This window comes from Enterobacter cloacae complex sp. IR5441 (genome assembly GCF_049238215.1).
Classification (GTDB): Bacteria; Pseudomonadota; Gammaproteobacteria; order Enterobacterales; family Enterobacteriaceae; genus Enterobacter; species Enterobacter hormaechei_C.
Genome location: NZ_JBMKIA010000009.1, coordinates 1 through 115,343 on the forward strand (window position 1 = coordinate 1; position 115,343 = coordinate 115,343).

The window sequence follows — 115,343 nt, forward strand, 5'->3', positions numbered from 1 at the left end:
GCGGCATTCTGGCTACACAATAACAAGGGAAGACTTACTCGTGGCTGCAACCCTACTAGCTCAAAATTTATTCACACATGGTTACGCTTTGGGGAAATTATGAGGGGATCTCTCAGCACACAGCTACTGCTTCGAAATTCTGGAACGTCGTTAACGGTTTTATCCTCTCCCCGAAGGGAGAGGATAAACATCTTCAGGAGGCGACTGCCTCACCCTCGCCTAAGTCCAGCTGTCGGTTGGATGGCTGCACAAAGTAGGTTTTATCTTCCCAGCGTAAGCAGGTTAAATCCCCGCCCCAGCAGCATCCGGTATCCAGCGCATAGATATTTTCCGGGGTGCCTTTTCCTTCCAGCGATGCCCAGTGTCCAAATACCACACTGTATTCGTTTGTCACGGGGCCCGGAATCGCAAACCATGGCTTAAGCGGCGCAGGGGCATTTTCAGGCGTATCTTTGCAATACATATCCAGTTGCCCGTTCGGGAAGCAGTAGCGCATCCGCGTAAAAGCATTGGTGATAAAACGCAGTCGTGCCAGGCCGCTGAGGTCATCACTCCAGTTATTTGGCATGTCGCCGTACATCGCATCAAGGAAGAACGGGTAGGAGTCGCTCGCCAGCACCGCTTCGGCGTCGCGCGCGCAGGTTTTTGCCGTCTCAAGATCCCACTGAGGCGTGATGCCGGCATGCGCCATCACCAGTTTTTTCTCTTCGTCAATCTGTAGCAGTGGCTGGCGACGCAGCCAGTTGAGCAACTCATCGGCATCCGGTGCTTCCAGCAGGGGGGTAATGCGATCTTTCGGCTTATTACGGCTGATCCCGGCGTATACGGCCAGCAGATGCAGATCGTGGTTGCCCAGCACCATGCGCACGCTGTCACCCAGCGATTTGACATAGCGGAGGACGTCCAGGGAACCGGGACCGCGCGCCACTAAGTCGCCCGTCAGCCAGAGCGTGTCCTGCCCGGGGGTGAAGTCGACCTGTTTTAATAATGCGATCAGTTCATCGTAGCAACCGTGAACGTCGCCAATCAGATATGTAGACATTAGATTAATGAATAAGTGTAGGTACGGCGAGACGGAATACGGGAATAGCAATGCGGAAAGCATTGCCGTCGGCATCGACCATTTCATAATGGCCTTGCATGGTACCCAGCGGCGTTTCAATTACCGCGCCGCTGGTGTACTGATACTCTTCGCCAGGGGCGATATGGGGTTGTTCACCGACCACGCCTTCGCCCTGGACTTCAATTTCACGGCCATTGCCGTTGGTGATAAGCCAGTAGCGCCCGAGCAGTTGCACAGGCATCCGCCCCAGATTGCGAATGGTTACGGTATAAGCAAAGACAAAACGTTCTTCATCCGGTGTGGATTGGGACTCAATGTAGACGCTTTGAACCTGAACACAGACGCGGGGCGAATCAATCATGGCTTAGCTCTCCTTCGGCGGCGCATTGTCGCTGATGTAATTAGCCAGCTTGCAGTACTGCTCTACGGAAATATTTTCCGCACGCATTGCCGGGTCGATGCCCAGCTCAGCTAATACGTCAACGGTAAACAGATTGCCAAGGCTGTTACGAATCGTTTTACGGCGCTGGTTAAAGGCTTCTGTCGTGATACGGCTCAGCACGCGCAGGTCTTTGACCGGGTACGGCATCGTTTTATGTGGCACCAGGCGCACAACCGCAGAATCTACCTTTGGCGGTGGCGTGAATGCGGAAGGCGGTACTTCTAATACCGGGATCACGTTGCAGTAATATTGCGCCATCACGCTTAAACGACCATACGCTTTACTGTTCGGCCCTGCAACCAGACGGTTAACGACCTCTTTTTGCAACATGAAGTGCATGTCGGCAATGGCATCAGTATAGCTAAACAGATGGAACATCAGCGGGGTGGAGATGTTGTACGGCAGGTTACCGAACACGCGCAGCGGCTGTCCCATTTTTTCTGACAGTTCGCCAAAGTTCATGGTCATCGCATCCTGCTGATAAATCGTCAGCTTCGGCCCGAGGAACGGGTGCGTTTGCAGACGCGCGGCCAGATCGCGGTCGAGTTCGATAACGGTCAGTTCGTCGAGGCGTTCGCCTACCGGCTCGGTCAGCGCGGCAAGACCCGGGCCGATTTCGACCATGGCCTGACCTTTCTGCGGATTAATGGCAGAAACGATACTGTCGATCACAAACTGATCGTTGAGGAAGTTTTGCCCGAAGCGTTTACGGGCTAAGTGGCCCTGATGGACTCGATTAGTCATTGAGTATTAACAATCATTTTGATGGCGAGATTAAGCGCCGTAATAAAACTGCCGACATCCGCTTTTCCCTGGCCTGCCAGATCCAGCGCAGTACCGTGGTCAACGGACGTTCGAATAAAGGGTAAACCGAGGGTGATATTCACCCCGCGGCCAAAGCCCTGGTATTTTAGCACGGGCAGACCCTGATCGTGGTACATCGCGAGTACGGCGTCGGCATTATCCAGGTATTTGGGCTGGAAAAGGGTGTCGGCAGGCAGAGGCCCGCTGAGGTTCATCCCCTTCGCCCGCATCTCCTCAAGCACCGGAATGATGGTGTCGATCTCTTCGGTGCCCATATGTCCGCCCTCACCCGCGTGCGGATTCAGGCCGCAAACCAGCACATGCGGCTGCGGAATGCCGAATTTGGTTTGCAGATCGTGATGCAAAATGCCAATGATCTCACGCAGGAGTTCAGGCGTAATGGCATCTGGAATGGCTTTGATCGGCAGGTGCGTTGTTACCAGCGCAACGCGCATTGCTTCGGTTGCCAGCATCATCACCACTTTCGGGCTGTGCGAACGCTCTTCGAAAAATTCGGTATGCCCGGTAAACGGAATGCCCGCGTCATTGATCACGCCTTTATGCACCGGACCGGTGATCAGGGCGGCAAATTCGCCCTGAAGGCAACCGTCACAGGCGCGCGCCAGCGTCTCGACAACGTAGTGGCCGTTTTCGGTGTGTAACTCACCGGGGACAACAGGCGCACGGAGCGGAACAGAAAGCAGGGTGAGAGTCCCCGCCTGCTGCGGTGCGGGCTGTTGGCCTTCAACGTAAGGGAGGAGCGTTAAAGGCAGACCGAGCAAAGCTGCCCGGTCTTGTAACAGTGTTGCATCTGCGCAGACAACCAACTCTACCGGCCAGCTGCGCTGGGCGAGCTGAACCACAAGGTCAGGCCCAATCCCGGCGGGTTCGCCGGGGGTGATCACAACACGATGCGGTATCATCAGTTGCTCAACACTTTCACGTAAGCGCTGGCGCGTTGTTCCTGCATCCAGGTTGCGGCTTCTTCAGAGAACTTACGGTTAAACAGCATGCGATACGCACGGTCTTTCTGCGCCGCGTCGGTTTTATCCACGTTGCGCGTGTCCATCAGCTGGATCAGATGCCAGCCGAAGGAGGAGTGTACCGGCGCGCTCATCTGGCCTTTATTCAGCTTCATTAACGCATCGCGGAAAGCCGGATCGTAAATATCCGCTGCCGCCCAACCCAGGTCACCGCCCTGGTTTGCAGAGCCAGGATCCTGAGAGAACTCTTTTGCCGCTTTATCGAAGGTGGTTTTACCGCTCTTGATGTCTGCCGCGATCTGTTCCAGCTTCGCACGAGCCTGATCGTCAGTCATGATCGGAGACGGCTTAAGCAGGATATGACGGGCATGCACTTCGGTAACCGAAATGTTCTGGCTCTGGCCGCGCAGGTCATTCACTTTCAGAATGTGGAAGCCCACACCGGAACGGATTGGACCGACGATGTCGCCTTTCTTCGCCGTGCTCAGCGCCTGGGCAAACAGGGATGGCAGCTCCTGAATACGGCCCCAGCCCATCTGGCCGCCTTTCAGCGCCTGCTGGTCAGCGGAATAGGTGATCGCCAGCTTGCCGAAGTCATCGCCATTACGCGCCTGCTCAACGATAGCGCGCGCCTGGCTTTCCGCCTCAGCCGCCTGATCGGAGGTTGGGTTTTCCGGCAGTGGGATCAGGATGTGGCTCAGGTTAAGCTCGGTGCTGGCATCATTCTGATTCCCTACCTGTTTTGCCAGGGCATCCACTTCCTGAGGCAGGATGGTGACGCGGCGACGGACTTCATTGTTACGCACTTCTGAAATCAGCATCTCTTTACGGATCTGATTACGGTAGGTGGCATAGCTGATGCCGTCGTAGGCCAGGCGGCTACGCATCTGATCCGGGGTAATGTTGTTCTGCTTTGCAATGTTGGCGATCGCCTGATCGAGCTGCTCGTCAGAGATCGTCACGCCCATTTTCTGGCCCATCTGAAGAACAATCTGATCCATGATCAGACGCTCCAGGATCTGGTGGCGCAGCGTAGCGTCATCCGGAAGCTGTTGACCTGCTTCGCCCGAGTTGAGCTTTACAGATTTCATCAAACCGTCAACGTCACTTTCAAGCACGACGCCGTTGTTAACCACAGCCGCGACTTTATCGACAACCTGTGGGGCCGCGAAGCTGGTATTCGCAACCATAGCGACACCGAGTAGCAGCGTTTTCCAGTTCTTCATACTTTTTCCATTTCAATTAACCGCAAAGCGGATTACGTTGTAAATCAAGCACATTACAATGAACTACGATACGGCAGAATGTTCGAGCGCAGCATCTGCTGCGTGCCCAGACCGTAGTTAGAACTCAGGCCGCGCAACTCGATATTAAAGCCGATCACGTTATCATATTTGCCCTGACTGTTTTGCGTATCCCAGCCGTTAAGTTTGCGTTCGTAACCGACACGTATTGCGTAACAGCAGGAGTTGTATTGCAGACCCAGCATCTGGTCAGCAGGTTTTTGGGCATTCGTGTCATAGTAGTAGGCCCCGACGACTGACCAACGATCGGCGATCGGCCAGCTCGCGGCGGTACCCACCTGTGAAATACCGTCTTTGTATTGGTCTGTATTCGCATAGTTTGGCAGCGTCGCCTGGATATACTCCGGGCTGGCGTAACGGTACGTCAACTGCAACATGCGGTCTTCATCACGACGGTATTCGATGGCTGCGCTGCCCGTCGCGATATTGTCCAGTCGTGTATCGTACTGAACACCACCGCGCAGACCCCAACGATCCGTCATGCGCCAGTAGGTGTCGCCCGCCCATACCAGTGAGCCCGTTTTGTTGTCTTTCTCCCAGTTAATGTCGTCATCACCGGTACGAGACTCGGTGAAATAGTAGATTTGACCAACAGAAACGTTAAAACGTTCAACGGCAGCATCATCATATACGCGCGTTGTGACGCCAGTCGTTAACTGGTTAGCAGACGCAATACGGTCAAGCCCGCCGTAGGTACGGTCACGGAACAGGCCGCTGTAGTCTGATTGCAGGAAGGAAGAGTCGTAGTTTTGAATTTTGCTCTGATCGCGATAAGGCACATACAGATACTGCATACGCGGCTCAAGCGTCTGGGTGTATCCATCGGCGAGAAGGCCCATATCACGTTCGAAGATCAGCTTCCCGTCCATTTTGAATTGCGGAAGCGTACGGTTTACCGACTCTTCAAGATCGGTGCCATAGCGTTTGTTATACCAGTCCAGATTTTTCTGCTGGTAGTGGGTGGCCATCAGCTTAGCTTCGGTATTCAGGCTCGCCCAGTCGTTTGACCACGGCAGATTGATCGTCGGCTCGATATGCAGACGCGTTGATTCCGGCATATCCGAGTTGGTGTTGACGAAATGGACCGCCTGAGCATAAACGCGCGTGTCGAAAGGACCCACATCGTTCTGATACCAGTTCACGTCCAGCTGCGGCTCGGCACCATAGGTACTACGCGATTGTGTATCAAATACCTGGAACTGTTTGGTCGACACCGTCGCGTCAAAGTTCTCAATGGCGTAGCCCACGCTGAATTTCTGCGTGGCGTAACCGTCGGTACTGGAGCCGTATTTAGAATCAAAGTCGTTGAAGTAATACGGATCGCTGACTTTGGTGTAGTCGATGTTGAAGCGCCACACCTGATCCAATACCCCGGCGTGCTTCCAGTAGTACATCCAGCGGTGCTTATCACCTTCGCTCGGATGCTCGTCCTGGAACACCTTATCTGATGGCAGATAATCAAATTCCATCAGACCCGCGCCCGCCTTGGTCAGATAGCGGAATTCGTTCTCCCACATGATGTTACCGCGCTTATGGATATAGTGCGGCGTGATCGTGGCGTCCATGTTGGGCGCAATGTTCCAGTAGTACGGCAGGTAGAACTCAAAGTAGTTCGACGTGCTGTACTTGGCGTTCGGGATCAGGAAACCTGAACGACGTTTGTCACCCACAGGCAGTTGCAGGTAAGGGCTATAGAAAATGGGCACCGGGCCGAGTTTAAAACGGGCGTTCCAGATCTCTGCAACCTGTTCTTCACGGTCGTGGATCACTTCACTGCCCACAACGCTCCAGGTATTTGACCCTGGCAAACAGGAGGTAAACGTGCCGTTTTCGAGAATGGTGTAGCGGTTTTCGCCGCGCTGCTTCATCAGGTCCGCGGTACCGCGCCCCTGACGACCGACCATCTGGTAATCACCTTCCCAGACGTTGGTGTCTTTGGTATTCAGATTCGACCAGGCTTTCGGACCTTTCAGGATGACCTGATTGTCGTCATAGTGCACATTACCCAGCGCATCCACCGTACGGACAGGCGCCTGAGCACCTTCCGGTTGCTTCTGGTGCAATTGCACTTCGTCAGCAAGCAGGCGACTGTTTCCCTGGTTAATATCGACATTGCCCGTAAAGGTCGCATTGTCAGGATAATTACCTTTTGCGCTGTCGGCATTAATGGTGACGGGTAAGTCATTCGTATCGCCTTTCACCAGTGGGCGATTGTAACTTGGGACGCCAAGCATACACTGCGAGGCGAGATCGGCTGCGAGCCCCTGTTGGCTATACAGGGCGGTGCCAATCATTGTGGCCAGAAGGGTGGGGATACGTTTTTTCATACGTTGTATTTTATTGTTCCGTCATCAGTGGCTACGGCTTACAAACGCTCAGAGACTATCTTACTCATCAGCGCAGTACCAGCGTTAATCCTGCCCGTTTGCGCGCCAGAGTGTTAGGCTCGCTATCGAATGACGAGTATGATAATGCAAATTATAGGCGATGTCCCTCAATTGACCGTGGCGCGACCACTGTAATGATGGCGTTGCGTCGGCCAGGAACATGACCATTCGGGGAGTATATGCAGTATTGGGGTAAAATAATCGGCGTTGCGTTCGCAATTATTATGGGTGCCGGATTCTGGGGTGTCGTTCTTGGCCTCATTATCGGCCATATGTTTGATAAAGCACGCAGCCGCAAAATGGCCTGGTTTGCCAACCAGCGCGAGCGCCAGTCACTCTTTTTCTCCACCACCTTCGAGGTGATGGGGCACTTAACCAAATCAAAAGGACGCGTAACGGAAGCCGATATTCAGGTGGCCAGCGTCTTTATGGATCGCATGAATCTGCACGGCGAATCCCGCATCGCGGCGCAGAATGCGTTCCGGATTGGTAAATCAGATCACTACCCGCTGCGTGAAAAAATGCGGCAGTTCCGTAGCATCTGTTTCGGGCGTTTTGATTTAATTCGGATGTTTCTGGAAATTCAAATCCAGGCCGCCTTCGCGGATGGCTCTCTGCATCCGAATGAACGGGACGTCCTGTATGTGATTGCTGAAGAGTTGGGCATTTCCCGCATGCAGTTCGATCAGTTCCTGCGCATGATGCAGGGCGGCGCGCACTTTGGCGGCGGTTATCAGCAGCAATCGTCCGGCGGCGGCTGGCAGCAGGCGCAGCGTGGCCCTACGCTTGAAGATGCCTGTAACGTCCTCGGCGTGAAGCCGTCTGACGATGTTACGACCATCAAACGCGCCTATCGTAAGCTGATGAGCGAGCACCATCCGGATAAGCTGGTGGCGAAAGGCCTGCCGCCAGAGATGATGGAGATGGCGAAACAGAAAGCGCAGGAAATCCAGAAAGCCTACGAGCTAATTAAAGAGCAGAAAGGTTTTAAATAAAAAAATGGCCCGACAGTGTCGGGCCATTTTTTCAGAAGTCCACTGGGGCTTTGAACGTCATGGCGTTGCCGAAAGCAGGGTGGGTGATGGTGAGCGTCTGCGCATGCAGTTGCAGGCGCGGCGCTAACGCCAGTGCTTCCGGCGGCGCATAGAATCTGTCCCCCAGAATGGGGTGACCCATCGCAAGCATATGCACACGCAGCTGGTGGGAGCGCCCGGTAATCGGCTTCAGCAGGACGCGCGCGGTATTATCCGGCGCGTACTCCAGCACTTCATACTCGGTTTGCGCGGCCTTGCCGGTTTCGTAACACACCTTCTGCTTTGGCCGGTTCGGCCAGTCGCAAATCAGCGGTAAATCCACCAGCCCTTCCGCCTGCGCCGGATGGCCCCAGACGCGCGCGACATACTGTTTCTTCGGCTCGCGCTCGCGGAACTGACGCTTCAGCTCGCGTTCTGCCGCTTTATTCAGAGCCACCACAATCACGCCGCTGGTCGCCATATCCAGACGATGGACAGACTCGGCCTGGGGATAATCACGCTGGATACGCGTCATCACGCTGTCTTTATGCTCTTCCAGACGCCCCGGCACGGATAACAAGCCGCTCGGCTTGTTAACCACCATAATATGCTCGTCCTGATACAGAATGACCAGCCACGGATCCATCGGGGGATTGTAGGGCTCCATTACCATCTTGCGCTCCGCTTACTGATGCGTCACAACGATAAGACGCAGGGCGTCGAGACGCCATCCCGCCTGATTCAGGCTTTCCAGCACCTGCTGGCGGTTGCTCTCAATGGCGGCCAGCTCATCGTCACGAATGTTAGGGTTCACTGCTTTCAACGCTTCCAGACGCGACAGCTCGGCAGAAAGCTTCTCATCGGCTTCGCTACGCGCCGCATCGATCAGCACTCTGGCCGCTTTTTCGGCCTGGGCTTCACCCAGTTGCAGAATGGCATGCACGTCCTGCTGCACCGCATTCACCAGCTTACTGCCGGTATGGCGGTTCACCGCGCTCAGCTGACGGTTGAAGCTTTCAAACTCCACCTGGCCGGCCAGGTTCGTACCGTTTTTATCCAGCAGCAGACGCACCGGAGTTGGCGGCAGGAAGCGGTTAAGCTGAAGCTGTTTCGGCGCCTGCGCTTCCACAACGTAGATCAGCTCCACCAGCAGCGTGCCCACAGGCAAGGCTTTGTTCTTCAACAGGGAGATGGTGCTGCTGCCGGTATCGCCGGAGAGGATCAGATCCAGACCGTTGCGGATCAGCGGGTGCTCCCAGGTGATGAACTGTGCATCTTCGCGGGACAGCGCCACATCACGCTCAAAGGTGATGGTGCAGCCGTCTTCCGGCAGGCCCGGGAAATCCGGCACCAGCATATGATCGGACGGGGTCAGCACGATCATGTTCTCGCCGCGATCGTCCTGGTTAATGCCGACGATGTCGAACAGGTTCATGGAGAAGCTGATCAGGCTGGTGTCATCGTCCTGTTCTTCGATACTTTCGGCCAGCTGCTGCGCTTTTTCACCGCCGTTGGAGTGGATCTCCAGCAGGCGATCGCGACCCTGCTCCAGCTGAGCTTTCAGCGCGTCGTGCTTCTCTCGACAGGATTTGATCAGCTCATCAAAGCCCTCGGTGTTTTCCGGCGCCGCAAGGTAACCGATCAGATCGCTATGCACCTGGTCATAAATGGTGCGGCCCGTCGGGCAGGTATGTTCAAACGCATCCAGTCCTTCGTGGTACCAGCGAACCAGAACGGACTGGGCGGTTTTCTCCAGATACGGAACGTGGATCTGAATATCGTGCGCCTGACCGATACGATCCAGACGGCCGATACGCTGCTCCAGCAGATCCGGGTTAAACGGCAGATCGAACATCACCAGATTGCTGGCGAACTGGAAGTTACGGCCTTCAGAACCGATTTCGGAGCACAGCAGAACCTGCGCGCCGCTGTCCTCTTCACTAAACCACGCCGCAGCGCGGTCGCGCTCGATAATAGACATGCCTTCATGGAACACGGCGGCGCGAATACCTTCGCGCTCGCGCAGCACTTGTTCAAGTTGCAGGGCGGTGGCTGCCTTGGCGCAGATCACCAGCACCTTCCGGGAACGGTGCGCGGTCAGATAACCCATTAACCACTCCACGCGCGGATCGAAGTTCCACCAGGTGCCAGTGTCGCCTTCAAATTCCTGATAAATTTGCTCCGGGTAGAGCATATCGCGCGCGCGATCTTCCGCTGATTTACGGGTGCCCATAATGCCGGAGACTTTAATCGCCGTCTGGTACTGGGTCGGCAGCGGCAGTTTGATGGTGTGCAGCTCGCGTTTCGGGAAGCCTTTCACGCCGTTACGGGTGTTGCGGAACAGCACGCGGCTGGTGCCGTGACGGTCCATCAGCATGTCGATCAGCTCTTTACGCGCAGATCCCGCATTATCGCTGTCGCTGTTCGCGGCCTGAAGCAGCGGCTCAATATCCTGCTCGCCGATCAGATCGCTGAGGGTGTTAAGTTCATCATTAGAGAGACGATTACCGGCCAGCAGCAGCGCGACGGCGTCCGCCACCGGACGGTAGTTTTTCTGCTCTTCAACAAACTGCTCAAAATCGTGGAATCGGTTCGGATCGAGCAGGCGCAGACGGGCGAAGTGGCTCTCAAGACCCAGCTGCTCCGGGGTGGCGGTCAGAAGCAGAACGCCCGGTACGCGCTCGGCAAGCTGCTCAATCGCCATGTATTCACGGCTTGGCGCATCTTCGCTCCAGACGAGGTGGTGCGCTTCGTCGACGACCATCAGATCCCATTCTGCGTCGCACAGGTGCTCCAGGCGCTGCTTGCTGCGGCGCACGAAGTCCAGGGAACAAATGACCAGCTGTTCGGTTTCAAACGGGTTGTCCGCGTCGTGCTGGGCTTCGGCATAGCGCTCGTCGTCGAACAGGGAGAAGCGCAGGTTAAAGCGGCGCAGCATCTCGACCAGCCACTGGTGTTGCAGCGTTTCCGGCACCACAATCAGCACGCGCTCGGCAGCGCCAGAGAGCAGCTGCTGGTGCAGGATCATGCCTGCTTCGATGGTTTTACCCAGGCCCACTTCGTCAGCCAGCAGCACGCGAGGCGCATGGCGACGGCCCACGTCATGGGCGATATTCAGCTGATGGGGAATAAGGCTGGTACGCTGGCCGCGCAGGCCGCTCCACGGCATGCGGTACTGTTCACTCTGGAACTTACGCGCGCGGTAGCGCAGGGAGAAGCGATCCATTCGGTCGATTTGCCCGGCAAACAGACGGTCCTGCGGCTTGCTGAAAACCAGTTTGCTGTCGAGCAGCACTTCACGCAGGATAACATTCGTCTCGTCGGTATCAAGACGCGTTCCAATGTAGGCGAGCAGTCCATTCTCTTCTTTTACGTCTTCAACCTTCAGCTGCCAGCCTTCGTGGCTGGTCACGGTGTCGCCCGGATTGAACATTACGCGGGTAACAGGGGAGTCATTGCGAGCGTACAGGCGGTTTTCACCGGTAGCAGGGAAAAGGAGGGTAACCATGCGCGCATCGACGGCAACGACGGTTCCTAATCCAAGTTCGCTTTCTGTATCGCTGATCCAGCGTTGACCAAGTGTAAAAGGCATAGTTGTTCGGCTCTAATCTTTAATTGCAGGCAATAGTTCGACCCCGTCAAAAAAGACGGTCGTCGAAAAATGGGTCCGGGAATGGAAAGGGCGCTATGGTACTGGATGGCAACGGTTTCGTCACGCGTCAAAATAGCCCAAGTTGTCCTGTCACTAGTGTAGCAAAGTCGTCATTGATGAACGGTAAAATTCCCTCCGCAACCGGCTGAAGCTGGCGGGTCAGGTAGTGATCGTAATCAAGCGGAGACTGCTGGTAATCAACGGGTTCCGGGCCGTTAGTTGTCCAGACGTATTTGATCGTACCCCGGTTCTGATACTGCGGCGCACGGCCCCGGCGAACATTCTCTTCATCCGCCAGCCGCGCGGCGCGTACGTGGGGAGGAACGTTACGTTGATATTCGGCCAGCGGGCGGCGCAGGCGCTTGCGATACACCAGCTGGTCATCCAGCTCACCCGCCATCAGGCTGGCGATGGTGTCGCGCACGTAGTCCTGATAGGGCTCGTTGCGAAACACCCGCAGGTAGAGCGTCTGCTGGAACTGCTGCGCCAGTGGCGTCCAGTCGGTGCGCACCGTCTCCAGTCCTTTAAAGACCATCCGCTGCGTGTCACCTTCCTCAATCAGCCCGGCGTAGCGCTTCTTGCTGCCCTGGTCGGTTCCGCGAATGGTCGGCATTAAAAAGCGGGCAAAATGGGTTTCAAACTCCAGCTCTAACGCGCTGGTTAACCGCTCTTTTTGCAAATTTTCGCGCCACCAGTCGTTCACGTAGGCGACCAGTTCTTTGCCGATGCGCGCGGCGTCGTCTTCTGAATGGGCCGCTTTCAGCCAGACAAAGGTGGAGTCGGTATCGCCATAAATAACGTCATAGCCCTGGGATTCAATCAGCGCTTTGGTCTGGCGCATAATGTCGTGCCCGCGCATGGTGATGGAAGACGCCAGACGGGGATCAAAGAAGCGGCAGGCGCTGGTACCCAGCACGCCGTAAAAGGCGTTCATAATGATTTTCAGCGCCTGTGAGAGCGGATTGTTGCCGTGGCGCTTGGCCTCGTCGCGGCCGTGCCAGATGTTTCCCACAATTTCGGGCAGGCAGTGTTTTTTCCGCGAGAAGCGTGCCCCAAGAAAACCTTCGGTGCTGTGCGCATCGTCTGGCTGGGCCATCCCCTCCACCAGCCCCACCGGATCAATCAGAAACGTGCGGATAATTGACGGGTACAGGCTTTTATAATCCAGCACCAGCACCGAGTCATACAGTCCGGGCCGTGAATCCATCACGTAACCGCCGGGGCTGGCCTGCGGCGGCACGTCGCCGAGGTTAGGGGCGACATAGCCTGCCCGGTGCATCCGCGGGAAATAGAGGTGGCTGAAGGCCGCTACCGAGCCGCCGTGCCTGTTGACCGCGAGACCGTTCACCGTCGCGCGTTCCAGCAGGAACGGCATGATCTCGGTTTTGTGGAAGATCTGCGTCACCAGCTCGCAATCTTTCAGGTTATAGGTAGCGAGCGCCGGCTTATCTTCATTAAAGCGCCGGTCGATCTCGTCCATTCGGTCCCAGGGATTGTCGATGGATTTACCTTCGCCGAGCAGTTCCTGGGCGACCGCTTCCAGCGAGAAGGAAGAGAAGTTCCAGAAGGCGGATTTCAGCGCCTCGATGCCGTCGATAATCAGGCGACCATTAGCCTGCGCGAAGAAAACACCGTTCTTAAAACCGTGCTCACGCCACTCCAGCTCACTGTTGCCGCGCCCCAGAATCAGCGGGATACGGTAACGCTCGGCATGTTTTTGCAGCACGCGCAGGTCAAACTGCACTACGTTCCAGCCGATCAGAACATCCGGATCGTGCTCGGCAAACCACTGGTTAAGCTTCTCCAGCAGTTGCGGGCGGCTGTTGACGTACTCCAGATTAAATTCCAGCGCGGACGCATCGCCGTTCGGCGGCCCGAGCATATAGACAACCCGCTGCCCACAGCCTTCCAGGCCAATGCAGTACAGTTCGCCGTGGCGGGTGGTTTCAATATCCAGCGACACCCACTTTAGCGGCGGGCGATAGTGCGGATTAGGCTTCAGGCGCGCGTTAACGATCCTGCCGTTTTGCGCGGTGCCATCTACCCAGACGGGGGCGGTGATAAACCGCTCCATCAGAAAGCGTTCAGGCGGGCGAATGTCGGCCTCGTAAAGCGTCACGCCTGCTTCACGAAGCAGCTTTTCATAGCGCATTAACTGGCGATGGGCGCGGCAGTAGAGGCCGTAAACCGGCTGGCGGTGGAAATCTTTCAGCTGAAGCGGCGTAAGGCGCCAGTTGTTTTCGCCGCGTAGCAGTTGTTTCACTTTCTCGACGTGAGCTTCAGGAATAAAGGCCACGGACTCCTGCGGCGGGAGCGTAACGTTTCGTGGGCCGTTGTCCGTTGCCAGCCAGAATTCAACCTCAGTACCCTGAGGGGTATCCCGCCAGTGTCTGGTCAGTAAAAAGCCTTCTTGCGCCTGCGTCACGGCGTTATCCCATAAAACAAACCAGGCCTGATTATAGCCTGGTTGAGGGGTGTTTGCTGGGGTTTTATACAGTGCCCGTTCCGCCGGATGGCGCTGCGCTTATCCGGCCTACAGGTTCCGCAGGCCCGGTAAGCGCAGCGTCACCGGGCAAGGGTTTACTGCCCGTAGTAGGCTTTCGCACCGTGCTTACGCAGGTAATGCTTATCCAGCAGGGTTTGCTGCATATCCGGCAGCTGCGGTGCCAGCTGGCGGCAGAAGATCCCCATATAGGCGACTTCCTCCAGCACGATCGCGTTGTGCACCGCGTCCTCCGCGTTTTTACCCCAGGCAAACGGGCCGTGGGAGTGCACCAGCACGCCGGGCATTTGCGCCGCGTCGATTCCCTGTTTTTCGAAGGTTTCGACAATCACGTTCCCCGTTTCCCATTCGTACTCACCGCCGATCTCCGCATCGGTCATCAGACGCGTGCAGGGAATGGTGCCGTAAAAGTAGTCCGCGTGGGTGGTGCCGGTGGCCGGAATAGGCTGGCCCGCCTGCGCCCAGATGGTCGCGTGACGCGAATGGGTATGCACAATCCCGCCGATGGTCGGGAAGGCCTGATACAGCAGGCGATGAGTGGGCGTATCGGAGGAGGGCTTTTTATTGCCTTCAACCACTTCACCCGTTTCGAGGCTGACCACAACCATATCGTCTGCGGTCATTACCGTGTAATCCACGCCGGAAGGCTTGATCACGAACACCCCTTTTTCCCGGTCAACGGCGCTGACGTTGCCCCATGTCAGTGTCACGAGGTTATGTTTTGGCAGCGCCAGGTTGGCTTCGAGTACCTGACGTTTGAGATCTTCTAACATTGTCGTCTCCTGCCGGATGGCGCTGCGCTTATCCGGCCTACAGAACCGTAGGCCCGGTAAACGAAGTGCCACCGGGCACTCCGTACTTAGCGTTTTGAACCGTAATAGACTTCGTTCCAGCGCAGCGCGTCTTTAAAGGCTGGCAGACGGGTGTCGTTATCAATCACGGTCAGTTCGATGTCGTGCAGCTCGGCAAACTGACGCATATCGTTCAGGTCAAGCGCGTGGCTGAATACGGTGTGGTGCGCGCCGCCGGCCAGGATCCAGGCTTCCGAGGCGGTTGGCAGGTCAGGCTGCGCTTTCCACAAAGCGTTGGCGACCGGCAGCTTCGGCAGAGAATGCGGGGTTTCAACCGCATCGACGCAGTTCACCAGCAGGCGGAAACGATCGCCGAGGTCAATCAGGCTGGCGTTAATGGCCGGGCCGGTACGGGTGTTGAAGATCAGACGGGCCGGATCCGCTTTGCCGCCAATGCCGAGGTACTGCACGTCGAGGATCGGTTTCTCTTCAACCGCGATGGATGGACACACTTCCAGCATGTGCGAGCCGAGCACCAGATCGTTGCCGTTCTCGAAGTGGTAGGTGTAGTCCTCCATAAAAGAGGTGCCGCCCTGTAGACCGGTCGACATCACCTTCATGATGCGAAGCAGAGCGGCAGTTTTCCAGTCGCCTTCGCCCGCAAAGCCGTAGCCCTGCTGCATCAGACGTTGTACCGCCAGACCCGGGAGCTGTTTCAGGCCGTGGAGATCTTCAAAGGTGGTGGTGAAGGCATGGAAGCCGCCCTGTTCCAGAAAACGCTTCATGCCCAGCTCAATACGTGCGGCATCCAGCACGTTCTGGCGCTTGTCACCGTTGACCTGTGCCGCAGGCGTCAGGCGATAGCTGCTTTCGTACTCGTCCACCAGCGCGTTAACGTCGCCATCGCTGATGTCATTCACCACCTGCACCAGGTCGCCCACCGCCCAGGTGTTGACGGAGAAGCCAAATTTAATCTGCGCGGCCACTTTATCACCGTCGGTGACCGCCACTTCGCGCATGTTGTCGCCGAAACGCACCACTTTCAGGTGGCGGGTATCCTGCTTAGATACCGCCTGACGCATCCAGGAGCCAATACGTTTTTGTGCCTGACCGTCCTGCCAGTGCCCGGTCACCACGGCATGCTGTTGACGCATGCGCGCGCCGATGAAGCCGAACTCGCGGCCGCCGTGCGCGGTCTGGTTCAGGTTCATGAAGTCCATGTCGATGCTGTCCCACGGCAGGGAGGCGTTGAACTGCGTGTGGAATTGCAGCAGCGGTTTGTTGAGGATAGCCAGGCCGTTGATCCACATTTTGGCTGGCGAGAAGGTGTGCAGCCACACCACCAGGCCAGCGCATTTGTCATCGTAATTGGCATCGCGGCAAATGTTGGTGATTTCGTCCGGGGTGGTACCCAGCGGCTTCAGCACCAGTTTGCACGGCAGTTTGGCTTCCGCGTTCAGCGCATTCACAACGTGCTCCGCGTGTTTCGTCACCTGCTGCAACGCTTCCGGTCCGTACAAATGCTGGCTGCCAATCACAAACCACACTTCATAATTATTAAAAATGGTCATTATCGTGTCCTTAATGTGTCAGGGTTGCCGTAGTATCCGCGGTGCTTTTGGCCGGGGCGGCGACAGGGAGATAGTGAAGTTCGGCGCTTTTTGCCCATTGCTGGTAGCGCTGATAAAGCTGTTCAAAGCGTTGTGCCTGCTGAGTCTGCGGCTGGAGCGTACTTTCGACGGCGCTCGCCATATGCTGTTGCGCGGTCGGGATATCCGCATGTACGCCTGCGGCCACGGCAGCGAAAATCGCCGCGCCCAGCGCACAGCACTGATCGGAGGCCACAATTTGCAGCGGCCGGTTCAGCACGTCGCAGCAGGCCTGCATAATCACCGGGTTTTTACGGGCGATGCCGCCCAGCGCCATCACGTTGTTCACGTCAATGCCCTGCCCGGTGAAGCACTCCATAATGGCGCGCGCGCCGAATGCGGTGGCGGCGATCAGGCCGCCAAACAGCGCGGGCGCGTCGGTCGCGAGGTTGAGATCGGTAATCACTCCTTTCAGACGCTGGTTGGCAAACGGCGTACGACGGCCGTTGAACCAGTCCAGCACCACCGGCAGGTGGTCGAGAGACGGATTTTTTGCCCAGGCTTCGGTGAGCTGCGGCAGGAGCTGTTTTTTGCTCGCCGTAATCTGCGTTTTCAGTTCAGGATGCGCGGCAGCCAGCTGATCCAGCGGCCAGCCGAGCACGCGGCCAAACCAGGCGTAGATATCGCCGAAGGCGGACTGACCCGCTTCGAGGCCGATAAAATCGGGTACCACGCTGCCGTCAACCTGACCGCAAATGCCTTTCACCGCGCGGTCGCCGACGCTGGCTTTATCTGCCGTCAGAATGTCACAGGTGGAGGTGCCGATAACTTTCACCAGCGTGTTGGGCTGCGCACCCGCGCCCACGGCACCCATATGGCAGTCGAACGCGCCGCCGGAAATGGTCACGTTTTGCGGCAGGCCGAGGCGTTTTGCCCACTCTTCGCAGAGCGTGCCGACCGGAATATCGGCGGTGAAGGTGTCGGTAAACAGCGGGTATGTCAGGTTTTTGTTGATGATCGGATCGAGTTCATCGAAGAACGCTGCCGGAGGCAGCCCCCCCCAGCTTTCATGCCACAGCGATTTATGCCCGGCGCTGCAACGGCCGCGGCGGATATCCTGCGGGCGAGTGGTGCCGGAGAGCAGGGCGGGAACCCAGTCGCATAGCTCAATCCATGATGCCGCTGCCTGTGCGACCGACGCGTCCGCGCGGGTAACGTGCAGGATCTTGGCCCAGAACCACTCGCTGGAGTAAATCCCGCCGATGTAGCGGGAGTAGTCAGTTTTGCCCGGCTGATGGCATAAGCGGGTGATGGCTTCCGCCTCTTCCACGGCGGTATGGTCTTTCCACAGCACAAACATGGCGTTCGGGTTGTCGGCAAACTCCGGTCGCAGCGCCAGTACGCGGCCTTCGGCATCGACAGGGGCAGGCGTTGAGCCGGTGCTGTCGACGCCAATCCCCACGACATCGGCCCGCTGGGCGTCCGTCAACTCCGCCAGCACGGTTTTGATCGCCGCTTCCATTGATTCAATGTAATCACGCGGGTGGTGGCGGAACTGGTTGTTCGGCGCATCGCAGTAGCGCCCCTCTTGCCAGCGCGGATACCACTCAACGCTGGTTGCTATCTCCAGGCCAGTCGTACAGTCCACTGCCAGCGCGCGAACTGAGTCGCTGCCAAAATCGAGGCCAATTGCAATTGCCATGGTGTTGCTCCATCCAAAAAACAGGTATGGAAGAACATTAGAGACTGGGGACAAAAATCGTCAGGCAGGATCCGCTAATCTTATGGACTAAATTGCTGTAGCCACGCAAAGTGTGACGCCGTGCAAATATTCTATGTGGACATTTCTGCCGCACTTATAGACACTTTTGTTACTGCTTATCTGCCCGTACTGGCGGACAAATCAGGGGAAAAGGCTGAAACATGGCGGACGTAAAAGAGGCGTGATGCTTTTTGGATCTTTTCGCGGGCCATTTTTATACTGCTTTTATCGATATGGACAATTGGTTTCCTTCAGGACCCTTGGGAGAACTGAATCTATGGCCGAACCGCAAAACGATCCCTTACTGCCGGGCTACTCATTTAACGCCCATCTGGTGGCGGGGCTGACGCCAATTGAGGCCGAGGGATATCTCGATTTTTACGTCGATCGCCCTCTTGGCATGAAGGGATATATCCTGAACCTGACCGTACGCGGAGAAGGGGTCGTCAAAAACGGGGATCAGCAGTTTATCTGCCGCCCCGGTGATATGCTGCTGTTCCCGCCGGGGGAGATCCACCACTACGGGCGCCATCCGGATGCCAAAGAGTGGTATCACCAGTGGGTCTATTTCCGTCCGCGCGCCTACTGGCAGGAGTGGCTCTCGTGGCCGGCCATTTTCGCCCATACCGGTTTATATCGCCCGGATGAGGCGCATCTGGCGCAGTTCCGTGAGCTGTTCGCACAGATTATTGAGGCAGGGCAGGCGGGCGGGCGCTACGCCGAACTGCTGGCCATCAACCTGCTTGAACAGGTTCTGCTGCGCCGCATGGAGGCCATCAACGAGTCGCTTAATCCGCCGCTGGACAACCGCGTCCGCGACGCCTGCCAGTACATCAGCGACCACCTTGCCGACAGCCAGTTTGATATTGCCAGCGTCGCCCAGCATGTGTGTCTGTCGCCGTCACGGCTCTCTCATCTGTTCCGCCAGCAGCTTGGCGTGAGCGTACTCAGCTGGCGTGAGGATCAGCGCATCAGCCAGGCGAAACTGCTGCTCAGCACCACCCGAATGCCTATCGCCACCGTCGGGCGTAACGTCGGCTTTGAAGATCAGCTCTATTTCTCTCGCGTGTTTAAGAAGTGCACCGGTGCCAGCCCGAGCGAATTCCGTGCGGGATGTGAATAATCGGTAAACATTCAGGTGAACTTCAGGCGCATCTTGTAAACTATTCAGACAATTGATGCCTTGACGCGGTGCAGGGCGCTAAGCAGAATCGCTGATTCGTTTTCTGACCGGAATAGTTATGCAGGCATTGCTGGAACATTTTATTACCCAGTCCGTTATGTATTCGCTCATCGCCGTGGCGCTGGTGGCGTTTCTGGAGTCGCTGGCGCTGGTCGGGCTGATCCTGCCCGGCACCGTGATGATGGCGGGGCTTGGGGCGCTGATCGGCAGCGGCGAGGTCAATTTCTGGCAGGCGTGGATGGCCGGTATTATTGGCTGTTTGCTGGGGGACTGGATCTCCTTCTGGCTGGGCTGGCGCTTTAAGAAGCCGCTGCACCGCTGGTCGTTCATGAAAAAAAATAAAGCGCTGCTGGATAAAACCGAGCACGCGCTGCACCAGCACAGCATGTTCACCATCCTCGTGGGGCGCTTCGTTGGCCCAACGCGCCCGCTGGTGCCGATGGTGGCCGGGATGCTGGATCTGCCCGTCGCGAAGTTTGTGGTGCCGAACATCATCGGCTGCGTCTTCTGGCCGCCGTTCTACTTCCTGCCGGGGATCCTGGCGGGCGCGGCCATCGATATTCCTGACGGTATGCAAAGCGGTGAGTTCAAGTGGCTGCTGCTGGGAACGGCGGTCCTGCTGTGGCTGGCGGTCTGGCTCTGCTGGCGCCTGTGGCGCAGCGCGAAAGCCAGTGTTGATCGCCTGACGCGCTATCTTCCGCGCTCTCGCCTGCTCTGGCTGGCCCCGCTGACGCTGGGGGTGGCTGTCGTGGCGCTGGTGGCGCTGATTCGCCACCCGCTGATGCCGGTGTACGGTGAGATCCTGTTGAAGGTGGTGAGCCGTTAAACGCCGGGCGGCACTGCGTTTGCCCGGCCTACGGTCTTATACCCAGTAATCCTGACGCGCTTTCTTTCCCGCTCATTAAGGCGTCGGTTGTTCCATCCCACAAAATACGTCCCTCCGCGATCACCACCGATCGCGGCGCGATGCGTGCGGCATCTTCGATGCTATGCGAAACCATCAGCATCGTCAGTTGCTCGCGCTCGCAAACCTCCTCAACCAGCGAGAGCATCTCCTGACGCAGGGCCGGGTCGAGCGCCGAAAAGGGTTCGTCGAGCAGCAGCAGCGGCTGCTTGCGCACCAGACAGCGTGCCAGCGCCACGCGCTGGCGCTGGCCGCCGGAAAGCTCACCCGGTAGTCTGTTGATAAACGCAGCCAGGCCCATTTGTTCGGCGATCGCCTCCAGCGTCTGACGCTGCGCAACACTGAGTTTTAACCCCGGATCCATACCCAGCGCGATGTTCTGCCACACCGTAAGATGATTGAACAGATTGTTTTCCTGGAACAGCATCGACACCGGGCGCTTAGCCGGCGGAGCGTAGGTATATTCGCCATTATCAATGACGATCGACCCGCTGGCAGGCTGCAAAAAACCGGCAATCAGATTGAGCAGGGTACTTTTTCCGGCCCCGCTGGGGCCAAGCACTGCGATTCGCTCTCCCTGACGAACGGAGAGGGTAAAACGCATTGGCAGGTGCTCATAAAGCCAGGTTACATCAGTCAGTTTTAACATCACGCCCCGGAAGTTTTTCGATAACGGTAAATAACGCAAAGCACAGCACCAGCAGTAAAAGTGCCGTGACGGCGCCGTCCTGGCTACGATAGGAGCCAATTTGCTGATAAAGCCAGAACGGCAGCGTGCGGAAATCCTCGTTGCCGAAGAGGGCCACAACGCCAAAATCGCCAATCGACAGCACGCAGGCAAACGCCAGCGCCTGGGCCAGCGGACGCTTTAGCGCGCGCAGTTCGACCACCTTCAGACGCTGCCAGCCCTGCATGCCCAGCGACTGACACAGCAAACTGTAGCGGCTGTTGACGTCGCGCATCGGGTTTTCCAGCACCTTGAGCGCGTAAGGGATGGCCATCAGTGCGTTGGTAAAAATGACGATGCCGTCGGCGCTTTCCGGCAGGCCGATGGTGCTGTTGAACAGTAAAAAGAATCCGGTCGCCAGCACAATACCCGGCATCGCCAGGATCAGCATACCCGTCAGTTCCAGCGCGTGTCCGGCTTTACGGGCATGACGCGCGTACAGCTCGCGGCTGCTCCAGAGCAGCATCATGGTCAGGATCACGCACAGCAGCCCGGCTGCCAGCGCGATGCGCAATGAGGTCCACGTCGCCTGCCACAGGACAGGCTGTTGCAGTACCGACAACACATTGCGATTCAGGCCATCAACGATAACGGCCAGCAGCGGGGGCAGCAGAAGCAGGAGGGCCAGCGCGATCAGCATAAAATCCGCGACGCGGCTGTGCAGGCTGTCCTGCGGATCGCGCCAGCCTGTCAAGTGATTGCTGCCTGTGGGGATCGCTTTACTCAGCCGCTGGCTGAGTAACACCAGCGCCAGGCAGCAGACCATCTGCACCATCGCCAGCAGCGCGGCGCGGCCCGGATCGTAGTCGTAACTTAAGGCCTGATAGATCGCCAGCTCAATGGTGGTGGCCTGCGGCCCGCCGCCGAGAGAAAGCACGGTCGCGAAGCTGGCGAAGCAGAGCATAAAGATTAGCGCGGCCACCGGGGCAATCTGGCGTCGCAGCCACGGCCATTCGACAAAGCGGAAGAACGACCAGCCGCGCATGCCAAGCTGGGCGGCAATCTGACGCTGCTCCCCGGGAATGTTTTCCAGCGCCTGTAAAAAGAGGCGCGTCGCCATCGGCATATTGAAAAAAATATGCGCCAGCAGAATGCCTTTCAGGCCGTAAGGGGAGAAGGTCCATTCCAGACCAAGCAGGTTGAAGAGGGATGCCAGCCAGCCCTGCCGACCGTAGACGCTCAGAATACCGAACACCGCCACCAGCACGGGCAGGATCAGCGTCATCGCGCACAGCCGCAGCAGGGCAAGCCTGCCGGGGAAACGTCTGCGATAGAGGGCGCGTGCAAGGAAAATGGCCGGGATCGTCGACAGCAGCGCGGAGAGAAACGCCTGCCAGAAGGAGAAACGGATGACGTGCCAGAGATAGCTGTCGTGCCAGAGGGCGAGCAGATCGCTCTCTGGCGCGTTAAACCACAGCGCAAGGAATGCACCCAGGCTGACGACCACCATCAGTATGGCGGCGAGCAGCCCGGGAACTAACCAGCCGGGGATCAGCGGCTGACGGCGCGTTGCCATTCACTAATCCATGCGGCGCGCTGGGCGGCAACCTGCTGCGACGTAAATTCCAGTGAGGTTTGCGGCTTGTTTAGCTGCTCAAAGCCTGCCGGCAGCGCAACGTCAGTGACCGGGTACATCCAGTTTCCTGTCGGAATAGCATTCTGGAATGCCGGGGAGACCATAAATTTCAGGAATTTTTCGGCAAGCTCCGGCTGTTTGCTCGCGGCGGTGCGGGCGGCCACTTCCACCTGCAAATAATGCCCTTCAGCAAAGTTCGCGGCGGCGTAGTTATCCTTTTTCTCGGCGATAATGTGGTAGGCCGGAGAGGTAGTGTAGCTCAGCACCAGATCGCTTTCGCCTTTCAGGAACAGGCCGTAGGCTTCGCTCCAGCCTTTGGTGACGGTAACGGTTTTCGCGGCCAGCTTCTGCCACGCTTCCGGCGTTTTATCCCCGTAGACTTTCTGCATCCACAATAGCAGCCCCAGACCCGGGGTGCTGGTACGCGGATCTTCATAAATTACGCGCCATTTCTGGTCACTTTCGACCAGCTCTTTCAGGCTTTTGGGCGGATTCTTCAGCTTGTTTTTATCGTAGACAAACGCAAAGTAACCGTAATCAAAGGGAACGAAGGTGTCGTTTTTCCAGCCGCCCGGTACGTTGACGGCATCTGCCGCCAAACCGCTTTTGGCGAACAGTCTGGTTTGGGTGGCGGCTTCCAGCAGGTTGTTATCCAGCCCGAGCACCACGTCGGCTTTGCTGTTTTTGCCTTCCATGCGCAGACGGTTGAGCAGCGAGACGCCATCTTCCAGCGCCACGAATTTCAGCTCGCAGTTGCAGTCGGCTTCAAAGGCTTTTTTTACCACCGGGCCGGGGCCCCAGTCGGCGGAGAAGGAGTCGTAGGTATAGACCGTCAGAACGGGCTTAGCAAAAACAGGCAGCGCAAACAGCGCCAGCAGAGGAAGAACGTTTTTTAACACTTTGCACCTCAGGGTTGAGTGGCAAAGGATTTTGAGAGACAGCCTCAAATCCCTTCGCCGGCGTTATCCGGATCAGGTTCGACGGGTATTATCTCAGCGCACATCAGTGATGCAGCACCCCGTTGAGAACGGCGCTATTGTAATGATTTGGTGAATATTACGAAAGCGTTATGGCTCCGGCGGCGCAAACCAGGCGGATTTAAAATCAAACCAGCCGAGGGTATTCATCCGCAGGCCGCGCATGCTGCGTTGCCCCTGGATCAGCAGCCAGTGGTGAATCAGCGGTACGATCGTCTGCCCGGTCAGTAATTCCTGACACCAGGCGGCCAGATCCATTTCTCCCGCGCGCCACCGCGCGGCGTCCTGCTGCCAGTCCCGGTTGATACAGTGCTGAATCAGGGGCACTTCGTACAGGTGAGAAAAGAGCGAGAAATCAAGCGGCAGCGTAAAGTTTGCGCTGTTGAGCCAGATATCGCTGATGACGTCTCCGCGATGCCATTCATCATAATCGACTTCCTGTATCGCCAGCGTCACGCCTTCGGCTGCCAGCAGCGTGCTCATGATCCTCGCCAGAAAACGATGCTCAATGTGATCGCGATAGTAGCTGAGGGTGATGGTCTCCAGTCCGGCAGGCTTTTCACTGCGGACGGGCTGCGCATGGTGCCAGCGTGGGAGCAGGCCATAGGCCGGGAACCACCAGGTCTGGTATTGCTCCTCTGCGTGATAAATCAGGTTAGCGGGCGCCAGAATATGGCTTATCCACCTGCGGACGTCGTGGTTTGCCCCGCGATGGCTGCGGCTATCAAAGAGCAGGTAGTAGCAGCCCTCCTCCAGGCGGCTTTCGAACGCCTTTTCACCGGCTGTTGGCCCTTCCAGGGTCAGGCCTGCGCTCAGCTCTTCGTTGAGATCCGGTAACACCCAGACGTTCACTTCGTCGATCAACGCCCTATAGCCAAAGTAATCATCAAAGGCGCGGATCTTCAGCTGATTACTGTTATTTCGTGTAACGGAGTAGGGGCCCGTACCAATCGGCTGGCTGGAAAAATTGTTCAGGGAGCGCCACTCGGCAGGCAGGATCATTGATGGCACGTAGCCCAGAAGCCACGGAAGCCATTTGTCCGGCTGCGAAAGCTCAATATCCAGCGTCCAGGCCGTTGGAGAGTGGATCCGTGCGATATGCGAATAGAGCGGCAGCGTGCGGGCGCGCTCTAAAGAGACGATAACGTCGCGCATCTCCAGCTCGCGTCCATGGTGGAAATGAATGCCGGGGCGTAGAAAGAAGCGCCAGTGCAGCGGAGACACCTGTTGCCAGTGATGGGCAATATCCGCTTCCAGTTCCCCGTTTTCCTCATTTATCCGCGTCAGGCCGCTGAAAATCTGCCGGGCCATGTGGGTTTCAGAGCGACGTAACGCCGTACCGGGCAACAGATTTTTCATTGGGCGGTAGTAAAGCACCCGCAGAATGTGGCGTCCCTGACGAAAGCTGCGTCCCAGATGCGAGACCAGCATCTGGCGCACGGCGGCTTTGTCGCCCACCAGCTGGACCAGCTGATCGATGCGGTCCTGCTCCAGCAGATCCTCCGCCCGCTGTTGCTGTAGCGCCAGGCCGGTATAAAGGAAAGTCAGGCGCGAACGCTTGCCGCGTCCGGCTTCGGCCTCCCAGTTTAACCAGCCCTGCTGCTGCATGGTATTAAGGAGCGTGCGCATATGACGCCGGGAGCAGTTGAGGAGCTCAGCCAGCTCGTTCAGCGTGGTCTCCTGCGATTGCCCCTCGCAGCACTGCCAGAGGCGGATAAATTGTTGTTGCAGACGACCGGAAGGCATAAAAGGGGAACTCCTGACAAAAAATCAGCAATTTATTAATCCCTATATTAAGCCAATAATCCTTATCGATGAAGCGAGGAGGTAAATTATGAAGAGGTCTACCGCACGTCAGTTTTATCAGCACTATTTTTCAGCGACAAAGGGAGTGTCCTGGCTGGCCCGCCAGTGCGCAGAGCAGCGGCTGAGAATACTGGAAGATCTGATGCAGTGGGACGTTACGAAATCGACCTCTTCTCGCTAACTCGCCTCGATCATGTGTGACTGAGTATTGGTGCTAATCACCCGCCAGCAAAATGTTTTTTGCTGGCTTTTTTCGTTTACTATTTCACCCAATTTCGATTCGCTTTCATAAGGACTTGCGCATGCTCTGGTTGATGACGATGGGGCGACGCCTGAATGGCGTGTACGCCGCTTTTATGCTGGTGGCCTTCATGATGGGCGTGGCCGGCGCGCTACAGGCGCCGACGTTGAGCCTGTTTCTCAGCCGCGAGGTGGGGGCGCAGCCGTTTTGGGTGGGTCTGTTCTACACCGTCAACGCCATTGCCGGGATCCTCGTCAGCCTGTGGCTGGCGAAACGATCCGACAGCCAGGGCGATCGCCGTAAGCTGATCCTCTTTTGTTGCGCCATGGCCGTGGGCAACGCGCTGCTGTTTGCCTTCAACCGCCATTACCTGACGCTCATTACCTGCGGCGTGCTGCTGGCCTCTCTGGCGAACACCGCCATGCCGCAACTGTTCGCCCTGGCCCGGGAGTACGCCGACAGCTCGGCGAGGGAAGTGGTGATGTTCAGCTCGGTGATGCGTGCGCAGCTCTCTCTCGCGTGGGTCATCGGTCCGCCGCTGGCGTTTATGCTGGCGCTGAACTACGGCTTCACCACCATGTTTTCCATCGCGGCGGGGATTTTTGTCATCAGCCTGGCGCTGATAGCCTTTGCGCTGCCATCGGTGGCGCGCGTAGAGCAGGTGACGGACAAGCCCATCACGCAGGTGAGCGGCTGGCAGGATAAAAACGTCCGCATGTTGTTTATCGCCTCCACGCTGATGTGGACATGCAACACCATGTACATTATTGATATGCCGCTGTGGATCAGCAGCGATCTGGGACTGCCCGACAAGCTGGCGGGTATTCTGATGGGCACCGCTGCCGGGCTGGAGATCCCGGCGATGATTCTGGCGGGTTACTACGTCAAACGTTTCGGAAAGCGTCGGATGATGGTCGTCGCCGTGGCGGCCGGGGTACTGTTCTACGCGGGGCTGATCCTGTTCCATTCGCGTGAAGCCTTGCTGGCGTTGCAGCTGTTTAACGCGGTGTTTATCGGAATCGTTGCCGGGATAGGCATGCTCTGGTTCCAGGATTTAATGCCGGGGCGCGCAGGCTCCGCGACCACGCTGTTTACCAACAGTATCTCTACCGGCGTGATTCTGGCAGGGGTAATTCAGGGGGCGCTGTCGCAAAGCTATGGGCATCCATCCGTGTACTGGGTGATCGCAGCGATTTCGCTCGTCACGCTGATGCTGACGTGCCGGGTAAAAGATGTTTGATTCTGGAAGGCGGCTTCACGAAATGAAACGATTTTCTGACAGGCGCCGAGAAGGCGCATAGAGTGCGTGGCGGGTGCTTGAGGCTGTTTGCCTCAGGCTTTCGCAAGAGGCAAACAGTGGAGAGTCCCACATCAAAAAACTGATGGGGAGACAAACTTCACAACGATCATTGCGAGGTTAGTCTCTTCATTGCCAAAAAGCAATAAGGAGGCTGGAATGCCAAAACGTACTCTGCTGTTAGGTTTGTTTCTGATCTGTACGACGCTGTTGATCTTCACCTGGATGGTGCGCGACTCGCTGTGTGAGCTGCACTTCAGACAGGAGAAAACAGAGCTGGCGGCAGTGTTGGCTTACGAAGCAAAACGTTAGCAGTATTGGCGGGGAGTTTTCCCCGCCTCTCCAGAGTGGTTGAGCCTCAACGCACCCTTATCAATGGCCCGCGCCCTGCGGGCCATTGCCTTTAGCCCATAAACGCAGGCTGTTTTTTCTCGTAGGCGGAGATGGCCTCTTCGTGCTGGAGCGTCAGGCCAATGCTGTCCAGACCGTTCAGCATGCAATGGCGGCGGAACGCATCAATGCTGAAGCTGTAGGTCTTATCCCCGGCTTTGACCACTTCCGCTTCCAGATCCACCTCAAACGAAATCCCGGGATTCGCCTGCACCAGCGCAAACAGTTCATCGACCTGTTCGTCACTCAGCGTCACCGGCAGTAGCTGGTTGTTGAAGCTGTTGCCGTAGAAGATATCCGCGAAGCTCGGGGCGATAACCACCTTAAAGCCGTAGTCGGTTAATGCCCAGGGCGCATGTTCACGCGACGATCCGCAGCCAAAGTTTTCCCGCGCCAGCAAAATGGAGGCGCCTTTGTATTCCGGAAAGTTCAGGACGAATTCCGGGTTCGGCACTTCGCCTTTATCGTCGAGGAAACGCCAGTCGTTGAACAGATGCGCACCAAAACCCGTGCGCGTCACTTTCTGTAAAAACTGCTTAGGAATGATCGCGTCGGTATCGACGTTAGCGGCGTCCAGAGGGACAACCCGGCCCGTATGTTGGGTAAATTTCTCTGCCATGATTGTCTCCTTATTTCAGGCTGCGAATATCGGCGAAATGACCGGTGACTGCCGCAGCGGCGGCCATTGCCGGGCTGACCAGGTGGGTGCGCCCACCGCGGCCCTGACGGCCTTCGAAGTTACGGTTGCTGGTGGAAGCACAGCGCTCGCCCGGATTCAGGCGGTCATTGTTCATCGCCAGACACATGGAGCAACCCGGCAGGCGCCACTCGAAGCCTGCTTCGATAAAGATCTTATCCAGACCCTCGGCTTCCGCCTGGGCTTTCACCGGACCGGAGCCTGGCACAACCAGCGCCTGCACGCCCGGCGCCACTTTGCGGCCTTTAGCGATTTCTGCCGCAGCGCGTAAATCTTCAATACGGGAGTTGGTACAGGAGCCAATGAATACTTTATCAATGCTCACGTCGGTCAGCGGTACGCCGGGTTTCAGCCCCATGTAAGCCAGCGCTTTTTCCGCACTGGCACGTTCGACCGGATCGGCAAAGGAGGCCGGGTCAGGAATGCTGTCGTTGACGGAAATCACCTGGCCCGGGTTGGTGCCCCAGGTGACCTGCGGGGCGATCTCTTCCGCCTGTAACGTCACAACGGTATCAAAAATTGCCCCCTCGTCCGTTTTCAGGGTTTTCCAGTACGCTACCGCGTCGTCAAAATCCTGTCCTTTCGGGGCATGCAGACGCCCCTTCACATAATTGAAGGTGGTTTCGTCTGGGGCCACCAGGCCTGCTTTGGCGCCCATCTCAATGGCCATGTTGCACAGGGTCATACGACCTTCCATGCTCAGCGCCTGGATAGCGTCGCCGCAGAATTCCACGACGTGACCGGTGCCGCCTGCGCTGCCGGTTTTGCCGATAATCGCCAACACGATATCTTTCGCGGTGATACCCGGCGCAGCTTTACCCTTCACTTCAATCTTCATGGTTTTGGCGCGGCCCTGCTTCAGGGTCTGCGTCGCCAGAACGTGTTCAACTTCAGAGGTCCCAATCCCGAACGCCAGGGCGCCAAATGCGCCGTGCGTCGCGGTGTGGGAGTCACCGCAGACGATGGTCATGCCCGGCAGAGTAATCCCCTGCTCAGGCCCCATTACGTGGACGATGCCCTGATAGGGGTGGTTCAGATCGTACAGCTCCACGCCAAACTCGTTACAGTTCTTAATCAGCTCCTGCATCTGGATACGCGCCATCTCGCCAGATGCATTGATGTCTTTGGTCTGGGTGGAAACGTTGTGATCCATCGTGGCAAAGGTTTTACCCGGCTGACGCACCGGGCGCTTATGCGCGCGCAGGCCGTCAAATGCCTGAGGAGAGGTCACTTCGTGTACCAGATGACGGTCGATGTACAACAGTGGGGTTTCGTTTGGTGCTTCGTAAACAACGTGCGCATCAAACAACTTCTCATATAACGTCTTAGCCATGATTACACCCCTTCAGCGACATAGCGGGCAATGATGTCGCCCATTTCATCGGTACTGACTGCCGCCGTGCCGCGTGCTAAATCACCGGTACGGACGCCTTCTTCTAACGCCCGGTTAATGGCGTTTTCAATTGCGGTTGCTGCATCGCCTGCATCCAGGCTGTAGCGCAGCAGCAGAGCCAGGGAGAGGATCTGCGCAATCGGGTTGGCGATGTTTTTACCTGCGATATCCGGCGCGGAGCCGCCCGCCGGTTCGTACAGGCCAAAGCCTTCTTCGTTCAGGCTGGCCGAGGGCAGCATGCCCATGGAGCCGGTGATCATGGCGCACTCATCCGAGAGAATATCGCCGAACAGGTTGGAGCACAGCAGCACGTCAAACTGGGACGGATCTTTGATCAGCTGCATCGTTGCGTTGTCGATATACATATGCGACAGCGCAACGTCCGGGTACTGCCTGGCAACTTCACTGACGATTTCGCGCCACAAAATAGACGACTGGAGCACGTTCGCTTTATCAATAGAGGTTACTTTACGGCGGCGTTTGCGCGCTGACTCAAACGCGATATGCGCGATACGTTCAATTTCAAAACGGTGATAGACCTCGGTATCAAACGCTTTCTCATGCTGACCGCTGCCTTCGCGGCCTTTTGGCTGCCCGAAGTAGATCCCGCCGGTCAGCTCACGCACGCAGAGAATGTCGAAACCGTTGGCGGCGATATCGGCGCGCAGCGGGCAGAACTCTTCCAGCCCCGGGTACAGCTTCGCCGGACGCAGGTTGCTGAACAGTTTGAAGTGTTTACGCAGCGGCAGCAGCGCGCCGCGCTCTGGCTGCTCTGCTGGAGGCAGGTGTTCCCACTTAGGGCCACCCACTGAGCCAAACAGAACGGCATCGGCATTCTCGCAGCCTTCTACAGTCCCTTTCGGCAGGGGAGTACCGTGGTTATCAATGGCAATACCGCCCACGTCGTAGTGGCTGGTGGTAATTTTCATCGCAAAACGCGAACGAACGGCTTCCAGTACTTTCAGCGCCTGTGTCATCACTTCCGGGCCAATACCGTCACCCGGCAACACAGCAATATGGTAATTCTTCGACATCACACGGTTTCCTTGTTGTTCTCTTTATTCTGAGCTTTGCGTTGCAACTCTTTTTCGACTTCGGCTGCGCGCCAGATGTTGTTCAGGACATGCACCATCGCTTTCGCGGAGGATTCGACGATATCTGTCGCCAGACCCACACCGTGGAAGCGGCGACCGTTATAGTTGACGACGATATCAACCTGGCCCAGGGCGTCTTTACCGTGCCCTTTTGCCGTCAGGTCGTATTTCACCAGCTCTACGTCGTACTCAGTGACGCGGTTAATCGCCTGGTAAATGGCATCCACAGGGCCGTTACCGTTGGCGGCTTCCGCTTTAATTTCATCGCCGCAGGCCAGCTTGACGGAGGCGGTAGCGATATCACTTGAGCCTGACTGAACGGTGAAGTAGTCCAGACGGAAGTGTTCTGGCTCTTCCTGCTGTTTGTTGATAAATGCCAGCGCTTCCAGGTCGTAATCGAAGACCTGGCCTTTCTTGTCAGCCAGCTTCAGGAATGCGTCGTACAGCTGATCCATGTTGTAATCGCTGTCCTGATACCCCATCTCTTCCATACGGTGTTTCACCGCCGCGCGGCCAGAGCGTGAGGTCAGGTTCAGCTGAACCTGGTTCAGACCGATGGATTCCGGAGTCATGATTTCGTAGTTTTCACGGTTCTTCAGCACGCCATCCTGGTGAATACCGGAGGAGTGAGCGAACGCGCCAGTCCCAACAATCGCCTTGTTCGCCGGGATCGGCATATTGCAAATCTGGCTCACGGTCTGGCTGGTGCGCCAGATTTCGTTGTGATTGATGCGAGTGTGTACGTTCATAATGTCTTTGCGCACCTTGATCGCCATGATCACTTCTTCCAGCGAGCAGTTGCCGGCGCGTTCACCAATGCCGTTCATTGCCCCTTCTACCTGACGCGCGCCGGCGTGGACGGCGGCGATGGCATTGCCTACAGCCAGGCCCAAATCGTCATGGGTATGCACGGAGATGATGGCTTTATCAATATTTGGCACGCGATCGTACAGGCCGGTGATGATGTTGGAGAACTCAAACGGCATGGTGTAGCCGACGGTATCCGGGATGTTGATGGTTCTGGCTCCGGCATTAATCGCGGCTTCCACTACACGGGCCAAATCGTCAATCGGCGTGCGGCCTGCATCTTCACAGGAGAATTCGACGTCATCAGTGTAGTTACGCGCGCGTTTAACCATATACACCGCACGTTCGATCACTTCATCCAGCGTGCTGCGCAACTTGGTTGCAATGTGCATGGGGGAGGTGGCAATGAATGTATGGATACGGAAGGCTTCTGCAACTTTCAGGGATTCCGCGGCCACATCAATATCTTTCTCAACGCAGCGAGCCAGACCGCACACGCGGCTGTTTTTGATGGTGCGGGCGATGGTCTGTACTGACTCGAAATCACCCGGCGAGGAGACGGGAAAGCCGACTTCCATTACGTCTACACCCATGCGTTCGAGGGCCAGCGCAATTTGCAGTTTTTCTTTAACACTCAGGCTCGCCTGTAATGCCTGTTCACCGTCACGTAAAGTAGTATCGAAAATAACGACTTGCTGGCTCATGGGTTAGGTCCTTGTCAGTCTTAGGGCGCCTTGCTACGAGCATAAAAAAACCCGCGCAGTGGCGCGGGTTTTTAGTTTTACTGAAGACGATTCAACGCTGAATTTCGCCCGCCAGTCTACCGCGCACAGTGGATGCGTTTAGTAGTAGTAGACCGGTGAAACGAAGGGTGCGAATCATGAATCGTGCTCCAGATGAATGCGATATGCTTTTAGTGGTACTGGATACGCCGACTCATGTCAACCCCTCTCAGGCAAAACGGCCACTCAGCGCAGGATAAACACATTAGCTAATTGTGCTGGTTTTTACGCTGTTAACCGATTTAATTGTCTATTATTGGACTTGAGATTCATCTCTGGAATAATTTGAATATAATTGGTAGCAATTGAACACAGTATTTTTACCGATGTGCTGTGAAATGGAATGTGTTTTATTTCATTGAGTTATAAGTTCTATGAATGAATCATGGACGGGATAGTTATCAATATTGATATCATTTTGTTAATGAAATCGTGGTGTATGCCCTTCATAGTTTAATAATACTTAAGTTATTATTAACTAAGGCGGTGATTGTGTATTTGCCAGCTTTATGGTTTCATGCCTGCATTAAAGTTTTAGATATCATTTGAACGATTTTTAGCTCTTCATTCAGGGGATGCTTAATGCCATCTCTTGAATGAGGATTCTTTATATATTCTGAATTTTAAATAATTTCCTTTCGCTTGTTGTATATGCATGGTAAATCATATTTTTCGAAGTTATTACTGTACTTTGGCAAAGGGAATTTAGCGTGACAGTGGAGTCAGAAATGCCAGAAAATAATATTAACCAACCACAGCCTTATGATGGGGTTAAGCCTCAGTTACGCACAGTGGATCTCAACCTGTTAACTGTATTTGATGCAGTTATGCAGGAGCAGAATATTACGCGAGCAGCGCAATCTCTGGGAATGTCTCAACCTGCCGTGAGTAATGCCGTAGCCAGACTTAAGGTGATGTTTAACGACGAGTTATTCGTCCGGTATGGAAGAGGTATCCAGCCCACGGCGCGTGCATTCCAGCTATTCGGTTCGATTCGTCAGGCGCTACAGCTGGTTCAAAATGAGCTTCCCGGCTCAGGGTTTGAACCTTTAAGCAGTGAGCGGGTTTTCCATCTCTGTGTTTGCAGTCCGTTAGACAATTATTTGACGTCTGTTATATATAATAAAGTTGAACAGATTGCTCCTAATATTCATCTCGTTTTTAAATCATCTTTAAATCAAAACACTGAGCACCAGCTTCGTTATCAGGAAACGGAGTTCGTTCTGGGCTACGAAGAGTTTCGCCGTCCAGAGTTTGCCTGTGTTCCGTTGTTTAAAGATGAAATGGTGTTAGTCGCCAGCAAAAAACATCCACGCATGAATTCGCCGCTGCGTGAAAGCGATGTTTACAGCGAGCAGCATGCCGTTGTTGCTCTGGACAGATATGCTTCGTTCAGTCAGCCGTGGTATGACACTGCCGATAAACAAGCCAGCGTGGCCTATCAGGGGATGGCGATGGTCAGCGTTTTAAATGTCGTTTCTCAGACGCAGCTAGTCGCTATTGCACCGCGCTGGCTTGCTGAAGAGTTCTCCGATTCGCTGAGCCTGCAAATTTTACCTCTGCCGCTCAAGCTGAATAGCCGTACCTGTTATCTTTCCTGGCATGAAGCGGCGGGGCGGGATAAAGGGCACCAGTGGATGGAAGAGTTGCTGATCAATATTTGTCGTCGATAAGTCAGGGTGAATAAACCGCATGGTGCCATGCGGTTTATTCTGTGATTTTTTATGAAGACAATATTTTATTCTGTGCGCATTTTTTCAGACGCTCAGGGAGGCTTAAAAATAGATGATTTCCTGATCCATCCTCTTTTTAAGAGATGAATTATTAGCGTCTCCCCTCATACCAGACGAATTCACCATATTCGTGTCTGACAGCTATTTTTTCTGCTTTTATTGCCCATTCCCGCATTCCGTTTGCTAATTGCCTGCCTCATAACGAGCGGTTAAGGTATCCATCACTCTGCACATTATAAGATGGGTTTACCCTGTCAGAAGACGGCGCGGAAATGAATTCTGTTGACCGTCTATAACAAAAGCCTGGAGGCAAAGCATGGAGATGTTGTCTGGCGCGGAAATGGTCGTCCGATCGCTTATCGATCAGGGCGTGAAACAAGTGTTTGGCTATCCCGGAGGCGCGGTTCTCGATATTTATGACGCGCTGCACACGGTAGGCGGTATTGATCATGTTCTGGTTCGTCATGAACAGGCTGCTGTGCATATGGCTGACGGCCTGGCCCGCGCCACGGGAGAAGTGGGTGTAGTGCTGGTCACTTCGGGGCCGGGAGCGACCAATGCCATCACCGGCATTGCGACTGCGTATATGGACTCTATTCCACTGGTCATTCTCTCCGGACAGGTGGCGACGTCACTGATTGGCTATGATGCGTTTCAGGAATGCGACATGGTGGGGATCTCACGCCCCGTGGTGAAGCACAGCTTTCTGGTTAAGCAAACGGAAGATATCCCGGGCGTGCTGAAAAAAGCCTTCTGGCTGGCCGCCAGCGGTCGTCCTGGGCCAGTGGTTGTCGATCTGCCAAAAGATATTCTCAATCCCGCGAATAAACTGCCTTACCTGTGGCCTGAGTCGGTGAGCATGCGTTCGTATAATCCGACGACGCAAGGGCACAAAGGCCAGATTAAGCGTGCGCTGCAAACGCTGCTGGCTGCGAAAAAGCCCGTAGTCTATGTGGGGGGCGGCGCCGTCAATGCAGCCTGTGAAACGCAACTACGCGAACTGATTGAGAAGCTGAACCTTCCTGTCGCGTCATCGCTGATGGGGCTGGGGGCATTCCCGGCTACCCACCGTCAGGCGCTGGGCATGCTGGGTATGCATGGCACCTATGAAGCCAATATGACGATGCACCATTCTGATGTGATTTTTGCCGTCGGCGTACGTTTTGACGATCGCACCACCAATAACCTGGCGAAATACTGTCCGAATGCGACGGTGCTACACATTGATATCGATCCTACTTCTATCTCTAAAACGGTGCCGGCGGATGTGCCCATCGTGGGGGACGCACGACAGGTGCTGGATCAAATGTTGGAACTGCTGGCGCAGGAGACCGCCTCTCAACCGCTGGATGAGATCCGTGACTGGTGGCAACAAATCGAACAATGGCGTGGCCGTCAGTGCCTTAAATACGACACGCAGAGTGAAAACATCAAGCCGCAGGCGGTGATCGAGACGATCTGGCATCTGACCAAAGGCGAGGCGTATGTCACTTCTGACGTAGGCCAGCATCAGATGTTCGCTGCGTTGTATTACCCGTTTGATAAACCGCGTCGCTGGATCAACTCAGGCGGGCTTGGCACGATGGGCTTTGGTCTGCCCGCCGCGCTGGGGGTGAAGCTGGCGTTGCCGAACGAAACGGTTATCTGCGTAACGGGTGATGGCAGTATACAGATGAATATTCAGGAGCTTTCTACTGCGCTGCAATATGAGTTGCCAGTGCTGGTGCTTAACCTGAATAACGGTTACCTCGGTATGGTGAAGCAGTGGCAGGATATGATTTATTCCGGCCGTCACTCTCAGTCTTATATGAAGTCACTTCCGGACTTTGTCCGTCTGGCTGAAGCCTATGGTCATATTGGCATGCGGGTAACCGATCCGTCAGAGCTGGAAGCGAAGCTCGGCGAAGCGCTTGAGCACGTTAAAAACAATCGCCTCGTCTTCATGGACGTCATCGTCGACGGCACAGAGCACGTTTATCCGATGCATATCCGTGGCGGTGGTATGGATGAAATGTGGTTAAGCAAAACGGAGAGAACCTGATATGCGCCGGATATTATCTGTATTACTGGAAAATGAGTCGGGCGCACTGTCACGCGTCATTGGGCTTTTTGCGCAGCGCGGATACAACATTGAAAGCCTGACCGTTGCGCCGACCGATGATCCAACGCTCTCCCGCATGACGATCCAGACTGTCGGCGATGCGAAAGTGCTTGAGCAGATCGAAAAGCAATTGCACAAGCTGGTGGACGTGTTGCGCGTCAGCGAGCTGGGGCAGGGGGCTTACGTCGAACGTGAAGTGATGCTGGTGAAAATTCAGGCCAGCGGTTATGGCCGTGAAGAGGTCAAGCGTAACACGGATATTTTCCGTGGGCAGATCATTGACGTCACGCCTTCTATATATACTGTGCAGCTTGCCGGAACGAGCGATAAGCTGGATGCGTTCCTGGCCTCCGTCAGGGATGTGGCAAAAATTGTTGAAGTTGCGCGCTCTGGCGTTGTTGGCCTCTCGCGCGGCGATAAAATCATGCGTTAGTTGCGCAAAAGGTTCGCCTCTTTCAGCCCGGTAGCCAAAGCCGGGCTTTTTTTTGCGTAATCCGCCGACAACGCGGACAAAAGCGGTTGCCGTGAAAGCTATTCTGCGTTTAGATGTTAAAATATTTAACCATAACCTTGACAGGGCCATGGACTTTTTTCTTTTTTTGAGGGGCAATTGTGAAACTGGATGAAATCGCCCGGCTCGCCGGCGTGTCGAGAACCACGGCCAGCTATGTGATTAACGGTAAAGCAAAGCAGTATCGTGTCAGCGATAAGACCGTTGAGAAAGTGATGGCAGTCGTTCGTGAGCATAATTACCATCCGAATGCTGTCGCCGCAGGTTTACGTGCCGGACGCACCCGCTCGATTGGCCTGGTGATCCCGGATCTGGAAAACACCAGCTATACCCGCATCGCCAACTATCTTGAACGTCAGGCTCGTCAGCGGGGCTATCAGCTGTTGATTGCCTGCTCCGAGGATCAGCCCGACAACGAGATGCGCTGCATTGAGCATCTGCTGCAACGTCAGGTTGACGCCATCATCGTGTCGACCTCTTTACCACCCGAGCATCCTTTCTATCAGCGCTGGGCGAACGATCCATTCCCGATTGTGGCGCTGGATCGTGCTTTGGATCGTGAACATTTCACCAGCGTCGTAGGTGCCGATCAGGACGATGCAGAAATGCTGGCTGCCGAGCTGCGTACCTTCCCGGCGGAAACGGTGCTCTATCTTGGCGCTTTGCCTGAACTATCCGTGAGCTTCCTGCGTGAACAAGGGTTCCGTACGGCGTGGAAAGACGATCCGCGTGACGTTCATTATCTGTATGCCAACAGCTATGAGCGCGAAGCGGCTGCTCAGCTGTTCGAGAAATGGCTGGAAACGCACCCGATGCCGCAGGCGTTGTTTACCACCTCGTTTGCCCTGTTGCAGGGGGTGATGGACGTGACGTTACGTCGCGATGGCAAGCTGCCATCCGATCTGGCGATTGCGACCTTCGGCGATAACGAACTGCTCGACTTCCTGCAATGTCCGGTGCTGGCCGTGGCTCAGCGTCACCGCGACGTCGCCGAGCGCGTGCTTGAGATTGTTCTGGCAAGCCTGGATGAACCTCGCAAACCGAAACCCGGGCTTACGCGTATCAAACGTAATCTCTATCGGCGCGGGATTTTGAGCCGCCATTAATATTTCCACAGGGGCGGTAAAACTGCCCCTTTTGCGGCGCATTTATTGCGGGAAATAATTCCCGGATAAAAATTAGGATTTATCTCTAAGATTCGTAGCCGGCTATTTTTCTGAATCCGTTTTGGCGTTAAAAAGCGCAATTATAATTTTTAACGGGCATTCTTTTGTATTGTTTTGTTACAAACAGCCGCCAGCCGATGAATATTCAGCCATTTTTTACTCTCCCCTTCAACCCTCAATGTACACGAACGAATCCATATTGCCTTGCGCTTAATCTGATGCTGTTATCCCCCGGCGATATGCCTTAAAATGCTGCCCGCGTCGCAAACTGACACTTTATATTTCCCTGCGATGATATTGAGTGAGTCTTAACGCTCGTGTGCATATTCGGTTTTTTTCTTACAAATATTCATAACGTTAATTTTGCCTCGCCAGTTGTGTAGTTATTAGCCAGGTCACTCTTGCTCTGTAAATACGGTGCTTTCGCGCCGGTATAGAGAGAGTCCTGGCTTGACAAGCTTTTCCCTCGCTCCGTAAACTCCTTCAGGTGGGAATTTGTGGGTTAAAGTGGTGAGGAGGGGTGAGGCTGGCATGTTCCGTGGAGCAACGTTAGTCAATCTCGACAGCAAAGGGCGTTTATCGGTACCAACCCGATACCGCGACCAGCTGATTGAGAACGCTTCGGGTCAACTGGTTTGCACCATTGACATCAACTCCCCCTGCCTGCTGCTTTACCCTTTGCCTGAATGGGAAATCATTGAGCAAAAGCTGTCGCGACTGTCGAGCATGAACCCGCAAGAACGCCGCGTGCAGCGGTTGTTATTGGGACATGCCAGTGAATGTCAGATGGATAGCGCCGGGCGATTATTGATTGCGCCTGTGTTGCGGCAACATGCCGGTCTGACTAAAGAAGTGATGCTGGTCGGGCAGTTCAACAAGTTTGAACTGTGGGACGAAACGACCTGGTATCAACAGGTCAAGGAAGATATCGACGCTGAGCAGTCTGATTCCGCAACATTATCGGAACGGCTGCGGGACTTGTCTCTATAAATATGATGGAAAATTATAAACATACAACGGTGCTGCTGGATGAGGCCGTTAACGGCCTGAATATTCGTCCAGACGGCATCTATATTGATGGCACTTTTGGTCGCGGTGGTCACTCGCGTTTGATCCTCTCCCAGCTTGGAGCGGAAGGACGCCTGCTGGCAATTGACCGCGATCCGCAGGCGATTGCCGTTGCGCAAACCATCGATGATCCTCGCTTTTCCATCGTGCATGGACCTTTCTCTGCGCTTGCGGATTATGTCGCTGAGCGCGGCCTGACCGGCAAGATCGACGGGATTCTCCTCGATCTTGGCGTCTCTTCACCACAGCTTGATGATGCAGAACGCGGCTTCTCCTTTATGCGTGATGGGCCGCTGGATATGCGTATGGACCCCACTCGCGGCCAGTCTGCCGCTGAATGGTTACAAACTGCTGACGAAGCGGATATTGCCTGGGTAATCAAAACCTTCGGTGAAGAACGCTTTGGCAAACGTATTGCGCGCGCCATCGTGGAGCGCAACCGCGTTGAGCCAATGACCCGTACCAAAGAGCTGGCAGAAGTCATCGCGGCGGCAACGCCGGTGAAGGACAAGCACAAACATCCTGCGACCCGTACCTTCCAGGCGGTTCGTATCTGGGTAAACAGTGAACTGGAGGAAATAGAGCTGGCGCTAAAAAGCTCGCTCGACGTGCTGGCCCCGGGTGGGCGGTTATCCATCATCAGCTTCCATTCGCTGGAAGATCGCATCGTAAAACGCTTTATGCGTGAACAGAGCCGCGGTCCGCAGGTTCCAGTTGGGTTGCCGATGACGGAAGAACAACTCAGAAAGCTGGGAGGCCGTCAGTTGCGAGCATTAGGCAAGTTGATGCCGGGCGAAGAAGAGGTGGCAGAGAATCCACGTGCCCGTAGTTCAGTGCTGCGTATTGCAGAGAGGACGAACGCATGATCAGCAGAGTGACAGAGACCCTAAGCAAAGTTAAGGGATCGTTAGGAAGCAACGAGCGCCATGCCTTGCCTGGCGTGATCGGCGACGATCTTTTGCGGTTTGGGAAGCTGCCACTCTGCTTGTTCATTTGCATCATTGTGACGGCAGTCATGGTGGTCACCACCGCTCACCATACCCGTTTATTAACTGCGCAGCGCGAACAGATGGTACTGGAACGCGATGCGCTGGATATTGAATGGCGAAATCTGATCCTTGAAGAAAACGCGCTCGGCGATCACAGCCGGGTTGAACGGATCGCAACGGAAAAACTGCAATTACAGCATGTTGATCCTTCGCAGGAAAATATCGTAGTACAAAAATAAGGGAAAACGCGACGCATGAAAGCAGCGGCAAAAACGCTAAAACCAAAACGCCAGGAAGAACAGGCCAACTTTGTCAGTTGGCGTTTTGCGTTGCTTTGCGGCTGCATTTTACTGGCGCTGGGTTTCCTGCTGGGACGCGTGGCGTGGCTACAAATCATCGCGCCTGACATGCTGGTACGTCAGGGTGATATGCGTTCTCTGCGCGTGCAGGAAGTTTCTACCTCTCGTGGGATGATCACCGATCGTTCCGGCCGTCCGCTGGCGGTGAGCGTGCCGGTGAAGGCGATCTGGGCCGATCCGAAAGAGTTACACGATGCAGGCGGGATCACCCTTGATAACCGCTGGAAGGCGCTGTCAGACGCGTTGAAAATGCCGCTGGATCAGCTGGCGTCGCGCGTTAACGCCAACCCGAAAGGGCGCTTTATCTATCTTGCCCGTCAGGTGAACCCTGACATGGCTGACTACATTAAGAAACTGAAGCTGCCGGGCATTCATCTGCGGGAAGAATCCCGCCGTTACTATCCTTCGGGCGAAGTCACCGCGCACCTGATTGGCTTTACCAACGTGGATAGCCAGGGGATTGAGGGCGTTGAAAAAAGCTTCGACAAGTGGCTTACCGGCCAGCCTGGCGAGCGAATCGTGCGTAAAGACCGCTATGGTCGCGTCATTGAAGACATTTCCTCGACAGACAGCCAGGCCGCGCACAACCTGGCCCTGAGTATTGATGAACGCTTGCAGGCGCTGGTCTATCGTGAGCTGAACAACGCCGTCGCGTTTAACAAGGCGGAATCGGGCAGCGCCGTGCTGGTGGATGTGGCGACAGGTGAAGTGCTGGCGATGGCCAGTAGCCCCTCATACAACCCGAATAATTTTGCCGGTACAGCAAAAGATGCAATGCGTAACCGCTCCATCACCGATGTGTTTGAACCCGGCTCAACCGTAAAACCTATGGTGGTGATGACGGCTCTACAGCGAGGCATCGTCAACGAAAATACCGTTCTGAATACGATTCCTTATCGAATTAACGGTCACGAAATCAAAGACGTGGCACGTTACAGCGAACTGACCCTGACCGGGGTCTTACAGAAGTCGAGTAACGTCGGTGTGTCAAAACTGGCGTTAGCGATGCCGTCCTCAGCGTTAGTAGATACTTACTCACGTTTTGGGCTGGGAAAGGCGACCAATTTGGGGTTGGTCGGAGAACGCAGTGGCTTATATCCTCAAAAACAACGGTGGTCTGACATAGAGAGGGCCACCTTCTCTTTCGGCTACGGGCTAATGGTAACTCCCTTACAGTTAGCGCGAGTCTACGCAACGATTGGCAGCTATGGCATTTATCGTCCGCTGTCGATCACCAAAGTTGATCCACCGGTTCCGGGGGAACGTGTTTTCCCGGAATCTATCGTTCGTACCGTCGTGCATATGATGGAAAGCGTCGCGTTACCTGGCGGTGGCGGCGTGAAGGCCGCAATTAAGGGCTATCGTATCGCCATTAAAACCGGTACAGCGAAAAAAGTGGGGCCGGACGGCCGCTATATCAACAAATACATTGCCTATACCGCAGGCGTAGCGCCTGCAAGCAATCCGCGTTTTGCGCTGGTGGTCGTCATCAACGATCCGCAGGCGGGTAAATACTACGGCGGCGCCGTCTCCGCGCCTGTGTTCGGGGCTATTATGGGCGGCGTGTTGCGCACCATGAACATTGAACCGGATGCGCTGGCGACGGGCGAAAAAAGTGAATTTGTAATTAATCAAGGCGAGGGAACAGGTGGCAGATCGTAATTTGCGCGACCTTCTTGCTCCGTGGGTGCCTATGCTACCTGCGCGAGCACTGCGAGAGATGGTACTGGACAGCCGCGTAGCGGCTTCTGGCGATCTTTTTGTGGCAGTGGTGGGTCATCAGGCGGACGGGCGTCGTTATATCCCGCAGGCGATTGCGCAAGGTGTTGCTGCCATTATTGCTGAGGCCAAAGATGAGGCAACAGACGGTGAGATCCGTGAAATGCACGGCGTGCCGGTCATCTATCTCAGCCAGCTGAATGAGCGTCTCTCCGCGCTGGCAGGACGTTTTTACAACGAACCTTCCGACCAGTTAAAGCTGGTTGGCGTGACAGGAACCAACGGAAAAACCACCACCACTCAGCTGATGGCGCAGTGGGCGCAGCTGCTGGGCGAAACCGGTGCCGTCATGGGCACGGTGGGGAACGGTCTTCTGGGCAAAGTAAGCCCGACGGAAAACACTACAGGCTCGGCGGTTGACGTGCAGCGTGTGCTGGCGGGCCTCGCTGAGCAGGGGGCGACCTTCGCTGCGATGGAAGTCTCTTCCCATGGTCTGGTACAACATCGCGTGGCGGCCCTGAAATTTGCTGCCTCTGTCTTTACTAACCTGAGCCGCGATCACCTTGATTATCATGGTGATATGGAGCACTACGAAGCGGCGAAATGGCTGCTTTATTCCACTCACCACCACGGGCAGGCGATCATTAACGCCGACGACGAAGTCGGTCGCCGCTGGCTGGAAAAACTGCCGGATGCGGTGGCGGTGTCGATGGAAGATCGCATTAATCCGAACTGCCGCGGCCGCTGGCTGAAGGCGGTCGAGGTGAACTACCACGATAGTGGGGCGACGATCCGCTTCGCTTCCACCTGGGGCGAAGGTGAAATTGAAAGCCGCCTGATGGGGGCCTTTAACGTCAGTAACCTGCTGCTGGCGCTGGCGACGCTGCTGGCGCTGGGCTACCCGATGGCGGATCTGCTGAAAACGTCTGAGCGTTTGCAACCGGTCTGTGGCCGCATGGAAGTGTTCAGCGCGCCGGGCAAGCCGACGGTGGTCGTGGATTACGCACACACGCCGGATGCGCTGGAAAAAGCGCTGGAAGCGGCGCGTCTGCACTGCGCAGGCAAGCTCTGGTGCGTGTTTGGCTGCGGTGGCGATCGCGACAAGGGCAAACGTCCGCTGATGGGCGCCATAGCTGAGCAGTTCGCGGATATTCCCGTGGTAACCGATGACAACCCGCGTACCGAAGAGCCGCGGGCCATTATCACTGACATTCTGGCGGGCATGCTGGATGCGGGTCGTGCGCGCGTGGTCGAAGGCCGTGCGGAGGCCGTGACTAACGCCATTATGCAGGCGCAGGAGAACGATGTGGTTCTGCTGGCCGGTAAAGGTCATGAAGATTATCAGATCGTCGGCAATCGTCGTCTGGATTACTCCGACCGCGTGACGGCAGCGCGTCTGCTGGGAGTGGTGGCATGATTAGCATTACGTTAAGCCAGGCCGCTGCGGTATTGCAGGGGATGCTGCATGGTCAGGATCTAACCATTGAGGCTGTGACCACCGACACCCGTAAGGTGACGGCGGGCTGCCTGTTTGTGGCGCTGAAGGGCGAGCGTTTTGACGCCCACGATTTTGCGCAACAGGCTAAAGATAACGGCGCGGGCGCGCTGCTGGTCAGCCGTAAGCTCGATATCGATTTGCCGCAGATTGTGGTGAAAGATACGCGCCTGGCGTTTGGCGAGCTGGCGGCATGGGTTCGCCAGCAGGTGCCAACACGCGTCGTGGCGCTGACGGGCTCGTCGGGTAAAACCTCCGTTAAAGAGATGACGGCGGCGATCCTTAGCCAGTGCGGTAACACGCTTTATACGGCGGGCAACCTTAATAATGACATCGGTGTACCGATGACGCTGCTGCGCCTGACCCACGAGCATGAATATGCGGTGATTGAGTTAGGGGCTAACCATCAGGGCGAAATCGCCTGGACCGTGAGCCTGACGCGTCCGGAAGCGGCGCTGGTGAATAACCTGGCGGCGGCACATCTTGAAGGTTTTGGTTCGCTGGCCGGTGTGGCGAAAGCGAAAGGTGAAATTTATACCGGACTGCCGGATGACGGCATCGCCATTATGAACGCCGATAACAACGACTGGCTGAACTGGCAGAGCATCATTGGTTCACGCAAAACCTGGCGCTTCTCACCGAATGCGGCAAACAGTGATTTTTCGGCGACCAACATTCATGTGACGTCACACGGCACCGAGTTCACCCTCACGACCCCAACGGGCGACATCGAGGTGCTGCTGCCCCTGCCCGGTCGTCATAACATCGCCAATGCGCTTGCTGCGGCAGCGCTCTCAATGGCGGTAGGTGCCTCACACGCGGCGATCAAAGCAGGTCTGGCAAATTTAAAAGCCGTGCCGGGGCGTCTTTTCCCGATCCAGCTGGCTGAAAACAAACTTCTGCTGGATGACTCCTACAACGCTAACGTCGGCTCCATGACGGCGGCCGTGCAGGTCTTGTCTGAGATGCCGGGCTATCGCGTGATGGTTGTGGGCGATATGGCCGAGCTGGGTGATGAAAGCGAAGCCTGCCATGTTCAGGTGGGTGAAGCGGCGAAAGCCGCCGGGCTTGACCGCGTATTGAGCGCAGGCACGCTGAGCAAGGCCATTTCCGATGCCAGTGAAGTTGGCGAACATTTTGCCGATAAATCTGCACTGATCGAACGCCTGAAGGCATTGATTACAGAAAAACAGATTGTGACTGTTTTAGTTAAAGGTTCACGTAGTGCCGCCATGGAAGAGGTTGTGCACGCATTACAGGAGAACGGGACATGTTAGTTTGGCTGGCCGAACATTTGGTCAAATATTACTCAGGCTTTAACGTCTTTTCCTATCTGACGTTTCGCGCCATCGTCAGCCTGCTGACTGCGCTGTTCATCTCGCTGTGGATGGGCCCGCGCATGATTGCCCGTCTGCAAAAACTCTCTTTCGGCCAGGTTGTACGCAACGATGGTCCGGAATCGCACTTCAGCAAGCGCGGTACGCCGACCATGGGCGGGATCATGATCCTGACCGCGATTGTGGTGTCCGTTCTGCTGTGGGCCTATCCGTCTAACCCCTACGTCTGGTGCGTGCTGACCGTCCTGGTTGGCTACGGGATCATCGGTTTTGTTGATGACTACCGCAAAGTCGTGCGCAAAGACACTAAAGGGTTGATCGCCCGTTGGAAGTATTTCTGGATGTCGGTGATTGCGCTGGGCGTGGCCTTCGCGCTTTACCTGGCAGGAAAAGACACCCCGGCCACCGAGCTGGTGGTGCCGTTCTTCAAAGATGTGATGCCGCAGCTGGGGCTGTTCTACATTTTGCTGGCTTACTTTGTGATCGTCGGCACCGGCAACGCCGTCAACCTGACCGATGGTCTGGACGGCCTGGCGATTATGCCAACCGTGTTTGTCGCGGGCGGTTTCGCGCTGGTGGCGTGGGCGACCGGTAACATGAACTTTGCAAACTACCTGCACATCCCGTACCTGCGACACGCGGGTGAGCTGGTGATCGTCTGTACGGCGATTGTCGGGGCGGGGCTGGGCTTCCTGTGGTTTAACACCTATCCGGCGCAGGTCTTTATGGGCGACGTCGGTTCACTGGCGCTGGGCGGTGCGCTGGGCATTATCGCCGTGCTGCTGCGTCAGGAGTTCCTGCTGGTAATCATGGGCGGCGTGTTTGTGGTTGAGACGCTGTCGGTGATTTTGCAGGTCGGTTCCTTCAAGCTGCGCGGTCAGCGCATCTTCCGTATGGCACCGATTCACCACCACTATGAACTGAAAGGCTGGCCGGAGCCGCGCGTCATTGTGCGCTTCTGGATTATTTCGCTGATGCTGGTGCTGATTGGCCTGGCAACGCTGAAGGTACGTTAATCATGGCAGATTACCAGGGCAAAAAAGTCGTTATCATCGGGTTAGGCCTCACCGGCCTCTCCTGCGTGGACTTTTTCCTTGCGCGTGGCGTGACGCCGCGCGTGATGGATACGCGCGTCTCTCCGTCGGGTCTGGACAAGCTGCCGGAGCAGGTTGAACGCCACCTGGGTGGTCTGAATGATGAGTGGCTGCTGGCCGCCGATCTGATTGTTGCCAGCCCCGGTATGGCGCTGGCGCATCCTTCCCTGAGCGCCGCCGCGGATGCAGGCGTTGAGATTGTCGGCGATATCGAACTGTTCTGCCGGGAGGCGCAGGCCCCGATCGTCGCCATTACCGGTTCAAACGGTAAAAGCACCGTCACCACGCTGGTGGGGGAAATGGCGAAGGCGGCGGGCAAAAATGTCGGCGTGGGCGGTAACATTGGTCTGCCCGCTCTGATGCTGCTTGATAAAGGGTGTGAGCTGTACGTCCTTGAGCTTTCCAGCTTCCAGCTGGAAACCACTTCAAGCCTGCAAGCGGCGGCGGCGACGATCCTAAACGTCACCGAAGATCATATGGACAGATACCCGTTCGGCTTGCAGCAGTACCGTGCGGCCAAACTGCGCGTTTATGAAAATGCCAAAGTTTGCGTAGTGAATGCCGATGATGCACTCACCATGCCGGTGCGCGGCGCAGACGAACGCTGCATTAGCTTCGGTATTAACATGGGTGACTATCACCTTAATCGTCAGCAGGGCGAAACCTGGCTACGCGTGAAAGGTGAGAAAGTGCTGAACGTGAAAGAAATGATGCTCTCCGGCCAGCATAACTATACTAATGCCCTGGCGGCGCTGGCGCTGGCGGATGCTGTTGGCCTGCCGCGATCTTCAAGCCTGAAGGCGCTGACCACCTTTACCGGCCTGGCGCACCGCTTCCAGCTGGCGCTGGAGCACAACGGCGTACGCTGGATTAACGATTCCAAAGCGACCAACGTGGGTAGCACCGAGGCGGCACTGAACGGTTTGCACGTTGATGGCACGCTATACCTGCTGCTGGGCGGCGACGGTAAATCGGCTGACTTCTCCTCGCTGAAGCAGTACCTCAACGGTGATAACGTGCGCCTGTATTGCTTTGGCCGCGATGGCAGCGAGCTGGCAGCGTTGCGTCCTGAAGTCGCCGAGCAAACCGAGACCATGGAGCAGGCGATGCGCCTCATCGCCCCACGCGTGAAGCCCGGCGATATGGTACTGCTCTCACCAGCCTGTGCCAGCCTCGATCAATTCAAGAGTTTCGAACAGCGGGGTGATGTCTTTACCCGCCTGGCGAAGGAGTTAGGCTGATGCGTTTATCTCTCCCTCGCCTGAAAATGCCGCGCCTGCCAGGATTTGGTATCCTGGTATGGCTGTTTACGGCGCTGAAAGGCTGGGTGATGGCTTCCCGGGATAAAGATTCCGACAGCCTGATCATGTACGACCGCACGCTGTTCTGGCTCACGCTGGGGCTGGCGGCGATCGGCTTTATTATGGTCACCTCGGCGTCAATGCCTGTCGGACAGCGTTTGGCAAACGACCCGTTCCTGTTTGCCAAGCGTGACGGGCTGTACATCATTCTCGCGTTCTGCCTGGCAATGATCACCTTACGCCTGCCGATGTCGTTCTGGCAGCGGCACAGTACAGCCATGCTCATCGCCTCAATCATCATGCTGTTGATCGTTCTGGTTGTCGGGAGCTCCGTTAACGGGGCATCACGCTGGATTGCCTTTGGGCCACTGCGTATTCAGCCCGCGGAGTTCACCAAACTTTCGTTGTTCTGCTACCTGGCTAACTACCTGGTGCGTAAAGTTGACGAAGTTCGTAACAACCTTCGTGGCTTCTTAAAACCGATGGGCGTGATTCTGGTCCTCGCGATCCTGCTGCTGGCGCAGCCCGACCTCGGTACGGTAGTCGTACTGTTTGTCACTACGCTGGCGATGCTGTTCCTGGCGGGCGCAAAACTGTGGCAGTTCATTGCCATCATCGGGATGGGGATTTCGGCGGTGGTGCTGCTGATCCTCGCCGAACCCTACCGTATCCGCCGTGTGACTTCGTTCTGGAACCCATGGGAAGATCCGTTCGGCAGCGGTTACCAGCTGACGCAGTCGCTGATGGCGTTTGGCCGCGGCGAAGTCTGGGGTCAAGGCCTGGGCAACTCGGTACAAAAACTGGAGTATTTACCGGAGGCGCACACCGACTTCATCTTCTCCATTATTGGGGAAGAACTGGGTTATATCGGTGTGGTATTGGCGCTATTAATGGTATTCTTCGTCGCTTTCCGCGCCATGTCGATTGGCCGGAAAGCGCTGGAGATCGATCACCGCTTCTCCGGTTTCCTGGCCTGCTCAATTGGTATCTGGTTTAGCTTCCAGGCGCTGGTAAACGTTGGGGCGGCAGCGGGTATGCTGCCGACCAAAGGTCTGACGTTGCCGTTGATCAGTTATGGTGGTTCGAGTCTGTTGATCATGTCGACGGCCATCATGTTTTTGTTACGCATAGATTATGAAACGCGTCTGGAGAAAGCTCAGGCGTTTACACGAGGTTCACGATGAATCAACCGAAGCGGTTAATGGTGATGGCAGGCGGTACCGGTGGACACGTGTTCCCGGGACTGGCGGTTGCGCACCATTTAATGGAACAGGGCTGGCAGGTACGCTGGCTGGGAACCGCAGACCGCATGGAAGCCGATCTGGTACCTAAACACGGTATCGAGATCGACTTTATTCGTATTTCTGGCCTTCGTGGCAAAGGGATCAAGGCGCAGCTGCTGGCGCCGGTGCGCATTTTCAATGCCTGGCGTCAGGCGCGCGCCATTATGAAGCGTTTTAAGCCTGACGTCGTTCTGGGCATGGGCGGTTACGTTTCCGGTCCGGGCGGACTGGCGGCGTGGTCACTGGGCATCCCCGTTGTTCTGCATGAGCAGAACGGTATTGCCGGGTTGACCAACAAATGGCTGGCAAAAATCGCCACCAAAGTTATGCAGGCCTTCCCCGGGGCATTCCCGAAAGCGGATGTCGTAGGGAATCCGGTACGTGTGGACGTGCTGGCGCTGCCGCTGCCAGATACGCGTCTGGCGGGTCGCGAAGGGCCGGTGCGCGTGCTGGTCGTCGGCGGTTCCCAGGGCGCACGTATTTTAAACCAGACGATGCCGCAGGTTGCGGCAAAACTGGGTGATGCGGTGACCATCTGGCACCAGAGCGGGAAGGGCGCTCAGCAGACCGTTGAGCAGGCCTACGTGCAGGAAGGTCAGCCGCAGCATAAAGTGACTGAATTTATTGATGATATGGCCGCAGCCTATGCCTGGGCCGATGTTGTGGTCTGTCGCTCGGGCGCGCTGACGGTGAGCGAAATCGCCGCCGCCGGTTTACCGGCGCTGTTTGTGCCGTTCCAGCACAAAGACCGACAGCAGTACTGGAATGCGCTGCCGCTTGAGAAAGCGGGCGCAGCGAAGATTTTTGAGCAGCCACAATTTACCGCTGATGCAGTCGCCACTACCCTGGCGGGCTGGAACCGGGATGTATTACTGGAGATGGCGCAACGCGCACGCGCGACCGCTATCCCGGATGCAACGGAACGGGTGGCAAAAGAAGTGAGCCTGGCAGCCCAGGCATAATTCTCGCAGTGCGTGTTGCGCTGCACGATTTTTTTGAAGTAGTCGATGGCGTTTAGAGAATGAATACACAACAACTGGCAAAACTGCGTTCTATCGTGCCCGAGATGCGTCGCGTCCGGCACATTCACTTTGTCGGCATCGGTGGTGCTGGCATGGGCGGTATTGCCGAAGTGTTAGCTAACGAAGGCTATCAGATCAGCGGGTCTGACCTGGCGCCAAACCCTGTTACGCAGCAGCTGGCGTCGCTGGGGGCGACTATCTATTTCAATCATCGCCCGGAAAACGTGAGCGATGCGAGCGTGGTTGTGGTGTCCAGCGCTATCTCCGCGGATAACCCGGAAATCGTTGCGGCGCATGAGGCGCGCATCCCGGTGATCCGTCGCGCGGAAATGCTGGCGGAACTGATGCGTTTCCGTCACGGCATTGCGGTGGCCGGTACGCACGGTAAAACCACCACAACAGCGATGGTCTCCAGCATTTATGCGGAAGCGGGTCTCGACCCGACGTTCGTTAACGGTGGTCTGGTGAAAGCCGCTGGCGTGCATGCGCGTCTGGGCCACAGCCGTTATCTGATTGCGGAAGCGGATGAGAGCGATGCGTCGTTCCTGCATCTACAGCCGATGGTGGCGATCGTCACCAACATCGAAGCTGACCATATGGACACTTACCAGGGCGACTTCGAGAACTTAAAGCAGACCTTTATTAACTTCCTGCACAACCTGCCGTTCTATGGCCGTGCGGTGATGTGCGTGGACGATCCGGTTATTCGCGAGCTGCTGCCGCGCGTCGGGCGTCAAATTACGACCTACGGCTTCAGCGAAGACGCGGATGTACGCGTAGAAGATTACAAGCAGATCGGTGCGCAGGGGCATTTCACCCTCGCGCGTCAGGATAAAGACCTGCTGCATGTCACCCTGAACGCTCCGGGACGTCACAACGCCCTGAATGCGGCAGCGGCGGTGGCTGTTGCGACAGAAGAAGGCATTGACGATGAAGCGATCCTGCGCGCACTGGAGAGCTTCCAGGGGACGGGCCGTCGCTTCGACTTCCTCGGTGAATTCCCGCTGGAGCCGGTAAACGGTAAGCCAGGTTCTGCGATGCTGGTAGACGACTACGGTCACCATCCGACGGAAGTGGACGCAACCATCAAAGCGGCACGCGCGGGTTGGCCGGAAAAGAATCTGGTCATGATCTTCCAGCCGCACCGTTACACGCGTACTCGCGATCTGTATGACGATTTTGCCAACGTCCTTTCGCAGGTCGATACCCTGCTGATGCTGGATGTTTATGCAGCGGGTGAAACTCCGATTCCGGGTGCGGACAGTCGTTCTTTATGTCGTACCATCCGTGGACGCGGTAAAGTGGATCCTATTCTGGTTCCCGACCCGGCGCAGGTGGCTGAAATGCTTGCCCCGGTCCTGACGGGTAACGATCTGATCCTGATTCAGGGCGCGGGAAATATCGGCAAAATCGCCCGTACCTTAGCTGAAATCAAACTGAAGCCGCAAACTCAGGAGGACGAGCGTCATGGCTGATAAGATTGCTGTCCTGTTTGGCGGCACTTCCGCCGAACGCGAGGTTTCTCTGAATTCGGGCGCTGCCGTGCTGGCGGGCCTGCGTGAAGGTGGCGTGGACGCGCATCCGGTTGATCCGAAAGAGGTGGACGTCACGCAGCTGAAAGCGATGGGCTTCGATAAAGCCTTTATCGCGTTGCACGGTCGCGGCGGTGAAGACGGCACGTTGCAGGGGCTGCTGGAACTGATCGGCATGCCGTACACCGGCAGCGGCGTGATGGCATCCGCCATCTCCATGGATAAACTGCGCAGCAAACTGCTGTGGCAGGGGGCGGGTCTGCCCGTTGCGCCATGGGTTGCACTGACGCGTCGTGAATATGAAATGGGTCTGTCGGACAGCGTTAATACACGCATTGCGGCACTGGGCTTACCGGTTATTGTGAAGCCGAGCCGTGAAGGGTCGAGCGTGGGAATGTCCAAAGTCGATAAAGCTGTAGATTTGGCTGACGCTTTAGCACTGGCATTTCAACATGATGAAGAAGTTCTGATTGAAAAATGGCTTAGCGGGCCGGAATTTACCGTCGCGATGCTTGGCGAAGAAATTTTACCGTCAATTCGCATCCAACCCGCCGGAGTCTTCTATGATTATGAGGCGAAGTATCTCTCTGATGAGACGCAATATTTATGCCCAGCGGGTCTTGAAGCAGAGCGTGAGGCCGAATTACAGTCTCTGGTGCTTAAAGCCTGGAATGTGCTGGGATGTCGTGGCTGGGGACGCATTGACGTGATGCTTGACGGTGACGGGCAATTTTATCTGCTGGAAGCAAACACGTCTCCGGGTATGACCAGCCATAGCCTTGTGCCGATGGCGGCGCGTCAGGCGGGAATGAGCTTCTCGCAGTTAGTCGTACGTATTCTGGACCAGGCGGGCTGATATGTCTCAGGCTGCATTGAACACGCGCAACCGCGATGACGAAGAAGAATATTCCTCTTCGCGCCGGAGTAATGGAACGCGTCTTGCAGGGATCATCTTCCTGCTCGGGGTGCTGTGCACCGTGTTTATCAGCGGCTGGATGGTGCTGGGCTGGATGGAAGACGCGCAGCGGTTGCCGCTGTCGAAGCTGGTGGTGACCGGGGAGCGACACTACACGCGTAACGATGACATTCGCCAGTCGATTCTGGCGCTTGGGTCGCCTGGCACCTTTATGACGCAGGACGTCAACATTATCCAGAGTCAGATTGAACGTCTGCCGTGGATAAAACAGGCGAGTGTCAGAAAACAATGGCCAGATGAATTGAAGATTCATCTGGTTGAATATGTGCCGATTGCGCGTTGGAATGATCAGCATATGGTTGACGTAGACGGAAATTCGTTCAGCGTCCCGAGCGATCGTGTCAACAAGCAGAATTTACCGATGTTGTATGGCCCGGAAGGCAGCGAAAACGAAGTATTGCAGGGTTTTCGTGAGATGGGGCAGGTGCTGGCTAAGGATCGCTTTACGTTAAAAGATGCTGCGATGACGGCGCGCCGTTCCTGGCAGTTGACCCTAACGAATGGCATTAAGCTCAATCTTGGCCGCGGCGACACAATGAAACGTCTGGCGCGTTTTGTAGAACTTTACCCGGTTTTACAGCAGCAGGCGCAGACGGATGGCAAACGGATAAGCTACGTTGATTTGCGCTATGACTCAGGCGCAGCAGTCGGTTGGGAGCCGGCTCCGGTCGAGGAACCTAATCAGCAACAAAATCAGGCACAGGTACAGGCAGAACAACAATGATCAAGTCGACGGACAGAAAATTGGTAGTAGGACTGGAGATTGGCACCGCGAAGGTTGCCGCTTTGGTAGGGGAAGTTCTGCCCGACGGTATGGTCAATATCATTGGTGTGGGCAGCTGCCCCTCCCGTGGTATGGATAAAGGTGGGGTAAACGACCTTGAGTCGGTGGTGAAATGCGTTCAGCGCGCCATCGACCAGGCTGAATTGATGGCAGATTGCCAGATTTCCTCTGTCTATCTGGCCCTGTCTGGTAAGCACATCAGCTGCCAGAATGAAATCGGTATGGTGCCGATTTCTGAAGAAGAGGTGACGCAGGAAGACGTTGAGAACGTTGTCCACACGGCGAAATCCGTGCGTGTTCGCGACGAGCACCGTGTGCTGCATGTGATCCCGCAGGAATACGCGATCGACTACCAGGAAGGCATCAAGAATCCGGTCGGTCTGTCGGGCGTGCGTATGCAGGCAAAAGTGCACCTGATCACATGTCACAACGATATGGCGAAGAACATTGTAAAAGCCGTTGAACGTTGTGGCCTGAAAGTTGACCAACTCATTTTCGCCGGTCTTGCCGCGAGCTATTCCGTGCTGACCGAAGACGAACGTGAACTGGGCGTCTGTGTGGTCGATATTGGTGGTGGTACAATGGACATGGCCGTCTATACCGGCGGTGCGTTACGCCACACCAAAGTGATCCCGTACGCCGGGAATGTTGTGACCAGCGATATCGCTTACGCCTTTGGTACGCCACCGAGCGATGCAGAGGCGATTAAAGTGCGCCATGGTTGCGCGCTGGGCTCTATCGTCGGCAAAGACGAGAGCGTTGAAGTGCCGAGCGTAGGCGGGCGACCGCCGCGCAGCCTGCAACGCCAGACGCTGGCAGAGGTGATTGAGCCGCGTTATACCGAGCTGCTCAACCTGGTCAACGAAGAGATTTTGCAGTTACAGGAACAGCTTCGCCAGCAGGGTGTGAAACATCATCTCGCGGCGGGGATTGTATTAACCGGCGGGGCAGCGCAAATTGAAGGTCTTGCGGCCTGCGCTCAGCGCGTGTTCCATACGCAGGTGCGTATTGGTGCGCCGCTGAATATTACCGGTTTAACGGATTACGCTCAGGAGCCGTATTACTCAACGGCCGTGGGCCTGCTGCACTACGGGAAAGAATCCCATTTGAGTGGTGAAGCAGAAGTGGAAAAACGCGTCTCGGTGGGGTCTTGGGTCAAACGACTTAACACCTGGTTGCGAAAAGAGTTTTAATTTTTTTAAGAGACCGGAGAGAATTAGCGGTCTCGGGCGACAGGCACAACGGAGAGAGAGATTATGTTTGAACCTATGGAATTAACCAACGACGCGGTGATTAAAGTCATCGGCGTCGGTGGCGGCGGCGGTAACGCCGTAGAGCACATGGTGCGCGAGCGCATCGAAGGTGTTGAATTCTTCGCGGTGAACACCGATGCGCAGGCGCTGCGTAAAACGGCTGTTGGCCAGACGATTCAGATCGGTGGTGGCATCACCAAAGGTCTGGGAGCAGGGGCTAACCCGGAAGTGGGCCGCAACGCGGCAGAAGAAGATCGTGAAGCGCTGCGCGCTGCACTGGACGGTGCAGACATGGTCTTCATCGCAGCGGGTATGGGCGGCGGTACAGGTACCGGTGCAGCACCCGTTGTAGCGGAAGTCGCTAAAGATTTAGGTATTCTGACCGTTGCTGTCGTGACCAAGCCTTTCAACTTTGAAGGTAAGAAGCGTATGGCTTTCGCGGAGCAGGGTATCACCGAGCTGTCCAAGCACGTGGACTCTCTGATTACCATCCCGAACGACAAGCTGCTGAAAGTGCTGGGTCGCGGTATCTCTCTGCTGGACGCCTTTGGCGCGGCAAACGACGTGCTGAAAGGCGCGGTTCAGGGTATTGCTGAACTGATTACCCGTCCAGGTCTGATGAACGTTGACTTTGCAGACGTTCGCACCGTGATGTCCGAGATGGGCTACGCGATGATGGGCTCTGGCGTGGCGAGCGGCGAAGACCGTGCGGAAGAAGCCGCTGAAATGGCGATCTCTTCTCCACTGCTGGAAGATATCGATCTGTCTGGTGCGCGCGGCGTGCTGGTCAACATTACCGCTGGCTTTGACCTGCGTCTGGATGAGTTCGAAACCGTGGGTAACACCATCCGTGCGTTCGCCTCTGACAACGCGACCGTTGTTATCGGTACGTCCCTTGATCCGGAAATGAACGACGAACTGCGTGTGACCGTTGTGGCCACCGGTATCGGTATGGACAAGCGTCCTGAGATCACCCTGGTGACCAACAAACAGACTCAGCAGCCGGTTATGGATCGTTACCAGCAGCACGGTATGGCGCCTCTGACTCAGGAGCAAAAACCCGCTGCGAAAGTGGTGAACGACCCAACTCCACAAACGGCAAAAGAGCCAGATTATCTGGATATCCCGGCGTTCCTGCGTAAGCAAGCTGACTAAGAATTGGCTGGAATTTGGGGATTTGCGCTCTTTGTGCTAAACTGGCCCACCGTTAGTGATATACACTCTCGGTTGGATAGTTAATTTGGCGAGATTATACGATGATCAAACAAAGGACACTTAAACGTATCGTTCAGGCGACGGGTGTCGGTTTACATACCGGCAAGAAAGTCACACTGACGTTACGCCCTGCGCCGGCCAATACCGGGGTCATCTATCGTCGCACCGACTTGAATCCACCGGTAGATTTTCCGGCCGATGCCAAATCTGTGCGTGATACTATGCTCTGTACTTGTCTGGTGAACGAGCATGACGTGCGGATTTCTACCGTAGAGCACCTGAACGCCGCCCTGGCGGGTCTGGGTATCGACAACATTATGGTTGAAGTCGATGCGCCAGAAATCCCGATCATGGACGGGAGTGCTGCTCCGTTCGTTTATTTGTTGCTGGATGCCGGCATCGAAGAACTGAACTGCGCGAAGAAATTTGTTCGCATTAAAGAGACCGTTCGCGTCGAAGATGGCGACAAATGGGCTGAATTCAAACCGTACAATGGTTTCTCGTTGGACTTCACCATCGATTTTAACCATCCGGCTATTGACTCCAGCACCCAGCGCTATGCGATGAACTTCTCTGCGGATGCGTTCATGCGTCAGATCAGCCGAGCACGTACCTTCGGCTTTATGCGTGATATCGAATATCTGCAATCCCGCGGCCTGTGCCTGGGCGGCAGCTTCGATTGTGCCATCGTTGTTGACGATTATCGCGTACTGAACGAAGACGGCCTGCGTTTTGAAGATGAATTTGTTCGTCACAAAATGCTGGACGCGATCGGCGACCTCTTCATGTGTGGTCACAACATCATTGGTGCATTTACCGCGTTTAAATCCGGTCATGCACTGAACAACAAACTGTTGCAGGCCGTCCTGGCAAAACAAGAAGCCTGGGAATATGTGACCTTCGAAGACGAAGCTGAACTGCCGCTGGCGTTCAAAGCCCCGACTATGGTCCTGGCGTAACGGTTAAAGCCGTTTCGTAAGAAAAGCGACTGGTTCACCTGGTACTCTCTCCGACCAGGGAAGCCAGTCGTTTTTATTTCTGCCCTTCTTTAATTTGTCCCCCTCACCCCTGGCCTGTGTCGGGTGCCGAATAACGGTGTGTTCGCTGCATTATTGACCGTTTTTACCTGCTGCAAGGTGTCATTCCTGCTGCCGTGTATTGGCTTTAGTGGTAATATCTGGGCGCTAAAAAAGAATAACTGAACTCAGCCTGCACTGGCGGGCGAACGTGGTGGAGCAAGTGAGCGGAATACTGACGCGCTGGCGACAATTTGGCAGACGTTACTTCTGGCCGCATCTCTTATTGGGGATGGTCGCGGCGAGTTTCGGCTTGCCTGTGCTCAGCAACAGCGCAGACGCGGCCACGCCAGCACGTTCCACGACGACCAAACACGATCTCACCACACGGGTTAACTTCACTAATCTCGCATGGCTTGAAGCTAGCCGCCGTCCTAATTTCTCCGTTGATTACTGGCAGCAGCACGCGATTCGCACGGTTATCCGCCATCTGTCGTTCGCGATGGCGCCACAGACGATGCCTGTTGCGGAACAAACGCTGCCGGTTCAGGCTCAGCATCTTGCCCTGCTCGATACGCTTAATGCGCTTCTGACGCAGGACAACCAGCCGCCAGTGACCGTAAATCAGACGGCGCAAACGGATTTTGTTTCCCCTGCATCCTTCTCTGTTTCGACATGGATTAGCCAGGTTCACGGCATCCGTGCCGGGCCTCAACGCCTCAGCTAAATTAACCTTTTTCAATACCTTAATTTATCTGCCCGACTGGGGCGTTTGAGAATTTATTATGCTAATCAAATTGTTAACCAAAGTTTTTGGTAGTCGTAACGATCGTACCCTGCGCCGCATGCGCAAAGCTGTGAACGTCATCAACGGTATGGAACCGGCGATGGAGAAGCTCACTGATGATGAGCTGAAAGCGAAAACCGCGGAGTTCCGTGCGCGTCTGGAGAAAGGTGAAACCTTAGAAAGCCTGATCCCGGAAGCCTTCGCCGTTGTACGTGAGGCCAGTAAACGCGTGTTCGGCATGCGTCACTTCGACGTGCAGCTGCTGGGCGGGATGGTGCTCAACGAGCGCTGCATCGCGGAAATGCGTACCGGTGAAGGTAAAACCCTGACGGCAACGCTGCCGGCTTACCTGAATGCGCTGACGGGTAAGGGCGTTCACGTTGTTACCGTCAACGACTATCTGGCGCAGCGCGACGCAGAAAACAACCGTCCACTGTTCGAATTCCTCGGCATGACCGTGGGCATTAACATGTCCGGCCTGCCGGCACCTGCCAAGCGTGAAGCCTATAACGCAGATATCACCTACGGCACCAACAACGAATACGGCTTCGACTACCTGCGCGACAACATGGCGTTCAGCCCGGAAGAGCGCGTCCAGCGTAAACTGCACTATGCGCTGGTGGATGAGGTTGACTCCATTCTGATCGATGAAGCGCGTACCCCGCTGATCATCTCCGGCCCGGCCGAAGACAGCTCCGAGATGTACCGTAAAGTCGACAAAATCATTCCTCACCTGCTGCGTCAGGAGAAAGAAGACTCCGATACTTTCCAGGGGGAAGGTCACTTCTCCGTGGATGAAAAAGCGCGTCAGGTCAACCTGACCGAACGCGGCCTGGTGAAAATCGAAGAGTTGCTGGTGGCTGAAGGCATTATGGAAGAGGGCGAGTCTCTGTACTCCCCGAGCAACATCATGCTGATGCACCACGTAACGGCCGCACTGCGCGCGCACGCCCTTTTCACCCGCGACGTTGACTACATTGTTAAAGACGGCGAAGTCATCATCGTCGATGAACACACCGGCCGTACTATGCAGGGACGTCGCTGGTCCGATGGCCTGCACCAGGCCGTGGAAGCGAAAGAAGGCGTGGATATTCAAAACGAAAACCAGACGCTGGCATCCATCACCTTCCAGAACTACTTCCGTCTGTACGAGAAGCTGGCGGGGATGACCGGTACCGCAGATACCGAAGCGTTTGAGTTCAGCTCCATCTATAAGCTGGATACCGTGGTAGTACCTACCAACCGTCCGATGATCCGTAAGGATATGCCGGACCTGGTATACATGACTGAAGCGGAAAAAATTCAGGCGATCATTGAAGATATTCGCGAACGTACCGCGAAGGGCCAGCCGGTACTGGTGGGGACCATCTCCATCGAGAAATCCGAAGTGGTATCCAACGAGCTGACCAAAGCAGGCATCAAACACAACGTTCTGAACGCCAAGTTCCACGCTAAAGAAGCAGATATCGTTGCGCAGGCCGGTTACCCGGCTGCCGTAACCATCGCCACCAACATGGCGGGTCGTGGTACCGATATTATGCTCGGCGGTAGCTGGCAGGCCGAAGTGGCGGAGCTGGAAAACCCAACCCCAGAGCAAATCGCGCAGATCAAAGCCGACTGGCAGGTGCGTCACGACGCGGTGCTGGCATCCGGTGGTCTGCACATCATTGGTACCGAGCGTCATGAATCCCGTCGTATCGATAACCAGCTGCGCGGTCGTGCAGGTCGTCAGGGTGATGCCGGTTCTTCCCGCTTCTATCTGTCTATGGAAGATGCGCTGATGCGTATTTTCGCCTCTGACCGTGTGTCCGGCATGATGCGTAAACTGGGCATGAAACCTGGCGAAGCGATCGAGCACCCGTGGGTTACCAAAGCGATTGCCAACGCCCAGCGTAAAGTAGAAAGCCGCAACTTCGATATTCGTAAGCAGCTGCTGGAATATGATGACGTTGCCAACGACCAGCGTCGTGCGATCTACACCCAGCGTAACGAACTGCTGGACGTGTCCGACGTGAGCGAAACCATCAACAGCATTCGCGAAGATGTGTTCAAAGCCACTATCGACGCGCACATTCCGCCGCAGTCTCTGGAAGAGATGTGGGATATCGAAGGTTTGCAGGAACGTCTGAAAAACGACTTCGATCTCGAACTGCCAATCAAAGAGTGGCTGGACAAAGAGCCTGAGTTGCACGAAGAGACCCTGCGCGAGCGTATCTACGAAACCGCGCTGGACGTCTACAAGCGTAAGGAAGAAGTGGTTGGCGCAGAGATGATGCGTCACTTTGAGAAAGGCGTAATGTTGCAGACCCTGGACTCCCTGTGGAAAGAGCATCTGGCGGCAATGGACTACCTGCGTCAGGGTATCCACCTGCGTGGTTATGCGCAGAAAGATCCGAAGCAGGAGTACAAGCGTGAATCCTTCTCCATGTTTGCTGCCATGCTGGAGTCGCTGAAGTATGAAGTCATCAGTACCCTGAGCAAAGTTCAGGTGCGTATGCCGGAAGAAGTGGAAGCGATGGAGCAGCAGCGTCGTGAAGAAGCCGAGCGTCTGGCACAGATGCAGCAGCTGAGCCATCAGACCGATGAAAGCGAAGCCGCAGCGGCAATCGCAGCGCAGACGGGCGATCGTAAAGTCGGTCGTAACGATCCGTGCCCATGCGGTTCCGGCAAAAAATACAAGGCGTGCCACGGCCGTCTGAGTTAAGAACATAACAAACTGAAAAGGCGCAGATATCTGCGCCTTTTTTATGGAAGTGACATGATGAAAACACTGCAAATTGCTGTCGGGATCATTCGCAACCCGCAAAATCAGATCTTCATTACCCAACGTGCCGCCGATGCGCATATGGCCAACAAATGGGAATTCCCCGGCGGAAAAATCGAATCAGGTGAAACGCCGGAGCAGGCGCTGGTGCGTGAGCTTCAGGAAGAGGTGGGGATCACCCCGCTTGGCGCAACGCTGTTCGATAAGCTGGAGTACCAGTTTCCGGATCGTCACATCACGCTGTGGTTCTGGCTGGTTGAAAACTGGGAAGGTGAGCCGTGGGGAAAAGAGGGGCAGCCGGGTAACTGGATTGAGCTTCAGGCCAGTGATGCGGAAAAATTCCCGCCTGCCAATGAGCCTGTGATCCTCCGGCTGGCCGCACAACCGTAGGCCTGCTAAGCGACGCGCCAGCAGGCTTTGAACGTTACTGCTGGTTTTCGCTCCAGTCATCGCTATCCGAGAGATCGCCTTCGCTCGGAATGCGTTTCTCTTCCGCCGCCCATTCGCCCAGGTCTATAAGCTGACAGCGCTTACAGCAGAATGGGCGAAATGGACTTACGTCTCCCCAGACGACAGTTTTCCCACAGGTTGGGCAGTTTACGGTGGTTACGTCAGACATTGGCACTCCTTAACAACAGGCCAGTTCAAAATCGAGGCGTTCCGGCACGGTGCCATGTTCACTGTCCAGCGGCATAAAGCGGATCGCGAAACGGCTTTTATGTCCGGAAATTTGCGGGTAAAGCTGCTCGCCAAGAGACAGATTCAGGCGCAGAAGATCGGCGTCGTCACCGTTATCCTGATAAAAACCGTTGAGACTGGTTTGTTTGCGGAACGGGGCCGAGTTACGCACAAGATCGAGGATCAGGGATAACGTCTGATTCATCGGCTCCAGACTGCCCAGCCAGCTGTTCACCTGGCGATCGCGCTGTTCCTGCGGCATGTGCAGCCACATATGCAGCGTCGGCAGGTCAAAGCTACAGCATCCGCCCGGTATGCTCAGGCGCTGGCGCACCAGCGCAATCAGACGATCCTCTCGTAAAAACTGGCCAACGCGCGGCGCGGCCATCAGCGTCGTGCTGCTGTTTTTCAGCTGCTGGCGTAAAGCGTCAATTCGACTTTGATCCACGCCCGGTACTTCGGCCCAGGCCTGTAATTTACGCTGCTGGCGCTCCAGCTCTTTCAACAGCTCAGTGCGGACGTCGCCGCGTTCAATCACATCCAGCAGATCGCCCACGTTGCGGAAAAAATGCAGCGCGGTGGCGTGATCGTTGACAGGCAGATGTTGTGAAAGCTGTTGAATAAGAAATTCTATGCGTAGCCAGGTACGCATTTTTTCGTTAAGCGGGTGCTCAAAAAGGATATGAGTCGACATTATGGTTTTTCCTGTGCAACGGCCTGCGCGGCGAAGGTCAGATACTGCGCGTGCAGACGAGCAACATCCGATGCAATGGCATCTGGTGCGCCGTTATTATCAATAACATCATCCGCAATGGCGAGGCGCGCTTCGCGCGTGGCCTGTGCGGCAAGAATTTGTTCAGCATGCTCGCGAGAAACATGGTCACGCGCCATGGTTCTCTGGATTTGCGTTTCGCGGGAAACGTCAATCACCAGCGTTCTGTCTGCTTTATTTTGAAGCTGATTTTCCACCAGTAACGGGACCACCCACAACACATAGGGCGAACTGGCTGCGGCAATCTGACGCTGAGTTTCCTGGTGGATAATGGGGTGGAGCAGGGCATTAAGCCAGGCTTTTTCCGCTGGATCGGAAAATATGCACTCACGCAGCTGCCGACGATTCAGGGTGCCGTCAGCCTGTATCACGGGGCGACCAAAATGCGCTTCGATGGCGTTTAAGGCGGGTGTATTGGGTTCTACCACCTGACGGGCAATGATATCGGCGTCGATAATCGTGATGCCGAGACGAGCAAACGCGTGCGCAACGGTGCTTTTACCACTACCGATGCCGCCGGTTAATGCGACGATATACCCCATTAAATCAGATCCTGGGAATTATTCAGTTTTAAAATCAGTTGCTTAAAATTCAAACTTACAACAGCCAATGTTTAGCTCTCTTTACCCGCTTTTTACCAGGTAAATTTATAGGATTGTAGCGTAAAAAAAGAGAATTTCGCAGTCTTGCGGAGCAGGTATTAGTGCGTATGATAGCGTCACTGGAGTTGTGCTTTTAATATATTTGCCTCTAACCCCAGGAATCCGCACATGCGTATCGAAGAAGATCTGAAGTTAGGTTTCAAAGACGTTCTTATCCGCCCTAAACGCTCTACACTGAAAAGTCGCTCAGACGTTGAACTCGAACGTCAATTCACCTTTAAGCATTCCGGTCAGACGTGGTCTGGCGTGCCGATTATCGCGGCCAACATGGATACCGTCGGGACCTTCGAGATGGCGACCGCACTGGCGCAATTCGACATCCTTACTGCGGTACACAAACACTACAGCGCTGAAGAGTGGGATGCGTTTGTCGCCTCCGCCTCGGCTGACGTGGTGAAGCATGTGATGGTCTCGACCGGTACCTCTGATGCAGATTTCGAGAAAACCAAACAGATCCTGAACGCCAATCCAGCGCTGAATTTTGTCTGCATTGACGTGGCAAATGGTTATTCCGAGCATTTCGTTCAGTTCGTCAGCAAGGCACGTGAGACCTGGCCAACCAAAACCATCATCGCGGGCAACGTGGTGACCGGTGAAATGTGTGAAGAGCTGATACTCTCCGGGGCCGACATTGTGAAAGTTGGCATTGGCCCGGGGTCCGTTTGCACCACGCGCGTGAAAACCGGTGTGGGTTATCCGCAGCTGTCTGCGGTAATTGAATGCGCTGACGCTGCGCACGGTCTGGGCGGCCAGATCATCAGCGACGGTGGCTGCACCATGCCAGGCGATGTCGCGAAAGCCTTCGGCGGCGGCGCGGATTTCGTGATGCTCGGCGGCATGCTGGCAGGCCACGAAGAGAGCGGCGGTACCGTGGTGGAAGAAAACGGTGAGAAGTTCATGCTGTTCTACGGAATGAGCTCTGAATCCGCGATGACCCGTCACGTGGGCGGTGTCGCGAAATACCGTGCGGCGGAAGGCAAAACCGTTAAGCTGCCACTGCGTGGTCCGGTCAAAAACACGGCGCGCGATATCCTCGGCGGTCTGCGTTCTGCCTGCACCTACGTTGGTGCTTCCCGCCTGAAAGAGCTGACGAAACGCACGACGTTTATCCGCGTTCAGGAGCAGGAAAACCGCGTATTTAATAGCCTCTGACGGCTACGGCTGGCGCGCGTCCGTGCGCCAGCGTTACCCCGCGCTCATTGCATCCCCCAGATGGAAAATCGGCAAATACATTGCCACCACCAGCGTGCCGATAATCAGACCCGTCACGACCAGTAGCAAAGGCTCAAGAAGCGCCGCCAGATTGTCTGCCTGCTGAAATGTCTGTTCCGTATGGTGGCGGGCCAGATTCATCAGCATCACATCCAGTGAACCCGACACTTCTCCGGTGCGAATGAGCTGAATACACAGTGGCGTAAAAACAGAGGCCTTCTTGAAGGAGGACCACACGGGCATCCCCTGTTCGATATCGCTGCGTATCTCACGGAGTTTCTCCTGCCAGTAGCCCCTCTCAACGGTCTCCTCCACACTCTCCAGTCCTTGTAAAAAGGCAATTCCGGCCTGCTGGGTTAATGACAGCACGGTAAAAATCTGTCCCAGTTTTTGCCCGCGCGTCAGCGTGCCCATCACCGGTACGTGTAACAAAACATACTGCCAGCGTGGATGCCGCCGCAGCTTACAGGCGATGACAACCATTGCCACGAGCAGGGTCAAAAGGGTGAGGATATGCGCCTGAACCAAGGCCGCCAGCCCCATGACTGCCTGCGTGAGCAAAGGGAGCGGGGTGTTGAACGTTTTGTAGATTGCAGCAAACTCAGGCAAAACCAGCGTGACCATCGCCAGCACCACGAAAACGGCCAGCGTCAGGATGATCAGCGGATAGCGCAGCGCTTTCTTCACCTTCGCACTGAGCTGCTGCTGGGATTTTTGTTGCTGCGCAAGCTGACGGCAGCAGGCTTCGAGCTTACCCGTCAGCTCACCCGTCTTCACCATTGAGACATAAAGAGGGCTAAACACCTCTGGCCATTTCTTCATGGCCTCTGACAGGGCGCAACCTTCGCTCAGGTCATCAGCAAGACTGTGCAGCAGCGCCTGCCAGTGCTGCAAAGGATGCTGTTCCGCCAGCATGTGCAGGCTTTGGGATAGCGTGAGTCCAGCCTGTAGCAGCGTGGCGAGCTGGCGAAAAATATCGTAGCAGTGCTGCACCTGCCATCGGTGGCGCTGCTGACAGCGTTTTAGCGCCAGCGGGTGCAGTTGTTTAAGCACCAGAGCCGTGTAAGCTGCGCCACGGTCGATGGCCCAGAGGGTGCCGGTTTGCACCTCCCCCTCGGTGTTCAGGGCACGCCAGCGCCAGAGCGAATTAGCAGCCATCGGGCATTCCCAGGACGCGCAACAGCTCTTCGAGCGTGGTCAGCCCTTGCTCTACGGCCATGCAGCCATGCTCAAACAAAGAGGTCATTCCCGCCTGACGAGCGCTGGACCCAATCACCTCCGTGCTTGCTCCGCTGGCGATGGCCTGCCGCAGCGTGTCGTCGATGACGAGCACTTCAAAAATGGCTACGCGACCATAAAAACCGTGGTAGCAGCGATCGCAGCCGGTGGGTTGCCAGCGAGGAAGCGGCCGGGGCCACAGCGTGCGGGGTAATTCGGTGTGGCGGCTGGCTTCCTGTCGGCAGTACGGACATAAACGGCGCACCAGTCGCTGGGCAATCACCATCGAGAGCGCCGAAGAGATCATCCAGCGCGCGACGCCCATCTGTTGCAGCCGTACCAGCGTTTCAGTCGTCGAATTAGTATGGAGGGTGGACAGCACCAGATGCCCGGTTTGCGCCGCCTTAATGGCAATTTCTGCCGTTTCGCCGTCACGAATTTCACCCACCATAATGATGTCAGGATCCTGCCTGAGCAGGGCACGCAGCACGCTCTGAAAGGTCAGCTCAGCGCGCGGATTAATCTGCGTCTGGTTTAAGCCTGCAAGCGGGATTTCAACGGGATCTTCCACGCTGCAAATATTGACGTCAGGGGTATTTCGCGCCTGTAACGCGCTGTACAGCGTCACCGTTTTCCCGCTACCGGTCGGGCCGGTGACCAGAATCAACCCCTGAGGGCTGTTAAGCGCCCCGGCAAAACGGGCCTGCTGGTCTGCGCTCATCCCCAGCTGTTCAAGCTCCAGTGCCTGCTGTACCTGGTGAAGCAGACGAAGCACGATTTTTTCTCCACCACTACAGGGAAGGGTTGCGATACGAAAAGAGACGGGGACGCTTGCCAGCTCCACCGTAAACTGGCCGTCCTGCGGCAGGCGGCGCTCCGCAATATCCAGTTGACCCAGCACCTTCAGGCGTGCGGCAAGCGTCGTCCCGAGGGCGGCAGAGATCGGCAGTTGCGGGTAGAGAACACCGTCGATTCGCAAACGGATCTGGTAGCCGTGCTCCGTCGGTTCAATATGGATGTCAGAAGCCCGCTGGTTTACTGCCTGCTGCAAGGTTGTACTGAGCACGTCAGCGGCTGAGTTTGGCGCTATGCCCGGCAGGTGTGATGATGAGACGGACTGAAGCCGTTTTTCCATCCGTTCTGCCGTCCAGCACTCAATATCAATACGCTTCTGCGTGGCGAAGCGTAACGCTTCCATCAGCTCAGAGGCAGGATTACCCACCACCGCAATGCTGATCATATCGGTGTCGCTTGCGAGTAGCAGTGCGTGATGGCGCTGACAGAGCGTCATTAGCTGTTCGGTATTCATTGTCCACTCCTGTCAGTTGTTGTCGAAGCGGAAAACATCTTCACAGGCTTGTCTGAGCGCCGTGTCGGACGCAATTTTGCAGTCACGCGTCCAGCCCGTCATACCGTTACCGTCGCTCCAGATCGGTGTCATGAGCACTTCAAGTCCGTTAAGGCTTTCCTGCCCTGTTAACGATACGGCCCCCTTTGCCACGCTCATCGCTGAAACGTAACGTGTGGTTGTCGGGGAGGGGATGCCATTGGTGCCTGCGTCGCAGCTATCCACACCACCACGATCCAGGGCGCAAAGCTCAATGGCGGTGCGGTAGGGGATGAACGTTTGCAGCATATCGGTGAGCGCCGCTTTTCGCAGGTAGTTCTGATAGGCCGGAACGCCAATGGCGCTCAGGATGGCAATAATGCCAATGACCACCATTAGCTCAATCAGGGTAAATCCTTGTTGTCTGTTCATGTCTGCTCCTTACGTTAAGTGGCGCTACTGTGGCAGTGCCAGCATGCAGAAACGAGGGACAAAAGCGTGAACGTGAAGGGGCTTTCAGGGAAATGATCCAGTGTTGCAGAGAAGGACAGCGTAATTGCGAGCGGTTTCGTATTTCCCCTCTCCGGGCGGAGAGGGGAGGATAATTTATTTGAAGCGCATCGAGAGGTCGAGGGCGCGGACGTGCTTGGTCAGGGCGCCAACGGAGATGTAATCGACGCCGGTTTCAGCAAATTCGCGGATGGTGTCGAACGTCACGTTGCCGGACACCTCAAGCTGCGCCTGGCCGTTTGTGCGTTTGACCGCTTCACGCATCTGCTCCGTGTCGAAGTTATCGAGCATGATGATGTCAGCCCCCGCTTTAATGGCCTCGTCCAGCTCCTCCAGCGTTTCCACTTCCACTTCGACCGGCACATCCGGATGTAGCCAGAAGGCTTTTTCCACGGCCTGACGCACCGAGCCAGAGGCAATAATGTGGTTCTCTTTGATCAGGAAGGCATCGGATAGCCCCAGACGATGGTTGGCGCCGCCACCGCAGAGTACCGCGTATTTCAGCGCGGTGCGCAGGCCCGGCAGGGTTTTACGGGTATCCAGCAGCTGCGTGCGGGTGCCTGCCAGCAGGTCAACGTAGCGGCGTACTTCACTGGCAACGCCAGAGAGCGTTTGCACAAAATTGAGCGCGGTGCGTTCACCGGTCAGCAAGACGCGGGACGGGCCGTCCAGCTCGAACAGTGGCTGATTCGCCGTGACCGCATCACCGTCTTCAACGTGCCATGTTACCTGCACCTCGTCGCCTGCCAGCTGGGTAAAGACCTCTTCAACCCAGCGTTTGCCGCAGAAAACCCCCGCTTCGCGGGTGATGATCACCGCATGCGAGCGTGTCTCTTTTGGCAACAATTGGGCGGTAATATCGTTATCGGCGCTGACGTCGCCGCCGAGATCTTCTTTCAGGGCATGGGCAACGCTTGCCGGGATATCACTATTAATACGTTCCAGAAGCGCGTCACGTCGGTGGTCGGGGTTATAGCGGCGAGGCGGCATGATAAAACTCCAAATTGGTAACGAATCATAATATTGAAACATGCTACTCTGAACCGAGTAACAGCACCATAGATAAGGAGTTCCAGCATGTTGTTAGAAAACGGATGGCTGGTGGACGCGCGGCATGTACCGTCGCCGCACCACGACTGCCGCCCGGAGGATGAAAAGCCCACACTGCTGGTGGTTCACAATATTAGTTTCCCGCCGGGTGAGTTTGGCGGTCCGTGGATCGATGCGTTATTCACTGGAACGATAGATCCCGATGCCCACCCCTTCTTCGCTGAGATTGCGCATCTGCGCGTATCGGCGCACTGTCTGATCCGTCGTGATGGCGAAGTGGTTCAGTATGTTCCTTTTGATAAGCGTGCCTGGCATGCCGGCGTGTCGATGTATCAGGGGCGCGAGCGGTGCAATGATTTCTCCATTGGAATTGAACTGGAAGGAACGGACACCACGCCTTACACCGATGCGCAATATGAGAAACTGGTTGCTGTAACGCAAACGTTAATCGGGCGCTATCCCGCCATTGCAGACAATATTACAGGGCACAGCGACATCGCCCCCGAAAGAAAAACCGACCCCGGCCCGGCGTTTGACTGGTCCCGGTTTCACGCCATGCTTACCACGTCGTCAGATAAGGAGATAACATGACGTTGTTTACCATGCTGCTGGTTATGATCGCTGAACGCCTGTTTAAGCTCGGCGAGCACTGGCATCTGGATCATCGGCTGGAGGTGTTATTCCGCCGCATCAGGCATTTTTCCATGCTGCGCACGTTGCTGATGGCGGCAGGCGTGATGGCGATTACGTTCCTGTTGCTGCGCTCGCTTTACGGCCTCTTTTTCAACGTGCCGCTGCTGGTGGTGTGGATCCTGCTCGGCGTGCTGTGTATTGGCGCGGGCAAGGTGCGTTTGCACTATCACGCGTATCTGAAAGCCGCTTCCCGGGATGATGCCCACGCGCGCGGCGCGATGGCGAGCGAGCTGACGATGATCCACGGCGTACCGCCGGACTGCGATGAACGCGAGTTTCTGCGGGAGCTGCAAAACGCGCTGCTGTGGATCAACTTCCGTTACTACCTGGCGCCGCTGTTCTGGTTCGTGGTGGGCGGACCCTGGGGGCCGGTACTGCTGATGGGTTATGCGTTCCTGCGCGCCTGGCAGACCTGGCTTGCCCGCTATCTTACGCCGCATGAACGTCTACAGTCCGGCATTGATGCCATCCTGCACGTGCTCGACTGGCTTCCGGTGCGTCTGGTAGGCGTGGTCTATGCCCTCATCGGTCACGGTGAAAAGGCGCTGCCCGCGTGGTTTGTCTCCCTTGCAGACCGCCATACCTCGCAGTATCAGGTTTTAACCCGACTGGCACAGTTCTCGCTGGCGCGTGAGCCGCACACGGATAAAGTCGCAACGCCAAAGGCTGCCGTCTCGATGGCAAAGAAAACGTCGTTTGTGGTGGTGGTGATTGTGGCGCTGCTGACGATTTACGGCACGCTGGTTTAAGCCAGCGCGCCGAAGCCGTTACAGCGTATCTGCGGGCGGGATGCCGAAATCAGGCATCCCGTTTTCGTTCCAGCGGATGAGTTTCAGGCGAGTATGGCGATTGGGATCGTAAAGCGGATCGCCTTCAATTTCAGTGTAGTTTCGCGCGTGGTAGACCAGCACATCTTCGCCTTCCGGCGTCTGCGTAAAGCTGTTATGGCCTGGCCCATACTGACGGTTTTCGTAGCTGGTGACAAACACCGGGCGCGGGGATTTATGCCAGTTAGCCGGGTTTTGCGGATCGGCATTCAGGTCTGCCCACAGTAATCCCATGCAGTAGTTCTCGTCGGTGGCGCTGGCGGAATAGCTGATAAACAGCTTATCGCCATGGAACAGCACCGCCGGGCCTTCGTTGACCCAGAACCCACGGCACTCCCAGTCATATTCCGGTTTACTGAGCATCACCGGCTCGCCTTTCAGCGTCCACGGATTTTCCATTTCACACAGGTAAAGATTGGAGTTACCGGAAATATCCGGGGCTTTTTGCGCCCACAGATACCAGCGTTTACCCTGATGAACAAAGGTGGTTGCATCCAGCGCGAAGGTGTCAAACGGGGTTTTGATTTGCCCTTTTTCCACCCACGTACCGGTGAGCGGATCGCCGTCTGCGCATTCAATGGCAAACATGCGATGCTGGAACATCCCGAGCTGATCAAGCGCTTGGGTATGCGTGGCGGCAAAATAGATGTACCACCTGCCGTCGATATGATGCAGCTCCGGTGCCCAGATCAGCTGGCTCAACGGGCCGGTGTCGGGCTTGCGCCAGACAACCACCTCTTCGGCATCGCGTAAACCTTCCAGCGAGTCCGCGCAGCGGATCGCCAGCCGATCGTACTCCGGTACGGAGGCGATAAAGTAATATTGCCCATCGTGACGCAGGATATACGGGTCGGCGCGTTGTTCAATAAACGGGTTTGGCCAGGTTTGCATTCGGCTTTCCTTATTTAGTCTCAGCGGCTTTGAGTTCCTGATAATCGTTCAGCTCGCGATAGTTGGTGCGACGCTTTTCCAGATCGGACTGGATCTGCTTCATGGTCTCACGGTCCACTTTCAGCAGACGTACTACGCCCGCGGTAATTAAGTATCCAATGCCGGGAATGACGGTAAACAGCAGCACGATCCCGTTGATGGCGTCCGCGCTCTGCGCTTTTGCGCCCGCGTCGTAGCCGTACCAGGAGAGCAGGAAGCCGACCATTGCCCCGGCAATCGCCAGACCCAGCTTCAGGAAGAAGATGTTGCCGGAGAAGCTGATCCCGGTGATGCGTTTCCCGGTTTTCCACTCGCCGTAGTCATCCACGTCGGCCATCAGGGACCAGTGCAGCGGTGACGGGATCTGGTGCAGGATGTTCAGCAGGACGTAGAGCACGACAATAGTTGTCGTCGCTTTCGGGTCGAAGAAGTAAAAGGCGCAGGAGAAAATCGCCAGCACGATGTTGGTCCAGAAGAAGACCTTCAGCTTACACCAGCGGTCGGTCAGCACTTTCGCCAGCATACTGCCGAACATCATGCCGACCACGCCCAGGCTGATAAACAGCGTGGCGAAATGGGTGCTTTGCCCCATGACCCAGGTGACGTAATACATGGTGGCCGCCATGCGGATAAAGCCAGGGCAGACGTTGCACAGGGTTAACAGCAGGATCCGCACCCACTGGTCGTTCTTCCACACGTCTTTCAGGTCGTTTTTCAGTTCGTCATGGGTTTGCACCGCCGGACGCACGCGCTCGCGCACCGTGGCGAAGCAGAACAGGAACATGCAGGTACCAATCAGCGCCAGCACGGTCATCGCCATCTGGTAGCCTTTGGCTTTGTTATCCCCACCGAACCAGTCGGCCATCGGCAGGAGCGTTAGCGACAGCAGCAGAGTGGCGATACCAACCATAACAAAACGGTAGGACTGGCAGGCAACGCGCTCTTTCGGGTCGTTGGTGATCACTCCGCCCAGCGAGCAGTAGGGAATGTTGATAGCCGTATAGGTCAGCGACAGCAGGAAGTAGGTGACAAAGGCATAGATAACTTTGCTGTTATAGCTCCACTCCGGCGTGGTGAACATCAGAATGCTGAACAGCGCATAGGGGAAGGCAATCCACAGCAGCCATGGACGAAACCGGCCATATTTGCTGCGGGTACGGTCGGCAATCGCGCCCATAATTGGGTCCGTGATGGCATCAATGACGCGTACGGACAGGAGTAAAACGCCAACCAGTGCAGGAGCCAGACCAAAAATATCCGTATAAAAGTAGTTAACAAATAACATGATGGCGCCAAAGATAATGTTGCATCCGGCGTCACCCATGCCATAGCCGATCTTTTCTTTTACTGACAGTTTGTTGTTATTCATCGACAGCTCTCCGGGTTTCGGTATGGAGAGAATTATTCGCTGGCAAACGAATATATGCGTTGCAATATAAAGGCGGTGATATGGAGGATTTTGCTGTAGGCGCGAATTTGTGAGGAAGGTAACAAGACGCTGTACCCGCAACCGCGAGTACAGCGAGAAAACACTTAGTGCGCTTTCACCGTTTTGGCATTTTTCTGTTTCACCATATAACCCACGCCGAGGATCGCAATCCAGACCGGGATCAGGTAGACGGAAATCGCCATGCCTGGGGTGATGAGCATGATGACCAGCACAGCTGCCATGAACAGCAGGCAAACCCAGTTCCCCAGCGGATAGAGCAGGGCAGGGAAGCGCGTGGTTACGCCCTGCTGGTGCTTGGCGCGGCGGAACTTGATGTGCGCGAGGCTAATCATCGCCCAGTTAATCACCAGCGCGGAAACCACCAGCGCCATCAGCAGACCGAAGGCAGATTCCGGTGCCAGGTAGTTAATCAGAACGCACAGCGCCGTCACGACCGCCGACACGATGATGGTATTAACCGGTACGCCACGCTTATCAACGGTAAGCAGCGCTTTCGGTGCGTTGCCCTGTTGCGCCAGGCCGAACAGCATACGGCTGTTGCAGTAAACGCAGCTGTTATAAACGGAGAGCGCGGCGGTCAGCACCACGACGTTGAGCGCGTTCGCCACGAAGGTGTCGCCCAGCTCGTGGAAGATGAGCACAAACGGGCTGGTATCCGCCGTCACGCGCGTCCATGGCAGCAGGGAGAGCAGGACCGCCAGGGAGCCCACATAGAAGATCAGAATACGGTAGATAACCTGGTTAGTGGCTTTCGGGATGCTCTGCTCCGGGTTGTCGGCTTCCGCGGCGGTGATGCCCACCAGCTCCAGACCGCCGAAGGAGAACATGATAATTGCCATCATCATCACCAGACCGGTCATGCCGTGCGGCAGGAACCCGCCTTGCTCCCAAAGGTTGCGCACGGTGGCCTGCTGACCGCCGTTGCCGCTGAACAGCAGCCAGCCGCCGAAGATGATCATCGCTACAACGGCAATCACTTTGATGATGGCAAACCAGAACTCCATCTCACCAAACACTTTTACGTTGGTCAGGTTAATGGCATTGATAATGACGAAGAAGGCCGCCGCAGACGCCCAGGTGGGGATCTCCGGGTACCAGAACTGAATGTATTTCCCAACGGCGGTCAGCTCGGCCATGGCAACCAGAACGTACAGAACCCAGTAGTTCCACCCCGAGGCGAAACCTGCGAAGCTGCCCCAGTATTTATAGGCGAAGTGGCTGAATGAGCCTGCGACCGGCTCCTCAACAACCATTTCACCTAACTGGCGCATAATCAGAAATGCAATAAAACCCGCAATCGCGTACCCCAGAATAATGCCCGGACCGGCCGACTGGATAACCGATGCACTGCCCAGAAACAGGCCAGTACCAATAGCACCGCCCAGGGCGATGAGCTGAATATGGCGGTTTTTAAGGCCGCGCTTTAGCTGATCGCCATGCTGTTGAGCTTCCATTTGAAACCTCGTGTGTGGTTGTTATGTTCACGCTGTGCGTGTGTAATTATGAAAGTCCATATTCTGTATTTATTTCTTTACGGTTAACGATACCGAAAAAAGCGGAGATGGCTTCCGTTAGCGCAAGAATAGTGGTAAGCGCCAGCGAATGCACCTGCTTTATGAAGGGATGAAGACGACTTGAATAAAAAGAAACCAATTGTAAATCGGTACGTTAACCCCTCATACCCCAACCTATAGAATAGAAATGCGTCAGAAGAGGGCGAATTTTCATTTTTTGCCTTGTTGAATCGCTTCAGATTGCAAAAGCCCTCGTTTCATTATGGTTAAAACTGCCTCTTTGGTAGTAACCATTTCATTTGTGCAAAGTTACATTCCTGAAACGTTAGTTCTGTAAGGTTGTTAAAATGTGCCGGGTTTACTGATTTCAATCAAAACCAATATGGACAGAAGGTGAATACTTTGTTACTTTAGCGATACGAACATGAAATTGGTAAGACCAATTGACTCCGGGCAAAAAGGCGTAAGACAGGGAATATGGCCTACAGCAAAATTCGCCAACCAAAACTTTCTGATGTGATTGAGCAGCAGCTGGAGTTTTTGATTCTCGAAGGGACACTGCGCCCGGGCGAGAAGCTCCCGCCAGAACGCGAGCTGGCAAAACAGTTCGACGTTTCACGCCCCTCTCTGCGTGAGGCGATTCAACGTCTCGAAGCAAAGGGCCTGTTGCTCCGTCGCCAGGGTGGCGGAACCTTTGTGCAAAACAGCCTGTGGCAGAGCTTCAGCGACCCGCTGGTAGAACTTCTCTCTGACCACCCAGAATCCCAGTTTGATCTGCTTGAGACCCGTCACGCGCTGGAAGGTATCGCGGCTTATTACGCCGCCCTTCGCAGCACTGATGAAGACCGCGTACGTATTCGCGAGCTGCATCAGGCCATTGAACGGGCACAGCAGTCCGGCGATTTAGACGCCGAGTCCAATGCCGTCGTCCAGTATCAAATTGCCGTCACCGAAGCGGCGCACAACGTGGTGCTCCTCCATCTGCTACGCTGCATGGAGCCGATGCTGGCCCAGAACGTTCGTCAGAATTTTGAATTGTTGTATGCCCGTCGGGAGATGCTCCCGCTGGTAAGCAACCATCGCACCCGAGTATTCGAGGCGATAATGGCCGGGGAACCGGAGCAGGCGCGCGAAGCGTCGCACCGCCATCTGGCTTTCATTGAGGAAATCTTGCTGGACCGCAGCCGTGAACAATCGCGTCGCGAACGTTCATTACGCCGCATACAGCAACGAAAGGATTAAGCGCCAGGTACTTTTAGAGCGCGGCAACTAAACGCAGAACCTGTCTTATTGTGTTTTCTGGCGAAAATACAATGGGACAGGTTCCAGACAAATCAACGTATTAGATAGATAAGGAATACCCCCATGTCAGAACGTCTCCAAAATGACGTGGATCCGATCGAAACTCGCGACTGGCTACAGGCGATCGAATCGGTCATCCGTGAAGAAGGTGTTGAGCGCGCTCAGTATCTGATTGATCAGCTGCTTTCAGAAGCACGCAAAGGCGGCGTGAAAGTGGCTTCAGGTGCAGGGGCTAGCAACTACGTAAACACGATTGCCGTCGAAGACGAACCGGAATACCCGGGCAATCTGGATCTGGAACGCCGTATCCGTTCTGCTATCCGCTGGAACGCCATCATGACCGTTCTGCGCGCATCCAAGAAAGACCTGGAACTGGGTGGCCACATGGCGTCCTTCCAGTCTTCTGCGACCATTTACGAAGTGTGCTTCAACCACTTCTTCCGTGCAGCTAACGAGAAAGATGGCGGCGATCTGGTGTACTTCCAGGGCCACATCTCTCCGGGCATCTATGCACGTGCCTTCCTGGAAGGTCGTCTGACTGAAGAGCAGATGAACAACTTCCGTCAGGAAGTTCACGGTAAGGGTCTGTCTTCTTACCCGCACCCTAAACTGATGCCTGAGTTCTGGCAGTTCCCGACCGTATCTATGGGTCTGGGTCCAATCGGTGCGATCTATCAGGCTAAATTCCTGAAGTACCTGGAACACCGTGGTCTGAAAGACACCTCTGAGCAGACCGTTTACGCCTTCCTGGGCGACGGTGAAATGGATGAGCCAGAATCTAAAGGCGCGATCACCATCGCGACCCGTGAGAAGCTGGACAACCTGTGCTTCATCATCAACTGTAACCTGCAACGTCTGGATGGTCCGGTAACCGGTAACGGCAAGATCATCAACGAACTGGAAGGCATCTTCGCAGGTGCTGGCTGGAACGTGATCAAAGTGATGTGGGGCGGTCGTTGGGATGAGCTGCTGCGTAAAGACACCAGCGGTAAACTGATCCAGCTGATGAACGAAACCGTTGACGGCGACTACCAGACCTTCAAATCCAAAGACGGTGCCTACGTTCGTGAGCACTTCTTCGGCAAATATCCTGAAACCGCAGCCCTGGTTGCAGACTGGACTGACGAGCAGATCTGGGCGCTGAACCGCGGTGGTCACGATCCGAAGAAAGTTTACGCTGCACTGAAAAAAGCGCGTGAAACCAAAGGTAAAGCGACTGTGATCCTGGCCCACACCATCAAAGGTTACGGCATGGGTGATACCGCAGAAGGTAAAAACATCGCTCACCAGGTTAAGAAAATGAACATGGACGGCGTGCGTTATATCCGCGACCGTTTCAACGTTCCAGTGACCGATGAGCAGGTAGAAAAACTGTCTTACATCACCTTCCCGGAAGGTTCTGAAGAGCACAAGTACCTGCACGAACGTCGTCAGGCGCTGAAAGGCTACCTGCCTGCTCGTCAGCCTAACTTCACCGAGAAGCTGGAACTGCCAGCGCTGGAAGATTTCTCTCAGCTGCTGGAAGAGCAGAACAAAGAGATCTCTACCACTATCGCTTTCGTTCGTGCCCTGAACGTGATGCTGAAGAACAAGTCGATCAAAGATCGTCTGGTTCCAATCATCGCCGACGAAGCGCGTACTTTCGGTATGGAAGGTCTGTTCCGTCAGATCGGTATCTACAGCCCGAACGGTCAGCAGTACACCCCGCAGGACCGTGAGCAGGTTGCATACTACAAAGAAGACGAGAAAGGTCAGATCCTTCAGGAAGGTATCAACGAACTGGGTGCAGGCGCATCCTGGCTGGCTGCTGCGACTTCTTACAGCACCAACAACCTGCCGATGATCCCGTTCTACATCTACTACTCCATGTTCGGGTTCCAGCGTATCGGTGACCTGTGCTGGCAGGCAGGCGACCAGCAGGCTCGCGGCTTCCTGATCGGTGGTACTTCTGGTCGTACGACCCTGAACGGTGAAGGTCTACAGCACGAAGATGGTCACAGCCACATTCAGTCTCTGACTATCCCTAACTGTATCTCTTACGACCCGTCTTACGCGTACGAAGTGGCAGTCATCATGCATGACGGCTTGCAGCGCATGTACGGTGAAGCGCAAGAGAATATTTACTACTACATCACCACCCTGAACGAAAACTACCACATGCCGGCAATGCCAGCAGGTGCCGAGGAAGGTATCCGTAAAGGTATCTACAAACTCGAAACCATCGAAGGTAGCAAAGGTAAAGTTCAGCTGCTGGGCTCCGGTTCTATCCTGCGTCACGTTCGTGAAGCAGCGCAGATCCTGGCGAAAGACTACGGTGTGGGTTCCGATGTGTACTCTGTTACCTCCTTCACTGAACTGGCGCGTGATGGCCAGGATTGTGAGCGCTGGAACATGCTGCACCCAATGGAAACCCCACGCGTTCCGTACATCGCTCAGGTGATGAACGACGCGCCAGCGGTGGCGTCTACTGACTATATGAAACTGTTCGCTGAGCAGGTTCGTACTTACGTTCCAGCTGATGATTATCGCGTACTGGGTACTGACGGCTTCGGTCGTTCTGACAGCCGCGAAAACCTGCGTCACCACTTCGAAGTTGATGCTTCCTACGTGGTAGTAGCAGCACTGGGCGAACTGGCTAAACGTGGCGAAATCGATAAGAAAGTGGTTGCAGACGCAATCACCAAATTCAACATCGATGCAGATAAAGTTAACCCGCGTCTGGCGTAAGAGGTAAAAGAATAATGGCTATCGAAATCAATGTACCGGACATCGGGGCTGATGAAGTTGAAATCACCGAGATCCTGGTCAAAGTGGGCGACAAAGTTGAAGCTGAACAGTCGCTGATCACCGTAGAAGGCGACAAAGCTTCTATGGAAGTCCCGTCTCCTCAGGCTGGCATTGTTAAAGAGATCAAAGTCTCTGTTGGCGATAAAACCGAGACCGGTAAACTGATCATGATTTTCGATTCCGCCGACGGTGCAGCAGCTGCTGCACCTGCGCAGGAAGAGAAGAAAGAAGCAGCACCTGCTGCTGCTCCAGCAGCGGCCGCGGCAGCGAAAGAAGTGAACGTGCCTGACATCGGCGGTGACGAAGTTGAAGTCACTGAAATCCTGGTGAAAGTGGGCGATACCGTTGCGGCCGAGCAGTCACTGATCACCGTAGAAGGCGACAAAGCCTCTATGGAAGTGCCGGCACCGTTCGCGGGTACCGTTAAAGAGATCAAGATCAACACCGGTGACAAAGTGTCTACCGGGTCGCTTATCATGATCTTCGAAGTGGCGGGCGCTGAAGGCGCTGCGGCTCCAGCGAAAGCGGAAGCTGCTCCGGCTCCGGCTGCTGCACCAGCGGCTGCTGGCGGCGTGAAAGACGTTAACGTACCGGACATCGGCGGTGACGAAGTTGAAGTGACCGAAGTGATGGTAAAAGTGGGCGACAAAGTTGCTGCTGAACAGTCACTGATCACCGTTGAAGGCGACAAAGCTTCTATGGAAGTGCCTGCGCCGTTCGCCGGTACCGTTAAAGAGATCAAAATCAACACCGGCGACAAAGTATCTACCGGCTCTCTGATCATGGTCTTCGAAGTGGAAGGCGCAGCACCTGCCGCCGCTCCAGCTGCCGCGGCTGCTCCGGCACCGGCTGCTGCACCGGCTCAGGCTGCTAAACCGGCTGCTGCCCCTGCTGCTAAAGCAGAAAAATCTGAGTTCGCTGAAAACGACGCTTACGTCCACGCGACTCCGCTGATTCGTCGCCTGGCGCGCGAATTCGGTGTGAACCTGGCGAAAGTGAAGGGCACTGGTCGTAAAGGCCGTATCCTGCGCGAAGACGTTCAGGCTTACGTGAAAGATGCGGTGAAACGCGCCGAAGCTGCACCTGCTGCTGCCGGTGGCGGTATCCCGGGCATGCTGCCATGGCCGAAAGTGGACTTCAGCAAGTTCGGTGAAATCGAAGAAGTGGAACTGGGCCGTATCCAGAAAATCTCGGGTGCGAACCTGAGCCGTAACTGGGTAATGATCCCGCACGTTACCCACTTCGATAAGACCGATATCACCGATCTGGAAGCGTTCCGTAAACAGCAGAACGCCGAAGCTGAGAAGCGTAAGCTGGACGTGAAGTTCACTCCAGTGGTCTTCATCATGAAAGCGGTTGCCGCTGCCCTTGAGCAGATGCCTCGCTTCAACAGCTCCCTGTCCGAAGACGGCCAGAAGCTGACGCTGAAGAAATACATCAACATCGGTGTTGCGGTTGATACGCCAAATGGTCTGGTTGTTCCGGTCTTCAAAGACGTGAACAAGAAGAGCGTCACTGAGCTGTCCCGTGAACTGACCACCATCTCCAAAAAAGCGCGTGATGGTAAGCTGACTGCCGGCGAAATGCAGGGCGGCTGCTTCACTATCTCCAGCATCGGCGGCCTGGGTACCACCCACTTCGCGCCGATTGTGAACGCGCCGGAAGTGGCTATCCTCGGTGTGTCCAAGTCCGCGATGGAGCCGGTATGGAATGGCAAAGAGTTCGTGCCGCGTCTGATGATGCCAATCTCTCTGTCCTTCGACCACCGCGTGATCGACGGGGCTGATGGTGCGCGTTTCATCACCATCATCAACAACATGCTGAGCGACATTCGCCGCCTGGTGATGTAATCGAAAAGCCGGCCAGTCGGCCGGCTTTTTTCTGATAATCTCATGGGGTTTTTGAGGTTATTGGTGAAAGCGATAATTCGTGAGCCGTTTGTTGTTTCAAAATTGTTAACAATTTTGTAAAATACGGGCGGATAGAACGACCCGGTGGACGACGGGTATACATTAAGAGGTCATGATGAGCACAGAAATCAAAACTCAGGTCGTAGTACTTGGGGCAGGCCCGGCAGGTTACTCCGCAGCATTTCGCGCCGCGGATTTAGGTCTGGAAACCGTCATCGTAGAACGTTACAGCACCCTCGGCGGTGTTTGTCTGAACGTCGGCTGTATCCCTTCTAAAGCGCTGCTGCACGTAGCGAAAGTTATCGAAGAAGCCAAAGCGCTGGCTGAACACGGTATCGTCTTCGGCGAGCCGAAAACCGACATCGACAAAATTCGTACCTGGAAAGAGAAAGTTATCACTCAGCTGACCGGCGGTCTGGCGGGAATGGCCAAAGGCCGTAAGGTGAAAGTGGTAAACGGTCTGGGTAAATTCACCGGTGCGAACACCCTGGAAGTGGAAGGCGAAAACGGCAAGACCGTGATTAACTTCGACAACGCGATCATCGCGGCAGGCTCTCGCCCAATCGAACTGCCATTCATTCCGCATGAAGATCCACGCGTGTGGGATTCCACCGATGCGCTGGAGCTGAAAACCGTTCCTAAGCGCCTGCTGGTTATGGGCGGCGGTATCATCGGTCTGGAAATGGGTACCGTGTACCATGCGCTGGGTTCAGAGATCGACGTGGTTGAAATGTTCGACCAGGTTATCCCGGCTGCCGACAAAGACATCGTTAAAGTCTTCACCAAACGCATCAGCAAGAAATTCAACCTGATGCTGGAAACCAAAGTGACTGCCGTTGAAGCGAAAGAAGACGGTATTTACGTTTCCATGGAAGGCAAAAAAGCCCCTTCCGAACCACAGCGTTACGACGCCGTGCTGGTGGCTATCGGTCGTGTGCCGAACGGTAAAAACCTCGACGCGGGCAAAGCTGGCGTGGAAGTGGACGACCGTGGCTTCATCCGCGTTGACAAACAGCTGCGCACCAACGTGCCGCACATCTTTGCTATCGGCGATATCGTCGGTCAGCCAATGCTGGCGCACAAAGGTGTTCACGAGGGTCACGTTGCCGCTGAAGTTATCGCCGGCATGAAGCACTACTTCGATCCGAAAGTGATCCCATCTATCGCGTACACCGAGCCAGAAGTTGCATGGGTCGGTCTGACTGAGAAAGAAGCGAAAGAGAAAGGCATCAGCTACGAAACCGCCACCTTCCCGTGGGCTGCTTCTGGCCGTGCTATCGCATCCGACTGCGCAGACGGTATGACCAAACTGATCTTCGACAAAGAGACTCACCGCGTGATCGGTGGTGCGATTGTCGGTACCAACGGCGGCGAGCTGCTGGGTGAAATCGGTCTGGCTATCGAAATGGGCTGTGACGCGGAAGACATCGCGCTGACCATCCACGCTCACCCGACTCTGCACGAGTCCGTGGGCCTGGCGGCAGAAGTGTTTGAAGGTAGCATCACCGACCTGCCAAACGCGAAAGCGAAGAAGAAATAAGTTTCTTCAGATGAAAAAAGCGGCCTCAGGCCGCTTTTTTTATGCGCCGCGTTCAGGGGGTGACAGGCTGCCAGGTTTTATCCGGGTGGTATGCAGCGAGCGCATGCGTTTTTTGTGCCGAATCGTTGCCGAGATTTGCCTGATGCACCTTGTCATCCTGGTTAACGACAAAGCTCATTACCCCCGTCTGACCATAGCTCACGGGCCAGGCAACCATCGCAAAGCCATTTTTATCCGGCAGAATGCGGAACCGATAGCCGTGATAGCCCATACCCGGCTCCGGCGGGCTGAAGGCGGGACCCAGCGGGCTTGGCGCTTCGCCCGGCGAGATGGGCCAGTACAGGCCGTCTTTTAGCCCTGGCGTGCTGACAATCTTCTGCGCATAGCGGTGGTTCATGGCGTAGTAGCTCTGCTGTGCGTCGACGTAGGCGTGCAGCGCTTCGATAGCCGCGAGTTCGTTGCGGCCGATTTCGCGGGTCAGGATCTCATCAGCCGCTTTCTGCATATCAAATTGCCAGCCCTCTTTTTTCTTCACTACCGGTATGGGGAGTTGCCAGCCGTTATCGCCAACTGACAGATGGGCAATATCGCCGCTGATTTCGGTACGATGGTTAATCTTCCAGTCACGCAGGAATCGAGCTACCGCCTCCGGATCAACCCCTTCAGGTGGCAGATAGTCGCGCCAGTTATCCCCCAGCAGGTCGGCCATCGCGCTCTCATTCTGCTCGCTGATGGCCTTCGTCAGGGCATTGGCCGCCTGCTCAGGCGTGGAGAAAGATTGCTGGGCGCAGGCGAAGGTGGATACCATCAACAACAGCATTCCACCGATCGGTTTCATGTTCATAGCGGCTTCCTTAACGACGATGGAATTCACGGTGTTCGGTATGATGTTCGGACAGTTGCTGGCGGCTTTGCAGCCCGCGCTGGTGCTGGGCCTGCCAGTTGGCCGAGCGGCTGTCGTTGCCGCTCAGGGCGTTTGCCCGCAGCGGCTGATGCTGAACCTGCGTCGGGCGTCTGGTTTGCGCAAGAGTATTATTCATCCGTTGTGCGTGGGGCCGCGCGCTGTCGTAGCCGCGATAGTTGCTGCGCTGAGAGAGCTGCTTCAGCTGCTGCGCGGACGCTGAATGTTGCGGGAAATGCGCGTCGCCATGCTGTAGCTGTGTGAGGGTTTTGCCCGTCGACTGCTGTATCTGCGCCATCGCAGCCTGCCGCTGGCTATCGCGGTTGACCGTCTGCTGCCGGGTAGCGCTCAGCCCTCCCGGCACTGAAGTCTGATGATAGCGGCTGGCAAGCTGGCTATTGGCGTAGGGCACGCCGTTGCGGTAGGCCGGATTATGCTGCCAGACCTGATGATTATCGGTACGGTGCTCGCCGGTGATCTTATTGAAGTTATTAACATTAATATTAATGTTATCGCCGTTATGCGAATAACCGCCGTGGTGATCGTCATCATGATCGTGATGATGTTCGTCGTCATCGTCCCAGTCTATGTTACTGAACAGCGCATAGGTAGTGGCTACGCCGAGGCTATAGCCAAAGCCTCTGACGAAACTATTGGTAAACTGCTGGCCGGGAGACGGGGGCAGATACACAGGCGGATAGCTGGCGTTTGGCCACGTGCCGTAAACGGTGGAAGGGTTGTAGGTAGGGACATAAACCACCTGTGGATCGGCTGGCTCAATTTTAATCACCGTCGGACTAGCCGGCGTTGACGTCGCGGCTGTACTGGCGGAGGCTGGCGCAGATTTTTTCACGGTGGTGACGGTCTGCTGCGGGGTGGATTGCAACGTGCCTGTCTGCTGCGCCAGCAGGCGCAGACGCTGCACGGAATCCATCACATCCTTTGGCTGGGCCAGAAAGGCGTCGCCAAGGCTCTGTACCCACGACGGGTTTTCCCCCATCAGCGACATTAACTGCGGAAAGGCGACCAGCGATTTCACGCTGGCATCCCATGGCTGCCCGCTGACCGCCTGAATGGCGGTATCGCCCTGCATTTTAGGGTTGTCCTTTGACCACTGGGCGGCCTGAATCACGCTCGCCGGATAGGTTGAGGCCATCAGAATTTGCGACAGCAGCGCGTCGGGATAGAGCGCAATGGGCGCTGTCCACTGATCGATCTGCGCGGCGCTATAGGCCGGAGTCGCCACCGGGGCAGGTTGTGCTGTTGGTGCGGGGAGCTGCGGGGCTACCGGCGCAGGTGCGGGAGCGGGTTCCGTTGCGCGGCTTTTAACGAACATGACGCCCGAGGCGGCAAACAGCCCCGCACTGCAAAGCAGAACAAGAAGATGTGGTTTAAAAGGCAACTTCATAGATTGACTCCAACGAGACGAGTGCAGTGCCGTGAGGCGTTGCTGTTGCCGCGAGTATCATTCACCCGTGTTTCATAGTTTTGACTTTTGTTGGGAAAACCTCCGAAGCATCCGGATAAAGAATGTGAGTATTTATTACACAATTATATCGGATGGCTGAGCAGGCGACGGACATTCAGAAGGCCGCTCTTGCGAGCGGCCAGCAGCTAGTTGCTGGGGTGGCGACAAACTTACGGAACTGCTTTCGGGCCCGGTGACGGGGTGCTATACCATGCTTAACGATTCAGCAAATTTTTTAATGTTGCTTTTTTGTAAACAGATTAACACTGTGCAGAAATCCTGCTATGCTGCCCGACGCGGTATCGGGCATTTACCCTACAAACTGCTGTCTTACAGGAGCGTGAAGAGAACGCCCGCCGCATATGACAATGAGAGCGAGGAGAACCGTCGTGCTAGAAGAATACCGTAAGCACGTAGCAGAACGTGCCGCCGAGGGAATTGTACCCAAACCGTTAGATGCAACCCAAATGGCCGCGCTCGTCGAGCTGCTGAAGAACCCGCCTGAGGGCGAAGAAGAATTCCTGTTAGATCTGCTGATCAACCGTGTACCGCCTGGCGTAGATGAAGCTGCCTACGTAAAAGCCGGATTCCTTGCCGCCGTTGCCAAAGGCGAAGCCACCTCCCCACTGGTTACTCCTGAAAAAGCGATTGAACTGCTCGGCACCATGCAGGGCGGCTATAACATTCATCCGCTGATTGACGCGCTGGATAACGACAAGCTGGCGCCAATTGCTGCCAAAGCGCTCTCTTCAACGCTACTGATGTTCGATAACTTCTACGATGTGGAAGAAAAAGCCAAAGCAGGCAACGTTTACGCGAAGCAGGTGATGCAGTCCTGGGCCGATGCCGAATGGTTCCTGAACCGCCCTCAGCTTGCTGAAAAAATTACCGTTACCGTCTTTAAAGTGACCGGTGAAACCAACACCGATGACCTTTCTCCGGCGCCGGATGCATGGTCTCGCCCGGATATCCCACTGCACGCCCTTGCGATGCTGAAAAACGCCCGTGAAGGCATTGAGCCGGATCAGCCAGGCGTGGTTGGCCCGATCAAACAGATCGAAGCCCTGCAACAAAAAGGTTTCCCGCTGGCTTACGTCGGTGACGTGGTTGGTACCGGTTCTTCCCGTAAATCCGCCACCAACTCCGTGCTGTGGTTCATGGGCGACGACATTCCGCACGTGCCGAACAAGCGCGGCGGCGGCCTGTGCCTCGGCGGCAAAATTGCGCCAATCTTCTTCAACACCATGGAAGATGCGGGCGCGCTGCCAATTGAAGTGGACGTGAGCAACCTGAACATGGGCGACGTGATTGACGTTTACCCGTATAAAGGCGAAGTGCGCAACCACGAAACCAACGAACTGCTGGCCAGCTTCGAACTGAAAACCGACGTGCTGATCGACGAAGTGCGTGCCGGTGGCCGTATTCCGCTGATCATCGGCCGTGGCCTGACCACCAAAGCGCGTGAAGCGCTGGGTCTGCCGCACAGTGACGTATTCCGTCAGGCGAAAGACGTGGCCGAGAGCAACCGCGGTTACTCTCTGGCGCAGAAAATGGTGGGTCGCGCCTGCGGCGTCACTGGTATCCGTCCTGGCGCGTACTGCGAACCGAAAATGACCTCCGTGGGGTCTCAGGACACCACTGGCCCAATGACCCGTGATGAACTGAAAGACCTGGCGTGCCTGGGCTTCTCTTCCGATCTGGTGATGCAATCCTTCTGCCACACCGCGGCGTATCCGAAGCCGGTTGACGTAACCACGCACCACACGCTGCCAGACTTCATTATGAACCGTGGCGGTGTCTCCCTGCGTCCGGGCGACGGTGTTATCCACTCCTGGCTGAACCGCATGCTGCTGCCGGATACCGTCGGTACCGGCGGTGACTCCCATACCCGATTCCCAATCGGGATCTCCTTCCCGGCGGGTTCCGGTCTGGTGGCGTTTGCCGCAGCGACCGGCGTGATGCCGCTGGATATGCCGGAATCAGTGCTGGTACGCTTCAAAGGTAAAATGCAGCCGGGCATTACCCTGCGCGATCTGGTGCACGCGATCCCGCTGTATGCCATTAAACAGGGTCTGCTGACCGTTGAGAAGAAAGGCAAGAAAAACATCTTCTCTGGCCGCATTCTGGAAATTGAAGGTCTGCCGGATCTGAAAGTGGAGCAGGCGTTCGAGCTGACCGATGCCTCTGCCGAGCGTTCTGCGGCGGGCTGTACCATCAAGCTGAACAAAGAGCCGATTATTGAGTATCTGACCTCCAACATCGTGCTGCTGAAGTGGATGATAGCGGAAGGCTACGGCGACCGTCGTACGCTGGAGCGTCGTATTCAGGGCATGGAAAAATGGCTGGCGGATCCGCAGCTGCTGGAAGCCGACGCTGACGCAGAGTACGCGGCGGTGATTGAGATCGATCTGGCGGATATCAAAGAGCCAATCCTGTGTGCGCCTAACGATCCGGACGATGCGCGTCTGCTCTCTGACGTGCAGGGCGATAAGATCGACGAAGTGTTCATCGGCTCCTGTATGACCAACATCGGCCACTTCCGTGCTGCCGGTAAGCTGCTGGATACCCACAAAGGCCAGCTGCCGACCCGTCTGTGGGTGGCGCCGCCAACCCGTATGGATGCGGCGCAGCTGACCGAAGAGGGCTACTACAGCGTGTTTGGTAAGAGCGGGGCGCGTATCGAAATCCCTGGCTGTTCCCTGTGTATGGGCAACCAGGCGCGCGTGGCCGACGGTGCGACGGTGGTTTCCACCTCAACCCGTAACTTCCCTAACCGTTTAGGAACCGGGGCGAACGTTTACCTGGCCTCTGCGGAGCTGGCGGCGGTTGCGGCGCTGATTGGCAAACTGCCAACGCCGGAAGAGTACCAGACCTTTGTGGCTCAGGTAGATAAGACGGCGGTGGATACTTATCGTTATCTGAACTTCGACCAGCTCTCTCAGTACACCGAGAAGGCTGACGGGGTGATCTTCCAGACCGCAGTATAAATGCTACCCTCTCCCGTGGGAGAGGGGCTGGGGGTGAGGGCACCAGACCGCTCCGCACCTGACCCATTGCCCGGTGGCGCTACGCTTACCGGGCCTATAAAACCCATCGCAACGTCGGTGGGTTTTTTATTTTCATTCCTCCCACCTCTCCCGCTTTTTTTCTTCCTCTCTGCTGCGATAATTACCCTAATGGCTTTGCAGAGGAAAACGCTATGGATTACGAATTTTTGCGCGACATCACCGGCGTGGTGAAAGTGCGAATGTCGATGGGGCACGAAGCCGTTGGACACTGGTTTAACGAAGAGGTGAAAGAGAACCTCGCGCTGCTGGATGAAGTCGAACAGGCGGCGGAAACGGTGAAAGGCAGTGAACGCTCCTGGCAACGCGCCGGGCACGAATACACGCTGTGGATGGATGGCGAAGAGGTGATGGTGCGCGCCAACCAACTTGAGTTCTCGGGTGATGAGATGGAAGAGGGGATGAGCTACTACGACGAAGAGAGCCTGTCGCTGTGCGGCGTGGAAGACTTTCTGAGCGTGGTGAACGCCTACCGCGATTTTATGCAACAGAAGTAACTCCCCGAAGCGTCCCTGCTCCGGATCACGTTTACACGGTCGGAATGTTACGGCCGTAGTAAATTTCGCGCATCTCTTTCCAGAGCAGGTCGGTAATGACCTTACGCTCTTCGTCACTTAAATCTTCCGGCCTGGTATGGAACATATAGTGCTTAAGATCGAACTCTTTAAGCATCATCTTGGTATGGAAGATATTCTCCTGATAGACGTTCACATCCATCATGTCGTACAGCGACTTCATGTCCTCGGACATGAAGTTCTGAATGGAGTTGATCTCATGATCAATGAAGTGCTTCATGCCGTTGATATCACGGGTAAAACCACGCACGCGATAATCAATAGTGACGATATCGGATTCCAGCTGGTGGATTAAATAATTCAACGCATTCAGCGGTGAAATCACGCCGCAGGTCGACACTTCAATATCCGCGCGGAAGGTACACAGCCCGCCTTCCGGGTGGCTTTCCGGGTAGGTGTGCACGCAGATGTGGCTTTTATCCAGGTGGGCGACTACCACTTCCGGCAGCGGGCCGGGGTGCTCGGTTTTGTCGATAAGCTTCGGGTCAACCGGCTCTTCACTCACCAGAATGGTGACGCTCGCACCCTGAGGCTCATAATCCTGGCGCGCGATATTCAGGATGTTCGCGCCGATAATCGAGCAGGTCTCTGTCAGGATCTCGGTCAGACGGTTGGCGTTGTAGAGTTCATCGATATAGGCGATGTAACCATCGCGCTCTTCTGCTGTTTTGGCGTAGCAGATATCGTAAATACAAAAACTCAGGCTTTTGGTCAGATTGTTAAAGCCATGCAGTTTAAGCTTTTTCAATTAGTTCACCTCCTTTGAGGACAGCGCGTCTTGCAGATATTGAGGCAACGCAAAGGCTGCGGTGTGGATCGCCGGGTTGTAGTACCGGCACTGGAGTCCGGCCTGGTGGAAGCGGGCCTGCACGATCTCGGTAGAAAGATGGCGCAGTACGTCGTTATCCGTCGCCCAGGCAAAGGTCATGATCCCACCGTAGTAAGTGGGGATCGCCGCCTGGTAGAAGCTGACGTCAGCAAAATAGGTGCTCAGCTTACGGTGGCTATCAAGCGCTTCATCCTGTTGCAGGAAGCAAACGCCGTTTTGCGCCACAAAAATTCCGCCAGGCTTCAGGCAGCGCTTGCAGCCTTCGTAAAACGACGAGGTAAACAGCGACGCGCCCGGACCGATAGGGTCGGTACAGTCAGAGATAATGACATCAAACGTTTGCGTGGTCTGGTTAACAAAATTGACGCCATCGTCGATAACCAGATTAAACCGCGGATCGTCATAGCTGCCGGCATTATGGTTGGGCAGATACTGGCGGCAGAACGACACCACACCGGCGTCGATTTCCACCATGGTGATGGTTTCGACATTCTGATGGCGAGAGACTTCACGCAGCATCGCGCCGTCGCCGCCGCCGATAATCAGCACGTCCTTCGCGTGGCCGTGGGCCAGCAGCGGGACGTGGGTCATCATTTCGTGATAGATAAACTCGTCGCGCTCGGTGGTTTGCACCACGCCGTCCAGCGCCATCACGCGGCCAAAGGCGGCGTTTTCGAAGATTATCAAATCCTGATGATCGGTTTTCTCATGATAGAGCACGTTATCCACGGCAAAATACTGACCAAACTGGTCATGCAGCGTTTCTTGCCATACCGTTTTTTCGGTCATGGGGAGCACCTCCTTCGTTAACATCCATTACATCCGGCAGATGGGCGCAACACAACACCGCCGTGAGGCGGTTAACGGGTCAACAAGGGGCGTCGGGAAGGTTACTTCACGTAGGCGAGCAGGCTGAGTGAATCGCGAGCCAGCGCTTTGCATTTTTTAGCAGTGGGAATGCCAATACCGCTTAAATCACGGTAGCTGTCTTCACCGAGCGCCTTCATGTCGAAGCTGTCGTAGTTGCTGAGGTCCCATTGGTTCTGCTGGGCAAAAAAGACCAGTGCGCGACGAATTTGCCCATTGGGTAAATTCTGGTAACCACAATCGTTTTTCAGAAAAACAAAAACTGCCGTCAGATCGGCCATATCTTCCGCTTCGTTTTCACTTAGCGCGTAACTGTTCGCACACATCGCCATCAGGCTGGCGAACAAAATTGTTCTGAAAAACGTCTTCATTGCCTTTACCACTGCATCACGGAAAATTAACGTTAGCATACTTGATGCCAGGCCGACGATCTTTATTATTGCCGCCGTGCTTGACCTTCCGGTAAGGGGAGGGTTTATGCTCAAAAGATCGCCTGCTGGAAATAAGGAAATGCACATGCAACGTCGTGATTTTTTAAAATTTTCTGCCGCACTGGGGGTTGCCAGCGCGTTACCTCTCTGGAGCCGCGCCGTTTTTGCCGCCGACAGACCGGCTTTACCCATTCCTGAATTACTCGCCGCAGATGCCCGCAGCCGCATTCAGCTTGTGGTGCAGGCCGGTAAAACCACGTTCGGTCAGCACGCCGCCACGACGTGGGGCTATAATGGCAATCTGCTCGGCCCGGCGTTGCAGTTACGCAAAGGGAAGGCGGTGACGGTAGACATTCATAACACGCTTGCGGAAGAGACCACGCTGCACTGGCACGGGCTGGAAGTCCCGGGCGAAGTGGATGGAGGGCCTCAGGGCATTATCAGGCCTGGTGGTAAACGCAGCGTAACCTTTACTCCGGAACAACGCGCGGCGACCTGCTGGTTCCACCCGCATCAGCATGGCAAAACGGGCCATCAGGTGGCGATGGGGCTGGCCGGCCTGGTGCTGATTGAAGACGATGAAAGCCGCCTGCTGCGCCTGCCAAAACAGTGGGGAATCGACGATGTCCCGGTGATTGTGCAGGACAAAAAATTCAACGCTGACGGGCAAATTGACTATCAGCTGGACGTAATGAGCGCGGCGGTAGGCTGGTTTGGCGATACACTCCTGACCAACGGCGCGATCTACCCGCAGCATGCCGCGCCAAAAGGCTGGCTGCGCTTACGTCTGCTTAACGGCTGTAACGCCCGCTCGCTGAACTTCGCCACCAGCGATAAACGCCCGCTTTACGTGGTGGCAAGCGACGGCGGCCTGCTGCCGGAGCCGGTGAAGGTGAGCGAGCTGCCGATGCTGATGGGGGAGCGCTTCGAGGTGCTGGTGGATATCAGCGATGGCAAAGCGTTTGACCTGGTGACCCTGCCGGTCAGCCAGATGGGAATGACCGTTGCGCCGTTTGATAAGCCGCATCCGGTCCTGCGCATTCAGCCGCTACAGATCACCGCCTCCGGTACGCTGCCGGAGACCCTCACCACGCTGCCAGCACTCCCGTCGCTGGACGGGCTTACACAGCGTAAACTTCAGCTCTCCATGGACCCGATGCTCGACATGATGGGCATGCAGGCGCTGATGAAGAAGTACGGCAATCAGGCTATGGCGGGAATGCATCACGGCCAGATGATGGGCCATATGAATATGGACCACGGTAAAATGGGCGGCATGGATCACGGCGGCCATGGTTTCGATTTCCACAACGCCAACCGCATCAACGGCAAAGCGTTCGATATGAACACGCCCATGTTCGCCGCCATGAAAGGGCAGTTTGAACGCTGGGTGATTTCAGGCGAAGGCGACATGATGCTGCACCCGTTCCATATCCACGGCACGCAGTTCCGTATTCTGTCTGAAAATGGTAAAGCGCCGGAGGCGCATCGTGCGGGCTGGAAAGATACGGTGAGGGTGGAAGGCGGCGTCAGCGAGGTGCTGGTGAAGTTTGACCACGAGGCGCCGAAAGAGTTTGCCTATATGGCCCACTGTCATCTGCTGGAGCATGAAGATACGGGGATGATGCTCGGTTTTACCGTATAAAAAAAAGCCGGGTGGCGGCTTCGCCTTACCCGGCTTACATAGGGCACCCGTAGGCCCGGTATGCGTTAGCGCCACCGGGCTTTTTCGTTACTTAGCGTCGTCAGGCAGTGCATACGCGACAATATAGTCGCCCATCTTCGTGCCAAACGAACCGTGACCACCCGCAGAGATGACAACGTACTGCTTGCCATTCACTTCATAGGTCATCGGCGTTGCCTGTCCACCGGCTGGCAGACGGCCTTGCCACAGTTTCTCACCGTTGGTCATGTTGTACGCGCGCAGGTAGTTATCTGCGGTTGCCGCGATGAACAGCACGTTACCGGCGGTGGAGATTGGGCCACCCAGCATTGGCATACCCATATTGAAAGGCACTGGAACAGGCATCGGGAACGGCATGCTGTCCTGTGGCGTACCAATACGTTTCTTCCAGACGATCTTGTTGGTCTTCAGATCCAGACCGGAGATGTAACCCCAGGCAGGCTGTTTACACGGCAGACCGAACGGAGACAGGAACGGATTCAGGGTCACACCATAAGGAACGCCATACTGCGGCTGGATACCGGCTTCGGTACCGCTGCCTTTCGCATCTTTCGGCTGCTCCATTGGGTTACCCGGACCACGAGGGATCAGGCGGGAAACGAACGGCAGCGCCATTGGGTTAGCGATGGCGACCTGACGGTTAGGGTCAACGGAGATCCCACCCCATTCGAACATCCCCAGGTTACCCGGGAAGACCAGCGTACCCTGCTCTGACGGCGGGGTGAAAATCCCTTCGTAGCGCAGCTGGTGGAACATCACGCGGCATACCAGCTGGTCAAACATGGTGGCACCCCACATGTCTGCACCGCTGAGATCTTTCTTCGGACGGAAGCTCAGGTCAGAGAACGGCTGCGTTTTGGTGACGTAGTCGCCTTTGGCCGCACCCTGCGGAACCGGTTTTTCCGGCGCAGGAACAACCAGCTTACCGTTGCTACGATCAAGCACGAAGATGTTACCGGTTTTCGCCGGGGCGTAAATCACCGGTACGGTTTTACCGTTAACGGTAATGTCCGCCAGCGTCGGCTGGGACGGCATATCCATATCCCACAGATCGTGGTGAACGGTCTGGTAGCTCCATGCCAGTTTACCGGTTGTTGCGTTCAGCGCCACGATGGAGCTGGCGTAACGTTCCTGCTCCGGCGTACGGTTACCGCCCCAGATATCCGGCGTGGTCACGCCCATCGGCAGGTAGACCAGGTCCAGCTTCGCGTCATACGCTGCCGGTGCCCAGGAGTTCGGTGAGTTAAAGGTAAAGGTGTGTTCATCCGATGGGATCGCGTTAGGATCTTTCGCGCCCGGGTCGAAGGCCCACAGCAGTTTACCGGTGTTCACGTCGAAACCACGGATAACGCCGGAGGTTTCACGGGTAGAGAAGTTATCCGTTACCGAACCGGCAATCACGATGGTTTTATCGGTGATGATTGGCGGGGAGGTCGGCTCATACAGGCCCGGCGTGGTGTCCGGCATGTTGGTCTGAAGATTCAGAATGCCTTTATTGGCGAAGGTTTCGCACAGCTTGCCGGTCTCAGCGTTAATGGCAAACAGGCGGCCATCGTTCACCGGCAGCATAATGCGGCGAGGACAGTCGGCAATGACTTCCGGGCTGGCATTATCGGCGCGCGCTTCGTGGTAAGAGACGCCGCGGCAGGTAATGTGCTGGAACGACGGGTTGGAGTTCAGCTGTGGATCAAAGTGCCATTTCTCTTTACCGGTAGCCGCGTCGAGCGCGAACAGACGCTGGTGCGCCGTACACAGGTAGAGCATGTTGCCCACTTTAATCGGGGTCACTTCGTTGGTCAGCTCACCCGGATCGTTTGGCATCTTCTGGTCGCCGGTACGGAATACCCAGGCTTCCTTCAGGTTTTTCACGTTGTCCGCGTTGATCTGCTTCAGCGGGGAGTAGCGTTGACCTTCCTGGTTACGACCATAAGCAGGCCAGTCACCGTCCGCCACCTGCGAAATAGCCGCAGCCGGCGTGGATTCCGCGTTCAGCGTACCGTTGATCTCCTGCGGGTCGTTAAAACCGGCCCAGGTCAGGATGCCGCCACTAATCAGCAGGGCAACGACCAGACCGGCCACGGCCCCACTGGAAGGGACGATCAGACGACGCCAGACAAACGGCAGGATCAGCCAGATACCGAAGAAGACCAGAATGTCGCTGCGCGGCGTCAACGCCCAGAAGTCGAACCCGACTTCCCAGACGCCCCAGATCATGGTTGCGAGCAGTAACGCTGCGTACAGCCACAGAGCAGATTGTTTTCTGCGTAAAAGCAGGACGGTTACGCCAACCATAACCAGACCCGCAATCGGGTAGTACCAGGAGCCGCCAATCGCGACCAGCCATACGCCACCGATTAACAAATACAGCGCGCAGAATGCGGCAAACGCGGCTGTTAATGTCACCAGTAGACGCGGCTGTTTAGTTTTTGTTTCAGCCATAGAAAAGTACTCGTCAGTTTTGTTAATTATTTGCTAGCAATTAATTATAGGTATTAACAACTGTGATCGGAATCACAAATATTGCTTTTTATAACTCATACGCCAGGCTTATCCATTTACTGGTATAATGGCTGGCTTGCGTATCGATGCCGGAGCGAGAGTCATCCGCATTGAGAGATTTTCACTAAAATCATTTGGTTAGTAATATGAAACATACTGTTGAAGTGATGATCCCGGAAGCCGAGATCAAAGCGCGTATCGCCGAACTGGGTCGTCAAATCACCGAACATTACAAGGACAGCGGCAGCGAAATGGTGCTGGTCGGTCTGTTGCGTGGCTCTTTCATGTTCATGGCAGACCTGTGCCGTGAAGTGCAGGTGCCGCACGAGGTCGATTTTATGACCGCCTCCAGCTACGGCAGCGGCATGTCCACAACCCGTGATGTGAAAATCCTGAAAGATCTGGATGAAGATATTCGTGGCAAAGATGTGTTGATTGTTGAGGACATCATCGACTCCGGCAACACGCTCTCTAAAGTGCGTGAGATCCTGAGCCTGCGTGAACCAAAATCACTGGCGATTTGTACTCTGCTGGATAAGCCTGAGCGCCGTGAAGTGCAGGTGCCGGTGGAGTTCGTTGGTTTCTCCATCCCGGACGAATTCGTGGTGGGTTACGGCATTGATTACGCGCAGCGTTATCGCCATCTGCCGTATGTTGGGAAAGTAGTGATTCTGGACGAATAATTGCGGGCTGATGCCCTCACCCCAGCCCTCTCCCACAGGGAGAGGGTGAAAACCCCCGGCTTTGTTATTTATGGTTAACGTGCTTAAGCTTGAGGTTGGCAATTCCCGAGCGGTAACGCTGTTCCAGCGTTTCGCGGTTGGTGGCGGTCACTTCCAGATTGCGCAGCAGACCGTCGTGAATACCGTACGCCCAGCCGTGGATGGAGACCTTCTGTCCGCGTTTCCAGGCAGACTGCATAATCGTCGAGTGGCCCAGGTTATAGACCTGCTCCATCACGTTCAGCTCACACAGCGTGTCGAGACGGCGCTCCTGCGGCATTTCGCCCAGCAGTGAGCTATGTTTGAACCAGATATCACGGATGTGCAGCAGCCAGTTATCGATTAACCCCAGCTCTGTATTTTCGACCGCCGCCTGTACGCCGCCGCAGCCGTAGTGGCCACAAATAATGATGTGCTCAACCTCCAGAACGTCAACGGCATACTGAACAACCGAAAGGCAGTTGAGATCGGTATGAATAACGAGGTTAGCCACATTGCGGTGAACAAACAGTTCGCCCGGTTCAAGACCGGTCAGACGTTCGGCGGGGACGCGGCTGTCGGAACATCCAATCCAGAGAAAGCGCGGGTTCTGCGCCTGTGCCAGTTTTCCAAAAAATCCGGGGTCTTCCTCCACCAGCATTTTTGACCATAGTGCATTGTTGCTGATGAGTGTATCTATGTCGTTCATGGAGGTTAGCGACCTGTAACCAAGTGATTGCGTTGCGCTACTATAGGGTAACCCGACTTTTAATGAAACCACACAACGTGTGTCAGAACTTAAGGTAAGTTGAATTCATGGCGATTGCACTGGAGCTTGAACAGCTCAAAAAAACCTACCCGGGGGGCGTCCAGGCGCTGCGCGGGATAGATCTTAAAGTCGAAGCGGGAGATTTCTACGCGCTTCTGGGGCCGAACGGGGCGGGAAAATCGACCACCATCGGGATTATCAGCTCGCTGGTCAATAAAACGTCTGGCCGCGTTAGCGTGTTTGGCTACGACCTGCAAAAAGACGTGGTCAACGCCAAGCGCCAGCTGGGGCTGGTGCCGCAGGAGTTCAACTTCAACCCGTTTGAGACGGTACAGCAGATTGTTGTTAACCAGGCGGGTTACTATGGCGTTGAGCGCAAAGAGGCGCTGAAGCGCAGCGAAAAGTATCTCAAACAGCTTGACCTGTGGGAGAAGCGTAACGAGCGCGCGCGGATGTTGTCCGGGGGGATGAAGCGCCGCCTGATGATTGCTCGCGCGCTGATGCACGAGCCAAAGCTGCTCATTCTTGATGAACCGACCGCTGGCGTGGATATTGAACTGCGTCGTTCCATGTGGGGCTTCCTGAAGGATCTGAACGACAAAGGCACCACCATCATTCTGACCACGCACTACCTTGAAGAGGCAGAGATGCTGTGCCGCAACATCGGCATCATTCAGCACGGCGAGCTGGTGGAAAACACCTCGATGAAGAACCTGCTCTCCAAGCTAAAATCAGAGACCTTTATCCTCGATCTGGCGGCGAAAAGCGCCCTGCCGAAGCTGGAGGGGTATAACTATCGCCTGGTCGATACCTCGACGCTGGAGGTAGAGGTGCTGCGCGAGCAGGGAATCAACAGCGTGTTCTCCCAGTTGAGCGCGCAGGGCGTTCAGGTATTAAGCATGCGTAACAAAGCGAACCGACTGGAAGAGCTGTTTGTCTCTCTGGTGCACGATAAACAAGGAGACAAGGCATGACGCATCTTTACTGGGTCGCGCTGAAAAGCATCTGGGCGAAAGAGATTAACCGCTTTATGCGCATCTGGGTGCAAACCCTGGTGCCGCCGGTGATCACCATGACGCTCTACTTCATCATTTTCGGCAACCTGATTGGCTCCCGCATTGGTGAGATGCACGGCTTTACCTATATGCAGTTTATCGTGCCGGGCCTGATCATGATGGCAGTGATCACCAACGCTTACGCGAACGTGGCATCCTCATTCTTCAGCGCCAAGTTCCAGCGCAACATTGAAGAGCTGCTGGTGGCGCCAGTGCCGACGCACGTCATTATCGCCGGTTACGTGGGCGGTGGCGTGGCGCGCGGGCTGTGCGTGGGTATTCTGGTGACGGCGATTTCGCTGTTCTTCGTGCCGTTCCAGGTGCACTCGTGGCTATTCGTCGCGCTCACGTTATTGCTTACTGCGATCCTGTTCTCACTGGCTGGCTTGCTGAACGCCGTGTTCGCCAAAACGTTCGATGACATCAGCCTGATCCCGACCTTTGTGCTGACGCCGCTAACCTATCTGGGCGGGGTGTTCTACTCCCTGACGCTGCTGCCGCCGTTCTGGCAGGCGCTGTCGCACCTGAACCCGATTGTCTATATGATCAGCGGCTTCCGCTTTGGTTTCCTCGGCATTACCGATGTCCCGCTGTTCACCACCGTTGTGGTGCTGGCGGTATTTATCGTGGCGTTCTATTTGCTGTGCTGGTATCTGATCCAGCGTGGACGTGGGCTGCGTAGCTAATCTTCTGCCCGGCGACGTTCTGTTTGCCGGGCACTTTCTTTGACAGTTATCACCGTAAACTAACCTTCACCTGGATAAACTACTCGCCTGCTAAGGAGAGACGTTATGCTGGGATGGGTTATCACCTGCCACGATGAAGAGGCACAGGAAATGCTCCTGAAGCTGGAGGCCCGATTTGGCCCTCTGGCGCAATGTCGTGCGGTAAATTACTGGCGAGGGCTGAGCACCAATATGCTAAGCCGGATGATGTGCGACGCGCTGCATGAAACCGACACCGGTGATGGCGTGATTTTTCTCACCGACAGATCGGGCGCGGCGCCTTACCGTTCAGCGGCGTTAATGAGCCATAAGCATGATAACTGTGAAGTGATCTCCGGTATCAGCCTGCCTTTACTCGAAGCGATGTATCCGCTGCGCGCAACGTTGAGCAGCGCTGAGTTTCGTCACGCCATTGTGGCGCAGGGCTCGCCGGGCGTGAGCAGCCTGTGGCACCAGCAGCAGAAGAATCCGCCTTTCGTTCTGCTTCACGATCTGTATAAGCATTAAACATTGGTATTGATGTCGCTTTTGCTACAATGGCGACTGATTTTCCGTATCGATTTATATCCCATGCTCATGCGCGTTATCTTTATCCTTCTGCTACTGGTCTCCGGTGGTGCGTCTGCCAGCCTGACCAGTCAGCAAGGCCTTCCTGCCCAATATATGCAAACCACCGAAGATGCGGCCATCTGGGCGCAGGTGGGAAATGCCGTCGTGAACGTGGGCAATGTCCGCGCCGGGCAGATCCTCGCCGTCTTTCCGGCCGCGGCGGATTACTATGAATTTCGTTTCGGATTCGGTACGGGGTTTATTGATAAAGAGCACCTGGAAAAAGTGCAGGGTAAGCAACGCGTTGAGGATAGTCTGGGCGATCTGAACAAGCCGCTCAGCAATCAAAACCTCATCACCTGGAAAGACACGCCGGTGTATAACGCCCCCAGCAGCGGAAGCGCGCCCTTTGGCACCTTAAGCGCCAATCTTCGCTATCCGATTCTGAATAAGCTGAAAGATCGCCTGAACCAGACCTGGTTTCAAATTCGCATCGGCAATCGTCTGGCGTGGATCAGCAGCCTGGATGCACAGGAAGATAACGGACTGCCGGTTCTGACCTACCACCATATCCTGCGTGATGAAGAGAACACCCGTTTTCGACATACCTCCACGACAACCAGCGTACGTGCGTTTAATAATCAGATGGCCTGGTTACGCGATCAAGGCTATACCACGCTGACAATGTACCAGCTTGAAGGGTACGTGCGTAACAAGATGAACCTCCCCGCCAAAGCGGTGGTGATCACTTTTGATGATGGCCTGAAATCGGTGAGCCGCTACGCGTATCCGGTGCTGAAAGAGTATGGCTTCAACGCGACGGCGTTTATTATTTCATCCCGAATCAAAGGTCACCCGCAGAAGTGGGATCCCCGATCGCTACAGTTTATGAGCGTTCAGGAAATTAAGGCTATTCAGGATGTGTTCGACATTCAGTCTCACACCCACTTCCTGCATCGCGTGGATGGGTATAAACACCCCATCTTATTGAGCCGCAGCTATCACGTGATCCTGTTCGATTTTGAACGCTCACGGCGTGCACTGGCGCAGTTCAACCCGCGCGTGCTGTATGTTTCGTACCCGTTTGGCGGGTATGACAATAAAGCGATTAAAGCCGCGAATGATGCCGGTTTTCATCTGGCGGTGACAACGGTGAAAGGGAAGGTGAAGCCGGGGGATAATCCGTTCTTACTGAAGCGACTGTATATTCTGAGAACGGATTCGCTGGAGACAATGTCGCGGCTGATCAGCAATCAGCCGCAGGGGTAGGGGTCAATCGTAAGAAAGGGTGAACACGCCAGTGGCTTTAAACGAACCCGGCTTCACCGTGCTGCCATTGGCTACCAGCTGGGCAACATACTCAATTTGCTTTGAAACCGGCATGGAGTAGTCGGTTACGACATAGGTTGAGTTAGGATTATTCGGCATAAGCTGGGACGTCCCGTTATACATTATTCTTACGCCAGCCCCCTCAGCTCCGGACGACAATGTGTTACCAAGAAGGTCATTGTTAGTTCCGGTTAATTTTGTCGTTGTCAGCTTGGTTGTGACGTTTGCCACGCTGGTGCAGTTATCAAGACGAATGGAAAACGGGACATCCTTGATCCGATTGTTTTTGATGTCTGAAACATAATATTCTCCCAGGTCAACATCGTTAGTCCCATCCGAAAGCATGGCAATGTTGCAGGTTGGAAGAACAATAGGGATCTGGAATGAGCTCTCATTGACCATAAATGTCCATGGCTGGTTGTTACTGTCATTTGGATCGCCAATCGACATTTTTCCCAAAGTCCCTGGTTTGGGTTTGATGAAGGTCTCTTTATTCGGGTTACCTTGATAGCCCTCGTCAACATAAATATAAACTGAGGTATTAATCCATTTGTTATCCCAGGGGTCAGCATTTTCGGATGCAGAAATCATGGCCCAGCCGGTAGTATTCGTTCCGAAATAGTTTCCCTTGCCACCATCGCTTTCGGCAGTGTGAACCCTCACCGAATAATGAATGCCGGGAATATTCGTTTCAAACATGCCCGCGAAATAATGGCTCCCCACGAACACGGACGGGTCTGTTTGAGACATGAGGTTATAGCCATCGTTTCCTGGACCACACTGGGCCTGAATGCCTGGCGTGAGGTTAACATTAAAATAGACGCCGATGTCATTCCCCGGTGGTGGAAGTCGGATGGGGCCGCCCGAATACTCGGCGTTGATCAGGGTAGTGGTGCCGCCATGCCCATCGTTCATTCGGCACTCCCCTGCCCAGCCTGTCTGGCTAAGGGATAACAACAAGCTCGCCATGGCAAATGCCATTGGGCCTTTAAAAGTGAAGTTTTTTCGTAACGCGTTGAACATTCTCATCCTTTTCCTGTTCTGGTTATTATTCGTAAGTGACGTCAACCCGTACTTTACTGGTGACGATACCGCCAGCCACTACGCCAGTGTTCTGATAGCGGGCATAGAACTGATAATCCGTTAAAAATGCAGTACCCTGGCCGCTTACGTCATAAACGACTTTTGACGTACCGTCGTTGTTTAACACATTCGTTTTATATTTCTCAGAGAAAAGGACGACGCCAACATTTTTGGCAGCCCCGGCAGCAGTCTCTTCACTTTTAAATACCTGGTTTTGCCCCGGCCAGAATCCTGATTGTGGCGAGAAGCTAAAATTCAGCTTTTTAGCGGTGCTGCTGTCTCCGTAGCAATCATCAACATGGATCTTAAAAGGCGTACCGCCCGCATCATCGGTAGCCGTATAGCGATCGCTACCATCAGCGTTATAAAACCAATTCCGCATCACGTTGGGGAGATAGATCTCTCCGCCATTCTCAACGCTTAACTTACAGGTGCTATTAACAATATTGGCCGTAAGATTGACGTCGAGCCCAGAGCCTGCCTGGCTTACGCCAGGCAGGATGCTGCCAGCCAGAGCCATAAGCAACACAAGACCGGGCTGGTATAATGTAAACGGTGATTGTTGCATGATGGTTCCTGGAATTATGGGTAGGTGACAGTGAAGGTTACCGGTGCGGTAACGGCACCTGTGCCAACATCAGCAATCTTTTTGTCTTTCGCAATCACAATGCGTGAATTCATCGGGAATTCCCCTGCACCGTCAGCAATAGTGACTTCCTGTGCCGCCGGAGGTCTTTTGCAGCTCAGCATTACGCCCGTATCGACAGACCCTGACCAAATTTCGAAACCCGTCGCTAACCCTCCGGCATAAGAATCTCCGTCCGCATTGAGACCCGAGCATCCCCCACCCGCGCTACTCGCCGCGGATACCGTCGCCTTCGTTACGCCAGAACAGTTTGTAAAGGCAATTTTTAATGGCTCAACGCGGGTTTTATTCACCAGATCGGATTTGTACACGTCACCAAATGCAATTTCACTGGACGCGGTACCCGCACCGTTAAGCACTTTTGCCGTACAGGTGCCAGACACCACTTTTGTTTTAATCGTCAGTTCGACGCTGCCGGTGCCTGTAATTGCTGCACTTGCCATTCCAGAGAACAGAAGGGCAGAAACGGACAGGGCGATAAAAGTTGATTTCATTTTCATAATGTTGCTCCGTTTTCCTGCATCAATCACTCGTAGCTGAATTCAAAGGTTGCTACGGCTTGAAAATCGCCAATTGTCATGCTGTTTGCTTTGGTTTCACGTAAGGTGGCCACCAGATTAACTTCCTTATTCTGGATTTCTGATGGGCTCCAGACCAGGCGTTCTGCATCGTCTTTAGAGTTAACGATAAAAGGCGCATCCGGAGCATCCGCTCTGGCAATTTCAGCAGCAGAGTAATCAGCGCCACCGTTAGCTTTTGCTATCTGGTTAACAAGGCCGCTCATCAAATAACCGGATTGAGTTCCTTTTACGGTTGTTTTTAATGAGGTCAGCGACGCCGGGCATTCAACCATCACGATTTTGAAAGTGGCATTCGCCGTTCCGGCTTTGACATCATCCAAACGTACCTGACCGTTAGTACCGAGAGTCAGCGTTTGCTGCGTATCTGAACCTTCACCGCCAACCAGCTTCATATCGCAGGTGGTTTCGCGAATATTGGCCGTGAAATTAACATTCAGATCGGTTGCCGCAGCAGATCCTGTCATCGCTAACATTGCTAATGCGATTAATGAATAACCGCAACGTTGTTTCTTCATATTATTTTCCATGGGTGTGATTCCCTGTTGTAAACATCATTACATTTGGCACTGCTGATTACTCAGAAGGGTTGTGAGACCCGCTTTTTGCGCATTCGCTGGGATCTGATAATGTACGGTACAAGAACTGGTACTATCGCTGCCCCATACCACCCGCAGGACACCTTTATCTTCCACACCGCGTACATACGCTTGCCCAGCTTGTCCTACTGTTCCAATTGGTTCATTCTTCTCGTTCAGCACATCTGCGCCCAGCGGAATAAAGCCCTTATCAGAACGTTGTAATTCCAGAACAAGCGAACGGCCTTCGTCCGTTTCAAAATTCACTAATACAACGGAGCCATTACGCGGCACAGCAACTGCGCTTGTGTTTTTAATTTCGACATCCGCTTCGAGGGTGCTGATATCAATTGAAACCCGGTTTTCTCTGTAGGCAGACATATACGGCATAATGCCGTACCCGGAGTTATCAATACGGCTCTGGCCATAACCCAGGCGAGCCCCTGTCGCGCCACTCGCTTTCACCAGCGCCAGTGAATCCGTTTCGCCGATACTGCCTGGCGTAAATACAACGCCACCTGAGTGAACAACCATCCCACCGTTGTAACTCGCAGAATATTGCTTACTGTTGTCATCACCAAAGGACGCCGAGACACCGAGAGGGCCGTAAGGACTGTTCCATGAGCTAAAACCGCTGATCTGGTTGAGATTGCCGTAATTTCCACCACTTGAAGAGGCGCTAACGGAGTAACTGACGTCACTGTTTTTGGTGTTACCGCTCGCCGTAGAGTTGAAGCTGGTACCGCCTTTCAAATCTGAGCGCAGGCTCATGTTGACGTTGTTAAACCCGCCTGACTGCGTATGGTCTTTATCAAAAACGCTGAACGGGACACTGAGGTTGACGTATACGCTGTCATCCTTCTCACCCGATTCGTTATAGGTACGCTGGAGTGAAACGCTATAGCTGCCGTACGCGAAACTATTGTTGTAGCCCAGGCTGTAGTCAGAAGTTGAACTGCTATCGTTCCAGTAATCCTCCCAGGTGCCGCTAATATAGAGAGAACCGTATTCCTCACCGCTTACATTTAACGGCTGGTTAAGACTGACCTGAACCTGGTTTTTTGTACGCTGATAGTCAGCATACAGTTGCGCATTGCTGTCATAGGAACGGTTACCGTATTCCTGATGATGGATACTGTCCTGCAAAGAGGCGGCATCATTCAGGCTAAGGTAATCCTCCGTTGAGAAGCGATAGGCTGCCACGTTCAGGGAGGTGTTTGTCGCTTCCAACATTTTGCTGTAGGTCAGCCGGTAACTCTGTCCTTTAAGCGTGTCGAGCCCATCGATGTCGGCATAGGACTGCGTCACGTCGAATGCAAATGCACCAATACGGGTGTTCATTGCCAGGCCAAGCAGGCCGGCATAGAAATCCATATCTGTATATTGCGCGCCAACGTAGCCGGTAAAGGTATTATTCAGGCCATACGCATAGGTCGCATAACCGACTTTGGGTTTGTCATGCAGTGAATCATCATTCAGCTCGCCTAAACCGACATCCCACCGGCTGGAACCCGGGCGGAGCATTTGCGTTACCGAGGAGAACGGAACGGTAAACGTCCGTTTACTTCCATCAGCTTCTTCAACGGTAACAATCAAATCATTGCCATAGCCTGTGGTACTGAGGTCATTGATCTCAAAAGCACCCGGTGGAACGGTCGTTTCATAAATCTTGTTACCGCTTTGCATTACGCTAACTTTAGCGTTGCTGTTTGCCACGCCGCGAATCACGGGCGCATAACCAGTAGCGCCTTGTGGGAGCATGCGGTCATCGTTAAACATCCGCGTACCACGCAGGCTCACCGAGTCAAAGATATCGCCGCGGGTGTAGGAATCACCCAAAACCATCTGTGCGTTAAGCGGTGTAATGTCTCGCTGAAGATAGATATCCTGGCTTGAATAGTGCGAACCGTTATCGCTGTCCCAGTTTATGCTGCCGCGAGAACGTAAACGCCACGCACCCATGTTCAGGCCATAGCGCAGCCCTGCATAGGCAGTATCCGAGTTTGTTCCGTTAGATTCGCTGTGCCAGGTATTGAGATCGTATGAGAGCAATCCAGCGGTAACGCCGTCATCCCATAAAGAGGGATCGACATACCCCGCAGGGAGTTTAAGCACATAGATCTGTGGGAAATTGAGATCCATTTCCTGCTTACCGCTGTCAAAATGCTCAGATGCACCAGGATAATATTTCTTTATATCTACACAGGCCGCTTCATCCTTCTCGACGTCATCGCCTAATTTGCTGGTATCTATACCTGATTGAGCCAAGATGAGTTTTGTCAGACATGCTGAGGCGCGAGGCGTTTTATTATCAACGAATGTCATCTCAACCGTGGATTTTGAATTGCCATTCAAATTCACTTTTACACGGTAGGTGCCCGGCAATACCGGGTTGCCGTAAGCGTAACGCTCAACGTTGATACTTCCACCATTATCGATAAGGAACTGGTCATTAAATTCAATGGCCGATTCTGATTCGGAAGCGGTGTCTACATTATTTTTTCCATTCTCGCTGGCATGTAGCGGTAATGCTGCACAGATAGCGAGGTATAAGAGTGAACGTTGAAATAGCATGCTTCATCCAGACAAGTCGCCGCTCGAATGCTTCACAGCATTCGAACGTTTTATTTTTATAATGTGGCGGTGTTGTATTGATTAATTGAGTTTGGCTTCGAAATTATCAGAGCCGCCATTGTCGTTAATCGTTTCGTAAGCAACAGAACCCACAGTCGTATTGCTGAGGCCTTTTATCTGCATGGCTTGAGTGCTAAAAGGTAAAATTGATTTATGATCAACCTGGTATACTTTGCCTGCGGATTTCAATGTGACGTTCGAAATTGAAACGTTATAAGGTGAATCATTGTGGGCGACCAGGTTAACCGTGCTGCCTTGTTTTTGCTGCGACCATGTTACTTTGGCTGCAGCGTCTCCTGGCGTACCTTTCAGGCCATCAGGACGGAAAAAGAGTTTAATACGCGTGCGGAATGCTAACTGAAGCTGGTTTGGGCTTTCACCGTCTTTTACTTTTGATTTTGGTGGGATTTCAAGCACATTGAACCAGAATAAGGATTCTCGATCTTTAGGCAATGAACCGCCCAGATAAGAAATACGAACGGATTGACCTTTTTGCGGATCAATTCTGGATACAGGTGGAGTGATAATAAACGGTAATTTTAATTCTTGTGGGTTAGTATCATCACGGCCATCATCGAGCCATGACTGTACCAATAACGGTTTTTTACCACGGTTATCTAAAGAAACAATGACATCTTTCTGCGATTGTTGATAAACAATACGCGTACCCGAAATAACGATATCCGCACTTGCCTGAAATGATGCAAAAACAGCAGCAGTAAGGCAGGCTACTTTTAATCCCTTATAAAATGATGTACTTAACATTTTTCCACTTCCTGTTGGAATGATATCAAATAATCCCCCGACGAATGTCAGGGGATGAATAGTACTCTTGAACTACGTTTTTAGAATTATTCGTAGATCATTGTGAAAGCAGCTTGAGCCTGAACAACACCCGCAGTTACTGGGTTGCTGTTTGCGTCCCAGCCCTGACCCTGGGTGTAAGCTACACGGTAGTACAGTGCGCCTGCGCCATTGGTATCAATAGTGGCTTTCTGGGTGTTGTTGGTCTGATCAAGTTTGATCTGATCGGTAGCAGAGTTGCCATCGTTTGACAGAACCAGGTTGACGTTTTTCGCAGCGCCCTGGGTGTTTGTTGGTGGAACCAGCAGGCCGCCGGAAGTGGAAGAAGAACCCGCCCATGAATCGAACTGAGCAGATGCCTGAGAAACGGTAGCAGAATCACAGCCGGTCAGCGTCAGGGAGAATTTCTTCTCGCCCAGGGTGCTGTCGGTGCTCAGTGCAGTGGCGAAATCTTTTACAAACACGGTATCCAGGTTAACGTCGAAATCGTTACCGTCCTGGTCAATTTTCTGATCCAGGGATACTTTACAGGTGTTGTTAGAAACCATACCGTGGAAAGTAATGGTACCTGTATCTGAAGGAGCCGCCATTGCAGAACCAGCGCTCAGAACCATTGCTACTACAGTTGCCAGACCTAATTTATTAAAAGACATTTTTTATATCCATATTAAATGCTAAAAATTAAACATACGCAAAGCCTATGTTTGTTCCGAACTAATGTTTCGGGAAAAGGATTCTAATTGAGGGGGGATGGCGATGGAAAGTCGTTTGCCATTAGAATTACTTAAACGTTTTTTTAGTTAATAAGTGTATTTATAGGTTGCTGATAATTATGAGTTATAGGTGATGTATGGCGTGAATAGAGATTGGTGGTATATCAATAATGAATTTATATTAATGTGTTTTATTTATTCCCTGAAATTATGAATTCATTACCCGAAGTGCTCTCCGGGTAATTTAATTATATCTTAGATACGCTTACGCCACCTGAACCGGAATCGCCTTCGCGGTGCGTTTCATATCGTTGTCGCCTTCGAAATAAGCCACCTTCGGCTGCCAGCGGCGTGCTTCTTCATCGGACATCATGACAAAGCTGGCGATAATGACGATATCACCTACGTCCGCGCAATGTGCAGCCGCGCCGTTAACGGAGATGATTTTAGAACCGCGCTCGGCAGCAATCGCGTAGGTTGAGAAACGTTTGCCGTTGTTAACGTTCCAGATATCAATGGCTTCGTTTTCGAGAATACCCGCCGCGTCGAGAAAATCCTGGTCGATCGCGCAGGAGCCTTCATAATGCAGGTCGGCCTGAGTGACTTTCACACGATGAAGTTTACCTTGCAGCATTTTGCGAATCATTACGTTTACCTTTCATCTTCCGGGCAGAAAAACTACGCCAGCTCAACCACTTTGTTATCGATAAGGCGGGCCTGGCCGAGCCATGCCGCCACCAGAATTACCGCACGTTTGCTGGTCTCTGTAAGTGCCAGAAGCGTATCGGCATCCCGAATTTGAACGTCGTCAGCACGAAGACCTTTCTCGTTCAGCGCCTGTTCAGCCAGGGCGATGATCTCTTCTGCTGTTAACTCTTTTGCCAGCAGTTGCTCTGCCATGGTATTCATGACTTTGCTTAAGCCCGGCGCAATTTTACGTTGTTCGGCGGTCAGATAGCCGTTACGGGAACTGAGCGCCAGGCCATCTTTCGCGCGTACAATCGGCACGCTGACGATCTCGATGTCGTAGCCCATGTCGGCAACCATTTTGCGGATCAGCGCCAGCTGCTGGAAATCTTTCTCGCCAAAGCAGGCGATGTCCGGCTGCACCAGGTTAAACAGCTTGCTGACGATGGTGGAGACGCCACGGAAATGGCCCGGGCGGCTGGCGCCCTCCAGCATGGTCGAAATACCCGGCACGTCGACGTAGGTCGATTCAGTGGTGCCCTGGGGATACACATCTGCGGGTGCCGGTGCGAAGACGATATCCGCATGACGTTTTTTGAGCTTTTCGCAATCTTCCTGCAAGGTACGTGGGTAGCGCGCCAGATCGTCTTCGCGATCGAACTGCATCGGGTTAACGAAGATACTAACTACCACGATATCTGCCCGGGCTCTCGCTTCATCGACCAGCTTCATATGGCCGTCGTGCAGGTTGCCCATGGTTGGGACAAGGGCGATACGTTTACCTTCATGACGCGCCCGACGAATATGCTGACGCAGCAGCGGCAGGGTTTCTATGATTAGCACACCTGGACTCCTTAATGGAAACTGTGTTCTTCGCCCGGATAAACGCCGGACTCAACCTCGGCAATATACTGCCGCACAGCAGCACGCATGTCGCCTGCTTCTGACAGGAAATTTTTAGCAAATTTTGGAATATGGCCGCCGGTGATCCCGAAGGCGTCGTGCATGACCAGAATCTGGCCATCGGTGACGTTACCCGCACCGATGCCGATCACCGGAATCGACAGCGCCTCAGTGATACGCTTAGCCAGCTCAACCGGCACACACTCCAGCACCAGCAGCTGCGCGCCCGCGGCTTCCAGCGCCACGGCATCATCAAACAGCGTCTGCGCCGCATCGCCTCGGCCCTGCACCTTATATCCGCCAAAGATGTTGACCGACTGCGGCGTCAGCCCCAAATGACCACAAACCGGCACGGCGCGGTCGGTGAGCATTTTCACCGTATCGACCAGCCAGGCGCCGCCTTCGATTTTGACCATATTGGCGCCGGCGCGCATCACTGTCGCTGCATTTTCGAAGGCCTGCTCCGGGGTGGCATACGCCATAAACGGCAGATCGGAAAGCAGCAGGCAGGCGGGGGCACCCCGGCGCACGGCGCGGGTATGGTAAGCAATATCCTCGACCGTGACCGGCAGAGTGGAATCATGTCCTTGTACCGTCATCCCTAACGAGTCTCCGACCAGCATGACGTTGATCCCTTCTTCGGCAAACAGTTTTGCGAAGCTGTAGTCATACGCGGTGATAGTGGCGAAGCGTTTTTTTTCCTGTTTGCATTTCTGCAATAAGGAGATGGTGGTTGGTTTCATACTGTTTCCTGATGGCCCAAAAGCGAATCTTTGCGCATTCTAACAGTAACATTTGAGGGAACAATGATTTTAGGCAATCGATTAACCGCAAATAAGGAATGGTTAATCGATGCGGAGGCGGGATTACCAGCGGGCCGGTTTATCCGCGTTGAGATTTTGCAGAACGGCTTGCAGCGAGGCGCCGTCAGGGAAGGTGAGATCGGGCGCGACTTCAAACAGTGGCCAGAGCATAAACCCGCGGTTTTTCATGTCGTAATGCGGAACGGTGAGGCGTTCGGTGTTAATCACCTCGTGACCGAAAAGCATAATATCGAGATCGAGCGTGCGCGGTCCCCAGCGTTCGGCTTTGCGGACACGACCCTGCTGTAGCTCAATACGCTGGGTATTATCCAGCAGCGTTTCTGCGTCAAGGGTCGTTTCCAGCACCACGGCGGCGTTCAGATAATCAGGTTGATCCTGCGGGCCGAGCGGCGGCGTACGGTAAAATGAGGACAGCGCGACAATGCGGCTTTGGGGGATCTCTCCCAGGGCCTGCACGGCAGCGTTAACCTGCTCCAGCGGAGAGGCCAGATTGCTGCCGATGGCGATATACGCAAGGGTCATGCCGTACCTTCACGACGCGGTGCGCGTTTGCGCGGGCGACGGTGACGACGGCGCGGTGCCGGTTCATCATCCAGATCCGTAAGCATATCTTTTTGCTCCGGTGGCGCAGAAACCTGAAACTCGCCCCACCACTGCGCCAGGCGCTGTAGTTCCGGGTTCCTTTCAACTTCAGCACGCAGAGAGAGCAGATCGAACGCGGCGCGGAACTTAGGATGCTCCATCAGCTTCCAGGCGCGTTTACCCTGACGGCGGGACATACGCAGCTGAAGCTGCCAGATATCACGCACCAGCGTGGTAATACGTTTCGGGATCGCCAGCGTGCGACAGCCTTCGTCCAGCACGTCGTTTGCCGCCAGCGCGAACGCATCATAATAGGCGAGACCGCTCTCCTGGGTAATGCGCTGCGCCGTTTCCAGCAGCGGATACCAGAACATGGCCGCGAACAGGAACGCCGGATTCACGCGCATATCGTTATGAATACGGGTATCGGTGTTCTTCAGCACCTGCGCAATTATCCGCTCCATTGCGCTGTCACCGTTTTCGGTGAAGTAGCGGGTAATGGTCGGGAACAGCGGCTGGAACAGGTTGTACTCACGCAGCAGGTTGTAGGTTTCAAACCCGTAGCCTGCCTGGAGCAGCTTTAACGACTCCTCAAACAGACGGGCAGGGGGCACGTCGTTGATCAGCGTCGCCAGGCGCGGGATCGGCTCTGCGGTTTCCGGGCTGATACGCATGTTCAGCTTGGCGGCGAAACGCACGGCGCGCAGCATTCGGACCGGATCTTCGCGATAGCGTGTTTCCGGCGTACCGATCAGGCGAATCAGACCATCTTTCAGATCCTGCATACCGCCGACGTAATCGCGCACGGTAAAATCCGCCACGCTGTAGTAAAGGCTGTTGATGGTGAAATCGCGACGCTGAGCATCTTCTTCAATAGAGCCGAAGATGTTGTCACGTAGCAGCATGCCGTTTTGGCCGCGCTGGGAAGTCGTGCGATCGTTAACGCCCGCTTCGTGGTGACCGCGGAAGGTCGCCACTTCAATAATTTCCGGTCCAAACATCACGTGCGCCAGACGGAAACGGCGGCCAACCAGACGGCAGTTGCGGAATAATTTACGCACCTGCTCAGGCGTGGCGCTGGTCGTCACGTCGAAATCTTTTGGTTTTTTGCCCAGCAGTAAATCGCGCACCCCGCCGCCGACGAGATAGGCCTCGTAGCCTGCTTTATTCAGACGATAGAGCACCTTGAGGGCATTTTCACTGATATCTTTGCGGGAAATATTGTGCTGCTCACGCGGAATGACCGACATGTGTGGCTGTGCAATAGCGTCGTTCGCCATGCTCTCTTCGCGGCTCAGCACTTTACGGCAAAAATTAGCGACTCGGGTAAAAATAGTACACCTCGTAGTGTGTTTTGTTATCAAAAAAGCGGCTAATCATAGCTCAGCGCAACGCATTTGAGAATGCTGGATTTTTGGCACGGCCATAAGCGCCCAGTCAGCAATGGCCGTTTTCAGCAATTCATCCAGACTCAGATCCTGCCATTCCTGCGTTACATTCTGGTTGAGAAATCGCAGCGCGTCGATCAAAACCGGGCGCGGATCGCCGTCAGGCAGCGCCGGGGCATGATTCTGTTTCGATAGCTTATTTCCCTGTTCATTGACTGCCAGCGGCAGATGGATGTAATCCGGCACCGCCCAGCCAAACTGCTGGTAAAGCGATATTTGCCGCACGGTAGGCTCAACCAGATCCGCCCCGCGCACGATTTCCGTAACGCCCTGGAAATGGTCATCGACAACCACCGCCAGGTTATAGGCAAACAAACCATCACGACGGTGAATAATAAAATCTTCACGCGCCAGGCGTTCATCCGCCTGAATTGTTCCTGAGAGTACGTCGGTAAACTGCGTCACCGGAGTACGCTGTATCAGCCGCACGGCGGCATTCTCAGGACCGTTGTGCCGCGTACGGCAGTGGCCGTCGTAAACGCCACCCACGCTCTGAATACGCGCCCGCGTGCAGGTGCAGTTATAGGAAAGGCCCTGTTCAGCAAGCCACGCCAGACGTTCACGGTAGGCATCATGGCGTTGAGACTGCCAGAGTACGTCGCCATCCCAGTGAAGACCGTAATGTTCCAGCTGACGCAGAATAGTTTCTGCTGCACCGGGAACTTCACGTGGAGGATCGATATCTTCAATGCGGACCAGCCATTGACCCTGACGGGCGCGAGCCTGTAGGTAGCTGCCGAGCGCGGCAATTAATGAGCCGAAGTGTAATTCACCGGAGGGAGATGGCGCAAAGCGCCCGATATAGTGAGATTCAGACATATCAACGGTAACAAGGCGGGAGAGACTCCCGCCTTAGCTGAGTAGTGAGAGGGCAGGCGTTAGCCGGCCATCTGTTTTTCGCGGATTTCTGCCAGCGTTTTACAGTCGATGCACAGATCGGCTGTTGGACGCGCTTCCAGGCGACGAATACCGATTTCAACACCGCAGGATTCGCAGTAGCCAAAATCTTCGTCCTCGACCTTCTTCAGCGTTTTTTCGATCTTTTTGATCAGTTTGCGCTCGCGGTCACGGTTACGCAGTTCGAGGCTGAACTCTTCTTCCTGAGCGGCACGGTCGACCGGGTCCGGGAAGTTAGCAGCTTCATCCTGCATATGTGTAACGGTGCGATCGACTTCATCCCTGAGTTGATTACGCCATGCTTCAAGAATACGCTTGAAGTGCGACAGCTGGGCTTCGTTCATATACTCTTCGCCCGGCTTCTCTTGATACGGCTCCACCCCAGCGATGGCGAGAATACTCAGGGACGATGTTTTACGGTTTTGCCCTTCTTGCATGTTGCTTCTCCTTAACACGCACTATCGATCCCCGTGTTGGGGGAAAAATCAGGTCGCTATAAATAGCAGATGCTTTTCCGTATGGCAATTATCTAAACGTAACACTTGACAACCCTGTGAGGAAAAGCGTATTTGCGCACGCGGCCAGAACACTTATTAGTCAATCGTCTAATCCCTTATAAGACAATGGGAAGAGAGGATCTCAGAGTCATATTATCGGCAGAAAGTTCCGCTTTATAGGCGAAAATCTCTACCCCCTGCTTTTGTGCCTCATTCAACAATTGCGCGTATTTAGGATCAATATGACGGGCCGGGGAAAACCGTTCAATGGCTGAATGCAGAACCGCAAACAGCAACACGGCGCGCTTGCCCGCCGCCGCTACACTCATTAGCTCTCGCAGATGCTTCTGGCCACGTAGCGTTACCGCATCCGGAAAGAAGCCGTTTTCCTGTTCCGCTAACGTCACTGATTTCACTTCAATATAGCACTCAGGGCGGTCTTCCGCCTGTAACATAAAATCAATTCTGCTGCCTTCATCGCCATATTTCACTTCGCTTTTTTGCGTGCCGTAACCCACCAGTTCAGGAAGCATTCCATTTGTCAGGGCTTCCTTAACCAGCTGATTTGCGCGCAGGGTATTCACGCAAATAAATGCCCCGCTTTGCGTCTCGGTCATTTCCCAGGTATGAGGATATTTGCGCTTAGTATTTTCTGATGTGGAATACCAGACCGTGTCACCCGGCGTGGCGCAACCGGTCATGGCGCCGGTGTTAGGGCAGTGCAGCGTGAGCGTTTCGCCCTCAGGGGTGTTCACGTCAGCGAGAAAGCGTTTGTAACGCTGGATCAGCGTGGCGGGCTGGAGTGCAGGGCTAAACTTCATCAGGATTCCTTAACGTGTCGCCCAGCGTCCAGCGCTGAAGCGGAGTATAGCGGGTGCGCCCTTGTACAAAGGCAGATTCGTACAGCGCAAATTCATTCACCTGAAAGGACCAGTGAAAGCCCGGTGGCGGGATGGCAACGGCCTGACCCGCGTCGCGCAGCAGGGTAATGTGGGGATGAAACGGCTGTGGGCTCTGATAACAGCCGCTTCGCGCGGCCTGCGCCCGCAGCATGTTGGCGAGCTGTAGCAGTCCGCGAGGGGGCTGCCGCGTCCCCAGCCAGACCACCCGAGAGCGCAGCCATTGCCCGGCATCGTCAAGATGCAGCGTAAATCCCGGCTGCGAAATGCGTCCGGCCATTGCGCTTAACGCGCGCTGCTTTTCAGCGCTTACTTCACCAAGAAAGGCTAACGTCAGGTGCATATTGGCGGCGACGACGGGGCGGCCCGCTTCCGCGGGGAAGTGGCTGGCGCGCCAGCGAACAATCTGCCGTTGAAGCGTGGTGGGTAATTCAATGGCGAAGAATAGCCGTTTTGACTCAGACATGCGCAAGACTCGGTAATGATATGCGCCGATGCTACAATGTACGCCGATTAATGTTAACCCTCTGGAGCCGTAAGTGTCCTTTTTGCCCGTCGCTGTCGTCCTTCCTGAGCTTCTCGCAGCCTTAGAACATGCGCCACAGGTTTTGCTCAGCGCGCCCACCGGAGCGGGTAAATCCACCTGGCTGCCCCTGCAAATTCTGCGCGAGGGGAGCATCAGCGGGAAAATTATCCTGCTGGAGCCGCGCAGGCTGGCCGCGCGCAATGTGGCGCAGCGCCTGGCGGAACTGCTGAATGAAAAACCGGGCGAGACGGTAGGGTACCGGATGCGCGCCGAAACCTGCGTTGGACCGTCCACGCGGCTGGAGGTGGTCACCGAAGGTATTCTCACCCGTATGCTGCAAAACGATCCGGAGCTGACCGGCGTCGGGCTGGTGATCCTTGATGAATTTCACGAGCGCAGCCTCCAGGCCGATCTGGCCCTTGCGCTGCTGCTCGACGTTCAGCAGGGGCTGCGCGACGACCTTCGGCTGCTGATTATGTCGGCGACGTTGGATAACGAGCGGCTCCGGCAGACGCTCCCTGACGCGCCGATGATCTCCTCTGAAGGGCGTGCGTTCCCGGTCGAGCGCCGCTATCAGCCGCTGCCTGCCCATCAGCGTTTTGACGAAGCGGTTGCCATCGCCACCGCCGAATTGCTCCGCCAGGAGCCCGGCTCGCTGCTGCTGTTTTTACCCGGCGTAGGCGAAATCCAGCGCGTACAGGAGCAGTTGGCATCCCGGGTGAACAGTGACGTTATGCTGTGCCCGCTCTACGGCGCGCTGCCGTTGGCTGACCAGCGCAAGGCGATCCTTCCCGCACCGGCGGGGCAGCGCAAAGTGGTGCTGGCAACCAATATCGCGGAAACCAGTTTGACCATCGAAGGCATTCGCCTGGTGGTGGACAGTACGCAGGAGAGGGTAGCCAGTTTTGATCCGCGTACCGGGCTGACCAGGCTACTGACGCAGCGCATCAGCCAGGCCTCGATGGTGCAGCGCGCAGGGCGAGCAGGGCGTCTTGAGCCGGGTATTTGCCTGCATTTAACCAGCGCCGAGCAGGCGGAGCGTGCGGCATTGCAGAGCACGCCTGAGATTTTACAAAGCGATCTCTCCGGGCTGGTGATGGATCTGATGCAGTGGGGCTGCCCGGACCCTGACCAGCTCACCTGGCTTAATCCTCCGCCTGTCGTGAATCTTTCCGCCGCGCGCAGCCTGCTGACCCAGCTTGGCGCGCTGGAAGGCGAGCGACTGACGGCGCGCGGTCAGAAAATGGCGGCGCTGGGCAACGATCCGCGTCTGGCGGCAATGCTGGTGGCAGCACAGGGCGACGATGAAATTGCCACGGCGGCAAAACTGGCGGCTATTCTTGAGGAGCCGCCGCGCGGTGGCAGCAGCGATCTGGGACAGACCTTTTCTCGCCATCAGGGAAACTGGCAACAGCGCGCGCAGCAGCTGTGTAAACGCCTGAATTGCCGGGGCGGTTCGCCTGACAGCGATAAAGTTATCCCTCTGCTGGCCCAGGCCTTCCCGGACAGGATCGCGCGCCGTCGCGGGCTGGATGGTCGTTATCAGCTGGCAAATGGGATGGGCGCGATGCTGGACAGCGATGACGCCCTGACGCGTCACGAATGGCTGATCGCGCCGCTCTTGCTCCAGGGTAGCCACTCCCCGGACGCGCGTATTTTACAGGCGGTTGCCGTGGATATTGACGCGCTGACACGTGCCTGCCCGCAGCTGCTTCAGCAATCTGACATCGTGGAATGGGATGATGCCCAGGGCACGCTGAAGGCGTTCCGTCGTAGCCAGATTGGCAAACTGACGCTCGGGACGAAACCGCTGGCGAAGCCGTCGGAGGAAGAGTTACACCAGGCGATGCTGAACGGCATTCGGGAAAAAGGGCTGAGCGTACTGAACTGGACGCCGGAGGCCGAACAGTATCGCATTCGCCTGCATTGCGCCGCGAAGTGGCTGCCGGAACAGGGGTGGCCTGCGGTGGATGATGAGACGCTGCTCGCGACGCTTGAACAGTGGCTGTTGCCGCAGATGAACGGCGTACACTCGCTGCGCGCCCTGAAGGCGCTTGATGTTAAGGCAGCGTTACAGAATTTACTGGACTGGTCGTTACGTCAACGTCTGGATAGTGAACTGCCTGGGCATTACACTGTGCCAACCGGGAGCCGGATTGCCATTCGTTATCATGAGGATAATCCGCCGGCGCTGGCGGTTCGGATGCAGGAGATGTTTGGTGAGGCCACCACGCCGTCCATCGCTGAAGGGCGCGTGCCGTTAGTGCTTGAGCTGCTTTCGCCTGCGCATCGTCCCTTGCAGATCACCCGCGATCTGGGGGCGTTCTGGGCGGGGAGCTATCGTGAAGTGCAGAAAGAGATGAAAGGGCGATATCCCAAACACGTCTGGCCGGACGATCCGGCGAATACCGCGCCGACACGGCGCACGAAGAAATATTCGTAATGGATCGAAAAGGGGAGTGCGGCCTGATGCCCTCACCCCGGCCCTCTCCCACGGGGAAAGGGATAAACAAACTTTGAGAGATTTCTTCTTTCACTGACCTGTGCAAGATAAGAAAATCTGGCCTTTGCGCCTGAATGTTGCGGAGAAAAAGCATGGCGGGGAATGACCGCGAGCCAATAGGACGTAAGGGAAAGCCGACGCGTCCGGCGAAAGAAAAGGTAAGCCGTCGTCGCCTCAGAGATGAGGAGTATGACGATGACTATGAAGACGATTATGAGGATGAAGAACCGATGCCACGTAAAGGGAAAGGCAAAGGGCGTAAGCCTCGTGGGAAGCGCGGCTGGTTCTGGTTGCTGCTGAAGCTGTTCATTGTTTTTGTTGTCCTGATCGCGATTTACGGCGTTTATCTGGATCAGAAGATCCGCAGCCGTATCGACGGGAAAGTCTGGCAATTGCCTGCGGCAGTGTACGGTCGCATGGTGAACCTTGAGCCGGACATGTCCATCAGCAAGAACGAGATGGTGAAGCTGCTGCAAGCCACGCAGTATCGTCAGGTCACGAAAATGACCCGTCCGGGTGAATTTACCGTCCAGGCGAAAAGCATTGAGATGATCCGCCGTCCGTTCGACTTCCCGGACAGTAAAGAAGGGCAGGTGCGCGCGCGTCTGACCTTTGACGGCGATCGTCTGGAAACCATTGAGAACATGGATAACGATCGCCAGTTCGGTTTCTTCCGTCTCGATCCGCGTCTCATCACCATGCTGTCGTCCGCAAACGGCGAACAGCGCCTGTTCGTGGCGCGTAATGGCTTCCCGGATCTGCTGGTAGATACCCTGCTGGCAACCGAAGACCGCCACTTCTACGAGCACGACGGTATTAGCCTTTACTCCATTGGTCGTGCGGTACTGGCGAACCTGACTGCCGGGCGTACGGTGCAGGGGGCAAGTACCCTGACCCAGCAGCTGGTGAAAAACCTGTTCCTCTCCAGCGAGCGCTCTTACTGGCGTAAAGCCAACGAAGCGTACATGGCCGTGCTGATGGATGCGCGCTACAGCAAGGATCGTATTCTTGAGCTGTACATGAACGAGGTGTACCTCGGT

The 115,343-nt window shown here is 55.3% G+C and carries 101 protein-coding genes and 1 riboswitch (1 of these 102 running past the window's edge); of the genes, 47 read left to right on the forward strand and 54 right to left on the reverse strand.

Annotated elements, in window-relative coordinates; all coding sequences use genetic code 11:
• A partial coding sequence (locus ACOTX5_RS11895; protein ID WP_223230349.1) for a hypothetical protein occupies nt 1–103 on the forward strand: 103 nt, incomplete at its 5' end.
• Nucleotides 104–193: 90 nt separating this feature from the next.
• Here the strand turns inward: ACOTX5_RS11895 and apaH are convergent.
• Genes apaH through lptD form a run of 6 tightly spaced genes read right to left on the reverse strand, consistent with a single transcriptional unit; the run spans nt 194 to nt 6,923 of the window.
• On the reverse strand, nt 194–1,042 hold the full coding sequence (gene apaH / locus ACOTX5_RS11900; protein ID WP_015572649.1) for a bis(5'-nucleosyl)-tetraphosphatase (symmetrical) ApaH: 849 nt from the start codon (nt 1,040–1,042) through the stop codon (nt 194–196).
• 4 nt (nt 1,043–1,046) lie between these two features.
• Entirely contained in the window at nt 1,047–1,424 is a 378-nt protein-coding gene (gene apaG / locus ACOTX5_RS11905; RefSeq protein WP_003856425.1) for a Co2+/Mg2+ efflux protein ApaG, read from the reverse strand.
• Between the two features lie 3 nt (nt 1,425–1,427).
• Entirely contained in the window at nt 1,428–2,249 is an 822-nt protein-coding gene (rsmA, locus tag ACOTX5_RS11910) for a 16S rRNA (adenine(1518)-N(6)/adenine(1519)-N(6))-dimethyltransferase RsmA (RefSeq protein WP_003856423.1), read from the reverse strand.
• The gene (gene pdxA / locus ACOTX5_RS11915) at nt 2,246–3,232 is read right to left on the reverse strand and encodes a 4-hydroxythreonine-4-phosphate dehydrogenase PdxA (protein WP_017694531.1); all 987 of its coding nucleotides are present in this window, start codon (nt 3,230–3,232) and stop codon (nt 2,246–2,248) included. Before pdxA ends, rsmA begins: the two co-directional genes overlap by 4 nt.
• Nucleotides 3,232–4,518 carry a peptidylprolyl isomerase SurA gene (gene surA, locus ACOTX5_RS11920; RefSeq protein WP_017383803.1) on the reverse strand — a complete coding sequence of 429 codons (1,287 nt, stop codon included), beginning with the start codon at nt 4,516–4,518 and terminating at the stop codon, nt 3,232–3,234. The genes pdxA and surA overlap by 1 nt, the downstream gene beginning before the upstream one ends.
• Before the next feature lie 53 nt (nt 4,519–4,571).
• The gene (gene lptD, locus ACOTX5_RS11925; protein WP_017383802.1) at nt 4,572–6,923 is read right to left on the reverse strand and encodes an LPS assembly protein LptD; all 2,352 of its coding nucleotides are present in this window, start codon (nt 6,921–6,923) and stop codon (nt 4,572–4,574) included.
• Between the two features lie 239 nt (nt 6,924–7,162).
• Here lptD and djlA point away from each other — a divergent pair, with 239 nt between their 5' ends.
• Nucleotides 7,163–7,978, forward strand: coding sequence for a co-chaperone DjlA (gene djlA, locus ACOTX5_RS11930; RefSeq protein ID WP_015572652.1), 816 nt, complete (start codon nt 7,163–7,165; stop codon nt 7,976–7,978).
• Nucleotides 7,979–8,009: 31 nt separating this feature from the next.
• Here djlA and rluA read toward each other — a convergent pair whose 3' ends face one another.
• The 6 genes from rluA to araB all read right to left on the reverse strand — a co-directional run bounded on the left by rluA (nt 8,010) and on the right by araB (nt 18,233).
• Nucleotides 8,010–8,669, reverse strand: coding sequence for a bifunctional tRNA pseudouridine(32) synthase/23S rRNA pseudouridine(746) synthase RluA (rluA, locus tag ACOTX5_RS11935; protein ID WP_003856412.1), 660 nt, complete (start codon nt 8,667–8,669; stop codon nt 8,010–8,012).
• Between the two features lie 12 nt (nt 8,670–8,681).
• Nucleotides 8,682–11,588, reverse strand: coding sequence for an RNA polymerase-associated protein RapA (gene rapA, locus ACOTX5_RS11940; protein WP_015572654.1), 2,907 nt, complete (start codon nt 11,586–11,588; stop codon nt 8,682–8,684).
• Between the two features lie 127 nt (nt 11,589–11,715).
• Entirely contained in the window at nt 11,716–14,073 is a 2,358-nt protein-coding gene (polB, locus tag ACOTX5_RS11945; RefSeq protein ID WP_045911004.1) for a DNA polymerase II, read from the reverse strand.
• Between the two features lie 155 nt (nt 14,074–14,228).
• Nucleotides 14,229–14,924, reverse strand: coding sequence for an L-ribulose-5-phosphate 4-epimerase (gene araD, locus ACOTX5_RS11950; protein ID WP_045911005.1), 696 nt, complete (start codon nt 14,922–14,924; stop codon nt 14,229–14,231).
• 86 nt (nt 14,925–15,010) lie between these two features.
• Nucleotides 15,011–16,513: an L-arabinose isomerase gene (gene araA / locus ACOTX5_RS11955; protein ID WP_015572656.1), complete on the reverse strand. Its 1,503-nt coding sequence runs from the start codon at nt 16,511–16,513 to the stop codon at nt 15,011–15,013.
• A gap of 10 nt (nt 16,514–16,523) precedes the next feature.
• Nucleotides 16,524–18,233: a ribulokinase gene (araB, locus tag ACOTX5_RS11960; protein ID WP_045911006.1), complete on the reverse strand. Its 1,710-nt coding sequence runs from the start codon at nt 18,231–18,233 to the stop codon at nt 16,524–16,526.
• 337 nt (nt 18,234–18,570) lie between these two features.
• Between araB and araC the strand changes: the two genes are divergently transcribed.
• Together araC and ACOTX5_RS11970 are read left to right on the forward strand one after the other, a co-directional pair.
• The gene (araC, locus tag ACOTX5_RS11965) at nt 18,571–19,416 is read left to right on the forward strand and encodes an arabinose operon transcriptional regulator AraC (protein WP_003856402.1); all 846 of its coding nucleotides are present in this window, start codon (nt 18,571–18,573) and stop codon (nt 19,414–19,416) included.
• A gap of 118 nt (nt 19,417–19,534) precedes the next feature.
• Nucleotides 19,535–20,302, forward strand: a complete 768-nt coding sequence (locus ACOTX5_RS11970; protein ID WP_015572658.1) for a DedA family protein — start codon at nt 19,535–19,537, stop codon at nt 20,300–20,302.
• 28 nt (nt 20,303–20,330) lie between these two features.
• On the opposite strand, the gene thiQ is transcribed toward ACOTX5_RS11970, so the two are convergent.
• The 4 genes from thiQ to sgrR form a co-directional block, all read right to left on the reverse strand.
• A complete protein-coding gene (gene thiQ / locus ACOTX5_RS11975; protein ID WP_017694525.1) occupies nt 20,331–21,029 on the reverse strand; it encodes a thiamine ABC transporter ATP-binding protein ThiQ in 699 nt (232 codons plus the stop codon).
• Nucleotides 21,013–22,623: a thiamine/thiamine pyrophosphate ABC transporter permease ThiP gene (thiP, locus tag ACOTX5_RS11980; RefSeq protein WP_032670574.1), complete on the reverse strand. Its 1,611-nt coding sequence runs from the start codon at nt 22,621–22,623 to the stop codon at nt 21,013–21,015. The genes thiQ and thiP overlap by 17 nt, the downstream gene beginning before the upstream one ends.
• The gene (gene thiB, locus ACOTX5_RS11985; protein WP_017694523.1) at nt 22,599–23,582 is read right to left on the reverse strand and encodes a thiamine ABC transporter substrate binding subunit; all 984 of its coding nucleotides are present in this window, start codon (nt 23,580–23,582) and stop codon (nt 22,599–22,601) included. Before thiB ends, thiP begins: the two co-directional genes overlap by 25 nt.
• Nucleotides 23,583–23,613: 31 nt before the next feature.
• Nucleotides 23,614–23,714, reverse strand: a riboswitch (TPP riboswitch).
• 36 nt (nt 23,715–23,750) lie between these two features.
• Nucleotides 23,751–25,406 (reverse strand): HTH-type transcriptional regulator SgrR, encoded by a 1,656-nt coding sequence (sgrR, locus tag ACOTX5_RS11990; protein WP_032647229.1) that lies wholly within the window; start codon nt 25,404–25,406, stop codon nt 23,751–23,753.
• A gap of 88 nt (nt 25,407–25,494) precedes the next feature.
• On the opposite strand from sgrR, the gene sgrT reads away from it, so the two are divergent.
• From sgrT to ACOTX5_RS12005, 3 genes are all read left to right on the forward strand, one after another.
• Nucleotides 25,495–25,647, forward strand: coding sequence for a glucose uptake inhibitor SgrT (gene sgrT / locus ACOTX5_RS11995; RefSeq protein WP_023303076.1), 153 nt, complete (start codon nt 25,495–25,497; stop codon nt 25,645–25,647).
• 121 nt (nt 25,648–25,768) lie between these two features.
• A complete protein-coding gene (locus ACOTX5_RS12000; RefSeq protein ID WP_045911007.1) occupies nt 25,769–26,947 on the forward strand; it encodes a sugar efflux transporter in 1,179 nt (392 codons plus the stop codon).
• A gap of 216 nt (nt 26,948–27,163) precedes the next feature.
• Nucleotides 27,164–27,316 (forward strand): Hok/Gef family protein, encoded by a 153-nt coding sequence (locus ACOTX5_RS12005; protein ID WP_010427008.1) that lies wholly within the window; start codon nt 27,164–27,166, stop codon nt 27,314–27,316.
• Nucleotides 27,317–27,407: 91 nt separating this feature from the next.
• On the opposite strand, the gene leuD is transcribed toward ACOTX5_RS12005, so the two are convergent.
• The 5 genes from leuD to leuL all read right to left on the reverse strand — a co-directional run bounded on the left by leuD (nt 27,408) and on the right by leuL (nt 32,267).
• Nucleotides 27,408–28,013, reverse strand: a complete 606-nt coding sequence (gene leuD, locus ACOTX5_RS12010) for a 3-isopropylmalate dehydratase small subunit (RefSeq protein WP_045141617.1) — start codon at nt 28,011–28,013, stop codon at nt 27,408–27,410.
• Between the two features lie 10 nt (nt 28,014–28,023).
• On the reverse strand, nt 28,024–29,424 hold the full coding sequence (gene leuC, locus ACOTX5_RS12015; RefSeq protein ID WP_017383791.1) for a 3-isopropylmalate dehydratase large subunit: 1,401 nt from the start codon (nt 29,422–29,424) through the stop codon (nt 28,024–28,026).
• A 2-nt stretch (nt 29,425–29,426) separates the two neighbouring features.
• Nucleotides 29,427–30,518, reverse strand: a complete 1,092-nt coding sequence (leuB, locus tag ACOTX5_RS12020) for a 3-isopropylmalate dehydrogenase (RefSeq protein ID WP_045350079.1) — start codon at nt 30,516–30,518, stop codon at nt 29,427–29,429.
• A complete protein-coding gene (leuA, locus tag ACOTX5_RS12025; protein WP_017383789.1) occupies nt 30,518–32,089 on the reverse strand; it encodes a 2-isopropylmalate synthase in 1,572 nt (523 codons plus the stop codon). The genes leuB and leuA overlap by 1 nt, the downstream gene beginning before the upstream one ends.
• 91 nt (nt 32,090–32,180) lie before the next feature.
• On the reverse strand, nt 32,181–32,267 hold the full coding sequence (gene leuL, locus ACOTX5_RS12030) for a leu operon leader peptide (protein ID WP_057979999.1): 87 nt from the start codon (nt 32,265–32,267) through the stop codon (nt 32,181–32,183).
• Between the two features lie 628 nt (nt 32,268–32,895).
• Between leuL and leuO the strand changes: the two genes are divergently transcribed.
• The 23 genes from leuO (at nt 32,896) to mutT (ending at nt 60,062) form a co-directional block, all read left to right on the forward strand.
• Nucleotides 32,896–33,840 carry a transcriptional regulator LeuO gene (gene leuO / locus ACOTX5_RS12035; protein WP_017383788.1) on the forward strand — a complete coding sequence of 315 codons (945 nt, stop codon included), beginning with the start codon at nt 32,896–32,898 and terminating at the stop codon, nt 33,838–33,840.
• Nucleotides 33,841–34,216: 376 nt separating this feature from the next.
• Entirely contained in the window at nt 34,217–35,941 is a 1,725-nt protein-coding gene (gene ilvI / locus ACOTX5_RS12040; protein WP_015572665.1) for an acetolactate synthase 3 large subunit, read from the forward strand.
• 1 nt (nt 35,942) lies between these two features.
• The gene (gene ilvN / locus ACOTX5_RS12045; protein WP_003856371.1) at nt 35,943–36,434 is read left to right on the forward strand and encodes an acetolactate synthase small subunit; all 492 of its coding nucleotides are present in this window, start codon (nt 35,943–35,945) and stop codon (nt 36,432–36,434) included.
• A gap of 179 nt (nt 36,435–36,613) precedes the next feature.
• Nucleotides 36,614–37,618, forward strand: a complete 1,005-nt coding sequence (cra, locus tag ACOTX5_RS12050; protein WP_003856369.1) for a catabolite repressor/activator — start codon at nt 36,614–36,616, stop codon at nt 37,616–37,618.
• 591 nt (nt 37,619–38,209) lie between these two features.
• Nucleotides 38,210–38,668: a division/cell wall cluster transcriptional repressor MraZ gene (gene mraZ, locus ACOTX5_RS12055; RefSeq protein WP_006810119.1), complete on the forward strand. Its 459-nt coding sequence runs from the start codon at nt 38,210–38,212 to the stop codon at nt 38,666–38,668.
• 2 nt (nt 38,669–38,670) lie between these two features.
• Nucleotides 38,671–39,612 (forward strand): 16S rRNA (cytosine(1402)-N(4))-methyltransferase RsmH, encoded by a 942-nt coding sequence (gene rsmH, locus ACOTX5_RS12060; RefSeq protein WP_045911008.1) that lies wholly within the window; start codon nt 38,671–38,673, stop codon nt 39,610–39,612.
• Nucleotides 39,609–39,974, forward strand: a complete 366-nt coding sequence (ftsL, locus tag ACOTX5_RS12065) for a cell division protein FtsL (RefSeq protein WP_003856363.1) — start codon at nt 39,609–39,611, stop codon at nt 39,972–39,974. The genes rsmH and ftsL overlap by 4 nt, the downstream gene beginning before the upstream one ends.
• A 15-nt stretch (nt 39,975–39,989) precedes the next feature.
• Entirely contained in the window at nt 39,990–41,756 is a 1,767-nt protein-coding gene (gene ftsI, locus ACOTX5_RS12070) for a peptidoglycan glycosyltransferase FtsI (RefSeq protein ID WP_003856361.1), read from the forward strand.
• On the forward strand, nt 41,743–43,230 hold the full coding sequence (murE, locus tag ACOTX5_RS12075) for a UDP-N-acetylmuramoyl-L-alanyl-D-glutamate--2,6-diaminopimelate ligase (RefSeq protein ID WP_045911009.1): 1,488 nt from the start codon (nt 41,743–41,745) through the stop codon (nt 43,228–43,230). Before ftsI ends, murE begins: the two co-directional genes overlap by 14 nt.
• On the forward strand, nt 43,227–44,585 hold the full coding sequence (gene murF / locus ACOTX5_RS12080; protein ID WP_023303078.1) for a UDP-N-acetylmuramoyl-tripeptide--D-alanyl-D-alanine ligase: 1,359 nt from the start codon (nt 43,227–43,229) through the stop codon (nt 44,583–44,585). Before murE ends, murF begins: the two co-directional genes overlap by 4 nt.
• Nucleotides 44,579–45,661: a phospho-N-acetylmuramoyl-pentapeptide-transferase gene (gene mraY, locus ACOTX5_RS12085; RefSeq protein WP_003856353.1), complete on the forward strand. Its 1,083-nt coding sequence runs from the start codon at nt 44,579–44,581 to the stop codon at nt 45,659–45,661. The genes murF and mraY overlap by 7 nt, the downstream gene beginning before the upstream one ends.
• 2 nt (nt 45,662–45,663) lie before the next feature.
• The gene (gene murD, locus ACOTX5_RS12090; protein ID WP_045911010.1) at nt 45,664–46,980 is read left to right on the forward strand and encodes a UDP-N-acetylmuramoyl-L-alanine--D-glutamate ligase; all 1,317 of its coding nucleotides are present in this window, start codon (nt 45,664–45,666) and stop codon (nt 46,978–46,980) included.
• Nucleotides 46,980–48,224, forward strand: a complete 1,245-nt coding sequence (gene ftsW, locus ACOTX5_RS12095; protein WP_006810115.1) for a cell division protein FtsW — start codon at nt 46,980–46,982, stop codon at nt 48,222–48,224. Before murD ends, ftsW begins: the two co-directional genes overlap by 1 nt.
• Nucleotides 48,221–49,285: an undecaprenyldiphospho-muramoylpentapeptide beta-N-acetylglucosaminyltransferase gene (gene murG, locus ACOTX5_RS12100; protein WP_017383783.1), complete on the forward strand. Its 1,065-nt coding sequence runs from the start codon at nt 48,221–48,223 to the stop codon at nt 49,283–49,285. Before ftsW ends, murG begins: the two co-directional genes overlap by 4 nt.
• Before the next feature lie 59 nt (nt 49,286–49,344).
• Nucleotides 49,345–50,820 carry a UDP-N-acetylmuramate--L-alanine ligase gene (gene murC / locus ACOTX5_RS12105; RefSeq protein ID WP_003856345.1) on the forward strand — a complete coding sequence of 492 codons (1,476 nt, stop codon included), beginning with the start codon at nt 49,345–49,347 and terminating at the stop codon, nt 50,818–50,820.
• Nucleotides 50,813–51,733 carry a D-alanine--D-alanine ligase gene (locus tag ACOTX5_RS12110; protein ID WP_045911011.1) on the forward strand — a complete coding sequence of 307 codons (921 nt, stop codon included), beginning with the start codon at nt 50,813–50,815 and terminating at the stop codon, nt 51,731–51,733. Before murC ends, ACOTX5_RS12110 begins: the two co-directional genes overlap by 8 nt.
• Nucleotide 51,734: 1 nt before the next feature.
• Nucleotides 51,735–52,577 (forward strand): cell division protein FtsQ, encoded by an 843-nt coding sequence (gene ftsQ, locus ACOTX5_RS12115; protein WP_003856342.1) that lies wholly within the window; start codon nt 51,735–51,737, stop codon nt 52,575–52,577.
• A complete protein-coding gene (gene ftsA / locus ACOTX5_RS12120; RefSeq protein WP_003856340.1) occupies nt 52,574–53,830 on the forward strand; it encodes a cell division protein FtsA in 1,257 nt (418 codons plus the stop codon). The genes ftsQ and ftsA overlap by 4 nt, the downstream gene beginning before the upstream one ends.
• 63 nt (nt 53,831–53,893) lie before the next feature.
• Nucleotides 53,894–55,045, forward strand: coding sequence for a cell division protein FtsZ (gene ftsZ, locus ACOTX5_RS12125; RefSeq protein ID WP_003856338.1), 1,152 nt, complete (start codon nt 53,894–53,896; stop codon nt 55,043–55,045).
• Nucleotides 55,046–55,146: 101 nt separating this feature from the next.
• The gene (lpxC, locus tag ACOTX5_RS12130; protein ID WP_003856337.1) at nt 55,147–56,064 is read left to right on the forward strand and encodes a UDP-3-O-acyl-N-acetylglucosamine deacetylase; all 918 of its coding nucleotides are present in this window, start codon (nt 55,147–55,149) and stop codon (nt 56,062–56,064) included.
• Between the two features lie 280 nt (nt 56,065–56,344).
• Nucleotides 56,345–56,848 (forward strand): secA translation cis-regulator SecM, encoded by a 504-nt coding sequence (secM, locus tag ACOTX5_RS12135; protein ID WP_045911042.1) that lies wholly within the window; start codon nt 56,345–56,347, stop codon nt 56,846–56,848.
• A 58-nt stretch (nt 56,849–56,906) separates the two neighbouring features.
• Nucleotides 56,907–59,612: a preprotein translocase subunit SecA gene (gene secA / locus ACOTX5_RS12140; RefSeq protein ID WP_015572673.1), complete on the forward strand. Its 2,706-nt coding sequence runs from the start codon at nt 56,907–56,909 to the stop codon at nt 59,610–59,612.
• Between the two features lie 57 nt (nt 59,613–59,669).
• Nucleotides 59,670–60,062 (forward strand): 8-oxo-dGTP diphosphatase MutT, encoded by a 393-nt coding sequence (gene mutT, locus ACOTX5_RS12145; protein ID WP_026080649.1) that lies wholly within the window; start codon nt 59,670–59,672, stop codon nt 60,060–60,062.
• 34 nt (nt 60,063–60,096) lie between these two features.
• Here the strand turns inward: mutT and yacG are convergent, their stop codons facing one another.
• From yacG to coaE, 3 genes are read right to left on the reverse strand one after another with little or no spacing between them, the layout of a single operon-like run.
• Entirely contained in the window at nt 60,097–60,291 is a 195-nt protein-coding gene (gene yacG, locus ACOTX5_RS12150) for a DNA gyrase inhibitor YacG (RefSeq protein ID WP_015572675.1), read from the reverse strand.
• 9 nt (nt 60,292–60,300) lie between these two features.
• Nucleotides 60,301–61,044, reverse strand: a complete 744-nt coding sequence (gene zapD, locus ACOTX5_RS12155) for a cell division protein ZapD (protein WP_015572676.1) — start codon at nt 61,042–61,044, stop codon at nt 60,301–60,303.
• Nucleotides 61,044–61,664: a dephospho-CoA kinase gene (gene coaE, locus ACOTX5_RS12160; protein ID WP_032103181.1), complete on the reverse strand. Its 621-nt coding sequence runs from the start codon at nt 61,662–61,664 to the stop codon at nt 61,044–61,046. The genes zapD and coaE overlap by 1 nt, the downstream gene beginning before the upstream one ends.
• Nucleotides 61,665–61,892: 228 nt before the next feature.
• Between coaE and ACOTX5_RS12165 the strand changes: the two genes are divergently transcribed.
• Nucleotides 61,893–62,936 carry a GMP reductase gene (locus ACOTX5_RS12165; protein ID WP_234101236.1) on the forward strand — a complete coding sequence of 348 codons (1,044 nt, stop codon included), beginning with the start codon at nt 61,893–61,895 and terminating at the stop codon, nt 62,934–62,936.
• A 33-nt stretch (nt 62,937–62,969) separates the two neighbouring features.
• Here the strand turns inward: ACOTX5_RS12165 and hofC are convergent, their stop codons facing one another.
• The 4 genes from hofC to nadC all read right to left on the reverse strand — a co-directional run bounded on the left by hofC (nt 62,970) and on the right by nadC (nt 67,041).
• The gene (hofC, locus tag ACOTX5_RS12170; protein ID WP_045911013.1) at nt 62,970–64,154 is read right to left on the reverse strand and encodes a protein transport protein HofC; all 1,185 of its coding nucleotides are present in this window, start codon (nt 64,152–64,154) and stop codon (nt 62,970–62,972) included.
• The gene (gene gspE, locus ACOTX5_RS12175) at nt 64,144–65,523 is read right to left on the reverse strand and encodes a type II secretion system protein GspE (protein WP_045911014.1); all 1,380 of its coding nucleotides are present in this window, start codon (nt 65,521–65,523) and stop codon (nt 64,144–64,146) included. Before gspE ends, hofC begins: the two co-directional genes overlap by 11 nt.
• A gap of 12 nt (nt 65,524–65,535) precedes the next feature.
• Nucleotides 65,536–65,973: a prepilin peptidase-dependent pilin gene (gene ppdD, locus ACOTX5_RS12180; protein WP_015572680.1), complete on the reverse strand. Its 438-nt coding sequence runs from the start codon at nt 65,971–65,973 to the stop codon at nt 65,536–65,538.
• A gap of 174 nt (nt 65,974–66,147) precedes the next feature.
• Nucleotides 66,148–67,041: a carboxylating nicotinate-nucleotide diphosphorylase gene (gene nadC / locus ACOTX5_RS12185; protein WP_015572681.1), complete on the reverse strand. Its 894-nt coding sequence runs from the start codon at nt 67,039–67,041 to the stop codon at nt 66,148–66,150.
• A gap of 87 nt (nt 67,042–67,128) precedes the next feature.
• Between nadC and ampD the strand changes: the two genes are divergently transcribed.
• Nucleotides 67,129–67,692 carry a 1,6-anhydro-N-acetylmuramyl-L-alanine amidase AmpD gene (gene ampD / locus ACOTX5_RS12190; RefSeq protein WP_063153263.1) on the forward strand — a complete coding sequence of 188 codons (564 nt, stop codon included), beginning with the start codon at nt 67,129–67,131 and terminating at the stop codon, nt 67,690–67,692.
• Nucleotides 67,689–68,543: a beta-lactamase regulator AmpE gene (gene ampE / locus ACOTX5_RS12195; RefSeq protein ID WP_003856320.1), complete on the forward strand. Its 855-nt coding sequence runs from the start codon at nt 67,689–67,691 to the stop codon at nt 68,541–68,543. The genes ampD and ampE overlap by 4 nt, the downstream gene beginning before the upstream one ends.
• A gap of 18 nt (nt 68,544–68,561) precedes the next feature.
• Here the strand turns inward: ampE and ACOTX5_RS12200 are convergent, their stop codons facing one another.
• The 3 genes from ACOTX5_RS12200 to aroP all read right to left on the reverse strand — a co-directional run bounded on the left by ACOTX5_RS12200 (nt 68,562) and on the right by aroP (nt 72,455).
• Nucleotides 68,562–69,512, reverse strand: a complete 951-nt coding sequence (locus tag ACOTX5_RS12200) for a family 43 glycosylhydrolase (RefSeq protein WP_045911016.1) — start codon at nt 69,510–69,512, stop codon at nt 68,562–68,564.
• Between the two features lie 10 nt (nt 69,513–69,522).
• On the reverse strand, nt 69,523–70,920 hold the full coding sequence (locus ACOTX5_RS12205; protein ID WP_023303083.1) for a glycoside-pentoside-hexuronide (GPH):cation symporter: 1,398 nt from the start codon (nt 70,918–70,920) through the stop codon (nt 69,523–69,525).
• 164 nt (nt 70,921–71,084) lie between these two features.
• Complete coding sequence (gene aroP, locus ACOTX5_RS12210; RefSeq protein WP_045911017.1) at nt 71,085–72,455, reverse strand: aromatic amino acid transporter AroP; 1,371 nt, start codon at nt 72,453–72,455, stop codon at nt 71,085–71,087.
• A gap of 537 nt (nt 72,456–72,992) precedes the next feature.
• Between aroP and pdhR the strand changes: the two genes are divergently transcribed.
• The 4 genes from pdhR (at nt 72,993) to lpdA (ending at nt 80,054) form a co-directional block, all read left to right on the forward strand.
• Nucleotides 72,993–73,757, forward strand: coding sequence for a pyruvate dehydrogenase complex transcriptional repressor PdhR (gene pdhR, locus ACOTX5_RS12215; protein ID WP_015572686.1), 765 nt, complete (start codon nt 72,993–72,995; stop codon nt 73,755–73,757).
• Between the two features lie 123 nt (nt 73,758–73,880).
• Nucleotides 73,881–76,544: a pyruvate dehydrogenase (acetyl-transferring), homodimeric type gene (gene aceE / locus ACOTX5_RS12220; protein WP_003856315.1), complete on the forward strand. Its 2,664-nt coding sequence runs from the start codon at nt 73,881–73,883 to the stop codon at nt 76,542–76,544.
• Between the two features lie 14 nt (nt 76,545–76,558).
• Nucleotides 76,559–78,454, forward strand: a complete 1,896-nt coding sequence (gene aceF / locus ACOTX5_RS12225; protein ID WP_017694504.1) for a pyruvate dehydrogenase complex dihydrolipoyllysine-residue acetyltransferase — start codon at nt 76,559–76,561, stop codon at nt 78,452–78,454.
• 175 nt (nt 78,455–78,629) lie between these two features.
• Entirely contained in the window at nt 78,630–80,054 is a 1,425-nt protein-coding gene (gene lpdA / locus ACOTX5_RS12230) for a dihydrolipoyl dehydrogenase (protein WP_003856313.1), read from the forward strand.
• 52 nt (nt 80,055–80,106) lie between these two features.
• Here the strand turns inward: lpdA and ACOTX5_RS12235 are convergent, their stop codons facing one another.
• Together ACOTX5_RS12235 and ACOTX5_RS12240 are read right to left on the reverse strand one after the other, a co-directional pair.
• Nucleotides 80,107–80,898, reverse strand: coding sequence for a DUF2950 family protein (locus ACOTX5_RS12235; RefSeq protein ID WP_045911018.1), 792 nt, complete (start codon nt 80,896–80,898; stop codon nt 80,107–80,109).
• A 10-nt stretch (nt 80,899–80,908) separates the two neighbouring features.
• Entirely contained in the window at nt 80,909–82,363 is a 1,455-nt protein-coding gene (locus ACOTX5_RS12240) for a DUF3300 domain-containing protein (protein WP_045911019.1), read from the reverse strand.
• 449 nt (nt 82,364–82,812) lie between these two features.
• On the opposite strand from ACOTX5_RS12240, the gene acnB reads away from it, so the two are divergent.
• Together acnB and yacL are read left to right on the forward strand one after the other, a co-directional pair.
• Complete coding sequence (gene acnB / locus ACOTX5_RS12245; protein WP_017383766.1) at nt 82,813–85,410, forward strand: bifunctional aconitate hydratase 2/2-methylisocitrate dehydratase; 2,598 nt, start codon at nt 82,813–82,815, stop codon at nt 85,408–85,410.
• Between the two features lie 212 nt (nt 85,411–85,622).
• On the forward strand, nt 85,623–85,985 hold the full coding sequence (yacL, locus tag ACOTX5_RS12250) for a protein YacL (RefSeq protein ID WP_045911020.1): 363 nt from the start codon (nt 85,623–85,625) through the stop codon (nt 85,983–85,985).
• Between the two features lie 31 nt (nt 85,986–86,016).
• On the opposite strand, the gene speD is transcribed toward yacL, so the two are convergent.
• From speD to ACOTX5_RS12265, 3 genes are all read right to left on the reverse strand, one after another.
• Nucleotides 86,017–86,811, reverse strand: a complete 795-nt coding sequence (gene speD, locus ACOTX5_RS12255) for an adenosylmethionine decarboxylase (RefSeq protein ID WP_017694500.1) — start codon at nt 86,809–86,811, stop codon at nt 86,017–86,019.
• A complete protein-coding gene (gene speE, locus ACOTX5_RS12260; protein WP_015572694.1) occupies nt 86,812–87,681 on the reverse strand; it encodes a polyamine aminopropyltransferase in 870 nt (289 codons plus the stop codon).
• A 101-nt stretch (nt 87,682–87,782) separates the two neighbouring features.
• On the reverse strand, nt 87,783–88,130 hold the full coding sequence (locus ACOTX5_RS12265; protein ID WP_003856306.1) for a YacC family pilotin-like protein: 348 nt from the start codon (nt 88,128–88,130) through the stop codon (nt 87,783–87,785).
• Nucleotides 88,131–88,275: 145 nt separating this feature from the next.
• On the opposite strand from ACOTX5_RS12265, the gene cueO reads away from it, so the two are divergent.
• A complete protein-coding gene (gene cueO / locus ACOTX5_RS12270) occupies nt 88,276–89,835 on the forward strand; it encodes a multicopper oxidase CueO (RefSeq protein WP_045911021.1) in 1,560 nt (519 codons plus the stop codon).
• 87 nt (nt 89,836–89,922) lie between these two features.
• Here the strand turns inward: cueO and ACOTX5_RS12275 are convergent, their stop codons facing one another.
• Nucleotides 89,923–92,313: a glucose/quinate/shikimate family membrane-bound PQQ-dependent dehydrogenase gene (locus ACOTX5_RS12275; protein ID WP_045911022.1), complete on the reverse strand. Its 2,391-nt coding sequence runs from the start codon at nt 92,311–92,313 to the stop codon at nt 89,923–89,925.
• A 206-nt stretch (nt 92,314–92,519) separates the two neighbouring features.
• Here ACOTX5_RS12275 and hpt point away from each other — a divergent pair, with 206 nt between their 5' ends.
• Nucleotides 92,520–93,056 (forward strand): hypoxanthine phosphoribosyltransferase, encoded by a 537-nt coding sequence (gene hpt / locus ACOTX5_RS12280; protein ID WP_003856303.1) that lies wholly within the window; start codon nt 92,520–92,522, stop codon nt 93,054–93,056.
• 64 nt (nt 93,057–93,120) lie between these two features.
• Here hpt and can read toward each other — a convergent pair whose 3' ends face one another.
• Nucleotides 93,121–93,783: a carbonate dehydratase gene (can, locus tag ACOTX5_RS12285; protein WP_003856301.1), complete on the reverse strand. Its 663-nt coding sequence runs from the start codon at nt 93,781–93,783 to the stop codon at nt 93,121–93,123.
• Between the two features lie 107 nt (nt 93,784–93,890).
• On the opposite strand from can, the gene ACOTX5_RS12290 reads away from it, so the two are divergent.
• The 4 genes from ACOTX5_RS12290 (at nt 93,891) to ACOTX5_RS12305 (ending at nt 97,441) form a co-directional block, all read left to right on the forward strand.
• Nucleotides 93,891–94,817: an ABC transporter ATP-binding protein gene (locus ACOTX5_RS12290; RefSeq protein WP_045911023.1), complete on the forward strand. Its 927-nt coding sequence runs from the start codon at nt 93,891–93,893 to the stop codon at nt 94,815–94,817.
• Nucleotides 94,814–95,584, forward strand: coding sequence for an ABC transporter permease (locus ACOTX5_RS12295; protein WP_006810078.1), 771 nt, complete (start codon nt 94,814–94,816; stop codon nt 95,582–95,584). The genes ACOTX5_RS12290 and ACOTX5_RS12295 overlap by 4 nt, the downstream gene beginning before the upstream one ends.
• Nucleotides 95,585–95,689: 105 nt before the next feature.
• Nucleotides 95,690–96,130: a PTS sugar transporter subunit IIA gene (locus ACOTX5_RS12300; RefSeq protein WP_015572698.1), complete on the forward strand. Its 441-nt coding sequence runs from the start codon at nt 95,690–95,692 to the stop codon at nt 96,128–96,130.
• Between the two features lie 63 nt (nt 96,131–96,193).
• Nucleotides 96,194–97,441, forward strand: coding sequence for a polysaccharide deacetylase family protein (locus ACOTX5_RS12305; RefSeq protein ID WP_017383761.1), 1,248 nt, complete (start codon nt 96,194–96,196; stop codon nt 97,439–97,441).
• A gap of 3 nt (nt 97,442–97,444) precedes the next feature.
• Here the strand turns inward: ACOTX5_RS12305 and ACOTX5_RS12310 are convergent, their stop codons facing one another.
• The 16 genes from ACOTX5_RS12310 to thpR form a co-directional block, all read right to left on the reverse strand.
• Entirely contained in the window at nt 97,445–98,524 is a 1,080-nt protein-coding gene (locus tag ACOTX5_RS12310) for a fimbrial protein (protein WP_045911043.1), read from the reverse strand.
• A gap of 25 nt (nt 98,525–98,549) precedes the next feature.
• The gene (locus ACOTX5_RS12315) at nt 98,550–99,152 is read right to left on the reverse strand and encodes a fimbrial-like protein (RefSeq protein WP_045911025.1); all 603 of its coding nucleotides are present in this window, start codon (nt 99,150–99,152) and stop codon (nt 98,550–98,552) included.
• A gap of 14 nt (nt 99,153–99,166) precedes the next feature.
• Complete coding sequence (locus tag ACOTX5_RS12320; RefSeq protein WP_045911026.1) at nt 99,167–99,730, reverse strand: fimbrial protein; 564 nt, start codon at nt 99,728–99,730, stop codon at nt 99,167–99,169.
• 26 nt (nt 99,731–99,756) lie between these two features.
• A complete protein-coding gene (locus ACOTX5_RS12325) occupies nt 99,757–100,326 on the reverse strand; it encodes a fimbrial protein (RefSeq protein ID WP_045911044.1) in 570 nt (189 codons plus the stop codon).
• Nucleotides 100,327–100,365: 39 nt separating this feature from the next.
• Nucleotides 100,366–102,960 carry an outer membrane usher protein gene (locus tag ACOTX5_RS12330; RefSeq protein ID WP_045911027.1) on the reverse strand — a complete coding sequence of 865 codons (2,595 nt, stop codon included), beginning with the start codon at nt 102,958–102,960 and terminating at the stop codon, nt 100,366–100,368.
• A gap of 81 nt (nt 102,961–103,041) precedes the next feature.
• On the reverse strand, nt 103,042–103,785 hold the full coding sequence (locus tag ACOTX5_RS12335) for a fimbrial chaperone (RefSeq protein ID WP_045347246.1): 744 nt from the start codon (nt 103,783–103,785) through the stop codon (nt 103,042–103,044).
• 86 nt (nt 103,786–103,871) lie between these two features.
• Nucleotides 103,872–104,477: a fimbrial protein gene (locus tag ACOTX5_RS12340; RefSeq protein ID WP_045347247.1), complete on the reverse strand. Its 606-nt coding sequence runs from the start codon at nt 104,475–104,477 to the stop codon at nt 103,872–103,874.
• A gap of 325 nt (nt 104,478–104,802) precedes the next feature.
• On the reverse strand, nt 104,803–105,183 hold the full coding sequence (gene panD, locus ACOTX5_RS12345) for an aspartate 1-decarboxylase (protein WP_006810068.1): 381 nt from the start codon (nt 105,181–105,183) through the stop codon (nt 104,803–104,805).
• 32 nt (nt 105,184–105,215) lie between these two features.
• Nucleotides 105,216–106,067, reverse strand: a complete 852-nt coding sequence (gene panC, locus ACOTX5_RS12350; RefSeq protein ID WP_045911029.1) for a pantoate--beta-alanine ligase — start codon at nt 106,065–106,067, stop codon at nt 105,216–105,218.
• 11 nt (nt 106,068–106,078) lie between these two features.
• Nucleotides 106,079–106,870, reverse strand: coding sequence for a 3-methyl-2-oxobutanoate hydroxymethyltransferase (gene panB, locus ACOTX5_RS12355; RefSeq protein ID WP_015572705.1), 792 nt, complete (start codon nt 106,868–106,870; stop codon nt 106,079–106,081).
• Between the two features lie 123 nt (nt 106,871–106,993).
• Nucleotides 106,994–107,473 carry a 2-amino-4-hydroxy-6-hydroxymethyldihydropteridine diphosphokinase gene (folK, locus tag ACOTX5_RS12360; protein WP_023315424.1) on the reverse strand — a complete coding sequence of 160 codons (480 nt, stop codon included), beginning with the start codon at nt 107,471–107,473 and terminating at the stop codon, nt 106,994–106,996.
• A complete protein-coding gene (gene pcnB / locus ACOTX5_RS12365) occupies nt 107,470–108,867 on the reverse strand; it encodes a polynucleotide adenylyltransferase PcnB (RefSeq protein ID WP_026080645.1) in 1,398 nt (465 codons plus the stop codon). The genes folK and pcnB overlap by 4 nt, the downstream gene beginning before the upstream one ends.
• Nucleotides 108,868–108,909: 42 nt before the next feature.
• Nucleotides 108,910–109,800 (reverse strand): tRNA glutamyl-Q(34) synthetase GluQRS, encoded by an 891-nt coding sequence (gene gluQRS, locus ACOTX5_RS12370; RefSeq protein ID WP_017694493.1) that lies wholly within the window; start codon nt 109,798–109,800, stop codon nt 108,910–108,912.
• Between the two features lie 59 nt (nt 109,801–109,859).
• A complete protein-coding gene (gene dksA / locus ACOTX5_RS12375) occupies nt 109,860–110,315 on the reverse strand; it encodes an RNA polymerase-binding protein DksA (protein WP_001155232.1) in 456 nt (151 codons plus the stop codon).
• 176 nt (nt 110,316–110,491) lie between these two features.
• Nucleotides 110,492–111,196 carry a DNA/RNA nuclease SfsA gene (gene sfsA / locus ACOTX5_RS12380; protein WP_045911030.1) on the reverse strand — a complete coding sequence of 235 codons (705 nt, stop codon included), beginning with the start codon at nt 111,194–111,196 and terminating at the stop codon, nt 110,492–110,494.
• On the reverse strand, nt 111,186–111,740 hold the full coding sequence (gene thpR, locus ACOTX5_RS12385) for an RNA 2',3'-cyclic phosphodiesterase (protein ID WP_003856249.1): 555 nt from the start codon (nt 111,738–111,740) through the stop codon (nt 111,186–111,188). The genes sfsA and thpR overlap by 11 nt, the downstream gene beginning before the upstream one ends.
• Nucleotides 111,741–111,813: 73 nt before the next feature.
• Here thpR and hrpB point away from each other — a divergent pair, with 73 nt between their 5' ends.
• Nucleotides 111,814–114,243 (forward strand): ATP-dependent helicase HrpB, encoded by a 2,430-nt coding sequence (gene hrpB / locus ACOTX5_RS12390; protein ID WP_045911031.1) that lies wholly within the window; start codon nt 111,814–111,816, stop codon nt 114,241–114,243.
• A gap of 152 nt (nt 114,244–114,395) precedes the next feature.
• A protein-coding gene (gene mrcB / locus ACOTX5_RS12395; protein WP_015572709.1) for a bifunctional glycosyl transferase/transpeptidase crosses the window boundary here: on the forward strand, nt 114,396–115,343 show its start. Its footprint extends 1,578 nt past the window's final position; the window shows 948 of its 2,526 coding nt (coding positions 1–948); its start codon is at nt 114,396–114,398; its stop codon lies off the right edge, out of view.

Coding starts and splice junctions, on each gene's coding strand:
- apaH (WP_015572649.1), bottom strand. CDS start 1,042: ATGTCTACATATCTGATTGGCGACGTTCACGGTTGCTACGATGAACTG.
- apaG (WP_003856425.1), bottom strand. CDS start 1,424: ATGATTGATTCGCCCCGCGTCTGTGTTCAGGTTCAAAGCGTCTACATT.
- rsmA (WP_003856423.1), bottom strand. CDS start 2,249: ATGACTAATCGAGTCCATCAGGGCCACTTAGCCCGTAAACGCTTCGGG.
- pdxA (WP_017694531.1), bottom strand. CDS start 3,232: ATGATACCGCATCGTGTTGTGATCACCCCCGGCGAACCCGCCGGGATT.
- surA (WP_017383803.1), bottom strand. CDS start 4,518: ATGAAGAACTGGAAAACGCTGCTACTCGGTGTCGCTATGGTTGCGAAT.
- lptD (WP_017383802.1), bottom strand. CDS start 6,923: ATGAAAAAACGTATCCCCACCCTTCTGGCCACAATGATTGGCACCGCC.
- djlA (WP_015572652.1), top strand. CDS start 7,163: ATGCAGTATTGGGGTAAAATAATCGGCGTTGCGTTCGCAATTATTATG.
- rluA (WP_003856412.1), bottom strand. CDS start 8,669: ATGGTAATGGAGCCCTACAATCCCCCGATGGATCCGTGGCTGGTCATT.
- rapA (WP_015572654.1), bottom strand. CDS start 11,588: ATGCCTTTTACACTTGGTCAACGCTGGATCAGCGATACAGAAAGCGAA.
- araD (WP_045911005.1), bottom strand. CDS start 14,924: ATGTTAGAAGATCTCAAACGTCAGGTACTCGAAGCCAACCTGGCGCTG.
- araA (WP_015572656.1), bottom strand. CDS start 16,513: ATGACCATTTTTAATAATTATGAAGTGTGGTTTGTGATTGGCAGCCAG.
- araB (WP_045911006.1), bottom strand. CDS start 18,233: ATGGCAATTGCAATTGGCCTCGATTTTGGCAGCGACTCAGTTCGCGCG.
- araC (WP_003856402.1), top strand. CDS start 18,571: ATGGCCGAACCGCAAAACGATCCCTTACTGCCGGGCTACTCATTTAAC.
- ACOTX5_RS11970 (WP_015572658.1), top strand. CDS start 19,535: ATGCAGGCATTGCTGGAACATTTTATTACCCAGTCCGTTATGTATTCG.
- thiQ (WP_017694525.1), bottom strand. CDS start 21,029: ATGTTAAAACTGACTGATGTAACCTGGCTTTATGAGCACCTGCCAATG.
- thiP (WP_032670574.1), bottom strand. CDS start 22,623: ATGGCAACGCGCCGTCAGCCGCTGATCCCCGGCTGGTTAGTTCCCGGG.
- sgrR (WP_032647229.1), bottom strand. CDS start 25,406: ATGCCTTCCGGTCGTCTGCAACAACAATTTATCCGCCTCTGGCAGTGC.
- sgrT (WP_023303076.1), top strand. CDS start 25,495: ATGAAGAGGTCTACCGCACGTCAGTTTTATCAGCACTATTTTTCAGCG.
- ACOTX5_RS12000 (WP_045911007.1), top strand. CDS start 25,769: ATGCTCTGGTTGATGACGATGGGGCGACGCCTGAATGGCGTGTACGCC.
- ACOTX5_RS12005 (WP_010427008.1), top strand. CDS start 27,164: ATGCCAAAACGTACTCTGCTGTTAGGTTTGTTTCTGATCTGTACGACG.
- leuD (WP_045141617.1), bottom strand. CDS start 28,013: ATGGCAGAGAAATTTACCCAACATACGGGCCGGGTTGTCCCTCTGGAC.
- leuC (WP_017383791.1), bottom strand. CDS start 29,424: ATGGCTAAGACGTTATATGAGAAGTTGTTTGATGCGCACGTTGTTTAC.
- leuB (WP_045350079.1), bottom strand. CDS start 30,518: ATGTCGAAGAATTACCATATTGCTGTGTTGCCGGGTGACGGTATTGGC.
- leuA (WP_017383789.1), bottom strand. CDS start 32,089: ATGAGCCAGCAAGTCGTTATTTTCGATACTACTTTACGTGACGGTGAA.
- leuL (WP_057979999.1), bottom strand. CDS start 32,267: ATGATTCGCACCCTTCGTTTCACCGGTCTACTACTACTAAACGCATCC.
- leuO (WP_017383788.1), top strand. CDS start 32,896: ATGCCAGAAAATAATATTAACCAACCACAGCCTTATGATGGGGTTAAG.
- ilvI (WP_015572665.1), top strand. CDS start 34,217: ATGGAGATGTTGTCTGGCGCGGAAATGGTCGTCCGATCGCTTATCGAT.
- ilvN (WP_003856371.1), top strand. CDS start 35,943: ATGCGCCGGATATTATCTGTATTACTGGAAAATGAGTCGGGCGCACTG.
- mraZ (WP_006810119.1), top strand. CDS start 38,210: ATGTTCCGTGGAGCAACGTTAGTCAATCTCGACAGCAAAGGGCGTTTA.
- rsmH (WP_045911008.1), top strand. CDS start 38,671: ATGATGGAAAATTATAAACATACAACGGTGCTGCTGGATGAGGCCGTT.
- ftsL (WP_003856363.1), top strand. CDS start 39,609: ATGATCAGCAGAGTGACAGAGACCCTAAGCAAAGTTAAGGGATCGTTA.
- ftsI (WP_003856361.1), top strand. CDS start 39,990: ATGAAAGCAGCGGCAAAAACGCTAAAACCAAAACGCCAGGAAGAACAG.
- murF (WP_023303078.1), top strand. CDS start 43,227: ATGATTAGCATTACGTTAAGCCAGGCCGCTGCGGTATTGCAGGGGATG.
- mraY (WP_003856353.1), top strand. CDS start 44,579: ATGTTAGTTTGGCTGGCCGAACATTTGGTCAAATATTACTCAGGCTTT.
- murD (WP_045911010.1), top strand. CDS start 45,664: ATGGCAGATTACCAGGGCAAAAAAGTCGTTATCATCGGGTTAGGCCTC.
- ftsW (WP_006810115.1), top strand. CDS start 46,980: ATGCGTTTATCTCTCCCTCGCCTGAAAATGCCGCGCCTGCCAGGATTT.
- murG (WP_017383783.1), top strand. CDS start 48,221: ATGAATCAACCGAAGCGGTTAATGGTGATGGCAGGCGGTACCGGTGGA.
- murC (WP_003856345.1), top strand. CDS start 49,345: ATGAATACACAACAACTGGCAAAACTGCGTTCTATCGTGCCCGAGATG.
- ACOTX5_RS12110 (WP_045911011.1), top strand. CDS start 50,813: ATGGCTGATAAGATTGCTGTCCTGTTTGGCGGCACTTCCGCCGAACGC.
- ftsQ (WP_003856342.1), top strand. CDS start 51,735: ATGTCTCAGGCTGCATTGAACACGCGCAACCGCGATGACGAAGAAGAA.
- ftsA (WP_003856340.1), top strand. CDS start 52,574: ATGATCAAGTCGACGGACAGAAAATTGGTAGTAGGACTGGAGATTGGC.
- ftsZ (WP_003856338.1), top strand. CDS start 53,894: ATGTTTGAACCTATGGAATTAACCAACGACGCGGTGATTAAAGTCATC.
- lpxC (WP_003856337.1), top strand. CDS start 55,147: ATGATCAAACAAAGGACACTTAAACGTATCGTTCAGGCGACGGGTGTC.
- secA (WP_015572673.1), top strand. CDS start 56,907: ATGCTAATCAAATTGTTAACCAAAGTTTTTGGTAGTCGTAACGATCGT.
- mutT (WP_026080649.1), top strand. CDS start 59,670: ATGAAAACACTGCAAATTGCTGTCGGGATCATTCGCAACCCGCAAAAT.
- yacG (WP_015572675.1), bottom strand. CDS start 60,291: ATGTCTGACGTAACCACCGTAAACTGCCCAACCTGTGGGAAAACTGTC.
- zapD (WP_015572676.1), bottom strand. CDS start 61,044: ATGTCGACTCATATCCTTTTTGAGCACCCGCTTAACGAAAAAATGCGT.
- coaE (WP_032103181.1), bottom strand. CDS start 61,664: ATGGGGTATATCGTCGCATTAACCGGCGGCATCGGTAGTGGTAAAAGC.
- ACOTX5_RS12165 (WP_234101236.1), top strand. CDS start 61,893: ATGCGTATCGAAGAAGATCTGAAGTTAGGTTTCAAAGACGTTCTTATC.
- hofC (WP_045911013.1), bottom strand. CDS start 64,154: ATGGCTGCTAATTCGCTCTGGCGCTGGCGTGCCCTGAACACCGAGGGG.
- gspE (WP_045911014.1), bottom strand. CDS start 65,523: ATGAATACCGAACAGCTAATGACGCTCTGTCAGCGCCATCACGCACTG.
- ppdD (WP_015572680.1), bottom strand. CDS start 65,973: ATGAACAGACAACAAGGATTTACCCTGATTGAGCTAATGGTGGTCATT.
- nadC (WP_015572681.1), bottom strand. CDS start 67,041: ATGCCGCCTCGCCGCTATAACCCCGACCACCGACGTGACGCGCTTCTG.
- ampD (WP_063153263.1), top strand. CDS start 67,129: ATGTTGTTAGAAAACGGATGGCTGGTGGACGCGCGGCATGTACCGTCG.
- ampE (WP_003856320.1), top strand. CDS start 67,689: ATGACGTTGTTTACCATGCTGCTGGTTATGATCGCTGAACGCCTGTTT.
- ACOTX5_RS12200 (WP_045911016.1), bottom strand. CDS start 69,512: ATGCAAACCTGGCCAAACCCGTTTATTGAACAACGCGCCGACCCGTAT.
- ACOTX5_RS12205 (WP_023303083.1), bottom strand. CDS start 70,920: ATGAATAACAACAAACTGTCAGTAAAAGAAAAGATCGGCTATGGCATG.
- aroP (WP_045911017.1), bottom strand. CDS start 72,455: ATGGAAGCTCAACAGCATGGCGATCAGCTAAAGCGCGGCCTTAAAAAC.
- pdhR (WP_015572686.1), top strand. CDS start 72,993: ATGGCCTACAGCAAAATTCGCCAACCAAAACTTTCTGATGTGATTGAG.
- aceE (WP_003856315.1), top strand. CDS start 73,881: ATGTCAGAACGTCTCCAAAATGACGTGGATCCGATCGAAACTCGCGAC.
- aceF (WP_017694504.1), top strand. CDS start 76,559: ATGGCTATCGAAATCAATGTACCGGACATCGGGGCTGATGAAGTTGAA.
- lpdA (WP_003856313.1), top strand. CDS start 78,630: ATGAGCACAGAAATCAAAACTCAGGTCGTAGTACTTGGGGCAGGCCCG.
- ACOTX5_RS12235 (WP_045911018.1), bottom strand. CDS start 80,898: ATGAACATGAAACCGATCGGTGGAATGCTGTTGTTGATGGTATCCACC.
- ACOTX5_RS12240 (WP_045911019.1), bottom strand. CDS start 82,363: ATGAAGTTGCCTTTTAAACCACATCTTCTTGTTCTGCTTTGCAGTGCG.
- yacL (WP_045911020.1), top strand. CDS start 85,623: ATGGATTACGAATTTTTGCGCGACATCACCGGCGTGGTGAAAGTGCGA.
- speE (WP_015572694.1), bottom strand. CDS start 87,681: ATGACCGAAAAAACGGTATGGCAAGAAACGCTGCATGACCAGTTTGGT.
- ACOTX5_RS12265 (WP_003856306.1), bottom strand. CDS start 88,130: ATGAAGACGTTTTTCAGAACAATTTTGTTCGCCAGCCTGATGGCGATG.
- cueO (WP_045911021.1), top strand. CDS start 88,276: ATGCAACGTCGTGATTTTTTAAAATTTTCTGCCGCACTGGGGGTTGCC.
- ACOTX5_RS12275 (WP_045911022.1), bottom strand. CDS start 92,313: ATGGCTGAAACAAAAACTAAACAGCCGCGTCTACTGGTGACATTAACA.
- hpt (WP_003856303.1), top strand. CDS start 92,520: ATGAAACATACTGTTGAAGTGATGATCCCGGAAGCCGAGATCAAAGCG.
- can (WP_003856301.1), bottom strand. CDS start 93,783: ATGAACGACATAGATACACTCATCAGCAACAATGCACTATGGTCAAAA.
- ACOTX5_RS12290 (WP_045911023.1), top strand. CDS start 93,891: ATGGCGATTGCACTGGAGCTTGAACAGCTCAAAAAAACCTACCCGGGG.
- ACOTX5_RS12295 (WP_006810078.1), top strand. CDS start 94,814: ATGACGCATCTTTACTGGGTCGCGCTGAAAAGCATCTGGGCGAAAGAG.
- ACOTX5_RS12300 (WP_015572698.1), top strand. CDS start 95,690: ATGCTGGGATGGGTTATCACCTGCCACGATGAAGAGGCACAGGAAATG.
- ACOTX5_RS12305 (WP_017383761.1), top strand. CDS start 96,194: ATGCTCATGCGCGTTATCTTTATCCTTCTGCTACTGGTCTCCGGTGGT.
- ACOTX5_RS12310 (WP_045911043.1), bottom strand. CDS start 98,524: ATGTTCAACGCGTTACGAAAAAACTTCACTTTTAAAGGCCCAATGGCA.
- ACOTX5_RS12315 (WP_045911025.1), bottom strand. CDS start 99,152: ATGCAACAATCACCGTTTACATTATACCAGCCCGGTCTTGTGTTGCTT.
- ACOTX5_RS12320 (WP_045911026.1), bottom strand. CDS start 99,730: ATGAAAATGAAATCAACTTTTATCGCCCTGTCCGTTTCTGCCCTTCTG.
- ACOTX5_RS12325 (WP_045911044.1), bottom strand. CDS start 100,326: ATGAAGAAACAACGTTGCGGTTATTCATTAATCGCATTAGCAATGTTA.
- ACOTX5_RS12330 (WP_045911027.1), bottom strand. CDS start 102,960: ATGCTATTTCAACGTTCACTCTTATACCTCGCTATCTGTGCAGCATTA.
- ACOTX5_RS12335 (WP_045347246.1), bottom strand. CDS start 103,785: ATGTTAAGTACATCATTTTATAAGGGATTAAAAGTAGCCTGCCTTACT.
- ACOTX5_RS12340 (WP_045347247.1), bottom strand. CDS start 104,477: ATGTCTTTTAATAAATTAGGTCTGGCAACTGTAGTAGCAATGGTTCTG.
- panD (WP_006810068.1), bottom strand. CDS start 105,183: ATGATTCGCAAAATGCTGCAAGGTAAACTTCATCGTGTGAAAGTCACT.
- panB (WP_015572705.1), bottom strand. CDS start 106,870: ATGAAACCAACCACCATCTCCTTATTGCAGAAATGCAAACAGGAAAAA.
- folK (WP_023315424.1), bottom strand. CDS start 107,473: ATGACCCTTGCGTATATCGCCATCGGCAGCAATCTGGCCTCTCCGCTG.
- gluQRS (WP_017694493.1), bottom strand. CDS start 109,800: ATGTCTGAATCTCACTATATCGGGCGCTTTGCGCCATCTCCCTCCGGT.
- dksA (WP_001155232.1), bottom strand. CDS start 110,315: ATGCAAGAAGGGCAAAACCGTAAAACATCGTCCCTGAGTATTCTCGCC.
- sfsA (WP_045911030.1), bottom strand. CDS start 111,196: ATGAAGTTTAGCCCTGCACTCCAGCCCGCCACGCTGATCCAGCGTTAC.
- thpR (WP_003856249.1), bottom strand. CDS start 111,740: ATGTCTGAGTCAAAACGGCTATTCTTCGCCATTGAATTACCCACCACG.